The sequence below is a fragment of the Rhodospirillales bacterium genome, from assembly GCA_028824295.1.
Classification (GTDB): Bacteria; Pseudomonadota; Alphaproteobacteria; order TMED109; family TMED109; genus VXPW01.
In genome coordinates this window covers 230,686-346,028 of the sequence record JAPPED010000003.1, presented here as the reverse complement: position 1 = coordinate 346,028, position 115,343 = coordinate 230,686, and the positions used below count along the sequence as shown (strand labels likewise).

The 115,343-nt window shown below is 64.8% G+C and carries 104 protein-coding genes and 5 tRNA genes (2 of these 109 only partly in view); 64 read left to right on the top strand and 45 right to left on the bottom strand.

Annotation, left to right across the window (positions count from 1 at the left end):
* The 3 genes from OXH60_02930 to OXH60_02920 form a co-directional block, all read left to right on the top strand.
* Positions 1–521, top strand: the 3' portion of a protein-coding gene (locus tag OXH60_02930; GenBank protein MDE0711068.1) for a type IV toxin-antitoxin system AbiEi family antitoxin domain-containing protein. Its footprint begins 103 nt before the window's first position; only the last 521 of its 624 coding nucleotides appear in the window; its start codon lies off the left edge, out of view; the stop codon is at positions 519–521.
* Positions 511–1,419 carry a nucleotidyl transferase AbiEii/AbiGii toxin family protein gene (locus tag OXH60_02925; protein ID MDE0711067.1) on the top strand — a complete coding sequence of 303 codons (909 nt, stop codon included), beginning with the start codon at positions 511–513 and terminating at the stop codon, positions 1,417–1,419. Before OXH60_02930 ends, OXH60_02925 begins: the two co-directional genes overlap by 11 nt.
* A 186-nt stretch (positions 1,420–1,605) precedes the next feature.
* On the top strand, positions 1,606–4,470 hold the full coding sequence (locus OXH60_02920) for an AMP-binding protein (GenBank protein MDE0711066.1): 2,865 nt from the start codon (positions 1,606–1,608) through the stop codon (positions 4,468–4,470).
* A 362-nt stretch (positions 4,471–4,832) separates the two neighbouring features.
* On the opposite strand, the gene OXH60_02915 is transcribed toward OXH60_02920, so the two are convergent.
* Positions 4,833–5,234 (bottom strand): type II toxin-antitoxin system VapC family toxin, encoded by a 402-nt coding sequence (locus OXH60_02915; GenBank protein ID MDE0711065.1) that lies wholly within the window; start codon positions 5,232–5,234, stop codon positions 4,833–4,835.
* A complete protein-coding gene (locus tag OXH60_02910; GenBank protein ID MDE0711064.1) occupies positions 5,231–5,473 on the bottom strand; it encodes a type II toxin-antitoxin system prevent-host-death family antitoxin in 243 nt (80 codons plus the stop codon). Before OXH60_02910 ends, OXH60_02915 begins: the two co-directional genes overlap by 4 nt.
* A 487-nt stretch (positions 5,474–5,960) precedes the next feature.
* On the opposite strand from OXH60_02910, the gene OXH60_02905 reads away from it, so the two are divergent.
* A complete protein-coding gene (locus tag OXH60_02905) occupies positions 5,961–6,887 on the top strand; it encodes an alpha/beta hydrolase (protein ID MDE0711063.1) in 927 nt (308 codons plus the stop codon).
* A gap of 599 nt (positions 6,888–7,486) precedes the next feature.
* Here OXH60_02905 and istB read toward each other — a convergent pair.
* Together istB and istA are read right to left on the bottom strand one after the other, a co-directional pair.
* Positions 7,487–8,287, bottom strand: a complete 801-nt coding sequence (gene istB, locus OXH60_02900; GenBank protein ID MDE0711062.1) for an IS21-like element helper ATPase IstB — start codon at positions 8,285–8,287, stop codon at positions 7,487–7,489.
* Positions 8,284–9,282: an IS21 family transposase gene (gene istA, locus OXH60_02895; GenBank protein ID MDE0711061.1), complete on the bottom strand. Its 999-nt coding sequence runs from the start codon at positions 9,280–9,282 to the stop codon at positions 8,284–8,286. Before istA ends, istB begins: the two co-directional genes overlap by 4 nt.
* 199 nt (positions 9,283–9,481) lie before the next feature.
* Here istA and OXH60_02890 point away from each other — a divergent pair, with 199 nt between their 5' ends.
* Together OXH60_02890 and OXH60_02885 are read left to right on the top strand one after the other, a co-directional pair.
* The gene (locus OXH60_02890) at positions 9,482–9,739 is read left to right on the top strand and encodes a hypothetical protein (protein MDE0711060.1); all 258 of its coding nucleotides are present in this window, start codon (positions 9,482–9,484) and stop codon (positions 9,737–9,739) included.
* Between the two features lie 222 nt (positions 9,740–9,961).
* A tRNA-Leu gene (locus OXH60_02885) sits at positions 9,962–10,057 on the top strand.
* 15 nt (positions 10,058–10,072) lie between these two features.
* On the opposite strand, the gene OXH60_02880 is transcribed toward OXH60_02885, so the two are convergent.
* The 4 genes from OXH60_02880 to OXH60_02865 all read right to left on the bottom strand — a co-directional run bounded on the left by OXH60_02880 (position 10,073) and on the right by OXH60_02865 (position 11,761).
* Positions 10,073–10,279, bottom strand: a complete 207-nt coding sequence (locus OXH60_02880; protein ID MDE0711059.1) for a hypothetical protein — start codon at positions 10,277–10,279, stop codon at positions 10,073–10,075.
* An 18-nt stretch (positions 10,280–10,297) separates the two neighbouring features.
* Complete coding sequence (locus OXH60_02875; GenBank protein ID MDE0711058.1) at positions 10,298–10,585, bottom strand: hypothetical protein; 288 nt, start codon at positions 10,583–10,585, stop codon at positions 10,298–10,300.
* 66 nt (positions 10,586–10,651) lie between these two features.
* Positions 10,652–10,855 (bottom strand): hypothetical protein, encoded by a 204-nt coding sequence (locus OXH60_02870; protein ID MDE0711057.1) that lies wholly within the window; start codon positions 10,853–10,855, stop codon positions 10,652–10,654.
* 186 nt (positions 10,856–11,041) lie between these two features.
* The gene (locus tag OXH60_02865; GenBank protein ID MDE0711056.1) at positions 11,042–11,761 is read right to left on the bottom strand and encodes a hypothetical protein; all 720 of its coding nucleotides are present in this window, start codon (positions 11,759–11,761) and stop codon (positions 11,042–11,044) included.
* 588 nt (positions 11,762–12,349) lie between these two features.
* On the opposite strand from OXH60_02865, the gene OXH60_02860 reads away from it, so the two are divergent.
* The 4 genes from OXH60_02860 to OXH60_02845 are packed head-to-tail and all read left to right on the top strand — an operon-like array spanning position 12,350 to position 19,564.
* Complete coding sequence (locus OXH60_02860; protein ID MDE0711055.1) at positions 12,350–14,017, top strand: class I SAM-dependent DNA methyltransferase; 1,668 nt, start codon at positions 12,350–12,352, stop codon at positions 14,015–14,017.
* A complete protein-coding gene (locus OXH60_02855) occupies positions 14,014–15,174 on the top strand; it encodes a restriction endonuclease subunit S (protein ID MDE0711054.1) in 1,161 nt (386 codons plus the stop codon). The genes OXH60_02860 and OXH60_02855 overlap by 4 nt, the downstream gene beginning before the upstream one ends.
* 2 nt (positions 15,175–15,176) lie before the next feature.
* The gene (locus OXH60_02850) at positions 15,177–16,154 is read left to right on the top strand and encodes a hypothetical protein (protein MDE0711053.1); all 978 of its coding nucleotides are present in this window, start codon (positions 15,177–15,179) and stop codon (positions 16,152–16,154) included.
* A complete protein-coding gene (locus OXH60_02845) occupies positions 16,151–19,564 on the top strand; it encodes a DEAD/DEAH box helicase family protein (protein ID MDE0711052.1) in 3,414 nt (1,137 codons plus the stop codon). The genes OXH60_02850 and OXH60_02845 overlap by 4 nt, the downstream gene beginning before the upstream one ends.
* A gap of 1,204 nt (positions 19,565–20,768) precedes the next feature.
* Here the strand turns inward: OXH60_02845 and OXH60_02840 are convergent.
* The 5 genes from OXH60_02840 to OXH60_02820 all read right to left on the bottom strand — a co-directional run bounded on the left by OXH60_02840 (position 20,769) and on the right by OXH60_02820 (position 27,751).
* Entirely contained in the window at positions 20,769–22,982 is a 2,214-nt protein-coding gene (locus tag OXH60_02840; protein MDE0711051.1) for a hypothetical protein, read from the bottom strand.
* Positions 22,982–23,809, bottom strand: a complete 828-nt coding sequence (locus OXH60_02835; GenBank protein ID MDE0711050.1) for a hypothetical protein — start codon at positions 23,807–23,809, stop codon at positions 22,982–22,984. The genes OXH60_02840 and OXH60_02835 overlap by 1 nt, the downstream gene beginning before the upstream one ends.
* A 548-nt stretch (positions 23,810–24,357) precedes the next feature.
* Positions 24,358–25,242, bottom strand: a complete 885-nt coding sequence (locus OXH60_02830; protein ID MDE0711049.1) for an SDR family NAD(P)-dependent oxidoreductase — start codon at positions 25,240–25,242, stop codon at positions 24,358–24,360.
* 315 nt (positions 25,243–25,557) lie between these two features.
* On the bottom strand, positions 25,558–26,502 hold the full coding sequence (locus OXH60_02825; protein MDE0711048.1) for a nucleoside hydrolase: 945 nt from the start codon (positions 26,500–26,502) through the stop codon (positions 25,558–25,560).
* A 322-nt stretch (positions 26,503–26,824) separates the two neighbouring features.
* Positions 26,825–27,751, bottom strand: a complete 927-nt coding sequence (locus OXH60_02820; protein ID MDE0711047.1) for a histone deacetylase family protein — start codon at positions 27,749–27,751, stop codon at positions 26,825–26,827.
* A gap of 363 nt (positions 27,752–28,114) precedes the next feature.
* On the opposite strand from OXH60_02820, the gene OXH60_02815 reads away from it, so the two are divergent.
* On the top strand, positions 28,115–29,098 hold the full coding sequence (locus OXH60_02815; protein ID MDE0711046.1) for a glutathione S-transferase family protein: 984 nt from the start codon (positions 28,115–28,117) through the stop codon (positions 29,096–29,098).
* 162 nt (positions 29,099–29,260) lie between these two features.
* Here OXH60_02815 and OXH60_02810 read toward each other — a convergent pair whose 3' ends face one another.
* On the bottom strand, positions 29,261–29,752 hold the full coding sequence (locus tag OXH60_02810) for a MarR family transcriptional regulator (protein ID MDE0711045.1): 492 nt from the start codon (positions 29,750–29,752) through the stop codon (positions 29,261–29,263).
* Between the two features lie 37 nt (positions 29,753–29,789).
* Between OXH60_02810 and OXH60_02805 the strand changes: the two genes are divergently transcribed.
* From OXH60_02805 to OXH60_02770, 8 genes are all read left to right on the top strand, one after another.
* Positions 29,790–30,986 carry a substrate-binding domain-containing protein gene (locus tag OXH60_02805; GenBank protein ID MDE0711044.1) on the top strand — a complete coding sequence of 399 codons (1,197 nt, stop codon included), beginning with the start codon at positions 29,790–29,792 and terminating at the stop codon, positions 30,984–30,986.
* 138 nt (positions 30,987–31,124) lie between these two features.
* A complete protein-coding gene (locus tag OXH60_02800) occupies positions 31,125–32,693 on the top strand; it encodes an SPFH domain-containing protein (protein MDE0711043.1) in 1,569 nt (522 codons plus the stop codon).
* Positions 32,694–32,754: 61 nt separating this feature from the next.
* Positions 32,755–33,978 (top strand): transporter substrate-binding protein, encoded by a 1,224-nt coding sequence (locus OXH60_02795; GenBank protein ID MDE0711042.1) that lies wholly within the window; start codon positions 32,755–32,757, stop codon positions 33,976–33,978.
* A gap of 79 nt (positions 33,979–34,057) precedes the next feature.
* On the top strand, positions 34,058–34,924 hold the full coding sequence (locus OXH60_02790; protein ID MDE0711041.1) for a branched-chain amino acid ABC transporter permease: 867 nt from the start codon (positions 34,058–34,060) through the stop codon (positions 34,922–34,924).
* A complete protein-coding gene (locus OXH60_02785; GenBank protein MDE0711040.1) occupies positions 34,921–35,964 on the top strand; it encodes a branched-chain amino acid ABC transporter permease in 1,044 nt (347 codons plus the stop codon). The genes OXH60_02790 and OXH60_02785 overlap by 4 nt, the downstream gene beginning before the upstream one ends.
* Positions 35,957–36,673 (top strand): ATP-binding cassette domain-containing protein, encoded by a 717-nt coding sequence (locus tag OXH60_02780; GenBank protein MDE0711039.1) that lies wholly within the window; start codon positions 35,957–35,959, stop codon positions 36,671–36,673. Before OXH60_02785 ends, OXH60_02780 begins: the two co-directional genes overlap by 8 nt.
* Positions 36,670–39,078: an amidase gene (locus tag OXH60_02775; protein MDE0711038.1), complete on the top strand. Its 2,409-nt coding sequence runs from the start codon at positions 36,670–36,672 to the stop codon at positions 39,076–39,078. The genes OXH60_02780 and OXH60_02775 overlap by 4 nt, the downstream gene beginning before the upstream one ends.
* Before the next feature lie 10 nt (positions 39,079–39,088).
* Positions 39,089–40,876, top strand: coding sequence for an AMP-binding protein (locus tag OXH60_02770; protein MDE0711037.1), 1,788 nt, complete (start codon positions 39,089–39,091; stop codon positions 40,874–40,876).
* An 82-nt stretch (positions 40,877–40,958) separates the two neighbouring features.
* Here OXH60_02770 and OXH60_02765 read toward each other — a convergent pair whose 3' ends face one another.
* The 3 genes from OXH60_02765 to OXH60_02755 form a co-directional block, all read right to left on the bottom strand.
* Positions 40,959–41,186: a hypothetical protein gene (locus OXH60_02765; GenBank protein MDE0711036.1), complete on the bottom strand. Its 228-nt coding sequence runs from the start codon at positions 41,184–41,186 to the stop codon at positions 40,959–40,961.
* Between the two features lie 221 nt (positions 41,187–41,407).
* On the bottom strand, positions 41,408–42,406 hold the full coding sequence (locus OXH60_02760; protein ID MDE0711035.1) for a CmcJ/NvfI family oxidoreductase: 999 nt from the start codon (positions 42,404–42,406) through the stop codon (positions 41,408–41,410).
* 293 nt (positions 42,407–42,699) lie between these two features.
* The gene (locus OXH60_02755; GenBank protein ID MDE0711034.1) at positions 42,700–43,005 is read right to left on the bottom strand and encodes a hypothetical protein; all 306 of its coding nucleotides are present in this window, start codon (positions 43,003–43,005) and stop codon (positions 42,700–42,702) included.
* Positions 43,006–43,409: 404 nt separating this feature from the next.
* On the opposite strand from OXH60_02755, the gene OXH60_02750 reads away from it, so the two are divergent.
* On the top strand, positions 43,410–43,646 hold the full coding sequence (locus tag OXH60_02750) for a type II toxin-antitoxin system prevent-host-death family antitoxin (GenBank protein ID MDE0711033.1): 237 nt from the start codon (positions 43,410–43,412) through the stop codon (positions 43,644–43,646).
* 168 nt (positions 43,647–43,814) lie between these two features.
* Positions 43,815–44,015, top strand: a complete 201-nt coding sequence (locus OXH60_02745) for a hypothetical protein (protein ID MDE0711032.1) — start codon at positions 43,815–43,817, stop codon at positions 44,013–44,015.
* Between the two features lie 85 nt (positions 44,016–44,100).
* On the opposite strand, the gene OXH60_02740 is transcribed toward OXH60_02745, so the two are convergent.
* The gene (locus OXH60_02740) at positions 44,101–44,415 is read right to left on the bottom strand and encodes a helix-turn-helix domain-containing protein (protein MDE0711031.1); all 315 of its coding nucleotides are present in this window, start codon (positions 44,413–44,415) and stop codon (positions 44,101–44,103) included.
* A 231-nt stretch (positions 44,416–44,646) separates the two neighbouring features.
* Here OXH60_02740 and OXH60_02735 point away from each other — a divergent pair, with 231 nt between their 5' ends.
* From OXH60_02735 to OXH60_02725, 3 genes are all read left to right on the top strand, one after another.
* Positions 44,647–44,898: a hypothetical protein gene (locus OXH60_02735; protein ID MDE0711030.1), complete on the top strand. Its 252-nt coding sequence runs from the start codon at positions 44,647–44,649 to the stop codon at positions 44,896–44,898.
* A 137-nt stretch (positions 44,899–45,035) separates the two neighbouring features.
* Positions 45,036–45,332 carry a type II toxin-antitoxin system RelE/ParE family toxin gene (locus tag OXH60_02730; GenBank protein ID MDE0711029.1) on the top strand — a complete coding sequence of 99 codons (297 nt, stop codon included), beginning with the start codon at positions 45,036–45,038 and terminating at the stop codon, positions 45,330–45,332.
* The gene (locus tag OXH60_02725; protein ID MDE0711028.1) at positions 45,329–45,616 is read left to right on the top strand and encodes a putative addiction module antidote protein; all 288 of its coding nucleotides are present in this window, start codon (positions 45,329–45,331) and stop codon (positions 45,614–45,616) included. The genes OXH60_02730 and OXH60_02725 overlap by 4 nt, the downstream gene beginning before the upstream one ends.
* Before the next feature lie 496 nt (positions 45,617–46,112).
* On the opposite strand, the gene OXH60_02720 is transcribed toward OXH60_02725, so the two are convergent.
* The 3 genes from OXH60_02720 to OXH60_02710 form a co-directional block, all read right to left on the bottom strand.
* Entirely contained in the window at positions 46,113–46,247 is a 135-nt protein-coding gene (locus tag OXH60_02720; GenBank protein ID MDE0711027.1) for a hypothetical protein, read from the bottom strand.
* Between the two features lie 341 nt (positions 46,248–46,588).
* The gene (locus OXH60_02715) at positions 46,589–46,798 is read right to left on the bottom strand and encodes a hypothetical protein (protein ID MDE0711026.1); all 210 of its coding nucleotides are present in this window, start codon (positions 46,796–46,798) and stop codon (positions 46,589–46,591) included.
* 187 nt (positions 46,799–46,985) lie between these two features.
* On the bottom strand, positions 46,986–47,909 hold the full coding sequence (locus OXH60_02710; protein MDE0711025.1) for a ribokinase: 924 nt from the start codon (positions 47,907–47,909) through the stop codon (positions 46,986–46,988).
* A 387-nt stretch (positions 47,910–48,296) separates the two neighbouring features.
* On the opposite strand from OXH60_02710, the gene OXH60_02705 reads away from it, so the two are divergent.
* Both OXH60_02705 and OXH60_02700 read left to right on the top strand, forming a co-directional pair.
* A complete protein-coding gene (locus tag OXH60_02705; protein MDE0711024.1) occupies positions 48,297–48,752 on the top strand; it encodes a DUF3237 domain-containing protein in 456 nt (151 codons plus the stop codon).
* 364 nt (positions 48,753–49,116) lie between these two features.
* Positions 49,117–50,280, top strand: coding sequence for an ATP-binding protein (locus tag OXH60_02700; protein MDE0711023.1), 1,164 nt, complete (start codon positions 49,117–49,119; stop codon positions 50,278–50,280).
* An 89-nt stretch (positions 50,281–50,369) separates the two neighbouring features.
* Here the strand turns inward: OXH60_02700 and OXH60_02695 are convergent, their stop codons facing one another.
* Entirely contained in the window at positions 50,370–50,702 is a 333-nt protein-coding gene (locus OXH60_02695; protein ID MDE0711022.1) for a hypothetical protein, read from the bottom strand.
* A gap of 138 nt (positions 50,703–50,840) precedes the next feature.
* On the opposite strand from OXH60_02695, the gene OXH60_02690 reads away from it, so the two are divergent.
* Positions 50,841–51,128: a hypothetical protein gene (locus OXH60_02690; protein ID MDE0711021.1), complete on the top strand. Its 288-nt coding sequence runs from the start codon at positions 50,841–50,843 to the stop codon at positions 51,126–51,128.
* A gap of 100 nt (positions 51,129–51,228) precedes the next feature.
* On the opposite strand, the gene OXH60_02685 is transcribed toward OXH60_02690, so the two are convergent.
* Entirely contained in the window at positions 51,229–52,779 is a 1,551-nt protein-coding gene (locus OXH60_02685; GenBank protein ID MDE0711020.1) for a Fic family protein, read from the bottom strand.
* 355 nt (positions 52,780–53,134) lie between these two features.
* Here OXH60_02685 and OXH60_02680 point away from each other — a divergent pair, with 355 nt between their 5' ends.
* A complete protein-coding gene (locus OXH60_02680; protein ID MDE0711019.1) occupies positions 53,135–53,707 on the top strand; it encodes a histidine phosphatase family protein in 573 nt (190 codons plus the stop codon).
* A gap of 205 nt (positions 53,708–53,912) precedes the next feature.
* On the opposite strand, the gene OXH60_02675 is transcribed toward OXH60_02680, so the two are convergent.
* Together OXH60_02675 and OXH60_02670 are read right to left on the bottom strand one after the other, a co-directional pair.
* The gene (locus OXH60_02675) at positions 53,913–54,137 is read right to left on the bottom strand and encodes a DUF6290 family protein (protein MDE0711018.1); all 225 of its coding nucleotides are present in this window, start codon (positions 54,135–54,137) and stop codon (positions 53,913–53,915) included.
* 29 nt (positions 54,138–54,166) lie between these two features.
* Entirely contained in the window at positions 54,167–54,373 is a 207-nt protein-coding gene (locus tag OXH60_02670) for a hypothetical protein (protein ID MDE0711017.1), read from the bottom strand.
* A gap of 190 nt (positions 54,374–54,563) precedes the next feature.
* Between OXH60_02670 and OXH60_02665 the strand changes: the two genes are divergently transcribed.
* Positions 54,564–55,436: a phytanoyl-CoA dioxygenase family protein gene (locus tag OXH60_02665; GenBank protein MDE0711016.1), complete on the top strand. Its 873-nt coding sequence runs from the start codon at positions 54,564–54,566 to the stop codon at positions 55,434–55,436.
* Positions 55,437–55,526: 90 nt separating this feature from the next.
* On the opposite strand, the gene ilvD is transcribed toward OXH60_02665, so the two are convergent.
* The 7 genes from ilvD to OXH60_02630 all read right to left on the bottom strand — a co-directional run bounded on the left by ilvD (position 55,527) and on the right by OXH60_02630 (position 64,338).
* Entirely contained in the window at positions 55,527–57,242 is a 1,716-nt protein-coding gene (gene ilvD / locus OXH60_02660; protein ID MDE0711015.1) for a dihydroxy-acid dehydratase, read from the bottom strand.
* A 53-nt stretch (positions 57,243–57,295) separates the two neighbouring features.
* Positions 57,296–59,962 carry a valine--tRNA ligase gene (locus OXH60_02655; protein MDE0711014.1) on the bottom strand — a complete coding sequence of 889 codons (2,667 nt, stop codon included), beginning with the start codon at positions 59,960–59,962 and terminating at the stop codon, positions 57,296–57,298.
* A gap of 2 nt (positions 59,963–59,964) precedes the next feature.
* Positions 59,965–60,231 (bottom strand): hypothetical protein, encoded by a 267-nt coding sequence (locus OXH60_02650; protein MDE0711013.1) that lies wholly within the window; start codon positions 60,229–60,231, stop codon positions 59,965–59,967.
* 7 nt (positions 60,232–60,238) lie between these two features.
* Positions 60,239–61,525: a TolC family outer membrane protein gene (locus tag OXH60_02645; GenBank protein MDE0711012.1), complete on the bottom strand. Its 1,287-nt coding sequence runs from the start codon at positions 61,523–61,525 to the stop codon at positions 60,239–60,241.
* A 41-nt stretch (positions 61,526–61,566) separates the two neighbouring features.
* Positions 61,567–62,880, bottom strand: a complete 1,314-nt coding sequence (locus OXH60_02640; protein MDE0711011.1) for an ABC transporter substrate-binding protein — start codon at positions 62,878–62,880, stop codon at positions 61,567–61,569.
* A gap of 263 nt (positions 62,881–63,143) precedes the next feature.
* A complete protein-coding gene (locus tag OXH60_02635) occupies positions 63,144–63,674 on the bottom strand; it encodes a DUF721 domain-containing protein (GenBank protein MDE0711010.1) in 531 nt (176 codons plus the stop codon).
* Entirely contained in the window at positions 63,664–64,338 is a 675-nt protein-coding gene (locus OXH60_02630; GenBank protein MDE0711009.1) for a hypothetical protein, read from the bottom strand. The genes OXH60_02635 and OXH60_02630 overlap by 11 nt, the downstream gene beginning before the upstream one ends.
* Positions 64,339–64,451: 113 nt before the next feature.
* Here OXH60_02630 and mutY point away from each other — a divergent pair, with 113 nt between their 5' ends.
* From mutY to OXH60_02560, 14 genes are all read left to right on the top strand, one after another.
* Complete coding sequence (gene mutY, locus OXH60_02625) at positions 64,452–65,522, top strand: A/G-specific adenine glycosylase (GenBank protein MDE0711008.1); 1,071 nt, start codon at positions 64,452–64,454, stop codon at positions 65,520–65,522.
* Between the two features lie 222 nt (positions 65,523–65,744).
* On the top strand, positions 65,745–66,728 hold the full coding sequence (locus OXH60_02620; protein MDE0711007.1) for a TAXI family TRAP transporter solute-binding subunit: 984 nt from the start codon (positions 65,745–65,747) through the stop codon (positions 66,726–66,728).
* A 321-nt stretch (positions 66,729–67,049) separates the two neighbouring features.
* Positions 67,050–67,175, top strand: coding sequence for a hypothetical protein (locus OXH60_02615; protein MDE0711006.1), 126 nt, complete (start codon positions 67,050–67,052; stop codon positions 67,173–67,175).
* 97 nt (positions 67,176–67,272) lie between these two features.
* Entirely contained in the window at positions 67,273–67,449 is a 177-nt protein-coding gene (locus tag OXH60_02610) for a hypothetical protein (protein ID MDE0711005.1), read from the top strand.
* Between the two features lie 15 nt (positions 67,450–67,464).
* Positions 67,465–68,010 carry a cytochrome C oxidase subunit II gene (locus OXH60_02605; protein MDE0711004.1) on the top strand — a complete coding sequence of 182 codons (546 nt, stop codon included), beginning with the start codon at positions 67,465–67,467 and terminating at the stop codon, positions 68,008–68,010.
* 9 nt (positions 68,011–68,019) lie between these two features.
* Positions 68,020–69,744 carry a cbb3-type cytochrome c oxidase subunit I gene (locus OXH60_02600; protein MDE0711003.1) on the top strand — a complete coding sequence of 575 codons (1,725 nt, stop codon included), beginning with the start codon at positions 68,020–68,022 and terminating at the stop codon, positions 69,742–69,744.
* A 15-nt stretch (positions 69,745–69,759) separates the two neighbouring features.
* Positions 69,760–70,626, top strand: a complete 867-nt coding sequence (gene cyoE / locus OXH60_02595) for a heme o synthase (GenBank protein ID MDE0711002.1) — start codon at positions 69,760–69,762, stop codon at positions 70,624–70,626.
* Positions 70,611–71,438 carry an SCO family protein gene (locus tag OXH60_02590; protein ID MDE0711001.1) on the top strand — a complete coding sequence of 276 codons (828 nt, stop codon included), beginning with the start codon at positions 70,611–70,613 and terminating at the stop codon, positions 71,436–71,438. The genes cyoE and OXH60_02590 overlap by 16 nt, the downstream gene beginning before the upstream one ends.
* A gap of 17 nt (positions 71,439–71,455) precedes the next feature.
* On the top strand, positions 71,456–73,045 hold the full coding sequence (locus OXH60_02585; protein MDE0711000.1) for a cytochrome b N-terminal domain-containing protein: 1,590 nt from the start codon (positions 71,456–71,458) through the stop codon (positions 73,043–73,045).
* Positions 73,042–73,542 (top strand): hypothetical protein, encoded by a 501-nt coding sequence (locus tag OXH60_02580; GenBank protein ID MDE0710999.1) that lies wholly within the window; start codon positions 73,042–73,044, stop codon positions 73,540–73,542. The genes OXH60_02585 and OXH60_02580 overlap by 4 nt, the downstream gene beginning before the upstream one ends.
* 37 nt (positions 73,543–73,579) lie before the next feature.
* On the top strand, positions 73,580–73,987 hold the full coding sequence (locus OXH60_02575; GenBank protein MDE0710998.1) for a bacteriohemerythrin: 408 nt from the start codon (positions 73,580–73,582) through the stop codon (positions 73,985–73,987).
* Between the two features lie 638 nt (positions 73,988–74,625).
* Entirely contained in the window at positions 74,626–75,795 is a 1,170-nt protein-coding gene (locus OXH60_02570) for a hypothetical protein (protein ID MDE0710997.1), read from the top strand.
* The gene (locus tag OXH60_02565) at positions 75,792–78,713 is read left to right on the top strand and encodes a tetratricopeptide repeat protein (protein ID MDE0710996.1); all 2,922 of its coding nucleotides are present in this window, start codon (positions 75,792–75,794) and stop codon (positions 78,711–78,713) included. The genes OXH60_02570 and OXH60_02565 overlap by 4 nt, the downstream gene beginning before the upstream one ends.
* 252 nt (positions 78,714–78,965) lie before the next feature.
* Entirely contained in the window at positions 78,966–80,690 is a 1,725-nt protein-coding gene (locus OXH60_02560) for a TRAP transporter fused permease subunit (GenBank protein MDE0710995.1), read from the top strand.
* 107 nt (positions 80,691–80,797) lie between these two features.
* Here OXH60_02560 and OXH60_02555 read toward each other — a convergent pair whose 3' ends face one another.
* Positions 80,798–81,211 (bottom strand): rhodanese-like domain-containing protein, encoded by a 414-nt coding sequence (locus OXH60_02555; protein ID MDE0710994.1) that lies wholly within the window; start codon positions 81,209–81,211, stop codon positions 80,798–80,800.
* Positions 81,212–81,911: 700 nt separating this feature from the next.
* Here OXH60_02555 and OXH60_02550 point away from each other — a divergent pair.
* From OXH60_02550 to OXH60_02530, 5 genes are all read left to right on the top strand, one after another.
* Positions 81,912–83,342 carry an aminotransferase class V-fold PLP-dependent enzyme gene (locus OXH60_02550; GenBank protein MDE0710993.1) on the top strand — a complete coding sequence of 477 codons (1,431 nt, stop codon included), beginning with the start codon at positions 81,912–81,914 and terminating at the stop codon, positions 83,340–83,342.
* Between the two features lie 557 nt (positions 83,343–83,899).
* Positions 83,900–85,234 (top strand): DUF1446 domain-containing protein, encoded by a 1,335-nt coding sequence (locus OXH60_02545; GenBank protein MDE0710992.1) that lies wholly within the window; start codon positions 83,900–83,902, stop codon positions 85,232–85,234.
* Complete coding sequence (locus tag OXH60_02540; GenBank protein MDE0710991.1) at positions 85,231–85,551, top strand: hypothetical protein; 321 nt, start codon at positions 85,231–85,233, stop codon at positions 85,549–85,551. The genes OXH60_02545 and OXH60_02540 overlap by 4 nt, the downstream gene beginning before the upstream one ends.
* Positions 85,548–86,492, top strand: a complete 945-nt coding sequence (locus OXH60_02535) for an SMP-30/gluconolactonase/LRE family protein (GenBank protein MDE0710990.1) — start codon at positions 85,548–85,550, stop codon at positions 86,490–86,492. Before OXH60_02540 ends, OXH60_02535 begins: the two co-directional genes overlap by 4 nt.
* A 93-nt stretch (positions 86,493–86,585) precedes the next feature.
* On the top strand, positions 86,586–87,374 hold the full coding sequence (locus tag OXH60_02530; protein MDE0710989.1) for a TlyA family RNA methyltransferase: 789 nt from the start codon (positions 86,586–86,588) through the stop codon (positions 87,372–87,374).
* 60 nt (positions 87,375–87,434) lie between these two features.
* Here OXH60_02530 and OXH60_02525 read toward each other — a convergent pair whose 3' ends face one another.
* Genes OXH60_02525 through OXH60_02515 form a run of 3 tightly spaced genes read right to left on the bottom strand, consistent with a single transcriptional unit; the run spans position 87,435 to position 90,017 of the window.
* Entirely contained in the window at positions 87,435–88,073 is a 639-nt protein-coding gene (locus OXH60_02525) for a peroxidase-related enzyme (protein ID MDE0710988.1), read from the bottom strand.
* Between the two features lie 43 nt (positions 88,074–88,116).
* Positions 88,117–89,205 (bottom strand): chorismate synthase, encoded by a 1,089-nt coding sequence (gene aroC / locus OXH60_02520; protein ID MDE0710987.1) that lies wholly within the window; start codon positions 89,203–89,205, stop codon positions 88,117–88,119.
* A 20-nt stretch (positions 89,206–89,225) separates the two neighbouring features.
* Positions 89,226–90,017, bottom strand: a complete 792-nt coding sequence (locus OXH60_02515; GenBank protein MDE0710986.1) for an SDR family oxidoreductase — start codon at positions 90,015–90,017, stop codon at positions 89,226–89,228.
* 123 nt (positions 90,018–90,140) lie between these two features.
* On the opposite strand from OXH60_02515, the gene mtnA reads away from it, so the two are divergent.
* The 3 genes from mtnA to OXH60_02500 are packed head-to-tail and all read left to right on the top strand — an operon-like array spanning position 90,141 to position 94,308.
* A complete protein-coding gene (gene mtnA / locus OXH60_02510) occupies positions 90,141–91,247 on the top strand; it encodes an S-methyl-5-thioribose-1-phosphate isomerase (protein MDE0710985.1) in 1,107 nt (368 codons plus the stop codon).
* Entirely contained in the window at positions 91,244–93,295 is a 2,052-nt protein-coding gene (locus tag OXH60_02505) for a bifunctional aldolase/short-chain dehydrogenase (protein ID MDE0710984.1), read from the top strand. The genes mtnA and OXH60_02505 overlap by 4 nt, the downstream gene beginning before the upstream one ends.
* Positions 93,296–93,297: 2 nt before the next feature.
* On the top strand, positions 93,298–94,308 hold the full coding sequence (locus OXH60_02500) for an NAD(P)-dependent alcohol dehydrogenase (protein ID MDE0710983.1): 1,011 nt from the start codon (positions 93,298–93,300) through the stop codon (positions 94,306–94,308).
* 262 nt (positions 94,309–94,570) lie between these two features.
* On the opposite strand, the gene OXH60_02495 is transcribed toward OXH60_02500, so the two are convergent.
* Both OXH60_02495 and OXH60_02490 read right to left on the bottom strand, forming a co-directional pair.
* Positions 94,571–95,437: a CmcJ/NvfI family oxidoreductase gene (locus OXH60_02495; GenBank protein MDE0710982.1), complete on the bottom strand. Its 867-nt coding sequence runs from the start codon at positions 95,435–95,437 to the stop codon at positions 94,571–94,573.
* Between the two features lie 184 nt (positions 95,438–95,621).
* Positions 95,622–96,173, bottom strand: coding sequence for a MucR family transcriptional regulator (locus OXH60_02490; protein ID MDE0710981.1), 552 nt, complete (start codon positions 96,171–96,173; stop codon positions 95,622–95,624).
* 479 nt (positions 96,174–96,652) lie between these two features.
* Between OXH60_02490 and OXH60_02485 the strand changes: the two genes are divergently transcribed.
* The 3 genes from OXH60_02485 (at position 96,653) to OXH60_02475 (ending at position 99,765) form a co-directional block, all read left to right on the top strand.
* Positions 96,653–97,945, top strand: a complete 1,293-nt coding sequence (locus tag OXH60_02485; GenBank protein ID MDE0710980.1) for a Zn-dependent hydrolase — start codon at positions 96,653–96,655, stop codon at positions 97,943–97,945.
* Positions 97,946–98,085: 140 nt separating this feature from the next.
* Positions 98,086–98,748, top strand: a complete 663-nt coding sequence (locus OXH60_02480; protein ID MDE0710979.1) for a hypothetical protein — start codon at positions 98,086–98,088, stop codon at positions 98,746–98,748.
* Positions 98,749–98,760: 12 nt separating this feature from the next.
* Entirely contained in the window at positions 98,761–99,765 is a 1,005-nt protein-coding gene (locus tag OXH60_02475) for an NAD(P)-dependent alcohol dehydrogenase (GenBank protein ID MDE0710978.1), read from the top strand.
* 42 nt (positions 99,766–99,807) lie between these two features.
* On the opposite strand, the gene OXH60_02470 is transcribed toward OXH60_02475, so the two are convergent.
* The gene (locus tag OXH60_02470) at positions 99,808–100,464 is read right to left on the bottom strand and encodes a protein-L-isoaspartate O-methyltransferase (protein MDE0710977.1); all 657 of its coding nucleotides are present in this window, start codon (positions 100,462–100,464) and stop codon (positions 99,808–99,810) included.
* Positions 100,465–100,586: 122 nt separating this feature from the next.
* Between OXH60_02470 and OXH60_02465 the strand changes: the two genes are divergently transcribed.
* Positions 100,587–100,660, top strand: a tRNA-Cys gene (locus OXH60_02465).
* 54 nt (positions 100,661–100,714) lie between these two features.
* On the opposite strand, the gene OXH60_02460 is transcribed toward OXH60_02465, so the two are convergent.
* The 4 genes from OXH60_02460 to gph form a co-directional block, all read right to left on the bottom strand.
* Positions 100,715–101,458: a hypothetical protein gene (locus tag OXH60_02460; protein MDE0710976.1), complete on the bottom strand. Its 744-nt coding sequence runs from the start codon at positions 101,456–101,458 to the stop codon at positions 100,715–100,717.
* Positions 101,459–101,678: 220 nt separating this feature from the next.
* Positions 101,679–101,753, bottom strand: a tRNA-Val gene (locus tag OXH60_02455).
* A 45-nt stretch (positions 101,754–101,798) separates the two neighbouring features.
* Positions 101,799–101,873 (bottom strand) — tRNA-Val (locus OXH60_02450).
* Positions 101,874–101,915: 42 nt separating this feature from the next.
* Positions 101,916–102,599 (bottom strand): phosphoglycolate phosphatase, encoded by a 684-nt coding sequence (gph, locus tag OXH60_02445; GenBank protein ID MDE0710975.1) that lies wholly within the window; start codon positions 102,597–102,599, stop codon positions 101,916–101,918.
* A gap of 103 nt (positions 102,600–102,702) precedes the next feature.
* On the opposite strand from gph, the gene glmU reads away from it, so the two are divergent.
* The 6 genes from glmU (at position 102,703) to OXH60_02415 (ending at position 110,452) form a co-directional block, all read left to right on the top strand.
* Positions 102,703–104,049, top strand: coding sequence for a bifunctional UDP-N-acetylglucosamine diphosphorylase/glucosamine-1-phosphate N-acetyltransferase GlmU (gene glmU / locus OXH60_02440; protein ID MDE0710974.1), 1,347 nt, complete (start codon positions 102,703–102,705; stop codon positions 104,047–104,049).
* A 9-nt stretch (positions 104,050–104,058) separates the two neighbouring features.
* Entirely contained in the window at positions 104,059–105,894 is a 1,836-nt protein-coding gene (glmS, locus tag OXH60_02435; protein MDE0710973.1) for a glutamine--fructose-6-phosphate transaminase (isomerizing), read from the top strand.
* Between the two features lie 73 nt (positions 105,895–105,967).
* Complete coding sequence (locus tag OXH60_02430; protein MDE0710972.1) at positions 105,968–107,446, top strand: NAD-dependent succinate-semialdehyde dehydrogenase; 1,479 nt, start codon at positions 105,968–105,970, stop codon at positions 107,444–107,446.
* A 30-nt stretch (positions 107,447–107,476) separates the two neighbouring features.
* On the top strand, positions 107,477–108,856 hold the full coding sequence (gene gorA / locus OXH60_02425) for a glutathione-disulfide reductase (GenBank protein MDE0710971.1): 1,380 nt from the start codon (positions 107,477–107,479) through the stop codon (positions 108,854–108,856).
* Positions 108,857–108,907: 51 nt separating this feature from the next.
* A complete protein-coding gene (locus OXH60_02420) occupies positions 108,908–110,284 on the top strand; it encodes a 3-deoxy-7-phosphoheptulonate synthase class II (protein MDE0710970.1) in 1,377 nt (458 codons plus the stop codon).
* 92 nt (positions 110,285–110,376) lie between these two features.
* Positions 110,377–110,452, top strand: a tRNA-Asn gene (locus OXH60_02415).
* Between the two features lie 134 nt (positions 110,453–110,586).
* On the opposite strand, the gene OXH60_02410 is transcribed toward OXH60_02415, so the two are convergent.
* On the bottom strand, positions 110,587–111,807 hold the full coding sequence (locus OXH60_02410; GenBank protein ID MDE0710969.1) for an ATP-binding protein: 1,221 nt from the start codon (positions 111,805–111,807) through the stop codon (positions 110,587–110,589).
* Between the two features lie 621 nt (positions 111,808–112,428).
* Here OXH60_02410 and OXH60_02405 point away from each other — a divergent pair.
* From OXH60_02405 to OXH60_02395, 3 genes are all read left to right on the top strand, one after another.
* Positions 112,429–113,685 (top strand): HlyD family secretion protein, encoded by a 1,257-nt coding sequence (locus OXH60_02405; protein ID MDE0710968.1) that lies wholly within the window; start codon positions 112,429–112,431, stop codon positions 113,683–113,685.
* A complete protein-coding gene (locus OXH60_02400) occupies positions 113,673–113,876 on the top strand; it encodes a hypothetical protein (GenBank protein ID MDE0710967.1) in 204 nt (67 codons plus the stop codon). Before OXH60_02405 ends, OXH60_02400 begins: the two co-directional genes overlap by 13 nt.
* A 158-nt stretch (positions 113,877–114,034) precedes the next feature.
* Positions 114,035–114,481, top strand: a complete 447-nt coding sequence (locus OXH60_02395) for a pyridoxamine 5'-phosphate oxidase family protein (protein ID MDE0710966.1) — start codon at positions 114,035–114,037, stop codon at positions 114,479–114,481.
* A gap of 418 nt (positions 114,482–114,899) precedes the next feature.
* Here OXH60_02395 and OXH60_02390 read toward each other — a convergent pair whose 3' ends face one another.
* Positions 114,900–115,343, bottom strand: the 3' portion of a protein-coding gene (locus OXH60_02390; GenBank protein MDE0710965.1) for a 2-dehydro-3-deoxy-6-phosphogalactonate aldolase. The gene runs 177 nt beyond the window's last position; 444 of the gene's 621 nt are visible here — the last part of the coding sequence; the start codon falls outside the window, past its right edge — the gene reads right to left on this strand; it ends in the stop codon at positions 114,900–114,902.

The following is a 115,343-nucleotide window of genomic DNA, read 5'->3' as shown; positions in this document are numbered from 1 at the left end:
AAACGGTAGCCCGCCTAGTTCGGGACGGGACTGTCGTGCGTGTGGCCCGAGGCCTATACCAACTGGCCAACGCGAATCCGGATCCCCGGCGCAGCCTTGCGGAAGCCTCCGCTCTCGTGCCAAAGGGCGTGATCTGCCTCACATCCGCGCTGCAGTTTCATGAACTGACTCTACAAATGCCTTCGGCCGTGTGGATGGCGATCGACCGCACCGGATGGAAACCCAACCTCGAATACCCCCCGGTCCGCTTCGTGCGGTTCAGCGGTCACGCCCTAGACGGAGGCGTGAAACGACATCTAATCGAGGGTATCGATGTCCCTATATTTGAGCCCGCCAAGTCGATCGTCGACTGCTTCCGGTATCGCAACAAGATCGGACTCGACATCGCGCTGGAAGGGCTCCGCGAGGGTCTCCGCAGCGGCCGCGTCACATCCGACCAGCTCTGGGAATTCGCTCGCACGACGCGTGTCTGGTCCGTGATGCGGCCCTATGTCGAAGCGATGGTCGTCGATGGCACGTGAGCTTCGCAATGTTGGCGCATCCGTGCGCGCCCGACTGCTCGCGCGCGCCCGCGTCGAACAGACCGATTTTCAGATTCTCCTCACCCGCTACGCGCTCGAGCGATTGCTCTACCGACTCAGCGTCTCGGACCAGCGCGAACGGTTTGTCCTGAAGGGCGCGATGCTCTTCGCAATCTGGCAGGACGATCCCTTCCGACCGACCCGTGACCTCGACTTGCTGGGTCATGGCGATCCCGATCCCTCAACGGTTGCGGCAACCATCCGCTCCATCTGCTCTGTGGAGGTACCTGACGATGGGGTCGTCTTCGACGTTGCCGGCGTCGAAGCCGCTCCAATCCGCAGCGAAGGCGAATATCCCGGTGTGCGCGTCAGAACCGACGCAACCATCGCCGGGGCGCAACTGCCCATCCAGATCGATGTCGGTTTTGGCGACGTGATCACGCCTGCGGCAATCGAGATTGAATACCCGGCCCTTCTCGACGCGCCTGCGCCAATCCTGCACACCTATCCGCCTGAAACCGTCGTCGCCGAGAAGACTCAAGCGATCGTCTGGCTCGGTATCGGGAACAGCCGCATGAAGGATTTCTACGACCTCTGGACGATCGCGCAGAAATTTGCGTTCGAAGGCGACGGCCTGTCGGAGGCCATCCGTCGGACCTTCGAGCGACGCCAAACCCCCTTGCCGGGTCAAGTCCCTGTCGGCCTCAGCGATGGTTTTGCCCTTGAGAGAGAACCCCAGTGGCGGGCTTTCCTCGCGCGCGACCGCTTTGAAGTAGCACCCGCTCCATTCGCCGAGGTCATCAATGATCTGCGCGCCTTCCTGCAGCCCGTGCTGGCCCGCACAGCGGTTGCCTCTTGGCCTCCTGGAGGCCCTTGGACGGACGTGAAATACCGATGATCGGCAAGCTCCTCTGTCCCCCGCCGCCGTTAACGACGCGCGACGGGCCGCGCCCGCCCGCAGGCCGCAATCAAGCGCTTTGACGGCGTACCGGACGGGCCCGTCCACACGGAGGACTTCGGGCAGGTCTTCGGCGTCTCCAACGGTTGTTGACAGGCAGGCCGGGCATGCGAGATTGGCTTAGCCATGGAGAACGGCGGCACAGAATCACGTAGCGGCAGGGCCGGCCCCGACGATGCCGCGCAGTTGCTGCAGCTGATCGCGGCGCTGTCGCGCGAGCTTCGTTCCGCGAGCGACACCCCGCGCGTTACCTTCGAGAGCAGGCTAAGCGAGGATCTAGGTTTCGACAGCCTGGGGCGCACCGAGCTGCTGGCGCGCATCGAGCAGACATTCTCGATCCGCCTTCCCGGATCAACGCTGGCGGAAGCCGAAACCCTGGCCGATCTCTGGCGCGCGATGGAAGCGGCCGGCGGGCGACACGGACGCGCAACCCCGCCTCCCCTGGCGGACACGGCCCAAGGTCCCGTTGAAGCGATACCAAGCGCCGCGGCGACCCTCACTGAGGTGCTCGACTGGCACGCCGACGCGCATCCCGACCGCGTCCACGCCTGGCTCAGGGAACGGGAAGACCATCTCGAGACCATCACCTACGCAAGGCTCCGCGAGACGGCCCTCGCCGTCTCCGGCGGCATCCTCGATGCGGGAGCGACGCCGGGCACCCGCGTCGCGCTGATGCTGCCCACCTGCGCCGGGTTTCTGCACGCCTTCTTCGGGATCCTCTACGCCGGCTGCGTGCCGGTTCCGATCTATCCTCCGGCGCGGCCTTCGCAGCTCGCGGATCACCTGCGCCGGCAGGCCGTGATCCTCGCCAACGCGGGAGCCGAGATACTGGTCACCGTGCCGGAGGCGCACGTGCTCGCGGCCTTCCTGCGCTCGAAGGTCGCGAGCCTTCGGTCCGTCGAGACCGTCGAGGGCCTCCTTGGGCGCGGCGGAGCGGCAGCCGCCCCGGCACGCGACGCGGCCGACGTCGCCTTTCTTCAGTACACCTCGGGCAGCACCGGCGATCCGAAGGGCGTGGTGCTTAGCCACGCCAATCTGCTGACCAACATTCGTGCCATGGGCCGGGCCATGGAAGTCGAGCCCGACCGCGACGTGTTCGTGAGCTGGCTTCCGCTCTACCACGACATGGGCCTGATCGGCGCGTGGCTCGGCAGCCTCCATTTTGCAGTGCCCGTTTCGATCATGTCGCCGCTCATCTTCCTGGCGCGCCCGGAGAGCTGGCTGTGGGAGATCCACGCCCGGCGGGGGACGCTTTCCGGCGCGCCCAACTTCGCCTTCGACCTGTGCGTCGGGCGGATCGACGACAGCGCGATTGAGGGCCTCGACCTCAGCTCGGCCCGTATGGTCGTCAACGGGGCAGAGCCGGTGCGGGCGGCGTCCGTCCGGGCGTTCTGCGAGCGCTTCGCGCCCCACGGCTTCGATCCCGGGGCGCTCGCCCCTGTCTACGGCCTTGCAGAAAGCAGCGTGGGACTGGCCTTTCCCAGGCCCGGCCGGGGGCTGCTCGCCGATCGGATCGACCGGACCGAGCTGATCGAGGGGTCGCGTGCGGTGCCGGTGACGACTGAACACAAGGACGCGATTGAGGTCGTAGCGTGCGGTTCGCCGCTCGGCGGACATCAGTTCCGGGTGGTCGACGATTCCGGCCGCGAAGTGCCCGAGCGCCGCCAAGGGCGGCTGCAGTTCAACGGTCCCTCGTCGACCGTCGGCTATCACGAGAACGCGGAGGCGACACGCGACCTGTTCGACGGGGACTGGCTCGAGACCGGGGACCTGGCCTACGTCGCCGGCGGCGAGGTCTATCTGACGGGCCGGATCAAGGACATCATCATCCGCGGCGGCCGCAACATCCATCCGCACGAGCTGGAAGCCGCCATCGGCGACCTTCCCGGCATCCGGCGCGGCTGCGTCGCGGTCTTTGCGGCCGCCGGGCCCGACCGGGCGGAGCGGCTGGTGGTGGTCGCCGAAACCCGCGCGGAGGACGGGCCGGCCCGTGACCGGCTGCGGCAGAGCATCGAGGCCGCGGCGGTGGATGTTGCGGGCATCGCGCCGGACGACGTCGTGCTGGCGCCGCCCCGCGCCGTGCTCAAGACCTCGAGCGGCAAGCTCCGGCGCGCCGCCACCCGCTCGCGCTACCTGGAGGGCCGTCTCCACGAAGCCGCCCCCGCATTGTGGCGGCAACTGCTCGGCCTGTGGCTCTCGGGCACGGCGGGCAGGCTGCGCGCCGCAGGCCGCCTGGCGCTCGGCCGCGCATTCGCCAGCTACTGGTGGGCGGTGCTGGTAGCGATAGCGCTGGCCGTCTGGCCGCTAGTGATCGTGCTGCCCCGGCGTACCTGGCGCTGGAAGGTGATCCACGCGGCCGCGCGGGCCATGCTGAAGCTCACCGGCACGCGGTTGACGGTGAGCGGCGAGGCCGTCCCGGACCGCGGCGCCATCCTGGTGGCCAATCACTGCAGCTATCTCGACAGTCTGGTGCTCGTCGCGGCCCTGCCCGGCGAGACCGCCTTTGCCGCCAAGGCGGAGCTGGCATCGCAGCTGATCGCCGGGCCGTTCCTGCGCCGGGTCGGCGCGCTGTTCGTGGAGCGGTTCGACGACGCCCGCGGCAAGGGCGACATGGACGACGTCATCGCGGCCGCGCGGGCGGGCCGCCGGCTAGCGGTCTATCCGGAAGGGACCCTCACCCGCCGCCCCGGCCTGCTCGCCTTCAAGCTCGGCGCGTTCGCCGCTGCCGCCGTCGCCGGGGTGCCCGTGGTGCCGGTGACGCTCCACGGGACGCGAACGGTCCTGCGCGGCGGCCAGTGGTTTCCCCGCCCCGGCGACGTGCAGGTCACGGTGGGCCCCCCGCAGTTCGCGGAGCAGGATGGCTTCGACGCCGCGATCGCGCTCCGCGACGCCGCGCGGGCGGCGATCCTGGCCGGTTGCGGGGAGCCGGATCTCGCCGGCGAGGAGACCCTGCTGAAGGACCCTCGATCGACGCCCTCACCCCCCACCTGAACCGGCCGGCGTGAACGGACGAACGAACGATGCTCCGCGCGGTCGGCGTTGACGGCGACGATGAGCCGGCGAACGGCCGTGCTCCGCGGGGCCGCTCGCATTCCTGCTCGGGCTGGCCGATAGCCCTGCCCCTTGAACCGGTCGCTCCCGGCTCACGCGTCCGCGGGCGTCCGACGTCCCCAGGTGCCTGACGATGACGCCACCCTGACCTTCCCTATATCTGTATTCGTCGATTCGTGACGGGCAATCCGCATGAAGTTCGGGGGCGGCTGTTCTGCCCGGTCGTGAACGAACGCTGGTTGTTGCAGGACGGCCAGGGATCCAATGGAAGAATGCGCCAATCGACCCGACTCTGATGACGACTACCAGGTTCGGGTGAGGCCGTGCGGCTCGTAGCCAGCCAAACGGGTATCGCAAGTGACCAGGCACGCTCGCCTGCGGATGCACTGATGCACCAGCATTCGATCGAAGGGATCGCGGTGTCCTACCAGCCTGGGCAACGTGTGATACGTAGACGCGTCTCCCGGGTCGAGTTGGATGATCCGGAACCCCAAGATCTCGCAGTGGGCGGGAATGTCGTCGGGCGCTATGGATCCGAGTAACAGCTTCCCGATTCCATACTTCAGGGATATCTCCCACAGAGATACCGAACTGACCTGAACTTCGTTGGACGGGTCACGAATGAGACTCTGGGCGACGCGTGACAGGCGGTGCGACTGTCCGATCGACCAAAGCAACGCATGGGTGTCAAGCAGGTAGTTCACTTCCCGAGGTCGAGCAGTTCCTCTTCGGTCATGTCGAAGTCGTCCATGAACTCAATCCTGACCTTGCCGTCGAGGAACCCGACTGCTCGCTCCGGAAGGTCCGGAGGCTCATACGGCACGATCATCGCCACGGGTTCCCTCGACTTTCCGTACAGGATGCCAATCCGCTCGCCGGCGCGGACCGCCGCCAGCACCTTGGAGAACTGTGCCTTCAGTTCGGCAACAGGAAATGTGATCATGGGCCAACCTTGCCGTAAACGTGTCATCATGTCAAGAACACGTTGACATATAACATGGCCGCCACAACTGGAGATCCGTCCCGCATGACACTGCGTTGACTCGCGGTCGGACCGCTCGTAGGAAAGCCGTGCGACCTGTGCCGTTAGATGTTCGTTCGGGGGGCACGCCTTGGCGAAGCGGGTGAACCCGGCGTCGAACGATGCGGCCGCTTCGAGAGCCGCTGACAGAGGAACAATCCCGCTCAGGCCACCAAGCGCCCTGAACGGTTAAAACTTCGTGGTCTGCCATGGATACAAGTCCTCTTCAGCCGCTTATTCCGTGCCTCGGTAGCTCCTGCCCCGGGGAGACCGACGTCGTCGTTCAGGCTTTCCGAAACCTCGGGCGCGCTGCTGTTGGCAGTCTCTGCAGTCGTCCCATGCTGGTGATGGGTTGGTACGACCTTCGCGTCGCCCGCGCGGCAGCATCGGACCACGCAAGGTGCACCGCGTGACCGCGCCATCTGGCTTCGAGTTGCCGGCGCCCGAGGCGACGCTCGACCTCGCCATGGACGATGGCGCGCCTATCCGCGTCGTCCGGCACGGCAACCCGTCCGGGCCACGCGTCGTACTGAGTCATGGGAACGGCTTCGCCAGCGATTCCTACTTCCCGTTCTGGCGGCACATGCTGGAGCGTTTCGACCTCGCCCTGTTCGACTTCCGAAACTGCGGGCGCAATTCGTTCCACGCGGCCGAGCCCCACAACTATCCCCGCTTCGCACGCGACAACGTGACGGTGCATCACGCCATCGCCGAAGCGTGGGGCGGGAAGACCACCGTCGGCGTCTTCCATTCGATGTCGGCGATTGCGGCGTTGCTTGCGGTCATCGAAGGCATCTGGCACTGGGATGCGCTGGTGCTGTTTGACCCGCCGGTGATGCCGCCTGCGGGCCACCCGTTGCGCGCGCCATTGCTGGCCGACGGCGAGATCCTTCGCGAAGCCGCCCGAATTCGCCAGTTCCGGTTTTCCGACCCTGCCGAGCTGGCTGAAGTGTTTCGTACGCTGCACCGGTTCCGGCGCATGCGGAGCGGGGTGGCGGAACTCAACGCGCGATCGACGTTGCGCTTCGTTCCCGCTGACGGCGCCTGGGAGCTCTGCTGTCCGGGGCCGGTCGAGGCCGATCTGTATACCGAGGTCGCAACGCTGCCCATCTGGCAGGAAACTGGTTCGCCCGCGCGACCGATGCTGGTCGTGGGTTCAGACCCGGAGCCGCCCGGGGCGCCGACAACCGCGCGGTGTTGCGCGGAATTCTGCGAACTTCACGGCATCGAATACGCCACCGTGCCCGACACCACCCACCTCCTGCAGGTCGAAGAACCGGAGCAATGCTTCGCCCTGTTCCATGGCTTCCTCCAAGAGCACGGAGTGATCGAATGAATGCGCTGTTGCTCACGTTCCGCATCCCCGAACCGGACCCGGCCCTCGACCAGGACATCGCCTCCGCCGGGTCCCACTGAACCGCCCGATCGTGGGACGCCTGTTCTACCGGCATCAGCTGGCTCGAGCGTGTCTGAAGCGAACCGGCTTTATCGGTCGAATTGGCCTATCCAGTTGACAAGCCCCCCATCATGAGCGCGAACTGAGGAACTACGATCGAGGCTCTTTCATGACACGAAGGGCAAAACGCGCGCAATCCCCATGCGTCGACGTCTGCCGTCTCGACCCGAGGACGGGGTGGTGCCTGGGCTGCGGCAGGACCTCTACCGAGATCGGCGCATGGGTCAAGCTCTCGCCGTTCCGCCGAAAACGGCTTGAACGGGAACTCGCGCGCCGCCTTGTGAGGCTCGAACAGCGCACGCCGTTGGAAGAGGAATGAATCGGGCGAGATCGACCATGTCAATGGCAACTGAAAACTGCCCATTCCTGACAACTGAAAACTGCACACTTTCGGGTGGCCGGGGGTGTGGTCACGGGGGTATCGGCGTGCCGGTCGGCGGGGCGCCCGCGCGCGGCACGGAGTAGAGCGCGCGGGCTGCTCATCCCGGGATCTCCTCGCGGTGGCTGTCGGTCCGGCTCCGCAGCAGGTCCTGGTGTTCGCGCATCCGGTAGCTGTTGCCGCGGATGTTGACGATGTGGCAGTGGTGCAGGAGGCGGTCGATGAGCGCGGCCGCCATGACCTCGTCGCCGAGGGTGGCGCCCCACTCCTCGAAGCCCTTGTTCGACGTCAGCACGGTCGAGGCCCGCTCGTGGCGTGCGTTGATGAGCTGGAAGAACAGCGTCGCGCCGTCCTGGCTGACGGGGAGGTAGCCGATCTCGTCGATGACGAGCAGGGCGGGATGGGTCAGCACCTTCAGCCGGCGGGCGAGGTGGCCGGCGGTCTTGGCCTCGGTGAGCGACTCGACCGCCAGGCTGGCGAGGGTGCCGTAGTAGACGCGCCGTCCGGACTCGGCGGCGGCGATGGCGAGGCTGATCGCGAGGTGGGTCTTGCCGACGCCGGGCGGGCCGAGCAGGATCACGTTCTCGGCGCGTGTGACGAAGCCGAGCTCGTGCAGGCTCTCGATCTGCTCGCGCTTGACGCTGGGCTGGAAGGCAAAATCGAACTCGGCCAGGGTCTTCACGGCGGGCAGGCGCGAGGCGCGCATGGCGGTCTGCAGGCGGCGGTTGTTGCGCAGCACGATCTGCGCCTGCAGCAGCTGCTCGATGGCCTCGCTGGCGGTGGCGCCGCCGTTGTCGGCCTGGGCGAGGATGCCGTCGACGGCCTCGAGGGCGCCGGGCATCTTGAGGTCGGCGAGCATCGCCCGCACACGGTCGCGCCGGCTCATCGCGGCCGCGGTCACTGGACGGCCGCCGCGTACTCGTGCAGCGCACGCCGTTGCACCGGCACGGCGGGGCGCGGTCGCAGCGCCGGGGCCGAGGCCTGCGTGGCGCCGAGGCGCCGGTAGGGCCGGCCCGCCAGCGGGCCGAGCGCGCGGCGCTCGTCGCGCTCGAAGCGGTCGACGGGACGTTCGCCGGTGGTGCCGTGCCGGCGGACGTTGGCGGTGCCGTCCACCCAGCGCGCCGCCTGCGCGTTGAGATCGGCGTCGTTGGCGAAGGCACGGCCGTAGAAGAAGCTCTCCCTGAGGTAGCGGATCGGCCGTTCCACCTTGCCCTTGGTGCGGGCCCGGTACGGCCGGCACGAGCGCGGCATGAACCCCCAGTGCGCGGCGAAGCGCAGGAACTCGGCGTTCAGCATCAGCCCGCCGCTGCCCGCGCGGTCGTCCGCGAGCACGACCGCGCGCATCTGGTCGAACAGCAGCTCCTGCGGCACGCCGCCGAAGCGGGCGAACGCACTCTCGAGCCCGTCGATCAGCACCGCCATCGTCGGCCGGGGATAGAACCGCAGCCACAGGATCCGGGAATGGCCGAGCACCACCAGCAGCGCGTGGCGCCGCCCCCACGGCAGCGTGAAACTGCCGAAATCCACCTGGCCCTGCCGGCCCGGCGGCGTCTCGAAGCGGTTGGCGGGCTCGACCGGATCGCGCGGCCGGACCGTGCGGACGTAGTCCCGGACCCGGCCGTAGCTCCCCGCATAGCCGGCCGCGCGCACCTCGTCGAACAGCCGCTGCACCGACAACCGGGGAAACTCCGTCAGCCGGGCGTCGATGATCCCCTTGTACGGGTCCAGCTTGTGCACCCGCCGCGGCCGCGGCGAGTACCGCGTCCCGCCAGCCGCCAGATCGCGGTCCAGGTCGCCGGACGCTATCCAGCTGTAGATCGTCCGGCGACTCACCCCGAAGCGCCGCGACAGCTCCGCCTTCGACATGCCCCGTTCCAGATAATGCCGCAGCAGCATCCTCGTCTCCCATCCGTGCATCGGCCTCCCGCTCCATCCCGTTGGCTCCGCCAACAGCGTGGAACGTGGCGACGCGACCGCCCATCCGTCAGGTGTGCAGTTTTAAGTTGTCAGGAATGGGAAAATTACGGTTGCCGGCTACAGACCAGCGAGTTCGATCAGCTGCAAGCAGAATGTCGACCGGATTGGAGCCGCTAGCATGAGTAGTAGCATGACCGTCTTCGACATCGGTCCCGGCGACAAGTTCTGGCTCCGACGCGAAGCACGCCGGATCGGCATGTCGATGGAAGAGAGGGTCCGCCGCCTGATCCACGAGAAGCGTGCCAAGACCGCGCGTGGTCTGAAGTCCTCCGAAGCCTTCGCTCGGCATTTTGGGGAGGAGCATGGCGTCGAACTGCCGTTTCCGGTCCGCCGTGGCCACGAACCGCTGTCATTCTCCCCAGAGGAGGAGGAGTGAGCGCCCCGGTCCGTATGGCTGTTTGAGACGAACTTGGGCGCAGTAGAGGAATGCCGTGCCGATGCGCACGGCCAGGGCCGGAATGGGTAGCCATCGTAAACTCGTCGCTTGTTTAGCGACGGGTTCGATTGGCGATGCGTGGAGTTTAGTAGGGCCGGATGCTCCAGACAGAATGTGGACAAAGTGAAAGTGTTTGGAACGATGTTGCCACCCCTCCGCTGAGGAGGGTTGGCTGAGTCAAGTCGAAGGCAACGGTTTCAAAAACCGCAGGGCGTTCTACCCCACGTCCCGAGGGTTCGAATCCCTTCCCCTCCGCCAAAATTCAGCTAGATATCAGGGGTCAGATTTGCCTTGACGCACTGCCGGCATCGCCTTGACTTCTGTCATCTGATCCTGCAACGCTTTGATCCGTTCATCATGACGCACCTGTGACATTTTCAGACGATGCACCCAAATGCCAAGGGCTATAATCCCAAAAGCGAAAATGCCGTCAATCAACCCAAATTGCTCAACCATCGCCAGAACAGGAAACGGATTCATGTTCAACGCTAACCGAAATCAACCAACGGGCAAATCCTTGTAAAACGCCTCCATTTCCCGACGAAGATCGTCTTTAGAAGTCTTATCTAGAGACTCTACGATCAGATATGCCGCCATGCCCACAGTTGCTTCAAGCGATCTTGAAGAAAATCCATCTCTACCATCGAAATTAGGAGTGTATACAACTTTTCCGCTCTTATCTTCGATACGAATTTCCGCAGACTTGCCGTAACCCGCAACCGTAATGCGGCAATCTTTTGGTTCGGAAACCTCAAAAATATGATCTCGATACTTGAACTTCTTCATGAAAAGCCTTCTGATACCGATTCAGCCGGTGACCCTCAATATAGCCGTACGTCCTTGCGCAGTCAGCTACATAACTCCCAATTCAATCCTGACCTTGCCGTCGAGGAACCCGACCTCACGCTCCGGCAGGTCCGGGGGCTCATACGGCACGATCATCGCGACAGATTCCCTGGATTTTCCGTACAGGATGCCAATCCGCTCACCAGCGCGGACTGCCGCAAGCACCTCGGAGAGCTGCGCCTTCAATTCGGAAACATGCAATATGGTCATGCGCCAGTCCTGTCACGAGGATGTCATCATGCCAAGAACATCTTGACACATGGCGCGGACACCGGGGGCGAGATCGTCGATCCCTGGGCTGCAGGGAGCCGCGGTAAGCATCGTTCCCGATACAGGACGTCCTCGCACGGTCGACATCGTCCGACCCAATAGATTGATCGCGGTCGCGGCGACCGATCAGGGTCTGCCATCGACCGGCGCGCCGCCCGGGAACCCGGAACGGCTCCCGGACCCGGCGGATGCGCCGCCGTTGCACCGGTTCCCGTTCAGCCCCGGAGTTGCAGGTAGCCCTGTTCCGCGTACGGGTTGCGGGTACACGTAGGCCCGGAAACGCTGCCAACTCTCGAAGTTGCGGCGCGCCGGGTCGTCTTCCTGCGCCGTGGCTCGCACGACATCATCGCTGTGGCGCAGCATCTCCCTGAAGACCTCCGCCGGAAACGGGCGTATCTGGACGCCATACTCCTCGACCAGCACACGCTGGGATTCGACGTTGGCGGCAGGAATTCCGCAAGCATGCGGACGTTGGTGGCCGCGGCGGCATTCTCCACGGCCGTCTGCAGGTCGGTCTCGAGCCCGTCCCAGGCCTCCCTTGTTCACCGAGAGCTCGAGGGTGGCGCTGGGCTCATGGAAGACCGGGCCGTAGTAGTTCTTCGTGATCCTGTAGAAGCTGAACGCCAAGTCGTTCCAGGGGCCGACCCATTCCGTGGCATCGATCACCGGGGACTGGAGGGCGGGCATGATCTCGCCGCCGGGCAGGTTGGCCGCCGTGCCGCCAAGCCGGTTGATAACTTCCGTCCCGAGGCCGGGGATCCGCATCTTGAGGTCCTGGAAGTCCGAGAGGGAGTTGATCTCCTTCTGGAACCAGCCTCCCATCTGGGTCCCGGTGTTCCCGGCCACGAATGCCTTGAGATCGAATTAGCCGTAGAGCTCATCCCGGAGCTTCTGGCCACCACCGTAGTACGGCCAAACGTTGTGCTCCTGCAGGACCAGGCCACCCTGCGCGGCACCGAAGAACTGGATGGATGGGTGCTTGTTGGTTCAGTAGCTCGGCACCGCGTGGAACATGTGCGCCTTCCCCTCCGGGACCGCATCGAAAGTCTCGAACGTGGGCACAAACTCGCCAGCGGCGTACAGCTTGACAGCCAACCGCCCTTCGTACGCCACCGTGGTCTGTCGGCGAGGCGCTGGGCGCCGATTCCTAGAGTGGGGCAGCTTTGGTAGCGGCAAATACCCATTGTGGCCAGGCACGGTAGACTCACTGCGTGCTTTTGTCCGCGTTATGCATACCCTCCTGAACGGGCGCGGGACCTCTCCGCAACGAATCACCGGTACTCGGCATGTCGGTCTGATTCTCTGGCGGCCGCAAGAATAGGCATGTGCGCTGCAATGGACCTCGACTCTAGTTCAGGGCAGATCGAGTAGAGCAATGGCACCGGAGCATTGGGATGATGACAAGAAGCCGAGAAATGCCTGTTGGGCGGCCATATGGAAGCTTTTCTCCACGTGGTGGCTCACCGTCAGCGAAGCACCATCGACCTGAATACTGCCGCAGAGTATTCGGCAGTCGCGCCACGAACCCAAACCCGCAAAGTCCTCGAAATGATCACAGGCAACATCAAGAACCAAATTGACCGCATCTGGGACTCGTTCTGGTCGGGCGGCATCTCGAACCCGTTAGAGGTGATGGAACAGATCACGTACCTGCTGTTCCTTCGCCGGCTCGACGACCTGCACACTCTGGAAGAAAACAGGGCCAATCGGCTCAAACAACCGATGGAGCGGCGGGTCTTTCCGAAAGGCAAGGACGCGAATGGTCGATCCTACGAGGACTTCCGCTGGTCGCGCTTCAAGCACCTCGCCCCTGCCGAGATGTTTATGGTTGTTGGAGAACACGTCTTCCCGTTTCTTCGCGACGACCTGACTCGCCAGCTCGGCGGCGCCGACTCGACATACGCGCACCACATGAAGGACGCGCGGTTCACCATTCCGGCCCCAGCACTGCTGGCCAAGGTTGTAGACCTGCTCGACAAGGTGCCGATGGAGGAGCGCGATACCAAGGGCGACGTCTACGAGTACATGCTCGGCACGATTGCCACCGCCGGACAGAATGGGCAGTTCCGCACACCGCGTCACATCATCCGGATGATGGTGGAACTTGCCGCACCCCTGCCCGCTGATGTCGTTTGCGACCCGGCCTGCGGCACGGCGGGCTTCCTGGTCGCGACCGGCGAGTACCTGCGCGACCGCTATCCGAATCTGCTGCACGACGCGAAGCTACGTGAGCACTTCCACCACGACCTATTCCACGGTTTTGACTTCGACAATACCATGCTGCGTATCGGCAGCATGAACATGCTGCTGCACGGCGTAGAGAGCCCCGACATCCGCTACCGGGACTCGCTGGCGGAGGACCACGCCGGCGAGGAAGAAAGGTTCACGCTAGTGCTGGCCAATCCGCCCTTCGCCGGCAGCCTCGACTATGAGAACACCGCCAAGGACCTCCTGCAAATCGTTAAGACCAAGAAGACCGAGCTGCTCTTCCTCGCGCTCTTTCTTCGGCTGTTGAAGCACGGTGGCCGGGCCGCAGTGATCGTGCCTGATGGTGTCCTTTTCGGCTCAAGTAAGGCACACAAGCAGTTGCGGAGTATCTTGATCGAAGACCAGAAACTTGACGCCATAGTGTCGCTACCGGGCGGCGCGTTCAAACCCTACGCAGGGGTCTCCACCTCAATCCTATTTTTCACCAAAACGAACTCTGGCGGCACCGACTACGTCTGGTTCTATGATGTTACAGCGGACGGCTGGAGTCTCGATGACAAGCGTACGCCGCTCTTGCCTGAGGACAAGCTCGGGGCTGTGCCGCACACAGCGCTCTGCGCGGCCGATCATGCGAAGAACAACCTGCCTGACGTGATTGCACGCTGGGCAGACCGCGCGGGAGGTGAGCGTAAGCGCCCGCGGACCGCGCAGAGCTTTTGCGTGCCTAAAGCCGAAATTGCTTCGCAAGGCTACGACCTCTCGCTCAACCGGTACAAAGAAGTGGAACACAAGGAGGTTGAGCACCGCCCACCGCAAGAAATCCTCGCGGAGCTGGCCAAACTCGAGGAGGACATTCAATTGGGGATGAAGGAGTTGAAGGCGATGCTGAGATGAAATGGAACATGATTTCAATGGGAGACATTGCACTTCGCAAAGGCGTTACTGTAGATCCCAAGAAGCACCAGGACGAAGTGTTCGAGCTTTATAGCATCCCCGCTTTCGATGCCGGCGCTCCTGAAGTAGTTGCTGGCTCCAAAATTGGTTCTTCAAAGAAAGCAGTCCAGCCAGACGACGTGATGATCTCGCGCATTGTTCCGCACATCCGTCGAGCATGCGTTGTTGGGCCAGTTAGCAGGCATCGTCAGATCGCATCGGGCGAATGGATCATTTTCAGAGACAAGCGCATTTGGCCAAGTTTTTTGCGCTGGGTGTTGGTCGGAGATGCTTTTCACTCCGCTTTTATGCGAACAGTTTCGGGCGTTGGGGGGTCGCTACTCAGAGCCAGACCTGCCGAGGTGTTCAAGATCCAGATCCCCCTCCCTCCCCTCCCTGAGCAGCGGCGGATTGCGGAGATCCTGGACAAAGCGAACGCGATGCGGGCCAACCGCAGAGCTGCCCTTAACCGACTCGATACCCTTACCAAATCATTCTTTCTCAACATGTTCGGTGACCCCGCCACGAATCCGAAGCGATGGCCGACAAGCGCACTTGAGGACTTGTTTGAAATCTCCCGCGGTGGATCGCCCCGCCCGATCGACGATTACATTACTGAGAGTCGAGACGGGGTGAACTGGATCATGATCGGCGATGCCCCAGAGAACGCAAAGTACATCACAGCGACCAAGAGAAAGATCAAACCGGAGGGGGCAAAGCGGTCGCGCAGAGTCAATCCCGGCGACTTCCTTCTCACCAACTCGATGAGCTTTGGCAGGCCGTACATCATGCGGACTTCGGGCTGTATTCATGATGGATGGCTAGTGCTTTCTCCTCGCAAGTCGAATGTAATTCCCGACTACTACTACAGTCTTCTTGGCTCACGGGCGCTCTACACGGAATTTTCGCGGCGGGCACCCGGAGCTACAGTTAAGAACCTAAATATCGGGCTGGTGCGCAGTGTTGTCGTACCCGTCCCTCCTGAAGCAAAGCAGCGAGAGTACGCAGATCGCGTTTCGGAGATTGAGAGGTTGACCGTCCCATTTCGGAGAGCGCTTGATGGTCTCGAAGATCTTCTTGCCTCTCTTCAGCAGCATGCTTTCAGAGGAAATCTTTAGCGGTGCGGGGCGATCTCATTGGCGTATGGGCGGAGACGTGGCGCGAAATCTGGCTGCCGCTCATCGATCAGCCCCTGGACGAGGATAACGAAGGTCTTCCAGAAGACATCTTCTGCGAGCTGTACCGCGCCCTTGTGCCCGCTTTGTCTCCGCGTCCCTCGGTCGAGGATCTCGCCGACATAATCGACAGTCCTATACAAAGCCGCGAAGCATTCGAGGCGATCACGGCGAACGATCTTGGCGATGAGCCCGCGCTCGCCGAATTCTTCGAGGCGGCGCACGACGCGCTCGAAGAGTTGGGTGGCGACCAGTTGACCAATCGCTATTTCAACCTGCTCGCCGATTTCATCGGCAAGTTTAATCTCCGCTACGACCTACGCCGACCCTGCGTACTTTGTCCGACCCTGCCCGGCCTATTCGCGAGCTTGGTTAGTGATCTCCGCGCGCTCGCCGGTCAAGACCTACACCTCGACCAGTTGATGAGGGAATATGAGGACGCGTTAAGAGACCTTCGCTTCGGGTGCACGGACGGTCGGATCAAGACGTGCATCGGCAAGCAGTTCATGTTGTTGGAAGCGATTGGTGCACTCGATCCGGGTGTAACAAAGAACACGCTGGGCGACATGTGTGAACAACTCAACTCGTGGCCGCACGCGACAATTAAAGAGGCCCTCAAGAAGCTCTACGGCTTCGCCTCTGACTATCCTGGTATCCGACACGGCAGCCGCGCGAAGGGAGCACTACGTGCGATCGAGATGCGTGACATGGTGGCTATGTCGATTCTGCTCACGGGCTTCACGCCCTATCTCGAACGCCGGTTGAGTGCGGACGCGATCTACGCCGGTAGTACGATGAACAGAACAGGCGCTCCTGCGGTTCCGGCCTTGCCGATATACGATGGCGGAATCTCCGGGGGAAACCGGCAGGAGCGCGGGTTCGTCGGGAAATTGATGGATCGCGTCTTAGGAGGGAGGATGTGAGCCAGTTCACCTTCCTCCAGCGCGAATGGCCAGCAGTGTTCGACTCCGCTGCGAGATCTGAGGCGTCAGTGCATGGGGATACCCGCACGGCCTGCTTCTACGCCCGGCGCACGCTGGAACTGGCGGTGAACTGGGCATACAAGCACGACGCGACCCTCCGATTGCCCTATCAGGACAAACTCTCGGCGCTGATTCACGAGCCGAGCTTCAAGAAGGCCGCAGGCGAGGCGGTATTCAGCAAGGCCCGGGTTCTCAACACGCTCGGCAACCGCGCGGTGCACGGCCACCGCGCTATTCCGGAAGCGGATGCGCTGACGGCGCTGCGCGAACTCTTCCACGTAACCTATTGGTTTGCACGAACGTACGCCCGCGCCGGGCGCCCAGAGCCTGGACTTGCCTTCGATCCTGCGGCACTGCCCCGGCCCGCGACCACCAAACAGCAGACGGCAGGGCAACTACGCACGCTTGCGGAAGGCCTCCGGGAGCACGACGAGAAACTCACAACTCTGCTTGCGGACAAGGGCGTGCTCGATGAAGAACTCCAGCGCTTGAGAGAGGAGGTAGCCAAGGCTAAGAAAGAGGCTGCAACGCAACCGGACACGCACGACTACTCCGAGGCCGAAACCCGCGACTATTTCATAGACCTGCTGCTGAAGGAAGCCGGCTGGCCATTGGATCAAGACCACGACCGGGAGTTCGGGGTCAGCGGGATGCCCAATGCCGAGGGCAAGGGCTACGTGGACTATGTGCTCTGGGGCGACGATGGCAAGCCGCTCGGTCTAGTTGAGGCCAAGCGAACGCGGCGCGACGCCCGCGTCGGGCAGCAACAGGCCAAACTCTACGCCGATTGCCTGGAGCACGAGTTTGGGCAACGGCCGGTTATCTTTTACTCGAACGGTTACGACCACTGGATGTGGGACGACACCCGCTACCCGCCGCGCCGAGTTCAGGGTTTCTACAAGAAGGCAGAGTTGGAGTTGCTTACCCAGCGCCGGAAGACACGCCGCACGCTGGCGGTGGCTCCAATCAGTTCGGAGATCGTCGAGCGCCACTACCAGACCCGCGCCATTCGGCGTATCGCTGAGGCGTTCGAGCGCGACTACGACCGCAAGGCACTGCTCGTGATGGCGACGGGCTCTGGCAAGACGCGTACGGTGATCGCACTTTCCGACCTGCTGATGCGAAGCAACTGGGCCAAGCGGGTGCTCTTTCTCGCCGACCGGGTGGCGCTGGTGAATCAGGCGGTCAATGCCTTCAAACGTCACTTGCCCGACGCCTCGCCCGTCAACCTGGTCACCGAGAGGAACGCCGAGGGACGCGTCTACATTTCGACCTATCCGACCATGATGGGGCTGATAGATGAGGCTCGCGACGGCCAGCGTCGCTTCGGGGTGGGCCACTTCGACTTGGTGGTCATCGACGAGGCGCATCGCTCCGTGTTCCAGAAGTATCGCGCCATCTTCGACCATTTTGACTCCCTACTGGTCGGGCTTACGGCGACGCCCAAGGACGAGGTGGACCGAAACACCTACAGCCTGTTCGACCTAGAGAACGGAGTGCCGACCGACGCCTACTCCCTAGAGGAGGCGGTGCGCGACGGCTTCCTCGTGCCGCCCAAGGCCGTCTCGGTACCGCTCAGGTTTCAGCGCGAGGGCATCACCTACCACGAGCTATCGGAAGAGGAAAAGGACCAGTGGGACGCGCTGGAATGGGACGACGACGGCGCGGTGCCTGACCGAGTCGAAGCCGAGGCGGTCAACAAGTGGCTGTTTAACAAGAACACCGTGGACAAGGTGCTGGCGCACCTCATGACCCGTGGGCTCGCCGTCGCCGGCGGCGATCGTCTTGGCAAGACAATCCTCTTCGCCAAAAACCAAGCCCATGCGGAGTTCATCGCCGAGCGTTTCAACGCCAACTATCCAACCTACAAGGGCGAGTTCGCCCGCGTCATCACCTTCAAGACGGAATACACGCAGAGCCTGATCGACAGCTTCTCGAACAAGGAGCAGAACCCACACCTCGCGATCTCAGTGGACATGCTCGACACCGGCATCGACATCCCCGAGGTTGTGAACTTGGTTTTCTTCAAGCTGGTGCGCTCGAAGACCAAGTTCTGGCAGATGGTGGGGCGTGGTACGCGGCTTTGTCCCGGTTTGTTCGGCCCCGGCAAAGACAAGGACATGTTCTATATCTTCGACTACTGCCAGAACCTCGAATATTTCAGCCAGAATATTCCGGCCACGGAGGGATCCGGCAACGAATCGCTTGGTAAGCGCCTGTTCAACGCCCGGCTCGAGTTGATTGCCACGCTGGACCATCAGGGCGGGGAAACCAAACCGGGTAGGCTCGACGAGTCTGAGCCCACCCACTCCGATCCAGAAACGAACGACGCGGTTCGGTGGTCTCTCGCCGATCTCTTGCAGCGCGAAGTCGCTGCGATGAATGTAGACAACTTCGTGGTACGCCCACGGCGCCGGTTCATCGAGAAATACGCCAAACCTGAATCATGGATGTCATTGCCGAGAGAGGCCCTGACAGAACTCTCACACAAAGTGGCCGGCCTGCCTTCAGAGTTGGACCCAGAGAAAGAAGAAGCCAAGCGGTTCGACCTGCTCGTCCTAAGCCTGCAGCTCAGCCTGCTACGGCACGAGCCCAGCTTTGCTCGGCTCAGTGATCGGATGAAGCAGATTGCCGGACTACTCGAGGAAAAATCCGCCGTCCCGGTGGTGCAAGAGCAAATCTCACTCATCCTGGACGTTCAGACGGACGAGTGGTGGCAGAACGTTAGTGTCCCAATCCTGGAAGTCATGCGTCGTCGAATTCGGAACCTTGTTCAGTTCATCGACAAACATCAACGCAAACCGATCTACACGGATTTTGAGGACCTCATGGGAGACGAAATCCACGTTGACCTGCCTAGCTTCGCCTCAGGAACGGATCAAGCGAAGTTCGCGGCTAAGGCTCGTGCATTTCTGCGCGAACATGTCGACCACGTCGCCATCGCAAAACTGAGGAAGAACAGACCGCTCACTACGACTGACATCGGCGAGTTGGAGCGGATGTTCATTGCGAGCGGCCTCGGCACGGCTGACACGATTCAGCGCGCAGCCAATAGATCCCAGGGACTTGGACTGCTCGTGCGGTCCCTAGTGGGAATGGATCGCCACGCCGCCAAAGAAGCCATGCAGACTTTCCTTGCAGGAAAGTCACCTTCAGCCAATCAAATCGAGTTCGTGAACCTCGTGGTTGACCACCTGACAGAACATGGTGCGGTTGCCCCTGACCGACTTTATGAATCTCCATTCACTGATATTGCACCTCATGGGCCGGACGGTTTGTTCAACTCCGCAGAACTAGACGAGTTAATGGAGGCGTTAGAGGCTGTGCGGATAACGGCTGTTGCAGTGTAAGCTGGACACACTTGTTGGCACCACGAATACGGTTCAGCTGACTTACGGCGATACTTGGACTTTTGTCCGGTCTATCAGGCCTGTTCACCGAGTTCGAGTTCACCCCAAACTGCTCACTGACTGAACGGTTGGTGCCCTCTCGTACTTCCAAGGCCTCAACCAATTGCACCATTGCGGCGGTAAAGAATTGGGACTCTCTTAAGTAACGCATTCGCTAACCGGCTGTTATCAAAGTGTATACGGATTCCGATTTCGGCGATGCAAAATCGCCGGCACGACGGAGGCAAATCTGTGGCTAATGTCGCGACGAAGCCCATGCGGCCGCGGGGGCGGAGGCTTATATGCGATAATGACCACGCCACCGGCAGCGAATTCACGAAATTGTTACTTGCTTACGCCGCTGGGTTCACTTGACAGGGGCCGATGTCAACTTGAAATAATAGGGACTATGGTGAACATCCAGAAATTGAGTATATTCGATGACACGGACAATCTAGCCAATGCCGCCAAGCATTTCGCTGACTCCGTCAATAACCATCTTCCTGAAGGCAGGAAAGCGACCGAAACATGTCCCACATGTCTTGCACGTGACAGTGGAAGCGTCTCCGACCGGCTCTGACACGTCGATGACGGTCACACGATTGCATTTCAGGCATGTGATTGAGAGATCGATGTGGAATTGACTCACGTCATTCTCCATGGTTGTCATATCACCGGGCCTTCATCCCTACCGTTCAATATACGCTGAATGTGCCGCAACACCTCTTCTGTCAATGCGTCTCGTTCTTGTTCAACCCGTTCCCGAATGAACTTGGTCCGCAATTCCCCGATTATTTCCGCTTCGTCTAAATAGGGAAGCGGCCCGACCTTTTTCTTACCGTGACAAGACTGTATTGGTAGTCGATGAGTAGTTGGGTCGTTTTTCAACCTTGGCTTTGGCATTGACATGGCAAGTCTCCAGTTCCCTGCTGTGCTTGTTCACTTGGGCACGTACAGCGTCTGAATTACCCACGGCTGCACGCGCTCGCTCATCCGCCCAGCGGAAAATGTCCCGAATGGCTGGCTTGCGCTCAAATACCCCACTGGCAATAGCGACATCCGCCTCCAGCGTGTCCGGCTGGTCGGCGTGTACCTTTCCAGCCATCAGTGCAAAGATGACAGCAACCGTGGCAATGACAGTAGCAGTCGAATAGTAGTTCTGCCGCTAAAGAATACGCTTTTCCGGATCTTGAACTATGCTATACAATGCATCAAGTACTTCGACAGAAGCGATTTTCTCGCATAGGATTAGGTGGTCTGCTCTACGAAGCAATACCTTGTTGGTAGCAAGTGCATAGACAAATTCGAGTGCAGCATCGCCAGCGGGGTTTTCATGATTGTCCAAGACCGATTCGCAGATAGTCATGAACTGGCGGCTGAGACTATCGCTGGCGGAGTAATCTAGTTCGGACTGCCGTGCCGCTCGGAGCAGCGATGATCGGAGTATGCCGTCGCTAAAGCGAGCAAACATGCTTGGATCAAGAATTGAACGGACGAAAGGGTTGTCGTCGAATCTTAGTTCGGACGGCAGAGAAGTTTGCCTAGGAGAAAGTGCAGGCTCCCTGGCTTTCTGTAGCGCGGCTGACACCATGGCATAAACGGTGATCTGCGTGAGGCAAGAAGGGTTTAGTCCGTCGAAAAAGACAGAGCCATGGCGGAGCTTCAGGGGATCACCATTAACACGCGGTAGAAAGAGTTCATCGCAGCCTATCCTACGCGCCGCTCGGAGCGTTGTCAGTGCTTCAGTGAGATTGTCGCCGAGCGCAGCTCGATGCGGCTCAACTGCCTCGTCAGTGTAGAGATTGCGATGGGCAGCGAGCGCTTCGTGCAGATTCGGAGAGCCGACAGGAAGCACCAAGAATTCCGACCAGCCGTATTGGCCCCCTCGGGTCTGCAGGCGTAAATCAGCTTTGAGACGATCGTAGTTCGCTCTTGAAGATGGGAACGCGTAGCAAAGGACGTAATGACGGTGTGCCTGTCCCGCCTGCCTGAGCGCGATTGCTGCTTCGCCCAGAGCATCGAACCTGGGGTCTTGATGGGCTATGACGACAAATGAACCGTCATGACCACCGGGATCTAAACCATCTGCCCGGAGTTCATTCAAGCTTATGACCTTGCGACGTCCGCCGATGGCCTTGTTGATCCACTTTGCGACCAATTGAGAACTATTGTCATTCATGTGCAAAATGGTACGGGCCGAGGCCGGAAGTTGATGGACTAGCTGGCGACGCACCCACTCCCCGATTGGTGACGAAGGGCTCTTGGCATTTTCCCCAGAAATAGTAAATGGTGCATAGCTCAAGTGGGGGCCGGGTTCGTGGAACAGCAATGCTTTTTTGTAATAATGCTGTTGAAATTCATCTGCAACTTTCCGATTAACATGTCTGTGACTAATTCGGACCGGACGTGGCGGACCTTGCGCGATGAGGAACTCCTCCGTGTCGATCTCAATGATGCCACTCTGGCGGTTCCCAGTTCCGGTTGTATATCGTGGTCTCTCCCGCTCCCTAAAATAGATGCATGACTTCCGGAAATCGCTATTAGCGGATCCCACCCCAACTAGATGGATGATCCGGTCTAGCTCCGCCTGGTTCTCTTCCACGAGCTTTCGGGCATATTTCCCTGATGTGGATGCAGAAATAAGGACAAGGTAGTTCGCTTGATTAGGAATCCTAAATTCAGAACTGATTTCATACGAGTGGGTATTATGGATAGCAAGAGCTGGAAGGCACGGGTGTATGTGACGGAAGTAACTAACTATCGATTGTAGGCCGATGGCAAAAGACAATATCGTGAAGCTGTCGATGAACAACTGACTGCAGCCGCGTGGCAATCTGCGGAGCAACAAATGGTTGAATACTGCTAGGCAGTCGGGCGTTCGCAGCATGTTGCCAGCACGAACGAAAATGTCTTCCTCGCGACCCGACGGCTTACGGAAGACGTAGCCGTGTGGCGCATGAAGAATGGTCTTGTTATTGTCAAAGATTTGTTCGATACCGCTATTGGCCAATCGCACAAGGAAATTGTCGTCAATGTGCCAATGAGTGTCCGTCGCCTTCAAATGGACGAGGCCATCCGAAATGAACTGGCCACACTGGTCAAATGGGGCCACAGTAACATGGGAGGTGGATATCAAGCGAGGATTGAACACCTGCGCGTTGGCCACATAAATATCCCGTATCCGCTGCTCAATACCGGACGGACATATGACAATTAGACGGCTGGGCGGGCTCCTGCGGTTGTAGCTTTCAGCTAGCTGCTTTAGCCCGTGCTCCAGATGCTCGTTGCTTGCTTCATGACTCGGATAAACGACCTCGAGGGTCGTCGTGACCTCATCGATTGGCATGACCAGGAGGAAGGAGTACATTTTCGGCAGCACTACAGTTCGAGCGGAATGCCAATGGTGATTGCTGTTCCAACCACCTTGGGTAGTCCGCCGACAACGCTCGGCACGGGTCCTGTATCTGACGGCATTGGAGTGGCCGCGGAGAAGAACACTTCAGCGGTAGAAGTTCGCACGCGCAAATAACCATCGAGCGAATGAACAGATTTAAGTACTCGTCCTAGTCCCAAGCCAGAATTGGGGCCAGGCTTCTTGGAAACGTAATCTCGGAAACAATGCGCTACGCGATCTATATCGCTGGCATCCGACTGCAACTCCATGGTGCCGGCGAAACCCGGCCCTGTATCGAAAACCGAGAGTTCGAACAAGCAAACCAAACTTCGACGAGCGACGGACGCGCGTCTGCTGAGGCGCCTCACGTAGCGACTGAGGTGCTGATGTTCGGCGGAAACAATGGCGTTGGCTTGTATTTGCCCTGGCTGCATATTGCGAATCGCGATGAGAATGCAACGAAGACCCTCCTTCGGAATTCGGTCGTCAAGGTCCAAGTACGCGTGTTCGGCTGTATTCCGAAATGTTTCGTGAAGTAAATCCCCTAGCGAAACCGTTTCACGCCCTAGCAACGGCGACAGCCGATCAAGATCTAACGATGGTACCTTCAGTTTGACCAGAATATTGCTAATCAGGGCGTTCATTTCGTTTGCAGAAACAATTAAGTTACCATGTTGTTCGGAGTCCATCAGTTGTGCCAGTGTTGGCTTTTCCCGATATGCTGCAGAGTGAAATTCATTGCGGGCACCAATGACAAATACAAGTTCGGCCGTCGGGCCCTTGGCCGTCTGTGCAAATTGGCGCTTATTCATAGCGTGAATTCGCGGAATAGCCGCTTGAAGCAGTGTTCGCCTAAGGATCGTCGCTCCGTCAGCTGCAAGAAGACGATTTGCGTAGTATGCGGCCGCCAATCCATGCAAACGCGAAACAAATCGTTCATGACTGTCATGATCGTCAGGCAAGAGGGTTGTACGCGCATATCTTTCCGACGAATGAGCAGCCCATGTAGCAATTAGTTGGGCAAAGGATACCGACCGACCAAGGGCACCTCCGTGAGTAATTTCCCTAGGAAGTCTCAGTGCTACCTCTCCCCGGCGAAAGTCGCACATATGTTGCTCGTATTCGCGCATACCATCGCCTCGAAAGATGTTGATGGTACGTGCTCCGCTCAAGTTATCTCTCCAAGTGGCTGCATATTGGCCTAAAGCATAGCCAGTGGCGACATGCTGTCTGGATACACCTCAATAGTATTCTGACATTTCGCCGATACAATCAAGTTTGCGTTCAATCGTTCAAGGGCAGGCAGAATTGTGGTGATCCCATCTGCGTAAAGGGCCCGGAAAGCGTTTGCCGCCAACTACTACTGGTGATAGCCGCTCACCTGAGCCGCCTCGGTGCCGCTATAACGCGGCGGCCCGCCGAGCGTGCCGCCCCCGTCAACCACGAGCGTCTGGCCGGTGATGTAGCGCGCCCATCCCGACGCGAGAAAGACAACTGCGCGGCCAATATCCCAGCCGGTACCCTCGATGCCGAGGAGCGAATACTTCCGACGCTGCTCGCGCGCCTCCTCCGACATGCCATCCGCGTAAACCATCGGCGTGTAGACCACTCCTGGAGCGATGCAGTTGACGCGAATCCCGTCACCGGCGTGGTCGATCGCCATCGCGCGGGTCAAGCCAATGACCGCAGCCTTTGACGTGGAGTAGGCGGACATGCCACGCGGTCGCAACGCAGCGATCGAGGAGATGTTCACGATCGCGCCGCCGTCGCCGCTCTCGATCATCGCCGGGATAGCATGCTTGGCGTTGAGGAACATCGCCTCGACATTGACCCGCATCACCCGTTCCCACTGGCTCTGCGTCTCCTCGGTCACTGCGCTCAGGCTCGCGATACCGATGTTGTTGTCGAGAACGTCAAGCCGTCCGAATTGAGCGACAGCGGCTTCCACCATCGCCGCACACTGGTCCTCGTCGGTAAGGTCGGCCTCGTAGGCAACCGCGACGCCGCCCTCCGACTCGATCATCCGAACCGTGCCCTCGGCGAGTTCGAGCGACCGGTCGACAACGAACACCTTGGCGCCCGCACGCGCAAGGAGAATGGCTGCCGCGCGACCATTGCCGATGCCGTCGCCCGCCGCGCCGCCACCCGCGACGATGGCGACCTTTCCTTCCAATCCGAGATCTGCCTGAAGATTGTCGTTCACCGTGAAGCCCCCTGCCGCAAAGAAGCTGGATGTTAGTTCCACGTCCTCTGCATTGGACTCGTTGCGGATACTGATTTCCGCCGAAACCTTTCAGCCCAGCGGAGTTCCGAACCACCCTAATGCGATCAGCGTGAATGGCGATCGCTTGACATAGTTCGGCGACCCCTGCTCCCTGTCGGCGACAGGCCCAAGTGCGGGTTGACCGGAGTAACGCCAGCCGAAGGGTGCACCCAGCCGAACGACTCGACTGAGAGCGGTAGGCGCAATCTACCCAATGCTGGCGACAACCCGCGGCGTCGCGCACCCAATTCCATGCGACTCCATTCCGCTCGGTTGACCGTCCGGGGGCCTGCAGGGTTAGGACGTCGACACCGGAAGTCGCGCCAGGCGTTTGGTCAGTAGGCCGAAGAAACCGTCGGCATCCACGTGCTCGATGACCCGAGCGTTGGGAGCACCGCTCCGCCCGTGCACGTCGCACACCGTCCGCCCCTGGGCGTGCTCGCCAATAAGCTCGATCGCAACGTGCATGTCCCGCCCTTCGAACAGCTTAGGCTTCAGGAGATACGCGATCACGCACGGATCATGGAGCGGCGGGCCGTGGCGGTAGGCAGCCGTGGTTCGCGCACCGTAGTACTCGAGCATGCCGCACACAGCGGCAGCGGGCGCGGTCCCTAGTGAGCGGATCGCCTCGATGCGCGCCGGTGTCGCTATCGCCTGACGGGTGACATCCAGCCCCACCATCGTGAGCGGCACGCCAGCCTCGAAGACGACATGGGCCGCGTGCGGATCTGCATAGATATTGAACTCGGCCGCCGCAGTGACATTGCCCAGCCCAATCGAGCCGCCCATGGCCACGATCTCGGCCACGTTGTCGAGGATCGACGGGTTCTTGATGATCGCGAGCGCGACATTGGTGAGCGGCCCGAGCGTGGCCAAGGTCACAGGACGGGGCGCCTCGGCAAGAGTCTGCACCAGGAAGTCCACGGCGTGCGTCTCTTCCGCCGGGCGGCTCGGTTCGGGCAGATCGGCACCATCGATCCCGCTCGGGCCGTGCACGGCTTCGGCGGTCACGGGCATGCGCACCATGGGCCGCGGGCAGCCGGCATACACCGGCAGCTCGGGCCGTCCGGCCAGATCCCTTATCTGCCGCGCGTTGACCTCGGTCTTCACCAGGGGCACGTTGCCGGCAACCGCCGTAATGCCCTGCAGGTCGAATTCCTCGGCCGACGCGATCGCCATCAACAGGGCGATGGCATCGTCCTGGCCGGGATCACAGTCGATGATCAGTGGCCGCGCACCCATATCTCGCCCTGCCCTGCCCGCTGTGCCAGTCAATCATAGGTCTCGCCATGGCCGCGGCGTGGCCCAGCTCAAACGACCGCGCCCACCTTGCAAGACCGCCAGCCGTAGGTGGTCACGTAAATCCGGGCGGCAGTCCGGCCGGTCCGTCGACCGCGACCAGGAGATCACTCACGACCGCGTGGAGCGCGAACCGTACGGCGAGCGGGGCGACGGGCCGCCATACCGGCCCGCGTTGACCTACCTAGCAGCGCGTCCGCCAACTTCGCCCATCCCCCACCCGACGTCGATCGCACCACAAGGTCAGGCCCGCACCACCTCGGTATCAGGCCGACATCAACACGCGAACGTGCTCCGCGACGCTCGACGCGAGCGCCCCGAGGTCATAGCCGCCTTCAAGCGTTGCGGCCAGACGGCCGCCGCACACCTCGTCGGCAACCTCGCAGAGCCGCTCCGTCACCCACGCGAAGTCGTCATCCTCCAGCCGGAGCGTTGCGAGTGGGTCGCGCACATGGGCATCGAAGCCCGCAGACACCAGGATGATGTCGGGCTCATACGCCCGCAGCTGCGGCAGCACTGCCCCTTCCATTCCCGCACGGAACTCCGTCGAACCCGACCCCGGCTCCAGCGGGACATTGACGATGTTGCCGACGCCCCGCTCGTCCGCGCGTCCCGTCCCGGGATACAGGGGAAACTCATGGGTCGAGGCGAAGAACAGCGACGGGTCGGACTCGAATCTCGCCTGGGTCCCGTTGCCGTGGTGGACGTCAAAGTCGACCACGGCCACCCGCTCCGCCCCGAGCACCTCGCGCGCGTGCAGCGCGCCCACCGCGACATTGTTGAACAGGCAGAACCCCATGCTGCGCTCGGGTTCGGCGTGGTGCCCAGGCGGCCGGACTGCGCAAAAGGCGTTGGTTGCCTCGCTCCCCATCACCGCCGTCACTGCAGCCACCATCGCACCTGCCGCGCGGAGCGCCGCCTCGCCCGAATCGGGGGACATCACGGTATCGGCATCCACCCGGACGAGGCCCGTCTCGGGCACCGCGTCCAGCAATGCCTCGACGTAGCGTGCGCTATGGGCACGCGCGACCTGCTCACGTTCGGCCTCAGGGGCCTCACGCCGAACGAGGTCTGCAAACGCGTCGACGGACAATGCCTCCATCACCGCGCGATACCGTGCCGGGCGCTCGGGATGGCCGGGACCGGTGTCATGCCTGGCCGAGCTCTCATGGTGAAAAAGCAAGGTCGTCATCGCGGTCTCCTTCTCGCCATCCTCCGTCTTCCCGCCGGGCGCATCGCCGGCAGGTCGACACAGTCTCCCACAACACCCCTTGGAGCGCTTTCTCGCAAAAAGGTGCTGCGATTCTTCGAGACGCACGGGACACCCGGCAGCTGAAGGCAGCCAGCGGACTCCATGCTCGGCATGCCCGCATCAGGGATCGAAACCGGGCAGTTTCTCCTGCGCCACCACTTAGCACCCCATGGATCAATCGGAGTACCCGTCGTCCGTGACGACGTTCCTTCGTGACGTGGCATCCGCCCAGCGTGCCCACGCGCCTTGCCATCGACCGACGGTCGCTGGCAAGGTCGGCACTTCGCAGTTTGGAGACCGCTCGTGGCAACCTATCGCATCTTCGGTTCGGAACTCTCGCCGTACTCCGTGAAGGTCCGGGCCTATTTTCGTTACAAGGGGATCGCCCACGAGTGGCTGACGCGAACGCCCGACACCCAAGCTGAATTCGACGCCCATGCCCGGCTGCCGCTCGTGCCGCTGGTCATCACCCCCGAGGGCGACGCCCTCCAGGATTCGACCCCTATCATCGAGCGGCTCGAGGCGGCGTTCGCCGAGCCCGCCATCCAGCCCAATGACCCCGTGCTTGCCTTCCTCTCCGCGCTCCTCGAGGAATACGGGGACGAATGGGGCAACAAGCCCATGTTCCACTATCGCTGGCGCGACGAGGCGGACCAGCTGTCGGCGGCCGATCGGATCGCCCGGTCCATGCTTCCCGGCGCCGGCGACGATGCCGTGGCCGAGCGGGCCCGGGCCGTGCGCGAACGCATGGTCCCCCGCGTCTGGTTCGTGGGTTCGTCACCGCAGACGGCACCGATCATCGAGAAATCGCTGGCCCGGATGCTTGAGCTGCTGGAGGCCCACCTGGACGGCCGGAAATACCTGTTCGGCGCACGGCCCGCCTTCGCCGATTTCGGCATCGCCGCCCAGGTCTGGCAGATGTCGACCGATCCCGCCGGCAGCGGATTGATCCCGCCGCGGACGCTCGCGTGGTGCCGGGAGATGCAGGATCCGAATGCGCATGGACCGTTCGAGACATGGTCCGCGCTGGCGCCGACCCTGATGCCGCTGCTCGCGGAAGAGGTCGGAGGCCGCTTTCTCCCCTGGTCCGACGCCAATGCCCGGGCCATTGCTGAGGAAGCCGAGGAATTCGAGGTTGACCTCGCCGGCGACCGCTGGGCCCAGAAGCCGCAGCGCTACCACGCCCGCTCGCTCCGCGTACTTCGCGAACGGTACGCCCGCCTCGACGACAACGCCGATCTCAATCAGGTGCTGGAGACCGCCGGTTGTCTCACCTGGCTGCGTTGAAGCGCCAACACGGCACAAGGAACACCGTTCGTGCGGATCAGGTCCCGGTATGGTAGGCGCCAAGACGGAACACAATGCTCAGCGCGTCTTCCCGACCGACACGCTTGTGGCCCATCACCGGAACTGCATGCAACTCTTCGAACAGGCACCACAAGAGCTCAACTAGAGATCCGTACGGTCAACCTTGTGCAGTTGCCGAGGCAGTGGCCTCTGCGAAAGCCGAGCTGAGCGCGGAGAAATCCTCTGGAGCATGTCCACAAACAATTCGACGTTCTCTGATCCAATCGCCGCAAGTATCTCGTCGTCCTCGGACTGCACTTCCGCCCGAATCTGGGACATCCGCTTTTTTCCGAGATCCGTCAGAATCAGGTTGACCTGACGCTGGTCTTGCCTTGAGATCTGGCGATGTACCAGACCGCTTGAGACCATGCGATCGACAAGCTTGGTCAGGGCCGGGGGGTTCATCAATACCAGGTCGGCAAGCTCACTCATGGTTGCCGCTGGATGTGACGCCAGCGTCGCCATAATCCGCCACGCCTCGATCTGGATCCCGTAAGCCTTCAGCCGGTGCGATAGCGAAATACGCACCTCACGATGAGCCGCGGCCAGTACGTACGAAAGGTAGCCAGTCAGCGGCCTCGGTGTGTCGCTCATGGAGATACCCACAGTTATCGCGCAAGAAATAGTTGACTTGGAAATCACTTTCAACTGTACTTGCCGCATGCAGCAACGCTGTTCCAGCGGTCAGGATTTTGCCGCTGGCCGGTGTGATCCGGCCAGTCTGCCACTGGAGTATGGACGCGAATTCGATTCGCTGTCACCGTTGCCCGGCTCCTACTACCGCATAGCGCTGCTCGTGCCGCTCTGCGGCGCCGCCGGGATCTGGTCACCGTCCTGCATCGCCAGTGCACAGGTAGCGGTCAAGGAACTGAACCGTCGTGACGGGATCGACGGCCGTCAGGTCCAGTTGCTGCTGGTGGATGCGGCCGAGGAAGCCGCGGTCCCGGTCGATTCGCTCGTATGCGATCTGCTTGCGGCACAGGCGATCGATGCGATCGTGGGCATGCACATCAGTGCTGTCAGGCAACGCCTGAGCAAAGTCGTCAGGCAGAGGGTTCCGTTCATCTATACCCCCCTCTACGAGGGTGGCGAAAGGACGCCCGGGGTGGTCGCCATCGGCGAAACCCCGGCGCTGCAGCTGGGCCCCGCGATCGGCCACCTTCACTCGACGTACAGGTTCCGCCGCTGGGCCATGATCGGTAACGACTACGTGTGGCCACGTGCTTCGCATACCTTTGCCAAGCAGATTCTGCGTGACTGCTCCACCCCCCTCGTCTACGAGCGCTACTTGCCGTTCGGCGTCTCGGACATGGGACCGTTCGTGGATGAAATCCGTCGCTGCCGCGCGGATGCGGTCCTGGTCTCTCTGATCGGCCAGGACGCGGTGATGTTCAATCGGGCCTTCGGGGAAGCGGACCTGCATCGGAGCACCGTCCGCTTCTCCTGCGCGGTGGAGGAAAACGTGCTGCTCGCCAGCGGGCCGAAGTCTCTCAACCGTTTCTATGCTTCGGCCGCCTATTTCGGATCGCTGCGGACAGAGGCCAATGCGTCGTTCCGGGAGAAGTACCACTCGATCCACGGCGATCATGCACCGGTCCTGAACACGCTGGGCCAGTCCACGTACGAGGGTATCCACTGCCTGGCCGCCCTTGTCGATACACATGGCGACGACTGGAGATCCCGCGCTGCCGACTTTGCTGCCCGCGGCCACTATCGCAGCGCGCGCCGGATGGCCCGGGGCACCACCGATCCACGCCCGCTCCCGGCCTATCTGGCACGCGTAACAGGAATGGAGTTCGAGATCGTAAAGAATCTTACCAGGCAATAAGATAGCATAAATTACTTGAATTGGAAATTGATTCGGCTACCCTGTCGCTCGGGCTAGCCGGCCGCATCGGCCGGCCCTCGGCCGCTAGACGGGAGACGACAGGAAACACCCGTGGTTTGGCTTTACACCGTTGCCGGCATGCTGCTGGCCCTGGCCGGCGGAATCTGGTTCCTCCAGCGTTACTACGCGAAGGCCACGCTGGAGACCGCGTTGGTGCGAACCGGCCTCGGCGGACGCAAAGTCGTCCTCGACGGCGGCTGCCTGGCCCTGCCGATCGTGCATCGCCTGCAGCGCGTCTCCATGGCGGCGATCTCGATTTCCGCCACGCAATCGGGCAGCGAAGCGGTCCTGTGCCGCGACCAGCTGCGGGCAGATGTCGGAATGGAATTCGAGTTGCGGGTCGAACCGTCTCGCGACGGGGTGTCGACCGCCGCCCAGGCGCTCGGCAACCGCATCTCGCGCAACGGCGGCGCGGTCCACGAGCTGCTCAAAGGGGCTTTGGTCAACGCCATCCAGAACGCCGCTGCCCAGCGGACGATGGAGGACATCCACCTGAACCGGGGCGCGTTCACGCAGGACGTCGCGACCGAAGCCGGAGAGCAGGCAGCAAAGCTCGGGCTAAGCCTTATTGCCGCGGCCCTAGTGTCGGTCGACCAGACCAATCTGGCCCAGCTCGATGAATCGAACGCCTTCAACGCGCAGGGCCGCCGGCGCCTTGCCGAGCTCGTCGCTGCACAGCGCAAGGCGCGGGTCGAGATCGAGACCGCCACGGAGATCGCGGTCCGGGAGAGCCGGCTGGCCCAGCATCAGCGCGAAATCGAGCTCAAGCGCGCCGAGCGCGAGGCTGAGATCTCCCAGCAAGAGCACCTGGACAAACTCGAAGCCGATGCCCGCTCGCGCTCCGAGCAGGCGCGGGCTGCTGCCGCGCTGGCCTCGGAGACCGTGCGCATCGATGGGGAGCAGAAGGCGAAGGCCGCCCAGGTCACGAGCGACGAAGAACTCCGGAAGGCCGAGATGCGCGCGCTCCTCGCGCTCGAGGAGGCGAAGCTCACGAACGAGATCGAACTTTCCCGGAAGCGGGCCGAAGAGTCGGTCGCCAAGGCCGCCGAGGAAGAAGCGCGGGCCCAACTGGTCCTGGCGTCCGAGAACGTCCAAGCGCAAAAGGAGCGGGCCGCCGCCGAGCGCGAGGGAGAAATCGCGTGGATGCGCCAGGAACAGGATCTCGCCCGTGAAAACGCGCGGGTACAGACCGACGTCGACACGGTGCTCGCCAAGGCCAAGGCCGAGGCCTCCGCGACCGCAAGCGCCGCATCGGCCGAAAAGGCCCGCATGGAGGCGGAGGCCGAGGGACGCACGGCGCTGAACCAGGCGGAGAACCTGTTGAGTGACTCCGTGATCCGCATGCGCCTCGAGGAACGCAAGCTCGATCGCCTCCCCGAAATCATGGCGCAGATGATGAAGCCGGTCGAGAAGATCGAATCCATCCGGATCAATCAGATCGGCGGGCCCGGCCCGGCGACGGGAAGTTCAGGCGCGGCCGAAGACGCCTTCGGAGCCGCGATGGAACAGATCCTCGGCATGGCCGTCCGGCTGCCGGCGATGAAGCAGATGGGGGCGGAAATCGGCCTCGACTTCGATCCCAACCTGGCCGGCCGCACCGCCGACTACGCCAATCGAATCAAGACCAAGGACAAGGGCAAGGCATGACAACCGTGCCTGCCAGCAACCCATGACGGGCCCGAGCGGGCTCCGACAGGAGGATTTCCGTATGTCCATCAACCGTCGCCATTTTCTCGGTGGCAGCGCCGCACTGACCGGTGTCGCCCTTCTGGGGTACCCGGCGGCCGCAGCCGAATCCATCAAGCTCGGATCCATCCTCGACACCTCCGGCATCTTCGACGCCTACGGCAAGCCGATGGACATGGCGATGCGACTCGCCGTGGACGACATCAACAACGCCGGCGGACTGCTGGGGCGGCCCATCGAAGTGGTCGCCTACGACACCCAGTCCGACATGGCGCTGTATTCCCAATATGCGCAGCAGCTCACCCGCGAGGACCGGGTCGACGTCGTCCATGGCGGCATCCTGTCGGCCTCACGCGAAGCGATTCGCCAAATCCTGCGCAGGAGCGGGACGCTGTACTTCTACAACGTGCTGTACGAGGGCGGGGTCTGCGATCGCAACATCTTCATCAACGGCGTCACTCCGGCCCAGCAGGTCGAGGCGCTCGTGCCCTACGCCATGAACAAGGTGGGAGCCCGTACGATCTACATCCTCGCGGCCGACTACAACTACGGCCAGATCACGGCGAAGTGGATCCAGAAGTACGTGGGCGACAACGGCGGTGAAACCGTCTCGGTCGATTTCTTTCCGCTCGACGTCTCGGACTTCGGATCGACGATCGCGAAGATCCAGTCGACAGCCCCGGACCTGGTCATCGCGCCCCTGGTCGGCGGCGCCCACCTGTCGTTCTTCCGGCAATGGGCCGCGGCCGGCATGAAGGCCCGGATCCCCCTAGCGTCCACGACCCTGGGCGTGGGCAACGAACACAAGGTACTGACCGCGGAAGAGGGCAACGGGATCATGGTTGCATACAACTACAGCCAGGAGCTTGACACACCCGAGAACGCGGAATTCAAGCGCAAATGGGCGGCGGCCTACGGCGACGACACAGCCATTCACGAAATCGCGGTATCGAACTACCAGGGCGTGCTGACGTGGGCAGCGGCCGTGCGGGAAGCCGGCTCACTCGATCGTGATGCGGTCGTCACGGCGCTTGAGACCGGGATTTCCATCCAGGGTCCGGGCGGCATGGTGACGGTCGACGCGAAGACCCACCACGCCGTCCTCGATGTCCATCTGATGGAGATTGAGAACCAGGGCATGACGGTGATCGACACCTTGCCGCAACGCCAGCCCATCGACACCCAGGCGGTGTGCGACCTGGAGGTCAATCCGGACGACAACCAGCAGTACGAAATCGAGATCTGAGCCCGGCGACGCGGGGGCGTCAACGTGGCCGACCACGCCGCCCCCGCAGCTCTGACCCCGACGACCCCGCGCCACTGACATGGATCTCGTTCTGGTCATCGTTGTCGAAGTGCTGTACGCGATCGGCGCGCTGGTCCTGATCAGCGCCGGCCTGGCCGTGATCTTCGGCATGATGCGGGTCATCAACCTCGCGCACGGCGAGTTCATGATGCTCGGGGGATATGCCACGATTACCGCCGTCGATCTCGGCGTGAACGTCTTTCTTGCCATGCTCGTCCTGGCGCCGGCGGTCGTCGGCGTGCTGGGCCTCGCCGTCGAGCGCCTGGTGATCCGGCACCTCTACGGACGCCTCATCGACACGATGCTCGCCACCTGGGGGCTGAGCCTGCTGTTCATCGGTATCGTGACGATGCTGTTCGGCAACACGACGACCGGCATATCGACCCCCATTCCCGGCTTCGCGCTCGGGGACTATCAAGTCAACGGGTACAACTTCTTCATCGTCCTGGTGGCCGCGGTCCTCCTTCTCCTCATGCTGGCCGTGCTCAGATCGACCCGGTCGGGTCTCATCGCCCGCGGGACGATGCAGCATTCGGACATGGCTGCGTCACTCGGCTATAACCCCGACCGCATCTACATGCTGACGTTCGCCTGCGGGTCCGCGCTGTCAGGGCTGGCCGGTGCCGTCCTCGCCCCGCTCGTCGGGCTGGTCCCCACGTCCGGCGGCGCCTACATCGCGAAGGCGTTCATTACGGTCATCGCTGGCGGGCCCGCGCTGATCGCGGGTCTGGCCAGCAGCGCCGGCGTCTTCGGGCTGATCAACCAGATCTTCAGCTTCGCGGTTTCGCCGGTCGTCGGCGAAGTGGCGCTCCTGGTGGCGGCCGTCATCCTCCTCCGGCTCCTGCCCCGGGGCATCACCGACCGGCTGTTCAGGGAATCGCTGTGAGGGACGCCGGGTGGGGCCGCGAACTCACCGGCACGCTGGTGGTGGCCGCCTGCGCCGTCGGTGTCCTGCCCATGTTGGTCAGCACCTACACGCTGACCGTTCTCATCATCTACGGGATGCTCGGTCTCAGCCTGGGACTGGTCTGGGGGTTCGGGGGCATCCTCTGTTTCGGCCAGGCCGCCTTCTTCGGTCTTGGCGCCTACACCTACGCCATTGCCGCGATCAACTTCGGCGAGAGCACGGTGCCGATGCTCCTCGCGGTGGCGGTTCCGGCGGGCTTCGCCGCGGTGCTCGGGGCCATGCTGTTCTACGGCCGGCTGACCGACGTCTACCTCGGCGTCATCACCCTCGTCGTCACGCTGATCCTCCACCGGTTCATGAACGCCACCGCCGGTTCGGAGTACGTCATCGGGAATGCGCGGCTCGGCGGGTTCAACGGTATTCCGGGGTTCCAGACCCTGAACGTCCCCGGAGACCCGAGTGCCTACGTCTGGGGCGAGTCCTTCTACTACTTCAGCGCGGTCTGCCTGCTGCTGGCGTACCTGCTCGTGAGCGCGGTGCTCCGGTCGTCGTTCGGGCGCATTGCCGTCGGCATTCGCGAAAACGAGACGCGGGCTGCCCTGATGGGCTACGACGTGCCGGCCCGCAAGACTGTCATGTTCGCCGCAGGCGCCGCCATCGCCGGCCTGGCCGGCGCACTGTTTGCGAACTGGGCGGAAATCGTCACCCCGCGCCTGTTTTCCCTCAGCCAGTCGGCGGACATCATCATCTGGTGCATCGTCGGCGGCCTGGGCACCCGCATCGGGCCGGTGCTGGGCGCGGCCGGTCTCTCCTATCTAAAGTTCCTCCTGGGACAGCAGGACCTCTTACACAATTCCGTCGTGTCCGGCGCCATCCTGGTCCTCTTCGTGCTCTTTCTTCCGGGAGGGATCGCTCCCGTTTTGGCGAACGCTTGGCGCCTAGTCACGCGCAGGCGTCCCCGGAGCCGGTACCGGCGACGGCGCGGGCCGCGGTCCTCCCTGGCGTCAGGCGATGCCTGAAACGGTCCTGGAGACCCAGGGCCTCATCATGCAATTTGGTGGGGTGCAGGCAGTCGCCCACGTCGACTTCAGGCTGGATGCCCGCGAGCTCCGCTGCCTCATCGGCCCGAACGGCGCCGGAAAGTCGACGTTCTTCAAATGCGTCACGGGGCTGCTGCAGCCGACGGAGGGGCAAATCTTCATGCGCGGCCAGGAAACCACGCGCTGGCCGTCCCATCACGTGGCAAGTCTCGGCGTCGGCACCAAGACCCAGGTGCCGAGCGTCATGGACGGGCTGAGCGTCTTCGAGAACATCTGGCTCGCCGCCCGCCGGTTCCTGCCGCCGCAAGCCGCCACCCGGAAAGCCGACGAAACCATCGCCCGGCTGGCGCTGGAGCCCGTTGCGCGGAGCTCGCCCGGCAGGCTCGCCCACGGCGAGCGCCAGCATGTCGAGCTCGGCATGGTCATGGCAGGGGATCCCTGGCTTGTGTTGCTCGACGAGCCGGCGGCCGGGATGACCGGCGGTGACGTCGAACGCCTGACCGAAATCGTGGAAGAATTCTCGCGGACAGCGGCCGTGGTTGTGGTCGAACACGACATGCAGTTCATCCGCTCGATTGCCAGAACCGTCACGGTCTTTCACCGGGGCGCGGTGCTGCTCGAGGGTCACGTGGACGCCGTGTTGGCGGACCCGGCCGTGCGCAGCGTCTATCTGGGACAAGCCGCGTGACCGAGGTGCCAGAGGCGGCGCCGGCCCTGGAAGTCGAGGGACTCACGGGCGGCTATGGGAAGGTGCCCATCCTGCACGGGGTTGACCTCCAGGTGCGCGATGACGAGGTGGTGGGAATCCTCGGCCACAACGGCATGGGGAAGTCCACCCTGCTGCGGCTGCTCATGGGCTTGCTGCCCGCCACGTCCGGTGTCATCCGGTACCGCGGCAACGCGATCACCGCGCTGCCGCCGTTTGAGCGCGCCCGCCTGGGCATAGGCTTCGTTCCCCAGGAGCGGGGAATCTTTCCGCAACTCACAGTCCGGGACAATTTGCGCTTCGGTTGGCAGGGCCTCACCGGCGAGCACGAAGACGACGTGCTGGACACGGTGCTCGCCGCCTTCCCCCGCCTTGCCGGCCTGCTCGACCGCAAGGGCGGCGCGCTGTCCGGCGGGGAGCAGCAGCTCCTGACGCTTGCGCGGTGCCTGATGGGCGAGCCTGATTTCCTGATGCTCGACGAACCCACCGAAGGCATCCAGCCCTCGATCATCGACGAGATCGCCGAAACCCTGCGCGGCCTGCAGGAGCGTTCAGCGCTTTCTGTCCTGCTTGTGGAACAGAATTTCGATTTCGTCGCGGCCCTGTCCGATCGCGTCCTCATCCTGGAACGGGGCCGGGTCACGGGCGAGCTTGGGCGCACCGACCTCGCGAACCCCGCCGAAATCGAGACGCTTCTCGGTCTTGGCCCAGCGCGATCCGCCGCCTCTTCCTCCCCGTCACCTCGCCCCGGCCCGCCGGGAAACGGGTCTTCCGCCGAGCGGGCCGCTCCGCCGATCCACGAACGTATCCCGGAGGAACGGGGGGCGCCCCTGCCAGCCGGTGATGCCGCCGGATTCCCCGGAACAGCGAACACCATGACCGTCAATCGACCTTCGCTCTCCCAGATGCGCACCATGGCCGGCCAGTTCGGCATGGGGCTCACCGACCACGAACTCGAACAGTACCGGGAGGTCATGGAGCCCTATGTCCAGGCGTACGACCGGCTGGACGCGGCGCCCGACTACCTGCCGCCAGTGCGCTATCCGAGGGCGCCCGGGCACTTCCCGGAACCGTCTGACAATCAATTAAACGCGTGGTACGTCAAAACGGACGTGCGCGGCGCCCCGGATGGTCCGCTCCGCGGCAAGCGGATCGTCCTGAAGGACACCGTGTGCCTCGCCGGCGTGCCGATGATGAACGGCTCGGCGATCATGGAAGGCTATACGCCGGAAGTAGACGCAACCATCGTCACCCGCATGCTGGACGCTGGCGCCACGATCGTGGGGAAGGCCCACTGCGAGAATTTCTGCCTCTCGGCGGGCTCGCACACCGGCGCCAAGGGGCCGGTCCAGAACCCGTGGAAACGCGGCTACATGGCGGGCGGTTCGTCAAGCGGCTCGGCAGCGCTCGTCGCCGCCGGGGAAGTCGACATGGCAATTGCCGGCGACCAGGGCGGCTCCATCCGGATCCCTTCGGCAAACTGCGGTGTGTACGGCATGAAGGCGACGCATGGCCTAGTACCGTACAGCGGGATCATGCCGATCGAGCGCACGATCGACCACGTGGGGCCGGTGACCGGTACGGTGGCCGACAATGCACTCCTGCTGGAGGTGCTGGCCGGCGACGACGGGCTCGATTCCCGGCAGCGCGACCCGAAGACCGCCCGCTACACCGAAGCGCTCGGCCAGGGTGCCCGAAGCCTTCGGGTCGGCGTACTCAAGGAGGGTTTTGGCCGGCCGGAGAGCGAGCCGGACGTGGACCGCAAAGTCCGCGAAGCGGCCGACCGCTTCCGCGAACTGGGCGCGAGCGTCGAGGACATCTCGGTCCCGGAGCATTTCTTGGCTCTCGACTGCTGGACGGCGATCGCCGTCGAAGGCCTTCAGGACCAGATGATGCACGGCAACGCGGCCGGGACGAACTGCCGCGGTCTGTTCCTGCCGTCGATGATCGATCACATGGCCCAGTGGCGGACGCGAGCGGACGAACTCAGCCACTCCCTGAAGGTCTGCATGTTTCTCGGCGAGCACTTCCGCCAGCAATACCGCGGCCGCTTCTACGGCAAGGCGCAGAACCTGATGCGCAAGGCCAACGCGGCCTACGCGCGCGCACTCGAGGTGCACGACCTTCTCCTGCTGCCGACGCTGCCGATGAAGGCGCAGGAAATCCCGCCTCCGGATTGCTCGATTGCGGTGTACATCCAGCGGGCGTTCGAGAACATCGGCAACACGGCGCCGTTCAACGGCGGCCTGCCGGCGATGAACGTCCCCTGCGGGATGAGCGAGGGACTGCCGATCGGAATGATGCTGGTCGGGGGCCCCCACCAGGAAACCACGATCTACCGTGCCGCGCACGCCTTCGAACAGTCCGGCGACTGGCGGACGATGTAGCGACGCGCCCGTGAACATTCTGACCCAGAGCCTGGCAGGCCAAGTCGCCAACTTCGGTACCGCACCATCCGCTGCACCCGACGCCGTACCCGTCCACGGCGAGTCGTACGTGCGCGGAGCCACCGCGCCGCCACTCGAGGACATCACGGTTCCGCACCTGCTCGGGCGCGCAGCCTCGCGATTCGGGCCGCGGGAGGCCGTGATCTGTCCCCACCAGTCGATCCGGCGGAGCTACCACGACCTCTGCCGTGAAACCGATGCCCTCGCGGCAGGGCTCCTCGCCATCGGGCTAGCAAAAGGCGATCGGGTCGGAATCTGGTCGCCCAACCGGTACGAATGGGTGCTGACGCAACTCGCCTCCGCCCGCATTGGCGCGATTCTGGTCACGATCAACCCGGCGTATCGGTCGGCGGAACTCCAGTTCGCGCTCAACCGTGCCGGGTGTCGCGCCCTGGTGCTGGCCGAGAGCTTCAATTCGTCGGAATACCTGCGCATGCTGCGGCAGCTGGCACCAGAACTCGACCGGTGCCGGCCCGGCAGCCTGCGCTCGGAGCAGCTGCCGCATCTCCGGAGCGTCATCGCTTTGAGCGACGATCCGGGGCCCGGGATCTACGCGTTTGCGAGCCTGGCCGGTCTTGCCGGACCCGCGCAAGTCCTGCGGCTCGCTGCTGTCGACTCGACCCTGGCCCCCGATGATGCGATCAACATCCAGTTCACGTCCGGCACGACCGGAGCGCCGAAGGGCGCCACGCTGACCCACCGGAACATCGTCAACAACGCGCGCTTCGTCACCGACCGGATCCATCTCACCGAGGACGACCGTCTCTGCGTCCCCGTCCCCCTCTACCACTGTTTCGGCATGGTGATGGGGGTCCTCGGCGCAATCAGCAAGGGCGCCGCGATGGTGTTCCCCGGTGAAGGCTTTGATGCCGAGACGACCCTTTCCACGGTTTCCGATGAGCGTTGCAGCGCGCTGTACGGCGTGCCGACGATGTTCGTCGCCATGCTGGATCGGCTCCCCGCACTCGACCTTCAGCTCGCGCGGATGCGGACCGGAATCATGGCCGGCGCCCCCTGTCCGAAGGTGGTCATGGATCGGGTCCTGCACGAGATGCACATGCCGGAACTCACCATCTGCTACGGCATGACCGAGACCTCGCCGGTGTCGTTTCAGAGCATGGTGGACGACCCGGTCGAGCAACGCTGCAACACGGTCGGACGGATCCATCCGCACCTGGAGGCCCGGATCGTTGATGCGGGCGGAAAGGTGCTCCCGGTCGGCGAGGAGGGTGAATTGTGTACCCGCGGCTACTCCACCATGAAGGGGTACTGGGATGACGAGACGGCAACGCGGGCGAGCGTTCGTGACGGCTGGATGCACACCGGCGATCTGGCCCGCCTCGACGCCGAGGGGTTCTGCACCGTCACCGGCCGGGCCAAGGACATGATCATCCGGGGGGGCGAGAACATCTACCCGCGCGAAGTCGAGGAGTACCTGTTCCGCCACCCGCATGTTCGCGAAGCGCACGTGTTCGGAATCCCGGATGCCGGCTACGGTGAAGAGGTCTGTGCCTGGGTCATCCCGACCACGGGTTCCGAACTGTCAGCAGAAGACATCCGCAGTTTCTGTCAGGGAAACATCGCGCACTACAAGATTCCCCGTTTCGTCCGCGTGGTAGCGGAAGTGCCGACGACCGTCACGGGCAAACCGCAGAAATTCCGCATGCGGCAAATGATGATCGATGAACTCGGTCACGGCAACGACGAGACCCGGCAATCAGCCCTCCCTCGACCCTGACGGTAACGTCGGCTGCCGCCCGGTTCCGGGAGGGACCGCCCGACCAGCGGTGGTCGCCTCCCTGCGAGAGGCGCGGAACCCACTAGGCGCTTGGCGCGTTCACGTGTAATTCGGCACGTCCCGGCCAGCGGCGGCCCGCCGGGTCGGGAGGTGATCGAGCCCCGATGCCAGCCGTCTGCAGGGTCGACACGACGATGATCCCCGCGAGCACATGGACCATTCCGCCGGCTTCCTCGATCGCGTCCGTCCCGGTGAACGGCGTTGTCATGGGCGGCGTGATGCCGCGAAGCGCCGCCGCGTCAAAGTCCACAATTGTCCGACCACCTTGCCAAATCGCCCGTGGTTCGGCCAGCGTGCTACAGAAGGCGGACGGCGGGGAGCCTGCCGACGAAACGGTCCAAGCAGCCTTTGGCCGTCATCGAAGCCGGAACCGGAACTATCGGGCCGGGGACCCGAATACGCCCCCACGCATACGCGCCGGGAGATTACCGCCGAACGCTACGTGTCAGCGCGTAGAAGCGTCTCCGCTGGCTACGCGTAGAGCACCGCGCAGCGAACCTCGATGCTCCAGCGGTCGGGCGCATCCGGCGGGGTCGCAGGATCCTCGAACGCACTATGGAAGCTGAAGGTGCAAGGTCGGTCGACGCCGTCAGGGTCGGCCCTCGTGCCTTCGGACCGGGCCAGTTCACCGGCTGAATCCCACTGCTTGATGAGCAGCGCCTCGTCACGGGTCATGGCGGACCAGTAGACCCAGCGGTGGCGGTCGTCGTGCTTGGCGAAGTAGTTCTCGCCGATCCGGTCGCTGTAGTGGATCTCGAAGACGACGAGTTCTTCCGGGTGCACGCTCATCCCGTCGCAGAGCGCAAGCGGCCGCGTCGCCACCGGCTCGCGGGCGATGTTGCGCCAGAGGTTGATGAGCGCGAACCGTCCGTCCGCGATCGCCTGCTCGACCGCCGCGGCGTCGAGCAGCGTCTCGTCCTCGGCCAGCACCGTGCGATAGGTGTCGTTCAGGGTCGGCGGCCGGGCGAGGTCACGCATTCGCTGGGGCGCGCTGGTCAGGGTGTAGTCACCGTGCACCAGATGCGCCGGTCCCTGGACCTGCTGGCCGCCCGCGATACGCCGCTTGCCCGACTTGCCGGTCGCGGAGCGGACGTTGTGGTCGAAGGCGGCGACGGTCTCCGCCCCGGTCGCAGCGCGCACGATCTCGGCGCATTCGGGATAGTACGCCCGGGCCACCGCGTCGTGATCGAGAAAGTCCAGGTCCGGGTCCGCCGACGGTCGCTCAAGCAGCTCAAAGCCGTTGGCCGACAAAGTCGGTTGTTCAGCTTGCGTCACCGAGCGGGCGTCGAGGATCGCCATCTCGCGATCTTCCAGATGGACACCCAGGAGGCCGCTGTCGCTGCCGTCCCGGTCGCGGCGGCTGAGCACCTTGCCGTTCCGGTAGAGCGAGGATTCCGCCGACGTCTGCATGTAGCGGAAGGTACCGAGGCGAACCCCTTCGCGGGTTCCCTCCGTGGCCAGTCTGGTCATGCCGGTCGCCTGTTCCCGTGCGGGGGCGTTCCCGGTCCGGTGGCCATTCGACAGGACTGCCCGCCACGAACCGACGCTCCCCGTTCGCATACATAGTCCGCTTGCGGCCAAATCGCCAACTCTCCCGGCCGCGCACCGGCAATCGTGATCGACACCGGGATTGCCTCAGCGGATGAACCAGGAAGCATGTCTTTGCGTGTCACGGCTGATTGGACGGTCTGCGACGCGGTTCCTCGGGAAACCCCTGCCGCATCCAATCCGTTTCTGCCCGTGACCGGGCCCGGCGCCAGCGCTCAGATCGCCTGGACGAGATCCACCACCTCGCGCGTGCGCGTCACGCTGCCACTCCACAGCCGGTCGAACTCCCCGATCATTCGCTTGAGCGCGTCCGAGCCCATCACCCGGCTCACGTCCGGCATGTCCCGGAACTCGTAGAAGGCGATATGCACGTTCTCCTCCAGTTCGCTCCAGCCGCGACTCGCGCCAACGGCATCGAAGGCGTCGACTGCCTCCGGCAGGTGCTCGTTCTGATACCAGGTGTCGAATGAGTCCTTCACGGCCGGATCCACCTGGGCGCGAACGATCAGGAATGCAGCCATGGTCCGGCCTCCATTGAACGGTGCGACCGGCCGCCACCGGCCCGTCCGGACCGGATGCTAGTGGAAGGGCAAGTTCACCGCCAAGCGGAATGTCGACGCGGCACGACTGCGTGTATCTCCGTGGACGGCGATGCGGCTGGCCGAAGCAATCCGGGCGTAAGCGCGCTGCACTGCTGTCGAATGGCAGAACCCGCCTGGCAAGGCGGACCGTTCCTTCACCGAGCCGGCCAATCATGTCAGCGGGGCTGCGTCAGCACCGCATCTTGCGCGTCGCTTGCCCTGTCGCTCTGCCATCCTCTCGGTCCATCCGATCATCGCGTGGTCCCTAAGTATTGCCAAACCGGATCTGAATTGGTCCCATTGGCCATCTATGGTCTGACAGACCTGGTACGGGAGGCCGATGGATGATCGTCAACATTTCGGAGGCGAAGGCGCAACTCTCGAACCTGATCGATCGCGTCTACCACGGCGAGAAGGTGGTCATCGCCAAGAACAATCTTCCGGTCGCCGACCTGGTGCCGCATACCCCGGAAGGAAAGCGGAAATTGGGCATCCTGAAGGGGCAGGTCGACGTGCCCGACGATGCACTGTTCGAAGAGGACGCGGACATCGAACGCATGTTCTACGGGCCCGGCGATTGAGAATCCTGGTCGACACGCACGTGTTCATCTGGGCGGTCGCCGCGCCCGAACGCCTGTCGCCACGGCAGAGAAGCGAGCTCGAGAGCCGCGCCAACATCGTCTATCTGAGTTCGGTCTCAGTCGCCGAGAGCATGATCAAGGCGTCGCTCGGCAAGCTCCGCTTCGATCATGACGCCATCGCCTGCGCCGGGCGGCTGGGTTTCGAGCTGCTCGATTTTTTCCGCGGCAGATGCCGTTCTCCTGAAGGACCTTCCCTTTCGCCATCGCGATCCGTTCGACCGGATGCTCGTCGTGCAGAGCATGGCGCGGAATGTCAGGCTGATGAGCGCCGACAGCCGCTTCACCGACTACGGCTGCCGCCTGCTCTAGACGCCGCCGCCTTCGCGTGAGCAGTGGCTCCGTTTGCCATTGGACCGCGCCCAGTCGGTTGATCGGACCGGGCCGCCCGGGCGGGTTACAGGGAGGCGAGCCGATCAAACGTGTCCGGGTACTTCTGCGCCATGAGGATGAGGGCCGCAGCCGATTCGGGAGGGCTTGACCGACCCTGCTCCCAGCGCTCGATCGTGCGCACGGGGACGCGGATCATGTGTGCAAAGACCGCCCTGGAGACGTCCAGGCGCTCGCGAGTGGCGCGGATGACCTCTGGGGTCAGCTTCAGGAGGGGCCGCGGCTCGACCCGCACGGTCTTCAAGGTGCGCTTGCCAGCGCGGTGCTCGCGTACTTCGCACAGTGCGTCGAGGACCTTGGCAGCGATGTTGCGTTCAGTCATTGTCGATTGCCTCCACGGCCCTGCGCCACGCATCGCGCTCGGCGGCGGTAAGGTCGTCCCTGGCGCCCTTGCCCGAGATCGTCCGGCTGCCCCATCGCACGCCGTTGTCGTCGTTCGCCGGCGTGTCGTCGTGGATCGCGCAGTGCCATGTGCACTGTGAACGTCAGGTCGCCACGGGAGATTGGGATGTCGTGATCTTTCGACATGACCGGAAAATATTGAAAAAACATTATGGCAACAAGTTGGCATGACGCCGGCGGCAAAGCTAGTGTCTCATTCGAGTCCCGGAACCGAGAGAACCGCCGGCTGAGCTACCGGCTCGAGCCTGACGCCCACGTGCTGGACGACGGTGCCACCAACCAACTCCGCACCCAGGTAATGGCACAGGTCCGCCTGTCCCTCCCGCGGCGGCCGGCCCGCGATAGCCAGCGCGGCACCCTGCGTCGGGATCTCGCAGCCGATAAGTTCGAGAGCCGCTACTAACGACGTGTCTCGGCGTCCCCGTGTGCTCCATCAAACAGTTCACGGAATCCTGGGGCGTCTCACGAAGGGGCCTTCCCGTGATCACCCGGACCGTGATTGCGCTTGACGTTATGTGAACTGTAGTATACGCATTTCAAGTGTTCGATGTCGTCGAGAGTGCCACGTTCCAGCGTTGGATCCGCGGATTGCGCGATCGGCGCGCGGTCGCTCGGATCAATGCCCGGTTGCGACACCTGTCGCTGGGCAACCTGGGAGACGTCAAGCCGATACGTGGTGGACTGCATGAATTGCGCGTCCACCATGGGCCGGGCTACCGCGTGTACGTCCTGCGCGAGGGACAGACGGTGATCGTACTCTGCGCCGGCAACAAGGCCAGCCAAGAACGCGACATCGAGCGTGCCGGGAAACTGGCGGACGACTGGAGGCAACAATGAGCGAGGCGTTCACCAAGTGGGATGCGGCCGATCACCTGCGCACGCCGGAAGACATCCGTCTCTACCTGGAAGCCTGTGCGGAGGAGGATCCGGGCGACGGCAGCCTGCTGCGCGCCGCCCTCCACGACATCGCCCGGGCAGGGAACATGAGCCAGCTGGCGCGCGAAACAGGGATGAGCCGCAAGGGGCTCTACAAGGCGTTGTCGGAAGGCGGCAATCCCACCCTCGCAACGGTCATGCGGATCACGCGGGCACTGGGAATGAAGGTCCGGATCACGGCCTGAAGACGCCATGACGGACACTGCAGTGGAAATGCGCAATCGCGATCCGTAGCAGAAGCCAGAGCTTCCATGAAGACCCCGCCCCCTCAGGGCAGGCGGCTGTCCAGTATCAGGTGTCGCTGGTCATTTCAGCGTCGGCGACGGCGAGGCGGAGACGATCGGGAAACCCGTCTGGGTGACGCAGACGCTGACCTGGCCGCAGCGGGGAAAGCGGTGGGAGCAGAGATCCGATCGTCACGCTCAAACACCGCGCGGGCTGCAAGCCTTCGTCATCTCGGGGCTTTCGGTGCCTCGCGGATGCATGACCGGACGGCGAATTGCCAAGCCCTGCGGCGCGGTCTCATCACACCCCTTCCAGCAGTGCCTCCACCTCGGCACGATGCGGCATGGAGAGCGCCGTTCCCGGTCGCGTGACCGAGAGGCCGGCGACAGCACATCCAAAACGCACCGTCCATTCCGGCGCCCGGCCTTACCACCATCCTCCGGCATCGTGGGCCGTTTACGCTCCGCGTTCCTCCAGCAGTGCTTCCAGTTCGGCGAGCGCGTCCAGATCCTTCGGCCGGCCGGTGGCGCGCTTGGCGCCGATGAGCTGCGGCAGGTCCAGGCAGCGGCATTGGAACCCGAAAATATCCACTTCCACAGTGTCGGGAACGAGGGCATCGTAGTCGCCGGCACCAGTGATCTCCCCGAGCAGATCAATATCTCCAACCGCCGTCGTGAGCGTAAAGTTGAGCCCACGCTCGACGGTCGCAGCACTCCACTCGAACGGCAGGCCGGGTGGCGCCCCCCTCAGGTACGGCGCATGGGGACCAAGTGCCGCGACGAGGCGTACGATATTGGCGCTGGACCTCGAATAGACGACGTCGATGTCCTGGGTGAGTCGTGCCGACCCGTGAATGACGGCGGCAAGCCCGCCAACGACGACGAATTCGACTCCCGCTTCGCAGAGGGACCGAAGGGCTGCCTCGAAGTCGGTCAGGTGTCACCTCGCAGAGACTGTCCAGCCCGGCGTGCTTCCGCCGCCAAGCGCTGCAGGGCCATCAGGTTCTCTACCCGCTCCGTCACGGTTCGCAGCAGGTTCTGTCGAAGAAGCGTGCGGTCTATGTCGCACTTGTACGCATCAATCACCGGATCGGGTTCCGGCGCGTGCCCGACTGCGGTGAATTCAGAGTTGCGATCCTGCATCGGACACGTCCTCGCTAGCCGAATCGAACGATCTGGCCAGTCTACCCCGATTGTCGTCAAGCACGGTGCTGGTTTAGGCGCTTCGCTCAAGCGCCACGAGGACTCCAAGCCCGTCGTACCGAACTCGCAAACAGGCAACAGTGTGCGACGGTCAAGGTCATTCCCACTTCCTACGGTAGAGGATTGGTCACACCCCATCCAACAACGTCTCCACCTCGGCACGATGCGGCATGGAGAGCGCCGTTCCTGGTCGCGTAACCGAGAGGCCGGCGGCCGCACATCCAAAGCGCACTGCCTGAACTGGCTCTCGGCCTTCGGCAAGCGCCACCGCGAATGCCCCGTTGAAGGCATCCCCGGCCCCCGTGGTTTCCACAACCGGGCCCGCCTGAAACGCCGGCACGAGGTACCCGCCCCCGGGACCGTCGAAGAGCGCCCCCTCGGCGCCCAGCGTGATCACGGCCGCCCCGGCCCCGCGCTCCCTGAGCGCGCGCGCAGCGGCGCGGGCCTCGTCTTCGCTCCCCACCGCAAGACCGGTCATGGCCGAAGCCTCTGTCTCGTTCGGCGTCACGTAGTCACAAAGCCCGAGCATGCGCTCCGGAACCGTCGCGGCGGGAGCCGGGTTGAGGACGGTCGTCACCCCCGCCTCCCTCGCGATCGCAAGTCCCCGCATCGCGGCCGGGACCGGCTGCTCGAGCTGGGTGACGAAGACGGCGGCCGTGCGGATGGCGTCCGCCACCGCATCGACATCCGCATCCGAGAGCTCGAAGGCCGCGCCCGGACACACGACGATCGCGTTCTCGCCCGTCGCCGCGTTCACCACCACCGAGGCGGCCCCCGTCGCCAGGCGCTCCGACCGGGCCACCAGGGGCTCCACGCCCGCGTCGGCCCAGGCTGCATACGCCATGTCCGCAAAGGCGTCACGGCCAACCATGGAGATGAACCGGACTTCGGCGCCAAGCCTGGCCGCGGCGACCGACTGGTTCGATCCCTTGCCCCCCGGGCTCAGCGCCACGCTCTCGCCGATGACGGTCTCGCCCATCTGCGGCAGGCGGTCGGTCCGGAACGTGACATCGGCAACGAAGATGCCGAGGATCGCGATGTGTCCTGCCATGGCGTGGCCTCAGCCCAGGTGATCGCGCGCCTGCCAACCGGGGTAGACGCAGGGTGCAATACGGTTTTGCAGCTGCCGGATCGGCGGGGACTCCATTCCCGGCCAGGCCGGCTGCCAAACCAGGTGCAGAAGATACCTTCGCGGCGCCGTGCCCTGTGCGCCGGCCCGCGATCTGCGAGCAATCCGTGGCCCCCCGACCAGCCAGTACCTGACATCGACGCGGCAGCCGGCTGGCAGGACGGCCAGCGGGTAACCAAATCATCCGCTGTTGTGCCCGTGCGGTCAGACCCCGCCGGCCGGCGGACGTCCGGCACACCGGGACCACCGCGGACGTGTATAACGACCGGCGCACGCGAAGCGTCACGCCCGCCCCTCCAGGAGCAATCCATGCCTCTCGAATCCGAACTGCTCGCTGTTTTCGACCTGACCGTCGACAAGCCCATCGTGCTCGACAACACGCCGTCCGGGCGACGTCTCAACGTCAATGTCACCGGCGGAACGTTCGAGGGCCCCAACTTCCGGGGCGAGGTTCTCCAGGGCGGCGGCGACTGGCTGGTGCTCCGTGCTGACGGATCGCTTCGGCTGGATGTCCGGGCGACCCTCCGCACCCACGACGGGGCCCTCGTCTACATGACCTACTTCGGCGTCCGGCACGGACCCGAGGACGTGATGCGCCGGCTCAACGCGGGAGAAACCGTCGACCCTTCGGAGTACTACTTCCGGATCGCCCCGTTCTTCGAGACCGGCGCACCGGAATACGCCTGGCTCAACGGCCTCGTGTGCGTGGGCAAGGGTGACCGGAAACCGACCGGCCCGACGTACGAGGTGTACCGGATCCTGTAACGATTCAGAGCCGGTCCGCTCTGGCTGGCGCCATCGTGGCGTAACGCTGCCTGTCGCGGATTTTCGACGCGCCGACTTTTCTTCTCGCTGCCTTCTTCACGGTCCTCAGCCTCCCGCCTGCGTGGACCGCCGCCCACCGGCGTTTCGCTTGCCGCCGTGCCGCCTGGGGCCCATGCTTCCGCGTCCTCACAAAGGGGGCGGTGCGCGCTCGCCCGCCGGAACACGGTCGGAGAGCACCATCTCGGAAAAAGCCTGTGATTCCGCGCTCAAATTGTTGTGTTCCCGAGTTCCGCAGCCCGCTTCTCAAATTCCTTGTGTCCAATTTATCATTGCATTTCTGGAATACTATGCCATATATGCTAGGATGATATCGCGTCAGAAATCGCAACTTGTCTGCGCTCGACTGGACCAGTTCCCAGCCGCGGCCCTCCTAGGCCCGCGCCAAACAGGCAAGACCACGCTGGCTGGGCTTATCGCTGAAGAACGAGCGAGCACCTATCTCGACCTTGAGAACACAGCGGACCGCGAGAAGCTAAGCGATGCCGCACTTTACCTGTCCGGGCACGAAAAAGAGCTGGTGATCCTCGACGAGGTCCAGCGAGTGCCGGAGCTGTTCCAGACACTTCGGGGCCTCATCGACAGGGAGCGCCGCCGAAACATCCGCGCGGGCCGGTTTCTGCTTCTGGGTTCGGCGTCGATCGACCTCCTCAAGCAGTCGGGAGAATCCCTTGCCGGCCGCATCGCCTATATCGAGCTCGGGCCTTTCAATGTTCTCGAAGTCGACGCCGTTACGCACGAGAAGCTCTGGATCCGGGGCGGCTTCCCGGACAGTTTTCTGGCCGATAGCGATGAAGCCAGCCTGGTCTGGCGGGACAACTTTGTCCGCACGTACCTGGAGCGTGACGTTCCGCAGCTAGGCCCGCGCGTGCCGGCGGAAACGCTGCGACGCTTCTGGACCATGCTGGCCCATATGCAGGGCGGCTTGCTCAACGCGGCCCAGTTCGCTCGTGCCCTTGCCGTCGATGGCAAGACAATCGCCCGCTATCTCGACCTGCTTGTCGACCTCCTGCTGGTCCGACGCCTGCCCCCCTTTCACGCCAACGTCGGCAAGCGCCTGGTGAAATCCCCGAAGGTCTACGTACGCGACAGCGGTATCGTCCACGCGCTGCTCGGCCTCGACGACCGGGATGCCGTACTGGGTCATCCGGTCGCCGGTGGGAGCTGGGAAGGGTTCGTGCTGGAAAACCTCCTCAGCGCCGCCCCGGAGCGTGTGAGGCCATGGTTTTACCGGACAGCTGCTGGCGCCGAAATCGACCTGGTGCTCCAGATGCCAGGTGGAGACTTGTGGGCGGTGGAAATCAAGCGCGGCCTCGCCCCGCGGCTCGACAAGGGATTTCACCACGCGCGTCAGGACCTCAATCCCACGCGCTCATTCGTCGTGTATTCGGGCATCGAACGATACCCTAGGAGCGAGGCCGTCGAAGTGATCGGTCTGGGCGAACTGGCGTCGCTCCTTGCAACGGTATGAGTGGTGCTCAAACTGCGCGCGCCTGCGTCTGCAGATTCACACTTCCTTCCCGGTACAGCATCATTGGCGCGAGCGGTAATCTCGCCGCCTCACTCTTCCAACCGCTCTATTGAAACCGAAACCGGACAGATGGCCGCGCGCTCGATCCGCGGTCGTTCGACGAGAACGTCGTGCGGCACTCCGGCGCAGCCATCGGGTTCAACGCGCGCGTGGGTGATCTCTGCGTGCATTCGCGCTACGCCACCGCGACGATCACCGCCCTCCAGCACAACGCCAACATCAACCGTGTCCAGAAGTGGCCCGGGCACGCCCGCATCGCCACCACCCACCTTTACGATCGGCGTGGCGCCCGACCCGAGGAAGGCCCGACGTTCCGGGGCAAGTACTTGTCGGCACGTCCGGTCACGCGGGAATGCCCGCATGCCCCAGCGCGTGGGAAAGTCCACCACCGAGCAGCGGGAATGGAACTGCGAACTTGTTGCCAGTCCGCCGAGCAGGACATGGGAGAGCCGAGGTTCCGGCGGTAGACTGGCTCCAGACGAACTCCAGAATGATCATGCATGACCATGCAGAGTGAGCAGCGCAACCGGACCGGCGCCCACCAGCGCAAGGAACGCGAGGCCAAAGCGACAGCCGGAACACCGACACCATCCCGCTCTAGCATGACGGACGCCAACCTTGAACGCATTGACGAGATGGGACGCACACCAAAGAGCGGCGTCGCGATGTGCCACAAGCAGGGAAAAACGGCCATCTACGTTTCGAAGGACCGGAAGTACCTCATCGAGCATCCGCCGCACGGCCCCGTCAAACGCACGCATCGCGCTCCCGTATCACAAGGCCGGTGACCACAGCAGCTACGGCGCCCGGACTCGTCATCGTGATTGGAGCCAACGTGCGGTCACCGACAGTGGCCGCGGCCTTTCGCCAGCCGACTTCTGCTCGTGTTCAGCGACGGTCGTCGGCGAACTCTTCCCGGTAGATGGCCTCGACACGTTGAACCTCGTCATCGGTCAGGGCAGCGAATTCCCTTTCCCGCCTGCGGCGAGCAAGCGTGCCGCCGTTCTGGTGAAGGAACCGGAACAGGAGATCCGACAGCCGATTCGGCATGTCGACGATCAGGTTCAGACGCCTCCGAAACGCGTCGTACCGTCCCAGGAATGCCGCTTCCCGCGGCAAGTCCAGTTCGATCGTCCGCTGCACGCTGCCGTACAGGAACTCGGCCTGCCGTGTGGCATCGAAATACCGGTAGAAGTCTCCGGTATCGTTCAGCACCCGGACGTTGCCGTATTCCGTTGGTTCCCACTGCACTACCGGCAGCAGGCGTTCCGAGTAATCCTCGAGCGCTGCGCGGTAGTCGTCCACTTGATCCAGAATTGCCGCTGATACCGGAAATGCGACCCCCGGCGGGTTGAAACCGCGCCGGGCCAGGACGTGGTGAATTAGGTAGCGGTGCATTCGGCCGTTTCCGTCGTCGAACGGATGGATGTAGACAAAGCCGAAGGCCAGAACTGATGCGGCCACGATGGGATCGAGCTGCTGGGCAACTCCCCGGTCAAAAGCGATGATGCCGTCGATCAGCTGTCCCAGATCATCCGGCCGTGCGCTGATGTGGTCGGGGATCGGCGAACGCGACTCGCGGTCATGCTGACCGACGAAGCCGCCCTCGGTTCGGAGGCCCAGACGGACGAATCGGGAATCTCCGATCACGATGCGCTGCAGACGTATCAGTTCGTCATGATCGATCGGTAGCTGGCCAGCCTGTCCGATCGCGCGTGCCCATCGCTGGATGCGATCCTGCGGGGGATGTTCGCCCTCAATGGCGAAGCTCGACCTCGAGTCGTTAAGAAGCAGGAATGCAGCGGTGCGCGCCAGCAGATCATGCCGCACGGCGGCCACCGCTTGCTGCGCCCGGGTCTGAAGGTCCATGGCGATGAAACGCTCTAGCGTATTGGTGCGGAACACCAGCGGACAGAAGGCCGGCGTGCCTGGCAGATTGTTCTTGACACGGTGCCGTGAAGACGTTGCGGCGGAGATGGCATATTGCCGGTCCGCATCCACGATCGGCGCATAGGCCCCGCGCTCAGCATTCGGGAGATCGAGCCGCCTTCCGGTCAGCCATTCGTAGAGGAACCAGACACGCCGGGCATAGGCGCCCGTGGGCCTGGCCCTGACCAGATCGGCAACGGCGTCGGGGCCTGTCGCCGCAAACAGGCGCTTGAAGACGGCCAAGTCCAACCCTTCGTGCTTCAGGGCGAAGGTGAGATGACCTTGCAGGCTTGCGTCCGGCGTGTAGCGCGGTGAGTAAATCCGCCAGCCGTCTTGCTCCACGAGCCTGTGCCGTGATCCGATGGCGCTGAGGTTCCGCGGAAGCGGCACCGCCAGATCGTACGCCCCAATCAGTGCGGCGTAACCCGCCGGCATCGCCGTTACAGGAAGGCGCCGATCCCGAAAAACGGCAACCGGTTCTGAAAAACGATTCTGTATGGCGGTGTCCATGATGTGACCGGTTCCTTTGCGGAGACCGGGAAAATTCTCCACTCATTCATTGAACAACGGTAACTGATTGTGAAAAGCAATAACGTATACTGGTATAGATCACAAAACAAACATTGTGGGCATTCAAGCGTGAGGAATAAAACTAGCGCAGCAGCTCTCGGTGAGGCCATCTTTGCGCGGCGTTCCCTCCGGCAGGTTCTCGATAGGCCGCGACCCAAACCGACGTGTCGCGACTGACCAACTCTTCTGCCTACGCATTCCGGAAACGCCCGCCAAGCACAAAGGGAAACTTCTAGACCGGAGTGTCAGCTTCGTGCACCCAATCCGTTCCCGACTTCGCATTTTCCGTCTGCCGATGACGCGCCTACTTCTCTTGCTCACGTTTTTCGCAGTCTTCTGCCTCCTACCTACGCCGGCCGACGCCGACGCTCGTTTCGCCCGCCTGTCCGAACCCGGCATCGTCGCCATCGTGCGCCACGCCCTTGCGCCCGGGAGCGGAGATCCCGCATCGTTCACGCTCGACGACTGTGCCACCCAACGCAATCTCGACGCACGGGGCCGGGAACAGGCGCGAGCGATTGGCGCGGCGATCAGGGCTGCGGATGCGATCGTCGACCGGGTTCTCACAAGCCAATGGTGCCGTTGCCGCGACACGGCCCAGCTTCTCGGTCTCGGGCCGGTCGAAGAGCTGCCCGCGCTCAACTCGTTCTTCCGGAACCCAGCCCGCGCCAATGCGCAGACCGCCGAATTGCGGGACTTCCTAGCGAGCCTCCCGCCAGGAGAGATTGTCATCCTGGTCACCCACTACGTGAACATCAGGGCGCTGCTCGGCCGGGGTGTCGCCTCCGGCGAGGTCGTCCTGCTCGAGATCGGGCGTGACCGCACGATCTCTGTGGTCGATGAGATCCTCATTGAACCGCCGCGCTGACATCCTCCGCACCGCGTCGAAGAGTTGCCCTTCACCGAAATGGTCGTCCCCGGACAGGCTGGAGGGGGCGAGCCATGCTGCAGCGCGATGTCCCCTGGCGTGGGCGTAGTCCGTTCCCGCAAGACGGCTGACCGGGAGATCGGCAATGCAGCGGGCGACAACGTAATCGAACTCGCTTAGCTGTTCGCGGGCTCGCCCGGTGAGCTCAATCCTCCAAGCCGAGGTCGCGCACCACTTCCTCGAGCGTGTAGGTGCGCGACCGGCCTTCCCGCAGTTCAGCCAGGCTCTGCTCGGCCAGGTACAGATCCTCAAGGTCCTCCAGATGACGGAGGATGGCCTCGCGCGCGTAGAACGTCTTGGTGCGACCGGTCGCCTTCGCGAGTTGCTCCAGGCGCTCCTCAATGTCTGCCGGCAGGCGGATCGTCAACACAGATCGATGCTCCAGGCGTGCTGTACTCGTCAATCCGACGAGATGTCGGCAGCCGGCCGCTTTTCGTGCAGCCCCTGTCCGCTCACCCGTAGAGGCTTCGTGCGTGCCCAACGGAGTTCGTGAAGCGGCATGGCTGCGCGAAGGCCGGCTTTTCTTGCCTCCACGCGTTGGCGGCGTTCTGGCGTGAAATCCCCGGTCAGGTCGCGAAAGCTATTCCGTCCGGTCAACGCGCTCATGCATGCCTCCTTGGAAGGCGCAATCCCTCAGGGGTAGGCACTTGAATGACCTACATGAAGCAATCGAAGCAAAAGTCAATTGTGCGATGCATTGAAGTGTGCGGGCCCGAGAATTGGTTAGGCTCACTCGGAAGGAACAGCCGATTCCCGGTGTTCGAGACGAACGGTGCACCGAGAGGCGGGAGGCGCCATGTTTCTGATCGAAGAGCCGAACGCTTCGGATATCCGACGCTTTCACCGGGATGGCTTCCTCGTTGTCGAACGGCTCATCGAACCCGACGCCGCAGCCCGCCTGGCCGCGCGATTTGAACCGCTCTTCCGCGGCGAATTCGAGACCGGCCTCCATCCCGACGAGTGGAACTGGCGCGACGGAAGGGACGCGGGGGACCTGACCCGCCAGATCTGCAACGCCTGGAAGTCGGACCGTGAGGTGGCGCACGCGGTCCTCCACCCCCGGGTCGGCCTGTGGTGCGCGCGGCTCAGCGGCTGGCCGGGCGCGCGCATCAACCAGGACAACGTGTTGTGGAAGCCGCCGGGGGCCCGCCCGCTCGCCTTTCACCAGGACGACAGCTATCAGCAGTGGGTGGTGCCGCCCGAACTGTGCACCTGCTGGATGGCACTCGACCCGACCACCGGGGCTGGCGGCACCATCGAATACGTCGCGGGTTCGCACCGCTGGGACCTCGGTCAGCCGGCCTCCCGGTTCCACGCTCCTGACGACTACGAACGCGAGATGCGCGAGGCCGCCGCACGGGCGGGTGCCGTCCCCAACGTGGTGCGGGTCGAGGTTCCGGCGGGAGGGGGAGTCTTTCACCACGGACGGATATTCCACGGCTCGGGCACCAACCGCACCGAAGCGCCTCGACGGGCGCTCGTGTCCCACTGCATGTCTTCCGAAGCCCGGTACCACCCGACCCGCGTCGGAAGCATCTACGGCCGCTACAAGCGCGCCGGCAGCACGGAGATGGACGAGTCCTTCTTCCCCGTGCTGTGGACCGAGGACGGTTACCGAAGCGCCTGTCTCAACAGTTACCTCGGCGCAGTTCCTGACGCTGCAGGCTGATCTGCGCGGGCGGCCGGTGCCTGACTGCCCGCGGCCTTGATAGTCGGAACCGCGCCGCTGACCGTAGAGCGGTACCAGATCGCCTGAGAACTACGTGTCCGCGTAGCAGTGGGTTTCGGCCTGCCCGCCCGGGTGCGTCACCGCGCCTCCGACGGCCGGGCCCACGAGCTGCGAGTACTTCCAGAGTTCTCCGGACGTGTACTCGTGCGTGCGTGGCGTCCAGCGCTCGCGGCGCGAGGCGAGTTCCTCGTCGCTGAGCGCAACGGACAGCTCGCCGGTCTCCGCATCGATGGTGATCTGGTCGCCTTCCTCGACGAGGCCGATCGGTCCCCCGACCGCGGCCTCCGGCCCGACGTGTCCGATGCAGAAGCCGCGCGTCGCACCCGAGAACCGTCCGTCGGTGATCAGTGCGACCTTTTCGCCGAGGCCCTGGCCGTAGATCGCGGACGTCGTGGCGAGCATCTCCCGCATGCCGGGCCCGCCCTTCGGCCCCTCGTAGCGGATGACGAGCACGTCGCCGTCGCGGATCTGCTGCTCCTTCACCGCCTTGAACGCCTCCTCCTCTGTGTCGAATACGCGGGCCTGCCCCACGTGGCGCAGCCGCTGCATGCCCGCGACCTTCACGATGGCGCCCTCCGGCGCGAGGTTCCCCCGAAGCCCCACCACGCCGCCTGTCGGCGTGATCGCGTTCGACACCGGGCGAATGACGTCCTGGTCCTCGGGAAACGCGACGTCCGCGAGGTTCTCGGCCACCGTGCGTCCGGTCACCGTCACGCAGTCGCCGTGGATGTAGCCGCCATCGTAGAGCGCCTTCATCAGCACCGGCAGTCCGCCCGCCTCGTACAGGTCCTTCGCCACGTACTTGCCGCCTGGCTTGAGGTCGCCGATGTACGGCGTCGAGCGGAACAGCTCGGCGACGTCGTTCAGGTCGAACTTGATGCCGCACTCGTGCGCAATCGCCGGCAGGTGCAGCCCGGCATTGGTCGAGCCGCCGCTCGCGGCCACGACGCGCGCCGCGTTCTCGAGCGCCTCGCGCGTGATGATGTCGCGCGGCCGGAGATTTTGCTCGATCAGCTTCATGACCGCCTGGCCGGACGCGAAGGCGTATTCGTCCCGCGACTGGTACGGCGCCGGCGCCATGGCGGAATGCGGCAGCGCGATGCCCAGCGCCTCGGACACGCAGGCCATCGTGTTCGCCGTGAACTGCCCGCCGCATGAGCCCGCCGACGGGCAGGCAACCCGCTCGATCTCGTCGAGGTCGTCCGCGTTCATGTTGCCGCCCTGGTACTGCCCCACCGCCTCGAAGACGTCCTGCACGGTCACGTCGCGGCCGCGGAACCGCCCCGGCATGATCGAGCCGCCGTAGAGGAACACGCTCGGCACGTTGAGGCGCGCCATCGCCATCATTACGCCCGGCAGCGACTTGTCGCAGCCGGCGAGGCCCACGAGGCCGTCATACGCGTGCCCCCGCACGGTGAGCTCGATCGTGTCGGCGATCGCCTCCCGGCTCGCGAGCGACGCCTTCATGCCCTGGTGCCCCATGGCGATCCCGTCGGTCACGGTGATCGTCGTGAACTCCCGCGGGGTCCCGTCGGCCTGATCGACTCCCGCCTTGGCCGCCTGAGCCTGGCGGCGCAACGTGATGTTGCATGGCGCCGCCTCGTTCCAAGTCGTGGCCACCCCGATCAACGGCTGGTGAATCTGCTTCTCGGTGAGCCCCATCGCGTAGTAGAAGGATCGGTGCGGGGCGCGCTCGGGGCCCTCAGTCGTGTGTCGGCTGGGAAGTCTGCTCTTGTCGATCGTCATGACGTGAAGTCCGTGGATGTGGGGGGCTGGCCGGGGGCAGGATACGACTGGCGCTACGCGGCTTCCATCCCGGTTCCGAGCCGGGCCAGTGCCCGTTCGATTCGTTCGGAACGGACCTCCGCATCAGTCTTCCGGTCGCGCTGCTCCTGCACGACGGCCGGCGGAGCCCGGTCCACGAACGACGGGTTGGCGAGCTTCGCCTCGAACCGCGCGATCTCCTTGCGCAGCGTCTCCATCTCCTTCGCGAGCCGGGTCCGTTCCGCTGCGACATCAATGGTGCCGGCGAGCGGCATGAGCGCGACCGTCCCGGCTGCCTCGAGCTCGGCGGCCTGGCTGTCCTGACCGTCGTCAGCTGCAAACGATTCGATCCGGGCGAGCCGCCGCATGGCCTCGCCATGCACGGCGAGCGCGCGATCCGCCGACGGCGTCGTGATCCGGAACCGGATTCCGACCATCGCCGCCTGCGGCACCCGGAGTTCCGAGCGCACGGAGCGGACCTCGTTCACGAACGCCATCAGCCACTCGATCTCGCCCTTCGCTTCCAGATCGGTTGAGCGGGGCGCATCCGGCCATGGCGTGAGGGCCAGCAGGCGCTCCGATTCCCGGCGGAGCGACCAGAGCTCCTCCGTCACGAAGGGCATCAGCGGATGCAGCATCCGCAGGGTCACGGCGAACGCGGCGGCGGCGCTTCCCTGCGTTTCCGCCCGGGTGGCTGCGTCATCGCCGCCCAGCAGCGGCTTGGCGAGCTCCAGGTACCAGTCGCAGTAGGTGTGCCACAGGAACTGGTAGGCCACTGCGGCGGCCTCGTCGAAGCGGTAGGCGGTAATCGCCGCGGCGACCGACTGTGCCGCCTCGGCAGCCGCCGCCTCGATCCACCGGTTGAGGCTCAGGACCGGGGCCGGTCTTGCGGCCGGGGCGGCCTGGCCGGCGCCCTGCAGTTCCAGGAACCTGGCGGCGTTCCAGAGCTTGGTGACGAAGTTCCGGTAGCCCTTGACGCGGTCCTCGGCCAGCCGGATGTCCCGGCCCTGCGCGGCCATGGCGACCAGCGTGAACCGGACGGCGTCCGTTCCGTACCGGTCCATCAGCTCGAGCGGATCGATCACGTTCCCCTCGGACTTGGACATCTTCCGGCCCTTCGCGTCGCGCACGAGGGCGTGGATGTAGACGTCCCGGAACGGCACCTGCTTCTGCAAGTGCAGCCCCATCATCATCATCCTGGCCACCCAGAAGAAGATGATGTCGAACCCGGTCACTAGGACGGTCCCGGGGTAGTAGCGCTCGACCAGGTCCGTCCGGGCGGGCCAGTCCAGCGTGGAGAACGGCCAGAGCCCCGACGAGAACCAGGTGTCCAGGACATCCTCGTCCTGCACCAGCTCCACCGGCTTGCCGAACGCCTCCTCGGCCGCCGCCCGGGCTTCCGCCTCCGACTCGGCGACAAACACCTTGCCGTCGGGGCCGTACCACGCCGGGATCCGGTGTCCCCACCAGAGCTGCCGCGAGACGCACCATGGCTGGATGTTGCGCATCCATTCGAAGTACGTATTGGCCCAGTTCGCCGGCACGAACCGGGTCGCACCCTCCTCAACGGCGCGGATCGCCGGCCCGGCCAGCGTCTTCGCGTCGACGAACCACTGGTCGGTGAGCCAGGGCTCGATCACCGTCTGCGAGCGGTCGCCAAACGGGACCGTGTGCACGATCTCCTCCTCGCGCTCGAGCAGACCCTGTGCCTCGAGGTCGGCGATCACGCGCTGTCGGGCCTCGAAGCGGTCGAGGCCGCGATAGGCCGCGGGCACATTGCCGTTGAGCGAGCCATCGGCGTTCAGGATGTTGATCGGCGTCTGACCGTGCCGGCGCCCCACCTCGAAATCGTTGAAGTCGTGGGCCGGCGTGATCTTGACTGCTCCCGTCCCCTTCTCCGGATCCACGTACTCGTCGGCGACCACCGGGATCACCCGGTCAGTGAGCGGCAGCCGGGCCTCGCGTCCTACGAAGCCTGCGGTGCGCGGGTCCTCCGGGTGCACGGCGACGCTGGTGTCCCCCAGCATGGTCTCCGGGCGAGTCGTCGCCACGGTGACGTGGCCATCACCGTCGGCGAACGGGTAGCGGATGTACCAGAAGCCTCCCTTGACCTCGCGCGTGTCGACCTCGAGGTCCGAAATGGCGGTCCGGAGCTGGGTGTCCCAGTTGACCAGCCGCTTGTCGCGGTAGACCAGCCCCTCCCGGTGCAATTGCACGAACACCTTCCGGACCGCCGCCGACAGGCCCTCGTCCAGCGTGAAGCGTTCGCGGGACCAGTCGGCGGACGCGCCCAGCCGGCGCAACTGCCGGTTGATCGTGCCGCCGGAATCCCGCTTCCACGCCCAGACCCGCTCGACGAACGCCTCGCGGCCCAGTGCCTTCCGGTCTGGCCCGCCCTCCTCTGCCAGCTGCCGCTCCACCACCATCTGGGTCGCGATCCCGGCGTGGTCCGAACCCGGCTGCCACAGCGTGTCCCGGCCGCACATCCGCCAGTAACGGCTGAGGACGTCCTGCAGCGTCATGTTCAGCGCATGCCCGATGTGCAGGCTCCCCGTGACGTTGGGAGGCGGCATCATCACGACGAACGGCGCTTCGGCCGATCCTGGATCGCAGGTGAAGGCGCCGGCGTCCTCCCAGGCCTGATAGATGCGTGATTCCACGCTGGCCGCCTCGTACGTGCGGCCGATCTGCTGCTCGGACATAGCTATGCCGGTTCGTCGGAACGGGGACCCGCGGGCCGGGATGCCAGCTCCGCCCGGAGCATCTCGCGGACCGTCGCGTGGAGATTCTCGCGGAGCCACGCCCGAATCAACTCGTCGACGCGGCGCCGCACGTACTCGTCGAGCGGATCATCCGCCCGCGCCTCGAGGCCGGCGGACACCGGGCCTTCGGGACGCGGGCCGACCCTCTCTAGGTCGGCCCGGATCGCCGCCAGTGTGGCCTCGATCCTGTCCTGCGACGGCGCGGTCACGAACCGCTCAGAGACCCCATTGCTCGGCCGTCATCCGGCCAGTGGCATGGAGCAGCCCGTAGGCCGCTACCTGCAGGACGTGGCGCGCCTCGTCGAGGCGGTCCTCGGCCACCAGCAGTTCCTGGTTGGCGTTCAGCACATCGAGGGTCGTGCGGTTTCCGACCTCGGCCTCCCGGCGGACCCCATCGGAGGCGATGCGGTTCGCACGGGCCGAGGATTCGAGGGCCGTGATCGTCTCCGACGCGCTGCGGTATCGGTGCCAAGCGCTCAGCGCCTGCAGCCGAACGCCCCGCATCTCGGCGTCGAGCTCGCGCCGCGTCTGGCCCAGCAGCTCCTCGCTGCTGCGCACCGCGGCATCGACGCGCCCGCCCGACCACAGCGGGACCGTCGCACCGATCCCGATCGACAGGTCCGTCGACGACTCGAAGAACGTGTTCGGGTTGCGCGCGTAGGTGGCGGTCCCGGTCACGTCGAACGTCGGCAGGATCTCGAGCACCATCGTGTCCTTGCCCCGAGTCGCCGCGTCCACCCGGGCCCGGCGCATCAGCACCGAGGGGTGCATGTTGACGGCACTGTCCTCGACCTCGATCTCGCTGGCCGGTACCGCCGGCAGCTCGGTCGGATAGGCCGCGTTCTCGGAGAAGTCGGAGCCGGTCGCCAGTCGGTACTCCCGGAGCGCCTGGTCCAAGTCCTGCTCGCGGTTGAGCCGGTCGGCCCGCCGGTCGGCCAGGCGCGCTTCGGCCTGGGCAACGTCGGTCGGGGTCACGTCGCCGACCTCGAAGCGTTCCTGCGTCGCCTTGAGATCGCTCTGCACCAGCTCCTCACCCTTGATGGCCAACTCCAGCCGGGCCCGGGCCCGGAACACGTTCAGGTAGGCGATCACCGCGTCGTGCAGGACCTGCTGCTCGACCACCTGCAGCTGGTAGCGGGCGGCATCGAGCAGCGACTCCTCCACCCCCACGCGGCCGCGGACCCGGCCAAAGTCAAAAACCCGCTTGGAGAGCGACAACCGCGCAGACGTGAACACTGGCTTGGCCTCGCTCTGGCTGGACCCGTCACTGAGCTCCGCGGTCCGTTCGGTCATGGAGGCGCCGAAGTCCCCGGTCGCGGTCAGGCTGTTCCCCAGCCCGACCTCGTTCACGCTGGCCGCCGCGATGCGGACCTGCGCGCGTGCGGTCTGGATGGCAGGATGCCAGGCGTGTGCGTCGGCAATCGCCGTCTGGAGGGTGTCCGCGGCCGCGACGGGCGCGGCCAGCAGGCCCCAGACACACGCGAACGGAAGCAGTCGGCGCACAGTGGCGGACCCCGACAGGCCCGGTTCAGAACTCGAGTAGGTCAGTCGCATTGGGCACCCGGCATGCCGTCCCTGATCCATTCGACGGACAGCACTCCTTCTGGTGGGTTCACACATCGGGCAGCGTACCGCTTGATGTCCACCAATTCGACACGTTGCTCGTCATCATTCCAGCGGGTGACGCCGATCGCCGAGGCCTGGATGGCCTGATGCCCCTTGCCGAGCGCCAGTTCGACCGGACCCGACGGCGTGTCCCATTGCAGATATTGGAACGCGTCGATCACTTCTTCGTTGGTCGGGAACCGTCCGACTGCCGCGGCGGCCTTCTCGAACGCGGTCTTCACGCCGAGGATCGCCATGGCCGACTTGTGCGGCGGCTGCGTGGTCAGCTTGCCGTAACGCTCCTTGAAGCCCTCACGGAACCAGTTCGCAAGTTCGGTGTCCGGCGCGAAATCGCCGTGCGGGCCGCGGGCGCCGACGATCACGCCGTCCGGGACGTTGCGCCCCAGGACCGGGAGCACGTGGTCCGCCGCGACCATCACGATGTGGCGGTTCATGAACAGGCCGCGCTGGGCGCCCTGCAGCACGAAGGCTTCAAGGTCGGAGCCCCAGAGCGACGTGTGAATGGCCTCCGGCGCCCGGACCGTCAGCGCCGAGATTTCTGTGCTGTATTGGCCTGCGAATAGCTTGGGAAACTGCTCGGTGACGGTTTCCACGCCCGGGTACAGGACGGCCATCGCACTGGTGAAGTCGGCCCAGGCGTCAAGGCCCCATGCGTAGTTCTGGTTGATTCCGGCGATCGTGGCGACTTCCGAATCGATGTCGTGCAGGTAGCGGACCGCCGCGATGTTGTCCATCGCCGCGTGCGGGCCGGTCCGGAACACGTAGCGGTAGTCGGCTTCCTCGAAGACGCGCGGCGTGCCGCAGTCCACCAGGACCGTGAGCTGCCGGAGTTCCTCGGCCACCGGCGGAATCGCGAGGCAGTCACCGGAGGAGATGTATCCCATGACCAGGTCGACGTTCCGGCGCTCGACCATGTTCCGGAATTCGGTCACCTGCTTGGTTGGCCCCCCGGATTCGTCGACCACGAAATACTCGATCTGCGCACCTGCGATGCCCGGCGTGTCATACGGGGGCGGCACCGCGCCCGCGTTGATGGCATCCACCATGAACTCGAAGCCCTCGAAGTTCGGAATGCCGAAGCTTCCCGCCGCCGGTCCCGACAGGAACGCCACAAACCCGATGCGGAGCGTGCGGCCCTCGTCGGAGTCCTGCGCCTGCGCGGCCGCCGGCGCCAGACCCAACGCGGCCAGTGCAGCCAGGGCGCTCAGGAATCGCCAAAGAGATGATCTCATGGGGTACGGTCTCCCGGAGCTCGCGCGAGTTCGCTTCTCGCGCACGGACAGGGTACCCGATGTTGGGGGCAACTTCCTGCGCCGGTGAATTCCCGCGGGCGGCCCGCGCCCATGCCCGGGCTACCGATTTGCGCATCCGTTCGACGGGCCTGGGCTGGTGTCCTCGGCGCCCGCCGGCGCCGCAAGCACGACCGGTTCCAGCTCCATGGCGCCGTTGATCCCGGCGCGGAGCAGAGTCACCAGCGTTCGCACTGGCCGGGTCGCTAGCCCTTCCCGGAATCCCGGACCCGACCAGCCACGGCTCCACCGAGCCGCGTCAGCGCGTCCCGGAGCGGAGCGTGGCGAACGGTCGCGGTTCGGGCCGCAACCTGCCGCTGTGCGCTGTCCGTGGGCGCCGCCGCGGACGGCGCTTGCGGCGCATGTCGAGACCGACCGTGCACGGGCCCTTGCTTGACGACGATCCGCTTCACGACGGGGGAGCCGTACGTCATGGCAATCCGCTCCATCACCATGGCACTCCGGTGCTGGAACTCGGTCGCGAAGGCGGGTTCGACCCGAACGGTCAGCACCCCTCTCGACAGGCTCACGGGAGCCGTCCGGCGCGCCAGCTGCGGCCCGATGATCTCGCGCCACTCGCGGATCAGCGCCGATTCGCGAAAGCCGCGCTTCCGCAGCAACGGTCGCACGGCCTCCTCGGCGGCGCTCGCCAGCGACCGGCCGCCCCGGCGCGGCGGTTCCTGGCGCCTGTCCCGCTGCCGCCCCGCTGCCCCCGCCGTCGGATGTTCAGGCGGCATCGCGCCGCGAGATCGCGGACAGGCGGGACTGGTACTCGGCCTCAGGCACGAACCGGCCCTCCGGCCAGAACCCCCAATCCCGGATTCGCCGACCGGTCGCAAACAGGGTCGTGGCGGGAACCCACGCGCCGTTTTGGTCCCGGGGGAGGCCCAGGCAGTGGGCGTGCGTCGCCGGGCGGCACACCAGGTTCCCCGGTACCAGCCGATTGCGCGACGGCGGCCCGGCGGTCCCGCCGGCCGTCTTCCACACCTCGCTCTGCTCGCCGAAAAGCAGCCAGGACGCACTCGGCCAGGGGTGGTCGTGCAGCACCGTCTCGTCGGGCTGCAGGAAGCGGTGCAGGTAGAGCGCGAACTGGCTCCGGCCGGTCTGCTTGGGCCGCAGGTGCCAGCGCAGCAGGTACGGCTGGACCCGGCCGTTGACGTCCCGGAGACACGTATCCGGCCGATAGATGGTCTCGTGGGGCGGAATTTCCGTGATGATCTCTTCGCAGAGGTCGAAGAGGCCGGGGATCGGCTCGGTCTCGGCCACCGCGTAGGTCATGGCCGCCTGATCTGACCGGGCGAGGAGATCGAGCGGTTGGGCCGCGCGGCCGACTTCAGCCGCCAGCCGGTCCCAGTTAGCTCCCTGTTGTGCAAGGGATCGTCGTACTGCAGACTGATTCATGGGACTAGATGTATGGCCGGAACCCGCAATCGTCACGCGTCTCTTTACGCATCCTGCCCCCGCCGCGCAAGCAGCGACGACCCGGCCTTCAGCCGTCCCGATCTCCGCCTGTAATGTCAGCGCCGTCAACGCCCTGCGCGGACCAACTGCTCGCGTGGTTCAAGCGGCACAGGCGCGCCCTTCCGTGGCGGGGGCCATGGGGCAGCAAGCGTGACCCCTACCGGGTCTGGCTCAGCGAGATCATGCTGCAGCAGACCCAGGCGGCAACGGTCGTTCCCCGCTACGAAGCCTTCCTGGACCGATGGCCGACCGTGGATGCGTTGGCCCGGGCGCAGGAGCGGGAAGTTCTGGATGCCTGGGCCGGCCTCGGCTACTACCGCCGGGCGCGGAACCTCCACCGTGCCGCGCAGGTCATCGTCACCGTCTGGGGCGGTCGCTTCCCGGGTTCCGTCAACGATCTCGAATCACTCCCCGGGGTCGGGGCGTATACCGCCGCGGCCATCGCCGCCCTGGCGTTCGGCGTGCGAACCGTGGCCGTGGACGGCAACGTCGCCCGGGTCCTCGCGCGGGTGTTCGCCATCCCCACGCCGGCCGGCCGGTCGTCGCGGCGGCTGCAGGCAATCGGGGCCACCCTGGCGCCCGAGGCCCTGCCCGGAGAGTTCGCCGAGGCGCTGATCGAACTGGGGGCGCTGGTCTGCCGGCCGCGCGAGCCCCGGTGCGACATCTGTCCGTGGCAGAGCACCTGCGAGGCCTTCCGGACAGACCGAACGGCGGACTTCCCGGTGTCCGCGCCGAGGAAGCGCCCGGCCGTCCGGTACAGCGTCGCCTTTCGGTTGACCAACCGCCGCGGTGAGGTGCTGCTCCGGCGACAGTCGGATCCGGGCCCGTTCCAGGGGATGCTCGTGCTCCCCGCGACACCCTGGGCCGCCACCCGCCCCTCGACGGCCGCCGTGCAGGCGGCCCAGCCACCGGCCCCCGCCTGGCACCGCGTGGCGGGGCTGGTCGAGCACGGCCTCACGCACCTGACGCTCCGGACCGAGATCCGCGCCGGCGCAACGACGCGCGACCCCGCCCCGGACGAAATCTGGCACCCCGGCCGAAACGACGATCAGCGCCTCCCCGCCTACACGCGCAAGCTGCTCGCGCACGGAGCGGCCCCGGAACCCGCCGCGTCCGCACGCTGAAGGACTGGCCGCGTCACATCGGCCGGCGCGGGATCCACGCCAGTCCCGCGCTGCGACCAGTCGGCTGCCGCGAAATTGACCCGCCTGCGGGCACGGCTACAGTCCGCGTTGTCGCCGGCTCGCCGGGCGGAGTCCGGAATCTGCCCCCAAGCTCCTGCCGCCGCCGGGGCCCGTGGGCGTCCAGATGGCCCGGTGCCGGGCGGGCCTGCCGAAACCGCAACCGTGAGCTCTGTCATGCAGGTGAATCGCACGATCGTCGGGACCGCCGGGGCCACGTTGCTGGCCCTCGCGGTGGCGCTTCCGACTGCCGACGCGGCCGCCCAGCGCATGGTGTTCGGCGGCGGACCGGCCGGTGGCACGTTCCAGATCGTCGCCAACGCCATCCAGACCTACGGGCCGGTCAAGGAGTCCGAGGACTACACGGTCAAGGCACAGTCGTCGGCGGGCTCGCTCGAGAACCTCCGCCGGATCAACCGCGGCAAGATGCAATTCGGGGTGGTCTATTCAGGCCACGTGTACCTGGGCCGGGAAGGCCAGCTGAAGAACGACGACCGCACGTACGAGAACGTGCTTGCGGTTGCCTACCTGTACGGCGCGCCAGCCCAGCTGATCGTCCGCCAGGGGTCGGGAATCAAGAGCGTGAAGGACCTCGTCGGCAAGAAGGTCGGGGTCGGAAATGCCGGCTCCGGCGCCTTCGCGAACTGTGAATTGTTCTTCACGCACATGGGTATCTGGGACGCCGTCGAACGGAACGCGATGGGCTACAACGACGCGGCCGCCGCGTTCGGCAACCGCCAGCTCGATGCCTTCTGGCTGTTCACGGCCTTCCCGAGCGGGGCCGTGATCATGGCCGCCCAGACCAACGACATCGATCTCGTCGACCTGGCGGCGGACGCGGAGGCGACCGGCTTCTTCGAGCGGTACCCCTACTTTTCCGGTCTTGCGGTCCCCGCCGGTACCTACCGGGGCGTCGATCATGCGACTCCCTCGTTCCAGGACTCGGCGCTGTGGGTCGCCAACGCGGACGTCGCTGACGACGTGGTCTACGACCTGCTCGCCAAGATCTACACCGACGCCGGGCTCGCGTACATGCGGAAGCAGAAGGAGACGTTCAAGGAAATGGGTGTCGAGAACGCGCTCAAGGGAATCGTCACGCCGTTGCATCCGGGCGCCAGGCGGTTCTGGGCCGAGCAGGGCCTGCTCTAGTCCGCCGAGGCACGGCCGGAACCGCTTGCAGGGAGGCGCTTGTGGGCAGGATCGAGAGCCCGACCCGCGACCTGCGGGGCACCCGCATCTCCACGACATGCCGGCGCGGCCGAGCGAACTGGAGGCTTCGCTCTGACGGCTTCCGGCGGCCCGACCTTCGCGCGGAGTCCGCGTGTTCCGAGCCACCAAGGGCTTCACACGGACGACGCCACCTCGACCAGCGCCAGCAACGCGAGGCCAGGGAATAACCGGGAGGGAGGGAGGGAGCTTCTCTATTTCACCGTCGCGGCCATTGCGCTCTACTTCGTCGCCGACTGGATCGTGGATCGAATCGAGCATGCGGCGGGACGCCGCTTCGAACACCGCACGCTGCTCTTTTTTGCCGTCATCCTCGCTCTCGGGATGGTCTTCTTCTGGCTGATTCGAACGCTTACGGATGGATCGTAGTGAATTGAATGAAGGTGGGTTTTCGGGTATCCTTCCGTGACTACTGCCTCACCCTGACTCGAGCGCACCGCGGCGAGGCAGTGAGAAGGGGCACATCATGACAGATACAGGTCACGACGCTGGGGCACCGGAGCAGCCGGTCGAGCGCGTACCCTTCATGCAGCGCTTGCTGGACAATCCATTCCTGCTGCTCTTCCTAGGTGTCGCCGTGCCGGCGGTTCTCTATCTCATGTGGGGCATCATGGAGGTCGCCCAAATTCCCATCGCGCAATAGTCCGGAGGTCCCGACATGGCTATTCACCCGCCTGAAAAACGGATTTGGTGGAACGAGCCGCTCGAAAAATCGGAAATCACCTGGATCACGATCGCGTTTGTCTGGGGCCTGGTGATGTTCTTCACCATGGTCTTCTGGCATTTCACTGGCGAGCAGAACCTCTCCAACGAGGCCTACCGAATTCATCCAGAAACGTTCGCCGAGCGCACCGAGGCGATGGTGGACCAGTACACGGTGCGCGAGGAGGGGGAGTCGGGTCTACCGGTCGTGCGGCCGCCCCCGGGAAGCGACGTGTACATGCTGGCGCGCCTCTGGGAATGGTGGCCGATCCTCGAGTTGGAGGAAGGCAAGGACTATCGCCTGCACCTCTCCTCGATGGATTGGCAGCACGGTTTCTCGCTGCAGCCCGAGAACATCAACATCCAGGTCCATCCGGGCTATGAGCTGGTGCTGACGCTCACGCCCGAGGGCGTCGGCGAGTACGGGGTCGTTTGCAACGAGTACTGCGGGATCGGTCACCACCAGATGGTGGGCAAGATCCACGTGGTCGCAGCAGAATAGGAGCTAGCCATGGCGAGCATCGCTCATGCCGGTACGCTGCCGAGAGCTGCCGAATTCCGGACCTGTCCCGACACCGGCCTCAGGGTCGATCTTGCGGCCGAAAAGCTGATCCGGTGGAACGCGGTCGTGGCTGTCGTGTTTCTTGCCATCGGGGGCCTGTTCGGCCTGCTGGTGGCGCTGACCCGCTGGCCGGCGGTCCACCTGCTGCCCGCGGAGTGGTTCTACCTGGCCCTGACGGCGCACGGCGCCGACGTGCTGCTGTTCTGGGTCATCTTCTTCGAAATTGCCATCCTCTACTTCGCCTCGGCGATCCTGCTCAACTGCCGCCTCGCGACCCCGCGGCTGGCGTGGCTCGGGTTCTGGCTGATGCTGGCCGGCGCCCTGCTCGCCAACGTGGCAGTGCTGCAGGGCGAATCGAGCGTCATGTTCACGTCCTACGTGCCCATGCAGGCGGCGCCCCACTTCTATCTCGGCCTGATCCTCTTCGCGGTTGGCGCCCTGGTTGCCGTCGCCGTGTTCTTCGGCACGTTGGTGATCGCGAAGGACGAAGGCACCTACGAGGGCTCGGTACCGCTGGTCACGTTCGGCGCCATCGCCGCGGCGATTATCGCGGTGTTCACCATTACGTCGGGCGCCATCATTCTCATTCCCACCTTCCTCTGGTCGATCGGCCTGATCAGCCACATCGACCCCGTGATATACAAGGTCGTGTGGTGGGGCATGGGCCACTCATCGCAGCAGATCAACGTCTCGGCCCATGTCGCCGTGTGGTATGCGATCGCTGCCATGGTGCTGGGCGCCAAGCCCTTGTCAGAGAAGGTGAGTCGCTTCGCCTTTCTCATGTACATCCTGTTCCTGCAGATCGCCGCGGCGCACCACCTGCTGGTGGAGCCGGGCATCAGCTCGGAATGGAAGATCTTCAATACGAGCTACGCGCTCTACCTCGCGGTGCTTGGCAGCCTCATCCACGGCCTCAGCGTCCCGGGCGCCATCGAGGCGGCCCAGCGCCGACGGGGCTATACCAAGGGCGTGTTCGAATGGTTGCGGAAGGCTCCGTGGGGCAATCCGGCCTTCGCGGGGATGTTCCTGTCGCTCGTCATGTTCGGCTTCATCGGCGGCATCTCCGGCGTGGTACTGGGTTCGGAGCAGATCAACCTGATCATGCACAACACCATGTACGTGCCCGGCCATTTCCACGGCACCGTGGTGGCCGGCACAACGCTCGCCTTCATGGCGATCACCTACCTCGTGGTGCCGTTGATTTTCCGCCGCGAGATCATGTTCAAGAAGCTGGCGCAATGGCAGCCGTACGTCTTTGGTGTGGGCGTCGCGGGGATCTCCCTGTTCATGATGGGGGCAGGGACGCTCGGCGTCAGTCGACGCCACTGGGACATCACCTTCTCCGATGCGCCCGTGGCTTTCGACTACCCGGGCACGGCTTTCCTGATGATGGGGCTGAACGGCGTGTTCGGCGTCCTCTCGGCCCTCGGCGGCCTGATGTACATCGTGGTCGTGGTCAGCTCGGTCTTCTTCGGGGAACGACGGACCGAGGAGAAGGCAAAGGCCGAGCCGCTGCTGCCCCAGGGCGGCGCCGCGGCGGTGGCGAGCTATGGCAGCGAAGGCACGCTCAAGCTGCCGGGTACGATCACGCTCGTGGCGATCTTCTTCGTGGCGTTCGTGCTGTACTACTTCGTCAACTGGAAGTTCCTCTCGGAGGTCTGGCCTTTGAGTTGAGCGGAGGCGTCCGGCATGGCCGCAGACATCCGGCAGCTGTGCGGTGTCTTCAAGCTGCGGATCGGCGTCGCAATCGCCCTGAGCGCATTGGCGGGCCTCGCGGTGACGCCCGGTCCGCCCGTCCCGTTCTGGAACGCGGCGGCCCTCGCCCTGGCCGTGCTCCTCGGCGCGGCGAGCGCCGGCGCCTTCAACCAGTTCGCTGAGCGCGATCTCGATGCGCGCATGATCCGCACCCGCGACCGGCCCTTCGTCTCAGGCCGCTATACCGCCGGTCCCGCCTGGCTCGCGGTCATGGGCGCGCTGCTGGTCGTGTCCGTGACGCTGGCCGCCTGGGCCGCCAACCCGATGGCCGCCACACACGTGTTCCTTGGCGCCTTCGTCTACGGGATCGTCTACACCGTGTGGCTCAAGCGCCGCACCTGGCTCAACATCGTCATCGGCGGCCTGTCCGGCAGTTTCGCCGTGCTGGCGGGCGCGGCCGCCGTCGACCCGGCGCCTACCGCCCTGCCGATCTGCCTCGCCGTCGTGCTGTTTCTCTGGACGCCGCCGCATTTCTGGAGCCTGGCGATGGCGACGCGCGATGACTATGTCCGGGCCGGGGTCCCGATGCTGCCTGTCGTTATTGGCGACGGAAGGGCGGCCAGGGTCATTCTGGCCCATACCGTGGCGCTCGTCGCCGCATCCCTGCTGCCTGTCTTCTTCGGGCTCGGCCTTGTCTATCTCGCGTTGGCGGCGATCGGCGGCTGGGTATTCGTCGGGAAGAGCATCGCACTCGTACGTGCACCCGGGCCGGCAGCGGCGCGAGCGAACTTCAACGCCTCCCTGCTGCAGCTCTCGTTGGTTTTGATCGGGGCCATGGCGGACGCATGGGTGCCCTTGTAGGGCAGGTTGGAGCGTGGGCCCTGACGGCATGTTGCCTGCTCCTGGCCGTTCCGGGACTGGCGGCGCCGGCGGCCACCACTGCCTTCGATCCTGAACAAGCACTCGCGGACAGCCAGGCGGCTCTGGGACGGACGCTCTCCGGCTACGAGTTTCGCGATGCGTCGTTGCGACGGCTCACGCTCTCGGAGTTTCGCGGCCGTCCGTTGCTGATCAATCTGGTCTATACCAGTTGCGCCTTCGGCTGCCCGCTCGTTATCGAAACGCTGGCGGACGCCATCGACGTCGCGCGCGAAGCGGTCGGCCGGGAAAGTTTCCAGGTGTTGACCGTCGGATTCGACACGCGGATGGACACGCCGGAGCGGATGCGGGAGTTTGCCGCAAACCATGGTATCCGCGACGACGGCTGGCGGTTCGCCAGCGCCGATTCCGAAACCATCGCCCGGCTGTCGAAGGATCTCGGCTTCCTGTTCTTCCCGTCGGCAAAGGGCTTTGACCATCTCACCCAAACGACGGTCGTCGACGCAGACGGCGTCATCTACCGGCAGGTGTACGGGGCGATGTTCGATGCGCCGTTCCTGGTGGAGCCGCTGAAGGATCTGGTCTTCGGGCGTCAGAGCGTGCCCACATCGTATGAGGGTCTCCTCAATCGTATCCGCCTGTTCTGCACGATCTACGACCCGTGGAGCGGCCGCTACCGGTTCGACTACTCCCCCTTCATCGGCATCGCCGTCGGCGTCGCCTTGCTCGGCACCCTGGGCTTCTTCGTCGCCCGCGGCTGGCTCCGGCATCGTCGCCCCCGCACGCGGACCTGACCGGGACAGATCGGCGCGTGACGGCGCTCCAACGCATCCTGCGACCGGCGTTCTGGCGCCTCGACGACTGGACGTCGCGAGTGTTCGGGTCCGCCTGGAACCCCCTCTATAACCTCGGCGCGCTGGGGTTCTTCTTCTACTGGATCGTCGCCGTCAGCGGCATCTACGTCTACGTCTTCTTTGATACCGGTGTCACCGAAGCCTACGACTCCGTTGCCTACATGACGGAAGACCAATGGTACCTCGCCGGCGTGATGCGGAGCCTGCACCGGTACGCCGGGGACGCCATGGTGGTCGTCATGGTACTGCACCTGATCCGCGAGTTCGCCTACGACCGTCTTCGCGGCGCACGCTGGTTCAGCTGGCTCACCGGCATCCCGATCGTCTTGCTGGTCCTCGCGTCCGGCATCACCGGCTACTGGCTGGTGTGGGACCAGCTGGCGCAGTACATCGCCATCGCCACCACGGAGTGGCTCGACTGGTTGCCGATCTTCGGCGAACCCATCGCCCGCAACTTCTTGGCGCCCAACGCGCTCGACGACCGGTTCTTCACCTGGCTCGTATTCCTGCACATCGCCGTGCCGCTGCTGCTGCTGCTGGCCCTGTGGTTGCACCTGCAACGTGTGAGTCGACCGCGCATCAACCCGCCACGCGGCCTGGCTGCCGCCAGCTTCTTGGCGCTGCTCGCCCTGTCGTTGGTCGTGCCGGCGACGAGCCACGCGCCGGCTGATCTCGCGAAGGTGCCGACGGTCCTCAACCTCGACTGGTTCTACCTCGGGTTCTACCCCTTGCTGGATCTCTGGTCCCACGGCACGGTGTGGGTCACGGCGGCGATACTGACGCTCACGCTTGCCGCCATGCCATGGCTGCCGCCGTTTCGCCGTCCCGCCGTCGCGCAGGTCAATCTCGACAACTGCAATGGATGCGCCCGCTGCGCCGAGGACTGTCCCTTCAACGCGATCTCGATGGAGCGCCGCACCGACGGCAAGCCGTTCGACCGGGAGGCAGTCGTGAAAGGCTCCCTATGCGTGAGCTGCGGCATTTGCGCAGGGTCCTGCCCGACAGCGACTCCCTTCCGCCGCGCCGGCGCTCTGGTCCCGGGGATCGAGCTGCCCGACGCCACGCTGGCGGCGTTGCGGGATCGCCTCGACCGAACGGCGGATCCGGCCGACCAGCAGGTCTACCTCATAGCCTGTGAGCACGGGGTCAGGCCGGAGACGCTCAGGCGCCCTGGCCTTGCTGTGGCCGCGCTGCCCTGCGTCGGTGCCCTGCCCCCCTCGTTCATCGACTACCTCCTGAGCCGTTGCGGCGCCGCAGGGGTCTACCTGGCCGGCTGTGCGGAGGGAAATTGTCACTTCCGTCTCGGTGACACGTGGACCGAGGCCCGCCTGGACCGCCGGCGGGATCCGGGTCTGCGCAAACGGGTGCCACGTGAACGCGTGCGCTGCGACGGGTTCGCGCCGCACCAGTCGGTGCCGCTGCGGCGGTCCGTCGAGACATTCCTCCACGACGTCCGCGAACTGCCGCCGCAGGAGATCCCGTCCGCCCGGCAACTCGGCGCGCGCTTCGGTCGCGCACACGGGGATGGAGGCGTCGGCAGCTCATGATCAGGGTGCTCCGGTATGTGGGCCAAGCCGCCGTGCTCGCCGCCTTCGTCGCGGCGGTCGGGTTCTTTTCGGGCAATCCGTCCTTCCGCCATTTCCCCGAGGGGGAGGCATTGCTCAAGGTGAGCTTTTCGCACGGCGGGGCCCGGAAGGTCGAATGCCGGAAACGGACGCGGGAGGAGCTTGCGGAATTGGCGGCCAACATGCGGAGTCCGCTGGACTGCCCGCGTGAGCGAGTGGAGCTGCGCTTCGAGATCGACCTCGACGGGGAGCCGCTGTACCAGGCGCTGCTGCCGCCGACGGGGCTTGCCGGGGACGGCCCTTCGCGCGTCTACGAACGATTTGCCCTCCCCGCCGGCCGTCACGTCCTCGATCTGCGCCTGCGCGATTCCCGGCGTAGCGAAGGGTTCGATCATGTTGCCCGGAAGGCCGTCGAGTTTGCCGCCGGGCAGAGCGTTGCCGTGGATTTCCGCGGCGGCGAGGGATTCATCATCCGATGACAGGCGACGTGCACGGGACAGTCTCCGGGAGGACGCCATGGCGCTGATCGCCTGGCGCAAGGCCTTCGAAATCGGGATCGAGGCGGTCGATCACGAGCACCGCGAGCTGATCGAACTCATCAACCAGCTCCATGAGCGGCTCGGCGAAGGTGCCACGCGCGAGACGGTGGCCGAATTTCTCGGTGAGATCCACGCGCGCATTTCCGCGCATTTCGCCCTCGAGGAGCGGGTGATGCGCGAACTGGAATATGACGAGTACGCGGACCACAAGGATGACCACGAAACGCTGCTGGACGACATCAGGGACATCATGGACGCCTTCGAGGAAGGCAGCTATGCCGATTTCGAGGCGGATCTGGGCGCGCAGCTGGAAACATGGTTCGGCGGGCACTTCCGCACGAAGGATGCCCGCCTGCACACCTTCCTCCATGACCGAGGCATGTGATCGGGATCACGAGCGGCCGTGAGCGCCGGAGGCGGGAACAACGCGTCCAGCAGCACGGCAGTGCTGAAACACCGCCCGTCGAGGATGCTCGAGCACCAAGGGGAACATGCTGTTGGCCGCAGCCCCCACACGTCGCTCTTGACCGTCAGGTCCTCCATCAATTGGCCCCATATGTCCCGCAATGTCCTCGTCGGAGGAATTCCGGGCGGCAATCTGGTGGAGTTTCGATCGGCCATCAGCAAGCTGTCACACCGTCAGATCAAGATACCCACCCGCTGAGGCCAGCATCCGAAGATAGAGGCGACACGACCGCACGCCGATAAGGGCGCTGCTGGCTGGCGGTGCGGTGGGAGGGTCATGTATGTGGCACGGAGGTCTATAGCTCACGTCCATAGCGAGCGGGAATATCCCGTGCGTTACTTGGTGCCGCCCGCAACTTTCTGAGCGGCGGTTCGATCCGCGCGCGCTTTGGTGCTTAGCTTCAGTCGAACAAACTCCCCGGACAGGTTCAATGTGCTTCCGGCGCTCCGCTCGGGCTTGAACGCATTCGACTACGTTCGCACGCGCTGCTGATGACATACGTCGTATTTGACTTACGTCTAAACTGACGTATGATTCTGGTCGCGGAGAAAAGCAGCGTGCAGATCAATCCCGGCGGACGCCTCCAAACCGACGACGTAGTCGGTAGAGACAAGGAGATTGCCAGGTACTGGAGCGTTCTTGATCGCCAGGGACTAGTGATCTCGGCCGAACGGCGAATCGGCAAAACGCACATCGTCCTGAAAATGCGGGACGAATGCCGCGACGGCTACCTCGCCCTCTATCAGGACCTCGAGGCCGTCCACTCGATCGCCGACCTGATCCGTTCGATCTACAGCACCGTCGAGCAGTCAGCCGGCACGACACCCCATCTCAAGGCGCTCGTCGCCAAGTGGTCAGGCCTCCTGCCGAAGAAGATTGCCGGCGTCGAAATGCCGTCCGGCGACGACGCATGGCAGGCGCTTCTTCCCGATGCCTTCGACGACCTCATTCGAGCCGCCGAAGGCAAGCGCGTCCTGATGCTGTGGGACGAACTCCCGCTCATGCTGCACAACCTCCAACGTCGGAAGGGGCACGACTCGGCCATCCATCTCCTGGACCACCTCCGCGCCCTGCGCCTCGCCCGCGCCGACCGCCTGCGATTCCTGTTCACCGGCTCAATCGGACTCCACCTGGTACTTCGATCACTGCGCCAGGTAGGAAACGCCAACGAGCCCGTCAACGACATGCTGTCGCTCACGGTGCCACCGATGGCATGGTCCGACACTTGCGACCTCGCCGCGGCACTGCTCGCGGAAACTCCTGCCGCCCCGGCCCAGATTCCCGTCCTAGCTGGGCGCATCGCCGAGCAGGTTGGTGGCTTTCCCTACTACATCCACCATGTGGCGGACCAGCTCGACCAGCTGCGCCGCCCACCGGAACTCGACGACGTCGCGTCCGCCGTGGACCGTCTCGTCTACGACGCGCACGACCCGGCCAACTTCAACTACTACGTGGACCGCCTGTCCTCGTACTATGCCGACGCCGACCGATCGCTCGCCCTGACGGTGCTGGACGTGATTGCGGGCCAGCCGTCGCCGGTCCCTCCGCCGACCATCCTCAACCTGTGCCGGCACAAGGACCCGTCGCTGTCCGATGAGCGGCTTCGCCAGATCCTGACGGTCCTGGCCGAGGACCACTACATCGAACCGAAGAAGGGAACTCAGGGAATCGCATTCGACTTCCGCTGGCAACTCGTCAAGAAGTGGTGGCAGGAGACCCGGTCATGAGAGAGGGATTCCTGCGCGGCTCGCGCTACAGCCCGGGGAACATGGACCGTGAATCGCTCGAAGCCCTGTTTGTCGGGCGTCAGGATGTCATGGAGGACGTCCTGTCCCGCATTACCCGGTCAGTTCAGTCCCCGGAGAAGCACTACATCCTCCTGGTCGGCCCGAGAGGGGCGGGGAAAACCCACCTGCTTGCCCTTGCTTACCATCGCTTGCTGGAGCGACTCCGAGCAGACGACGCCGGTGACCACGTCGTCATCGCCGTCCTCAATGAGGAGGAGTGGGGCGTCGCCTCGTACCTCGACCTCGTCGTCCGCATCCTCCGGGCCATGGCGGACCAGGCTCCCGACCTCGAAGCCGACATCGCGAAGATCTACGACCGGTTCTCGAAGGACCCGGCCGAGGCGGAAGCGCTGGCGCTCGGTCTGCTCCGGCAGTGCACCCGAGGCAAGACGCTCCTGCTTCTCTGCGAGAACCTCGTGGACCTGTTCGACGGTCTGGACGACGAGGGACAGAAACGGTGGCGCGCCACCATCCAGGAGGATGGCAACTGGGCCATCGTGGCCTCCACCCCGTCACTGTTCGCCACCCTCTCGCTGCAGGACCATCCGTTCTACGGGTTCTTCACCGTCCGCGCCCTGGAAAAGATCGATTTTGAGACCGGCCTTGAGGTGCTCGCCAGGAAGGCCCTGCACGACGGCAAGGCGGAGCTTGCCGCCTTTCTCCGCACACCTGTCGGCCGGGCCCGGGCGCGTGCCGTCCACCACCTAGCCGCCGGAAACTACCGGGCTTACGTCGTCCTGTCCGACTTCCTCGACCAGGAGTCGCTCGAGGACCTCGTCGGGCCGTTCATGCAGATGGTCGACGACCTGACGCCCTACTACCAGGACAGGATGCGCCAGCTCCCCCCGGCGCAACGCAAGATCGTCGAGTACCTGTGCCTCGAGGGCGTGCCGACGGCCATCAAGGACATCGCGACGCCCTGCCTGATGTCGCACCAGACCGCCGCCAAGCAGATTGGCGGACTCGAGGCTGCCGGCTTCGTCAGCCGCATGCGTTCGGGACGCAACACGTTCTGTGAACTCTCCGAGCCATTGATGCGCATTTGCATCGAGGTCAAGGACAACAAGACCCAGCACTTTCGTCTGTTCGTCGAGTTCCTTCGCCATTGGTTCTCCACCCGGGAACTGGTACGGCGCCAGGACGCGTTCCGACGCCACGGACCCGGCATTGATCTGGATCGCCTGCATGTAGAGGAGGCCGTCCGATGCTCCCTTGCGGATTGCTACGACCCCTTCGTGAACGCACTGGACGATGAAGCGCGCCGATGTCTGGAGGCCGGCGACTCCCAGGGCCTGGCGGCGATCCAGGAATCCCTGGTGAGGGATCGCGGGGCCGCCACGGACTATGTCTTGTGGGTGAGCGCCCTCCTGGAGCAGCAAGGGACCCAGTCCGCGATCGCCGCCGGCCGGCAAGCAATCGCTGCCCATCCGGACGACGCTCTCGTCCATTTCGCACTGGCTTGCACGTATCGGCTGGAGGAGCAGTTCGCCGAGGCGCTCCTCGCCGTCGATCAGGCCCTCACGCTCAAGGATGACCCCGCCTTTACCTGTCTTCGCGCCGATGTCCTGCGGGGGCTCGACCGATTCGAGGAATCGATCGAGGAGGCTCAAGCCGTGCTCGACCGGGACCCCGACCATTGGCGCGGCCTCGACCAAATGATCCAAACCCTGGCCAGGCTCGGCCGGCTTGAGGAAGCGGAAACCCACGCAAACGAACTGGTGCAACTCGCGCCCGGCGAACCGATCGCGCTTCTTAAGGCATCAAATTTCTTCCGCGCCCGCAACCGTCTGGACCAAGCCCTCGAGCTCGTCAACAAGGCTTTGGATATCGACGACGGCATTCTCGAGGCGCGCCATCTGCGAGGTTTGATTCTCTTCGACATGGAGGATTACGACCGGGCGGTTGCAGACCTTCGTCAGGCTGTATCCCAGGTGCCGAACGCCGTGTTCGCCCATCGCCGACTGGCCGATTCCCTGCTCCTTTCGGGCCGGTGGGAAGAAGCCATCGAAGTGGCGGATCGCCTCATCGAGATCGACCCGGATCATCGCCATCCCTACGTCGTCCGCGGCGAAGCCTTGCTCAGGCTCGGCCGTCCTGCCGCCGAAGCATTTGACCAGCTCCTGCGCTTCGACGACCACAAGGTGCTCCTCGCCGCCGCTTCGCAAGTGCGCGCTACCGGAGATCTCACTTCGGCGAAGCGGTACCTCGCGCGGGTCGCGGAACTGGTACCCGACGACCTGGACCTTTGGGTCGAACGTACCCGACTCCAGATCGACGAGGGCAACCTGGAAGCGGCTGCAGAAAGTGCTTCCGGGATCGAAGCCCTGCCGGGAAGGGCGCTCCTGGGCCGCCTGCTGCGTGCCCAGGCGGTTGCCGCCAGAGAGCCGCTGGACGTGGCGCTGGGCGAGCTCGGAACGACATTAGTTCCTGAAGAATTCGAAACCGACGAAAGGCTGCATCTTGATGCCACCGTGGCGATCCTGTCGGAGTCGGTACGCAATTTCGGTCCACAGCATCTCCCTCAAGGCTTGGCGAAACTTCAGTACCTGTCGCCGCGCTGGACGGACCGCAGCCTAGTCGGCCCCGTCCTGACCGGCTTCCTCAAGGAGTACGTTGCGCACGGCTTTGGCGGATCGCTCGACGACTGGGAGAGCGCCTTGCAGGAAGCCGCCGATGTACTCGTCGACGTCCCCGACTGCCGCATCCCCGTCGCAATGCTCCAGGCGGCGACGCGGTACACCAAGACGGGAGACGAGAAACACTTGCTGAGCGTGCCGCTTGAACAACGGCAACTGCTGGAAGAGCGGCTGCAGCCACGTTCGGAGAACCCACCGCGGGAGCCTGGCAACCTAGCGTAACCCTCAAGAGGGACTTTTCTCATGGTGCCATTCACGGAAGCGTGGACAACGGCCGATCCGCGGACCCGTCAACAGGTATCCGAAGCAGCCTGACTTTCGGGCACTTTCGGATATGAGTCCGAAAGCAAACTATTGCACCTGGTACATGTGCCTCCGAATCCCATGCCATACGTTGATCCGCCAAAGCCCTCCAAAACATGTGATTAAAGTCCTTTCATGTTGTGAGGACTGGTCGGCCATAATGCCCGGAAGATGTTCGATGACCTGAATCGCGGCGAGCGATGGATCTTCGACGGCCTGTCGCTTGGCCTCGTCGGATTCTACTCGTACGCGGCCGTACTCGACCCGGCCGCGACGCAGTTTCACCGCGGCATCTACGTCCTCATCACCTACGTTCTCGTGTTCCTCCTGTACCGGTCCCGGAGCCGGCTCGGCAGGGTCTGCGACTACCTGCTGATCGCCGCGTCCATCATCTGCATCGGGTACTGGATGTGGAACTTCGAAGCCATCAACTACCGGGTCGGCGCCGAGACAGAACTCGATCAGTGGATCGCCATGGCGGGTGTCCTGCTGGGGATCGAGCTGGCGCGCCGGGTCGTCGGCAACGTCTTCGTCGTGCTCAGCGTCATCATGCTGATCTACGGCGTCTACGGGGAGTACGCGCCCGAGCTCATCTCGCACGCGGGAGACACCTTTCCCGAGCTCTGCACTAGCATCTTTTACAAGAGCGACGGTGTGTTCGGGATCATGGCCAACGTGCTGGCGACCTACGTGATCCTGTTCGTCATCTTCGGGGCCTACCTCGAAGCGAGTGGGGCCCAGCGCTTCTTCGTGGACTTCCCGCTGGCGGCCGTCGGACACAGGATCGGCGGACCCGCCAAGGTTTCCGTGATCGCCAGCGGCCTCTTCGGATCCATTTCCGGCAGCGCCATCGCCAACACGGTGTCGACCGGGAACTTCACGATCCCGATGATGAAGAAAGCCGGGTTCAAGCCCCATGTTGCCGGCGGCATCGAGCCCGCGGCATCCATCGGCGGCATGTTCCTGCCGCCCATCATGGGCGCCGGCGGGTTCATCATGGCCGAACTCACCGGCGAGCCCTACTCGACCATCATGCTTATCGCCGTGGGCCCGGCCCTCCTGTACTTCTTCAGTGTTTTCGTGATGGTGCATTACGAGGCCAAGCGCCACGGAATCAGGGGGGAGAAGTCGGAGACGTCGGCCGGACTGATTTTCCGTCGGGGCTGGTACTACTGTCTGCCGCTCGTCGTCATCACCGTCCTGATGTTGATGGGCTTCTCGCCGGGCTATTCCGCCATCCTCGGCCTCTTCACCTGCGTCGCCGTGAGCTGGGTTCGGAGGGACACGCGGATCGGCCCCAGACGCTTCCTTGAGGCCGCCCGAACCGGCGCGCAGAACAGCCTCAAGATCGGCGCCACGGTCGGTGTGATCGGCATCATCATCGGCGTGCTCACGTACAGCGGGCTGGTGCTCACCTTCGCGGATATCGTGATCGCCTTGGCGGACGGCCGGCTCTGGCTGACCATCCTGCTCATTGCCCTCGCGTCACTGATCCTCGGTATGGGCGTGCCCGTGACCGCCGCCTATCTCATCACCGCGGTGGTGGCCGTGCCCCCGCTCACCGAGCTCGGCGTGAACCCCATCGCCGCGCACATGATCGTCTACTGGCTGTCACAGGATTCGAACGTCACGCCCCCGGTCTGCATCGCGGCCTTCACCGGTGCCGCGATCGCCAAGGCGAACATGTGGAAGACGGCCTTCTCCGCCTTCAGGTTTGCCAAGTTCCTCTATCTGGCCCCCTTCGTCTTCGGCTACGTACCCGCCTTTTCGCTCGACGGAAGCACAAGCGACATCGTCGTGGCCTTTGCCCTGATTCTCGTGGGCACCTGGGCATACTCCTGGTTCCTGAGCGGAATTTGGCTCGACGGGCTCAGGGGCAGCCGTTCGAAGGTCTGATGCCCGAATTGGCGGCTAGCGCGATCACGGCTCCCCGGTCCGGGAGCGGCACGCGCTGTCCTGGGATGCGTGGCCCGGGCGCCTCTTCTCCTCGGACCCGCTCCGCGTCAGCGGCCCTTGCGCTCCCTCGGCGGATCGACCGGTGCTTCTGCCTCGATCCACGCCTCCATCCCGCCCTGCATGTGCGCCACCGGCCGGAGGCCCATATCCTGGGCCGTCTTCGCCGCCAGCGCCGAGCGCCATCCACCCGCGCAGTAGAACACGAACGTCTTGTCCTCGGCGAAGACCGGTTTGTGGTACGGGCTCTCGGGATCGATCCAGAATTCCAGCATCCCGCGCGGCACGTGTTGGGCGCCGGCGATGGTCCCCGTCCTCGCCACTTCGCGGATATCCCGCAGGTCGACGAACACGACATCTTCGTTCCCGTGCAGCGCGATGGCCTCGCCGACATCGAGCGTGCGAACCGCCGCATCGGCCTCCGCGACCAGCTCCCGGAATGAACGTGTGATTTTCTGCGGCACGTCGCTGTCTCCCCGGCGTTCGTGGATTCAGCGGAGCAGCCTACCGCATTTGCCGGTTGCTGGATTTGCCGGAGATGGCCAACAGCAGGCCGTGACCGCCACCGCACGAGACAGGACGAAGTTCCAAGTACCTGCCGTTGCGCGAGCATCTCCCATGGGGTTCACGGTGGCAGCGAGATTGATGTGCGAAAGTGCCATAGCTTCGATTGATCCCGGATGCACGCGTTTGGGTCCTCGACGACACGCATCGGCCGGAATGCGGTGGCCATGAAATCATCGACGGCCGGCATCATGTAACCGAGATATTGTACAATGTTTTCCATACGTTGTACGATAGCGATGTGTGGTCATCGTAGCGTATCAATCGAAGCGGACGACCGGATTCGAACCGAGCTCTTCCGATTGATCACCTTGGCGTGCTGCCATTGACACCATGTCTGCTTCTGCGCTCCGTCGCGCGGCAGCGCGCAGGACTATCATCCGATGACAGGATCCCGGGTTCGCAAGTCGTGGGGATAAATAATCGGTTCAATGGGTTATCGGGAATTTGGCACTATCGTAAATAATTCCCGTGGCAATGTGGCATGCTGCATGGCCGCGGTGAGGCCGGGTTGCAGATGCGGCGGGCCCACGTTACAGGGACGTTGCGACGCGTGATAGAGGATTGACGATGGACGGGACAGGGCCTGGCGATTTGACGATGACACCGCAGGAAATGCGGCAACTGGCAGCCAAGGCGACGGAGGCCCTCGTCGAACGCATCTCAGGCCTTGCGAACGAGAAGGCCTGGGACGGGGAATTTCGCAATGTCCTGGAGGAGCAGCTCGGCGGCCTGCCGCCGGAGACCGGCCTGCCCGCCGAGGATGTTCTTGCACTGGCGGTGCAGCAGGTGCTCCCGTATGCGGCACGTCTCGACCATCCGCGCTTCTTCGGTTTCGTCCCATCGTCACCAACCTGGCCAGGTGTGGTTGCAGACTTTCTGGCCGCCGGGTTCAACATCAACTCATGCACCTGGCTGGTATCGAGCGGGACCGGCCAGCTCGAGCTGGTGGTCACGGATTGGATGCGCCGCTGGATCGGCTATCCGGAGTCCGCCGGGGGATTGCTGACGAGCGGCAGCTCGGCTGCGAGCGTCGAGGCCATGGTTGCGGCGCGTGAAGCGGCAGGGCATCCGGACAGGCCCGCCGTGTACATGAGTGATCAGAGCCACGGCGCCTTGAAGCGGGCCACGTTGATTGCCGGTGCGCGGCGGGACCACATACGTGTGGTGCCTTCCGATGAGAACTACCGAATGGACCTGAAGGAGTTAGTACGTCGGGTGGCTCGGGATCGCGACGACGGGCTGCAGCCGCTTGCCGTATGCGCGAATGCGGGAACTTCCGGCACGGGCTCCATCGATCCCTTGCCGGCCATTGCGGATTTCTGCGAACGGGAAGGGATCTGGCTTCACGTCGATGCCGCGTACGGCGGCTTTGCCCTGGTCACCGAGCAGGGCCGGGAACTACTCGACGGCATCGACCGGGCGGATTCCGTGAGCCTGGACGCGCACAAGTGGTTCTTTCAACCGTACGAGGCGGGTGCGCTCATGCTGAAGGACAAGCAGCACCTCGAGGACGCATTCGCCATCGGCAACGATGTCCTGCAGGACACGATCTGGGGCAAGAACCACCCCAATTTCGCCGATCGAGGTCAGCAGTTGAGCCGACAGGCACGTGCACTGAAGATCTGGATGTCCGTCCGGACGTTTGGCATGGCGAGGTTTCGGGCCGCGATCCAGAACGGGCTGGACCTGGCGCGCCGCGCCGCAGACTACGTCGAAGACAGCCCGATACTGGAATTGATGGCTCCGGTATCGCTCGGCATCGTGTGCTTCCGGGTGAATCCCGCCGGCCAGGGCTGCGACGAGGAAACGCTGGAGAAGATCAATCGAACCGTGCTCGCGCGTGTGTTCTGGGACGACCTGGCATTCTTCTCATCCACGTCCCTCAAGGGCGTATTTTCCCTGCGGATTTGCATTTTGAACCACACGACGACCTGGGATGACGTGTGGAGGACGCTGGAGGCCGTCTCGCAGCTTGGAGAGGAGGCGTCGGCGGACCAGCGAAGGGACAACGCGGCTCAGTCGTCATGATCGTTGCCCGGCAACCGGCTTCTGCAGACCGGAATGGCCGACGGAGATGGGTGCGCGCGGGAGAGATGCCGGACAGTCAGTACCGCGAAAACCACGTGAGAACCGGGTCTTGAGACCGAATTCACGCTCCGTCTCGACAAGACGTGCTGCGGAACGCCCGTACGGCTGGATGCGAGTACTGCGCCGCTGATTTCGTCCGCACCTGTCCCACGATCGACGGATGCGAACGACGCGAACCATTCGCTGCTCCAAGCAGTGCGGCACGACCGCACCGTGGCCAGTGCCGTCGACCACCGCAGCGGCGCCCGTACTAGAAGTTCCGGAGACAGGGCCTTCGACGCGGCTACCGACCGCCACCGACCGGCAAGCCATTTGCATCGCTTAATCCGAAGCCCGGGAAGCCACCCGGCAATTCGTTCAGATCGAACTACGCTCTAGAATGCGGGGACCGCGCCGATCTCTCGGCGTTGGGGCACGGGATGCTTGATCCGACGGTTTCCGGACGACGCCTGTAGCAGAGGGATCTCATCCATATCTCAGGACCGGCAGCCGACCCCGTGACACGTGACTTCCGAATCGGCTGCGGCGCCGGCTTCTCTGCCGACCGGCTGGATCCGGCCGTTGAACTCGCGCTGCACGGTGCCCTCGACGTCCTAGTGTTCGAATGCGTCGGCGAGCGCACACTGGCCTTCGGACACCGCGACCGGCAGGCCAACCCGTCCGGTGGCTACAACCCCCTGCTACCCCGCCGGATGCGGGCCATGCTGCCGCTGGTCTTTCCGGGCGGTCCGCGCATCGTCACCAATATGGGCGTGGCGAATCCGCTGGCCGCCGCCGAGCACACCGTCGCTGTCGCCCGAGAGCTCGGCCTGACCGGGCTGAGGGTCGCGGCGCTGATCGGTGACGACATCGGGACGCTGCTCCCGGCCGACACGCCGCTCTGGGAAGGCATGACTCTCGCTGAGGTCGGCCGGCCCTACATCGGGGCCAACGCCTACCTCGGCGCCGAGGAAATCCTCGCCGCGCTGGACACGGACGCGCATGTCGTGATCACTGGCCGGGTCGCGGACCCCTCGCTGTTCGTCGCCCCGCTGCGCCGGCATTTCGGCTGGCAGGCCGACGCCTGGGCGTCGCTCGGCCGGGCGACCGCCGTTGGACATCTGCTCGAGTGCGGCGCACAGGTCTCCGGCGGCTACTTCGCGGATCCCGGGTACAAGGACGTGGGATGCCAGGCGAACATCGGTTTCCCGTACGCCGAGGTCGGCGCCGATGGCAGTATCTGCGTGACCAAGCTTCCCCGTACCGGCGGCCTGGTCGACGAACGCACTGTCAAGGAGCAGCTGCTCTACGAGGTCCACGATCCTGCACGCTATCTCACGCCAGACGTCACCGCCGATTTCTCCAACGCTTGCGTGACCGCGACTGGCACCGACCGGGTCACGGTGGGCGACATTTCGGGAAGCGCCCGGCCGAAACAACTCAAGGCGACTGTGGCATTTGACGGCGGCTGGCTGGCGGAGGCAGAGGTGTCCTACGCCGGCGACGGGGCGCAGGCCCGCGCCGCGTTGGCCGGAGAGATCGTCAGCGAACGCATGCGCACGGTGCATGACAGCCGATCGGACCTCCGCACGGACCTGATCGGGGCCGGGTCGCTGCACGCGACCGCCCGCCGGTACGCGGATGCCGCCCGCGACGTGCGCCTGCGCTGCGCCCTGCGTACCGAATCGCGCGACGAGGCCGACCTGCTGCTGTGGGAAGTGGAATCGCTCCTCTGCTGCGGCCCGAGCGGCGGCGGCGGCTATCGGGGCTCGGTCACCCCGTCAGTCGTTACGTACTCCGCATCCGTAGACCGGGACCTGATCACCCCCCGCGTGGAGGTCCTGAGCACGTGACCGGAACGACCCGGCTGCGGGCGGTCGCCCACGCCCGGGCGGGCGACAAGGGCAACCGGTCAAACGTGTCGATCTTCGTCTTCGACCGGCAGCACTATCCGGCCCTGCGCGAGCAGGTGACCGCCGAACGGGTGAAACGCGAATTCGGCGCCTTGGTGCAGGGCCCGGTGACGCGCTACGAGCTCCCGACCCTCGGCGGCCTGAATTTCGTCCTCGACGACGCCCTCGAAGGCGGGGTCAACGGGTCCCTGAACCTCGACGGCCACGGCAAGTCCTGGAGCAGCCTGCTCCTCGGGCTGGAAATCGAGCTGCCATGACCACAGAAGCCCTCAACCTTCGTGAAGTCACCACCGACCTGGCGTTTCCGGAAGGGCCGGTGGCGATGCCGGACGGGAGCGTGATCGTGGTCGAGATCCGCAGGGGATGCCTCACGCGCGTGTGGCCGGACGGCGGCAAGGAAGTCGTCGCAACCCCCGGGGGCGGGCCCAACGGCGCCGCTATCGGGCCCGACGGTCGCTGCTACGTGTGCAACAACGGCGGGTTCGAGTGGGCCGACACGCCGTTGGGAGCCCGACCAGTCATGCAGGCGCGCGACTACAGCGGCGGGCGGATTGAGGCCATCGACCTCGACTCCGGAGAGATCGAGGTCCTCTACACCGAATCGGACGACCATCCCCTGAAGGGGCCGAACGACATCGTGTTCGATGCCCACGGCGGCTTCTGGTTCACGGACCTCGGGAAGCTCCGTGAACGCGACATGGACCGCGGCCGCGTGCTCTACGCCCAGGCCGACGGCACCGCGATCCACGAGGTCTGCCATCCGATGGTGACCCCCAACGGCGTCGGGCTCTCGCCGGACGGGTCGAGGCTGTACGTCGCTGAGACTGAGCCCGGCCGGCTGTGGGAGTTCGACATCATCGCTCCCGGCCGGATCCAACCCGAGCCCTGGCCATCGCCGCACGGCGGTCGCTTCCTGACCGGGGTCTCCCGGTACCGCCGGTTTGACAGTCTCGCGGTGGAGCACGGCGGCAACATCTGCGTCGCGACGCTGATAGAGGGAGGGATCACGGTTGTCGCGCCCGACGGTTCGCGGGCGGACCACGTACCGATGCCCGACATGTATGCGACCAACATCTGCTTCGGCGGCCCCGATCTCCGGACGGCATTCATCACGCTGTCGGCGGGCGGACGCCTCGCCGCCTGTGACTGGCCGCGCCCCGGGCTAGCCCTCAACTTCCCGCCGCCGTCCAGCAGCTGAGGCCGGCCGGATTCCGCAGGCGGGACGACCGTTTCCAACCGTGGCGACGAGCGCCACCACACGCCGCGTCACGCCGTTCCCGCCGGCGCCAGGATGACCCGCCGGCGGATCCGCGCCGACCGGTTGCTGGTGGCGCGCGGGCAGTGCGAGAGCGGCGCAGCCGCCAGGGCGCTCATCCTCGCGGGTTGCGTCTATCAAGGCGAAACCCGCATCACGAAGGCCGGTACCCTCCTGCCGGACGACACCGAACTCCACGTGCGCCGCCCGCCGCATCCCTGGGTCTCACGCGGCGGGATCAAGCTCGCCCACGCGCTCGATCATTTTCAGCTGGATCCCACCGGGGCGGTCGCCATCGACGTGGGTGCATCGACGGGCGGGTTCACCGACGTGCTGCTCCAACGGGGAGCCCGCCGGGTCTACGCGGTGGACGTCGGCTACGGACAGCTCGCCTGGAAACTCCGCACGGACCCGCGGGTGACGGTGTTGGATCGGACCAACGCGCGTTATCTCCAGTCCCGGCACGTGCCGGAAACCGTCGACCTGGTAGTCTGCGACGCGAGTTTCATCAGCCTCGCCAAGGTGCTGCCAGCGCCACTCGCCCTGACGCATACCGGCGCCCTCCTCGTGGCGCTGATCAAGCCGCAGTTCGAAGTCGGGCGGGCGGACGTCGGCAAGGGCGGCATCGTGCGCGACGCGGCCGCGCGCGCGCGCGCGGTCGACGGCGTCGTCCAGTTCCTGGCCGACCAACCCGATTGGCGCGTGCTCGGGCAAACCGAAAGCCCAATTTACGGCGCCGACGGGAACCGCGAAAGCCTGGTCGCAGCAATCCGCTCCGCGTCGAGGCCGGCCGCGGCACGCGCGCCACGGGACCCGACCGGCTGACACCGGCGGGAGGCCGGCCCGGCCGCGGTTGCCGACCGCAACCCTTCCGGCAGTGGCGCCCTAGCGGGCCAGCGCGTGGTATTCCGGGTTCGGCAGCATGCCGGTCGCGGCGGCGATCCGATTGGACATATTGAAGAAGGCCGCGACCTCCGCCACCTCCAGGATCGTGCGATCGTCGCATCCGGCCGCGCGCAGGGCCGCCCGGTCGGCCTCGTCCATGCCCGCGGGATCGGCCGTTAACTTCGCCGCAAAATCGAGCAGTGCCCGATGCCGGGACGACAGATCGGCCGCCCGGTAGTTGAAGGCGATGGCCTCGGCCAGGATGGGGTCGCCGGTGATCTCCCGAAGCGCGGCTCCGTGCGCGACCAGGCAGTAGAAGCATCGGTTGATGCTCGAAACCGCGACCGCAATCATTTCGCGCTCCGCTTTCGACAAGCTGCCTTCACCGAGCATCAGCCGGTTGTAACTGTCGGCGAAGGTACGAAGCCGTTCCGAATCCAGTGCGTTCGCGCTGATCACGTTGGGGATCAGGCCGAGCCGCTCCCGGCAGACCTCGATGTACCGCTTCAGGTCATCGTCGAGTGAGTCGAAGTCCGGCGCGAGCACCAGCTCCCAGACCTTGCCCGGTTCGCGCATCCCCTGGCTGTCAAGGGTTTCCGGCGGCGCGGTCGTGGCGTGCACGTCTCGACCATCACTCATGGCGATTCCTCTCTGTCCGGCTGTCGATCAAGGCTGACCCGCGTCAGTCGGTTGGCATGCCGGCAACCATCCCCCGATGACGAATCAGGTGGTCGGCAAGTACCAGCGCCAGCATGGCTTCGCCGATCGGCACCGCGCGGATCCCCACGCAAGGGTCGTGCCGCCCCGTCGTCACGATCTCCGTGTCGTTCCCGTCCCGGTCCACCGTGCGGCGCGGTTGCGGGATGGAGCTCGTCGGTTTCACCGCGAATCGGACGACGATCGGCTGACCGGATGAAATTCCGCCGAGAATCCCTCCGGCATTGTTCGAAAGAAAGGTGACGTCGCCGGGTTCAGGGCCAGCGCGCATCTCATCGGCGTGCTCGACGCCCGTCTGGGCCGCCGCCGCAAACCCAGCTCCGATCTCCACACCCTTGACCGCATTGATGCCCATCATGGCACGTGCAAGGTCGGCGTCGAGCCGGTCGTACACCGGTTCCCCGAGGCCCACCGGAACGTTCTCGGCCTGCACCTCGACCACGGCCCCGCAGGACGATCGCTCGCCCCGGATCTGGTCAAGGTAGGTCTCCCAGGCGGCCACGGTCTCCGGATCGGGACAGAAGAACGGGTTCCGATCCACCGCTTCCCAGTCCCAGCGGTCACGATCGATCGCGAGGGGTCCAAGCTGGACCAGCGCTCCCCGAACCCGGACCGGCGCAATGACCTTCCTCGCGACCGCGCCGGCTGCCACGCGCATCGCCGTTTCCCGGGCGGACGACCGACCGCCGCCCCGGTGATCGCGAACGCCGTACTTCTTCCAGTAGGTGTAGTCGGCATGCGCGGGCCGGAACACCGTCCGGTGCCGCTCGTAGTCGCTTGACCGCGCGTCCTGATTCTGGATCACCATGGCGAGCGGGGTGCCCGTGGTACAGCCCTCGAACACTCCCGATTCGATGCGGACAGTGTCGGGTTCGCGGCGCTGGCTCGTGTGGCGCGATGTGCCTGGACGCCGACGATCAAGGTCGCGTTGAACGTCGGATTCAGCCAGCGGGATGCCCGGTGGCACGCCGTCCAGCACGCAGCCGATGGCCGGACCGTGGCTTTCGCCCCAAGTCGACAGGCGAAACGCCGTTCCGAAAGAGTTGCCCGCCATGTGAGCCCCGCTTCCCGCGGCTAGACGGTAGCGATATCAGGGGCGTCGACCGCCTTCATGCCGACCACATGGTAACCGCTGTCAACGTGCATGACCTCGCCAGTCGTCCCCCGGCCTAGGTCAGACAGGAGAAACAGGGCCGCGCCGCCGATGTCGTCCAGATCCGTATTCCGTTTCAGCGGTGAGTTGTACTCATTCCATTTCAGAATGTAGCGGAAGTCACCGATCCCGGATGCGGCAAGCGTTTTCATCGGGCCCGCCGATATTGCATTCACGCGAACCTGCGCGCCACCGAGGTCAGCCGCCAGGTAGCGGACGCTCGCTTCCAGAGCGGCCTTGGCGACGCCCATGACGTTGTAGTGCGGCACAACCCGCTCGGCTCCGATATAGGTCAGCGTGAGAATGCTGCCCCCGGGCCCGATGTGCCGCATGGCTGCACGAGTGGCTTCCGTCAGCGAATAGCACGAGATGTCCAGCGTACGGAGAAAGTTGGCGCGGGTGGTCTCGACATACTTGCCCGTCAATTCGGACTTATCTGAAAATGCGACCGCATGCACCAGAAAATCCAGGCCTCCCAAGAGGTCTGCTGCCTGGTCCACGGTGGCATCGAGGGCACCTTCTTCGGCGACGTCGCAGGGCAGGACGATGTTCGACCCGGTGCGCTCCGCCAGCGGCCCGACCCGCTTGCGTAGAGCGTCGCCCTGGTAGGTGAATGCGAGTTGCGCCCCGTGTGCGGCCACCGCGCGGGCCACACCCCAGGCCAACGACCGTTCGTTGGCGACCCCGAGGACCAGCCCCTTGCGCCCGGCCATTAATGGCCCTACAGCCGTGGTCACAAGCCCAGTCTCAGGCATCGAAAAACCCTCGGTGGGCAAAATTTGCTCCTCCATCCTAATCTGGCACCCCCTTGCGTCAACGATCAGGACACAGCCGCAATGCCGGTAGAACCCCCTCGCCCGCGCACGATTTGGCGGTCCCTGGATTCGGAAACGGTTGAGATTATTGACCAGACCCGCCTTCCGGCCGCGCTCGAGACCCGATGTCTCGAATCGCTTGAGGATGCGGCCACTGCCATTCGCACCATGCAGGTTCGTGGCGCCCCCTTGATCGGCGTCACGGCCGCGTACGGCGTTGCGCTGGGGCTGGCTGAAGGTAATGACGACGCGACGCTGCGGGACATCATCACGATCTTGGCCGGGACCCGGCCGACCGGGCGGGATCTGTTCACGGTTCTCGACAAGATGCGCCTGAGCCTCGCCGACCTCCCCGCGGCTGACCGGAAGGCGGCAGCCTGGCGCATGGCGGATGAGCTGGCCGAGGAATGCGTGAACAAGTGCCGTGCGATCGGCCAGAACGGCGCCGAACTGATCGAACGAATCGCTGACACCAAGAAGGAGGGCCCGGTCAACGTGCTCACCCACTGCAATGCCGGCTGGCTCGCCTGCGTGGAGTGGGGTACCGCGCTTGCTCCCGTCTATGTCGCCGCCGAACGCGGCTGCAACGTCCATGTCTGGGTCGGAGAGACCCGGCCTCGAAATCAGGGCGCCGCGCTCACTTGCTGGGAGCTCAAGGGAGGAGGTGTCCCCCACACGCTGACCGTCGACAGCGCGACCGGTCACCTGATGTCCGAAGGCAGGGTGGACATTGCCATCACGGGCGCCGATCGGGTGCTGCGCGACGGCACCGTGTGCAACAAGATCGGCACATACATGAAGGCGCTGGCCGCACACGACAACGACGTGCCGTTCTATGTCGCAATCCCGGAATCAACGGTCGACCGCATCACACAGCCGGGCAGCGGTGCCATCCCGATTGAAGAACGGGACGCAGAAGAAGTGCTGCGCGCAAACGGCCGGGCCGCCGGCGGCAGCCACGCCTCGGTCGCCGTCGCCCCGCCCGCCACATCCGCGTTCAACCCGGCGTTCGACGTGACGCCGCCGAACCTCGTGCAAGGCCTGGTGACCGAGGCCGGCGTCGGTCCGGCGACGGAAGAAGGCATCGAGGCCCTGTTCGGTCCCGCTTCCGACGAACAGCCAGCATGAAGAATCGCTGGCGGTCGACCGACGCCGCGGCCCTGGTTCGCAAGCTCCGGCGGCGCGGCATTGGGGAGGCACTCGCGCTCCGCGTGTATTCAACCCGCCTGCTGGGCAGCGATCCCCAGTTGGTGCTGCACGGTGGCGGCAACACGTCCGTGAAGGTACGCCGGCCTGGCCGGCGCCACGGTGCTGCCGACGTACTGCACGTCAAGGGCAGCGGCTGGGACATGGCCGCAATCGAACCCGAAGGCCTGCCCGGAGTCGAGCTCGCGCCGCTCCAGGCCCTCCGGGCGCGCGCCGCACTGTCCGACGCGGCGATGGTTCAGAGCCACCGAGCCTGCTTGCTGGACCCCTCCTCGCCCTCCCCGTCGGTCGAGACCCTGCTCCACGCCTTCCTTCCGCACACGTACATCGACCACACCCATGCCAATGCCGTGCTGGCGGCCACGAACCAGCCCGACGGAGCCGCGCGGGCAAGGGTCATCTGGGGGGACCGCGTCGGGATCGTGCCCTACGTGATGCCGGGCTTCCAGCTCGCCAAGGCCTGCGCTGCCATCTACGAGGAGGCCCCGGAAGTCGAGGGGCTCATCCTGCTCGGGCACGGGATCTTCACGTTTGGTCCCACGGCGCGAATCGCCTACGACCGGATGATCGACCTGGTACGTGCCGCCGAGCGCGCGATCGCGCAGGCGCGACGCTCGACAAAGCCTGGCCGCTCCCGAAACCCGTCCACCCGCGCTGTGGTCGCTGCCGCACCGGTACTGCGGGGCCTGCTATGCAAAGCACTTGACCCGGACCGCGGTGACCGACCTGATCGCCGGCTGGTGCTCGTGCACCGGTCGAGCCGACGTGCCCTCTGGTATGCCGACCATCCGGGTCTCGCCACCGGGCCAGCCACGCCCGACCACGTCCTGCGGACAAAGCCGTGGCCCCTGGCCGTGCCCCCCTACAGGCCGAACGCCGGAGAGGCTGCGTTCCGATCTCTCGCATCGGAAGCCTTCCAAGAATATACAGAACGTTATCAATCGTATCTAAATTCCAACTTACGGCGATCCGACGGATCGATCAGGCCGCTGGACCCGGCTCCGCGGGTGCTGCTGGTGCCGGGTCTCGGCGTCTTTGCCGCCGCCGCCAGCCGCCGCGCCGCAGACATCACGGCGGATCTGACCGAGGCCACGGGAGAAGTGGTTCGTGACGCTGACGTGCTCGGATCCTTTCAGGAGTTGCCGGACGCCGATCTGTTTGATGTCGAGTACTGGTCGCTCGAGCAGGCGAAGCTCGGTAACCGCCGACCGCTCGCGTTCGAGGGCCACGTCGTCGTGATCACCGGCGGGGGCGGCGCCATCGGTCGGGCCACGGCCAGGGCCTTCCAAGCCGAAGGCGCTGAGGTCGTGCTCCTCGACCGGGACCGACGCGCGCTCGATGAGGCCGCGGGCGATGTTCAGGGACTGGCCATTGAAACCGATCTCACCCGCGAAGACAGCGTGGCGCACGCCTTCGACGAGGTCGTTCGGACATTCGGCGGCCTCGACATCCTGGTCTCCAACGCTGGTGTGGCCTATTCAGGAGCGATCGCCGAGGTCGACGAAGCCACCCTGCGCGAGAGCTTCGAGGTGAATTTCTTTGCCCACCAGCGCGTGGCTCAGGCCGCGGTCGCAGTGTTTCGGGCACAGGGGCTCGGCGGCTGCCTGCTCTTCAATGTGTCCAAGCAGTCCGTGTCTCCGGGACCCAAGCTTGGCGCCTACGGTGCGGCCAAGGCGGCGACCCTCGCCCTGATGCGCCAGTATGCAATTGAGTGCGGCGGCGACGGTATTCGGGCGAACGCGGTAAACCCGGATCGCGTCCGGAGCGGCATTCTCGACGATGGGATGATCGAGGCGCGGGCCGCGGAACGGCGATTGAGCGTGGAGGACTACATGGCCGGCAATCTCTTGGGCGAGGAAGTCCAGGCAACGGACGTTGCGCAGGCCTTCGTCCACCTGGCTCGGCAGAAGCGGACCACTGCCGGCGTGCTCACGGTAGATGGTGGCAATCTCGCGGCAGCGATGCGCTGACCATGCAGGTCTGGGAGCTCACATCATGGTCCCGCGACGGACTGCGGCTGGCAGACCGGCCGTCGCCTGTCCCCGGTCCGGGCGAGATCGTCGTGGGAATCGAGGCGGCGTCGCTCAACTACCGGGACCTGGTAATGGTCGCCGGCGGGTATGGGCGCGCCGGTGGCGGGCTGCCCGTCGTACCGCTGTCGGATGGAGCAGGTCGCGTGCTCGAAGTCGGTGCTGGCGTCGACCGCTCGCTGACGGGTCAGCTGGTGGTCCCGTCCTTCTTCCAGCACTGGCGCAGCGGTCGCTTTCCTCCTGACGCCCTGACAGGCGCGCTGGGTGGCCCGTTGGACGGGGTGCTGCAGGAGCGCATGCTCCTGGATGCGGCGGGCGTCGTCGGCGCTCCCGAGGGGTGGACTGCCCTGGAGGCCAGCACATTGCCGTGTGCCGCGATCACCGCATGGAGCGCCGTCTCCGTGCTTTCCCAAACCCGACCCGGAGACGTCGTTGTGGTGGAGGGAACAGGTGGCGTTGCCTGCTTTGCCGTGCAGTTTGCACATCTGTGTGGCGCTCACGTGGTAGTGGTGTCGTCGAGCGACGCCAAGCTCTCGGTTGTCCAGGGCTTGGGGGCCGACACCCTGATCAACTACCGCCGCACTCCGCAATGGGGCAAGGCGGTCCGCGACGAGGTGCGGGAGGCCGATCTGGTCGTCGATCTCGGCGGCGCGGAAACGCTCGCACAGGCGCTTCGGGCCGTACGGCCGGGGGGAACCATCGCCCTGATCGGCGTGCTCTCCGGCGGCAAGGCGGAGCTGCCGCTCGGACCAGCGATCACCCGCGAGGTCCGTCTCCAATCGGTGACCTGCGGATCACGTGACGATCTCCGCGACATGGTGCGAGCAATCGACGGGAGTACCATCCGACCTGTAATCGACCGAACCTATTCGTTCCCGGAATTCCCTGACGCGCTCGACCGACTGGAAGCGGCCCAGCACATCGGCAAGATCTGCGTGAACGGAGCGGCCTAGGAACAAGCCCCGCCCGGTTCCCGGAAATCTCCGGTCACGACCGGAGCCCGGCACCCATGGAGTACGCGCGGCGCATCCCGGCGGATCCAGGACGGATTCGGGGCTGCGCGTCGTCTCCAGATCACTTCGCAGGGCGGCCGGGCGACGACCGCCTTAGCGCCACCTTGTCAGGATGCGCCACTCCGTGGCGCCGGGGCCGGCAGCGACCGCGCCGCGTCGCCGGCGTGATCCCCGCGACGGTGGTGGCCCGCGATGCGCAGCATCAACCTTCGAACACGACGTAGGTGCGCACTTCCATGCTCTCACGTGGAGGCGCGGCGGGATCCTGACGTTCCAACTGGAAGGCACCGTGAGGGGTAAACCTGGCACAGCCGTCGTCGATGCTGTCCCACCCCTTGATGAGAAGGACCTCGTCGCGTCGCATCTTTGGAACCCAGTACCAACGTTGTCCGGTCCCGTGCGCCAGCTGATAGATCTCCCCGACCCGGTCCGGAAACCTTTGGTCTGTCGCGATCAGCTCGGACGCCTGCACGCTGCCAGCATCCGCAACAGCCAGCGGACTCCGAAGTACCGGCCCTTGGATCGGTCGCCAGACGTTGATCTGCATGATGCGCCCGCCGCCGGCAAGGATCCGCTGCACCTCGTCCTTGCCGAGGACATCGGCCGCTCGCTTCGGCCCGGACGTCACGGTGTAATCGACGTGAACGCGATCAGCCGGTGCGCGCGGGCCATCCCGATTGACAGCTCCAGCAGGCCTGTCGGACCGGCGCGTGTGGTCGAACACGGAAACCCGGTCCGCGCCTGTCACGCGTTTGAGCAGCTCCACGAGCTCGGGGTCGTACACCCCCGCGATCGCCGCGTCGTCATAGAGATCGACGACGGCGGTCGTGTGGGGAAGCAGAACGAACCCTTGCCGATCCAGGGAAAGTCGATCAGCGATACGCCGCATGTCGTGCACGTCGACATAGTGATCTTCCGTATCGAAGTAGACCTTGGGAAGACCTCCCGTCAGCGCTGAACTCTCGAAATACGGCTTGGTCTCCTGCGGCACGATGAAGGTCAGCGAACCGCGCACATCGTTTGGTGCCGGGACCTCGGAAGCGGTGGCGGGTATGTCGTGTGGTTTCATCGGGTATGGCCCTTGGGTTCCGGGGACCGCCGCTCCGGCGCGAGATCGAAGCGCGACATACCACGCTCAAACGGGCGGCGGCCTCGCCAAGCAGGGCACCTTACTACGCGAGCCCGACTACGCGAGCCCGCGCTTTCGAGGGGTTGGCGGACAGGCCCCAAGCCGGGGCCGGAACTTCAGTGCATCAACCGGATGCGCTGGACCGACGACGAAAACCTTTCCGGCCCAGGCCGAATCGCTTGGCCGCTTCGGAGCGCCGCTTCGAATAGTTCTCCGCCACCATCGGGTAGTCGGGAGGCAGTCCCCATTTCTGCCGGTAATCCGCGGGCGTCATGCCGTAGTTGGTATTCAGATAGCGCTTCAGCATCTTGAGTTGCTTCCCGTCCTCGAGGCAGACGATGTAGTCCGCCGTGACCGACTCCGCGATTGGGACCGCCGGGTCGCCTGCCGGACGTCCGGCCCGCCTCGCCGTCTTGGCAGGCCCGGGGTCCTGAGCCTCCCTGCCCTCCGTCTCAACCTTGCGCGGCCGGCCGGGCCGGCGTTTCACATCCGTGGTCGTGTCCGTGCTTGGCGCGACCTGAGTGGCCGCCGGGGCCCCGGCAATCACGGACAGCGACTTGTGTACGGCCTCAATCAATTCTGGAAGTTGGGCAGCCCCAATCGTGTTGTTACCCAAGTAGGCAGCAACAATGTCGCCAGTTATTTCTACGGTCGACTTGGATGCATTATCCGCCATGGAAAATGGTTCCTTCATTGAATACGAGCTGAATTTAGGGCGCCCAATACGTGAGCATCGGAAAGCAATATACAAGTTACTACGCCTAATTCCAAAGAATTTCTACGAAAGGAACGGTTATTCTGATCAGCCGGACAGGTTAAGCCGAAGGAATGCTACGCCCGCGCAATGGCGTTCACCACAACCAAACTACAATCCTGAAATTGCAAGTGGTCCCAACTCTAAATCCTTAACTTGGACGGCAATAGGCTGAGCTTGTCGTCTTGGCCTTCCGACTGGTCGGCTCGGGCAATCGTTTGCCAGGACGCGATCGGCCAAAGCAAAACCGAAGAAAAGCTCCCGGCTGAGACGGCCGTCTGCCGGGACGCACCCTTGCCGGAGCGCCGCCGAAATTCCAAATGCCGCAAGCCGACCACGCAATGCTGTCTTGGCCGCAACCTATACTGAAGTTCCTCCCATTGTCAGTGTGCGACCCTGTCATGAGATCCTCGCCGAACGAATCGCCGCAATCAAACGCAAGGCTGTCGGTCAACGCCGAGCGCCTCCTGTCCAGTCTCGCTGCGATGGCCGAACTCGGCGCCACGCCCAAGGGAGGTGTGAACCGCCAGACCCTGACTGACCTCGACCGGGAGGCACGCGATCTGTTCTGCACCTGGTGCGACGAAGCCGGCCTGACCGTCCGCGTGGACGAAATGGGCAATCTCTTCGCTCGCCGTGCCGGCCGCGACGATGACCGTGATCCCGTCCAGACCGGGAGTCACCTCGACACGCAACCGACCGGGGGGCGGTACGACGGGGCGCTGGGAGTGCTGGCCGGCCTGGAGGTCATGCGCGCCTTGAATGACGCGGATTACGTGACCGAAGCTCCTCTTGAACTGGTGATGTGGACCAACGAAGAAGGCTGTCGGTTCGCGCCGGCGATGATGGGATCCGGAGTCCACGCTGGTCTACACGATCGCGACTTCATGATGCAGGTCGAGGATCCTGACGGTCGCAGCTTTGGAGAAGAGCTCCGGCGAATCGGATACCACGGGCCAGTCCCATGCACGCATCGGCAGAATCCGACTGGGGCGCTGATCGAACTTCACATCGAGCAGGGCCCACTGCTCGAAGACGATGGAATCGCCATCGGGGTCGTTACCGGCGGCCAGGCTCAACGGTGGTACGAGATCGATCTCACCGGCATGGAATCGCATGCGGGCACCACGCCCATGCCAGTACGCCGCGATGCGCTCGTCGCCGCTGCGGGCATCGTGACGGCGGTCCGCGCCCTGGGAGAGAAGTTCGCGCCGCATGCACGGACGACATGTGGCGTGCTTGAGGCCCGGCCGAACTCCAGAAACGTGATTCCCGGTTCGGTGTTCCTCACCGTCGATATGCGCCATCCGGACGCGCAGGTGCTGGCGACGATGGACGACCGATTGCGCGCCGCCGCGAAAGAGGCCGCCGACCAGGAGCGGGCGGCGTGTACCATTCGACAGATACTTGACGTGCCGGCCGTCGAATTCCACACCGAGGTGGTCCAGGCGGTACGATCGGCGTCCGCAGACCTCTCCTACTCGCACCGCGACATCATCAGTGGGGCCGGGCACGACGCCATGAACGTGGCGCGGGTCGCGCCGGCGGGGATGGTCTTTATCCCCTGTGTCGACGGGATCAGTCACAACGAGATCGAGAATGCACTTCCGGATGACATCATTCGGGGGGCGAACGTCCTGCTCAGAGCCTTGGTCAGCCTCGCGGATCAGCCCGGTCTGGACGCCGCGGCATAAGGCACCCTGCCTGGAAGCGGCGCCGGATACGCCCGCGGATGCCCGGGCATCCGGGTAGTCAATGCGGAACCCCTTGCTTTCTGGAGAATCCGCACCACATTGGGCGAGGCGTGCCGCATGTCGAACCGAAGTCTTGTCGCATGAACAATCCGTGGACCCCTGAACGGGTCAAGAAGCTGACCGAGCTGTGGCTGGCGGGGTGGACCCGTGCCCAAGTTGCCGAAGCCCTTGGACCACCAGTCACGGAATCGGCGGTCAAAGGGAAAGTCCGACGCCTGGGCCTTAAACGCGATGGCGGGACGGCCGGTAAACGGCATACCGGCGCACAGACCCCGCGGCGAGCCTCCCCGGCACGGTCGGCGCAATCGGCGGCGGGTTTAGATTCTGTAGCGCACGGAAGTGCCGTGCCGGCGGCAGGAGCCGGGTCGTCCGAGTTGTCGCGGCATTCGTTCCCAGATACCGCTGACGAACTGGCATGGTCGCCAGAGGATGCGCCCGGAGAGGGTTCCACGGGCGATGCATTGGAAACGGGCGAACCTCTCTCCGAAGATCAGCCGACATTCGTCAGTGACCGTCGCCCTGACCCGGCCAGCGACGCCATGGCCCCAGGTGCGGGCGCCGCGGACAGCGCCTCCGAACGGACCGGAGAACGGGAATTTCGGTTTCCTGGCTACAACGAATGCCATTGGCCGCACGGCGAACCGGACAACCCCGATTTCGATTTCTGCCTTGCCCCTGCTGCACCTGGAAAATCCTACTGCGAGGAGCACGCCGAACAGGCATACCGCAAGAAGGGCAGCTGATTGGTGAGCCCGATGCGTGCATGGCAGATCGAGGGCGAAGGTGGAATCGACGCTCTCGCACTCGTGGAGCGGCCACGGCCCGAGCCGGGTCCGGGAGAGATTCTGGTTCGCGTGACGGCGAACGCCATCAACTACCGTGATCTTTCCACGATCCTGGATCCACTGTCTCGCGGATTCCCGCTTCCAAGAATCCCGAACTCCGACGGGGCCGGCGTTATCGAAGCGGTCGGTCCCGGGGTAACCGGCGTCCAGCCTGGCATGGCCGTGACCACCACGTTCTTCCAGGACTGGGAAGACGGCGGGTGTACCCCGGCGGCAATGGCGAGTGCCCTGGGCGGTGCCCGGGAGGGCGTACTGGCCGAGTATGTCGTGCTGAACTCCCAAGGTGTCCTGCCAAAGGTACCCGACCTTTCGGACGAGGAAGCTGCCTGCTTGCCCTGCGCTGCTTTGACGGCCTGGAACGCGATCTTCGAAACTGCGGCTTTGCGGCCCGGAGACACGGTTCTCCTGTTGGGCACGGGCGGGGTTTCCATGTTTGCTCTGCAGTTTGCTGCCACTGCCGGAATCCGGGCCATCATGACCTCCTCCTCCGACCGCAAGTTGCAGGAGGCGGCCGCGCTTGGTGCAGCCCACGGGATCAACTATCGGGAAGTTGACGACTGGCCGGCGGCCGTCCGCGACCTCACTGGGGGCCGTGGGGTGGACGCAGTGGTCGAGGTGGGAGGTCCCGGCACGCTCCAGAAGTCGCTCGATGCGGTTCGGGTCGGCGGCACCGTTGCCTTGATCGGAATCCTTACCGGAGGGACCATCGATCCGCTTCCAGTCATGCGGAAGTCCGTTCGCCTGAACGGCGTATACGTTGGCAGCCGACGGATGTTCCGTGACATGAACCGGGCCATCGAAAAACACGCGATCCGGCCTCGCATCTCGGAGGTCGTTCCGTTCAACGAAGCTACGGAGGCCTATCGGCTCATGGCATCCCAGCAGCACATGGGAAAGATCGTCATCAGGTTCTGACCGGCAAACTGCACTGTCAGGCCGGATCCGGGCCGTTCCGTGTCAGAATCTGAACGTGGCTGGCCGTGCAAACGCCGCGAGTGGAGGAACCGAGGCGTCGAAGAGGTCCCGCTTCACCGGATTCCCATTCGTGGCTTCCACCAGTACCACCCGACCAGGCGCGCCGGGCTGGCACTCCACGGCCAGCAGCCGCCCTTGCGGTCCCAACTGCGCGATCAGCGCCTTCGGAGGTTCCGGCACGGCCCCTTGAATCAGGACGATGTCGTAGGGCCCGCCGGGAGGCCATCCACCTGACAGGGGGCCCTGCACCACGGCTGCATTGTCCGCGCCAAGCTCGGTAAGCGCCTCCTCCGCCTGCACGGCCAAGTTCTCGTCACTTTCCAGTGCGATCACGGCAGAGGCCAAGTGTCCCAGCACGGCGGCCGAATATCCGGTTGCGGTACCGACGTCCAGCACCACATCGTCAAACCGGATACGCGCCTCCTGAACCATTCGCGCAAATACGAGCGGGGCCAGCAGGTAGCGATCCCCGCCGAGGTGGAGATGCTCATCCAGATATGTGCGGGCGCGGGCTTGATCAGGAACGAAGCGCTCGCGCGGCACCTTCTCGAATGCCGCAAGTACCGGCCGGTCGGTAACGCGGTTCGGAAACAGCTGCCCGTCGATCATGTTCCTGCGCATCGCTGCAAAATCGGACATGGCTTCAGCCCTCCCCTGCCACAGCTCATCCGCAACCATTGACTGTCGGCGTTTCCGCGACCCGATTGTAGGCGTTGCGGATGCGGAGGAGCGTCTATGCCGATAGAGTGTGGCGCGCCCGAGGCCGGGTGGCAGAGTGGTTATGCAGAGGACTGCAAATCCTTGTAGGTCGGTTCAATTCCGACCCCGGCCTCCACATTCCTCCACGTCTGCCACCGGCCTGACTACCGGGACTCCACCTACGCACCAGCTATTCCAGAACGGCGGTGATGCGGTCCAGCCCGTTCATTGCGTCGGCCCGCACTGCCGGGTCGAATGCGTCGGCGTGGCGCCCCAGCAGGCGGAGCATAATCGCCTGTCGTTTCGCGACTGCGGACCGAATCTCGGCAGAATTGCCGCCCTGGTCTTCCACTTGCGACGCCAGCACTTCCAACGCCGCTTCAGCCTCCTGGAGCTCCGCATCACTGACGTAGGGTTCGTCCGGGCTGCGCCGCAGGTCGTGGAGTGCCCGTAACTTGAGCAATTCGGCGTAGGCGCCACGGTAGCGCGCCGCCGCCAACCGTTCGGTCGAGACCTCGCGCGCCGGTTCACTTTGCACCGGACTGTCGGCGGGCACTTGAACCGGGGTTGCTGCCTGCGCAGCGCGATACAGTGAAGCTGCCCGCTCGACGTCGACCGGCCCACCAAGTCCGCGTCCCCAAAGAAAGGCGAGATTCTCGGTCGCGCGTCGGTGGCCGCGCTTGGCTGCCCTGGCAAACCACTGTCGGGCTTCCTCCGGACCACCAAATTCATCGTCCTGGAGCGCAAGCCATCCGACGAGGTTCTCACAGTCCGAATCGCCTGCCTCGGCAGCCTGAATGCAAGCATCGTGGGCTGCCGCCAGATCGCCTTGCACGATTGCGGCTCGCGCGTCCAAATAGTCCCCGGCGGCCGCCTGTGACCACGCGACCACGAACCCGACCATCATCGTGGTACGCATGTCGATTCGGGTCACAGCAAGCGTCCCCTTCCCGCGCCGTCTTCGCTCTGCCGGCCGCAACGACCAGCGGTTCGCGCGGATGGCCACCGCACGCAGCCTGTCAGGACAGCATCGCGGCTCGGCTTGCTCGTGCAGCCTCGGGGCCAACGGCAGGCTGAAGCAGGCCACATGGCGCAGAATTCGCCGGGCCCGCCTGCTCGTCTTCCTTCATCGGTCACCATGCGGTGTGAGCTGGTGGTGGGCGGTACTGGGATCGAACCAGTGACCCCTCGCGTGTAAGACGAGCGCTCTTCCGCTGAGCTAACCGCCCAAGATCCCGCTGCAGATTGCTGGCCACCCCGGTTCCCCGTGCAGATGGTGGGCGGTACTGGATTTGAACCAGTGACCCCTCGCGTGTGAAGCGAGTGCTCTCCCGCTGAGCTAACCGCCCCGGGGCGCCAGTCGAGCCCGTTTCGGACAATGGAAGTCGGTTTTACCCGAGGAGTTCCAATCGAACAAGAAAATCGGGAATCTGGTCGAGCCGTTCAGCCACCAGGTCGGCTCCAAGGCTGTCGACAGGTTCGGAAGAATATCCGTAACTTACCGCGATCGATGGCACACCTGCGTGTCGAGCCGCCGTCACGTCGGCATTGCTGTCCCCCACCATGACTGCCCGTTCCACCTGTCCGCCGGCATGCTCGATAGCCACCGACAGGTGCAGCGGATCGGGCTTGCGGACCGCCAGGGAATCTCCACCCAAGACCGCGTGAAACCGGTCGCGCAAGCCAAAGTACCGAAGGATGTCCTCGGCCATCCCGACCGGCTTGTTGGTGCACAGCGCGATACGGCACCCCCGTTCGTGCAGCAAATACAGCGTTGCTTCTGCCCCGGGAAACAAACTGGTCTCAAGCGTCATCCGATCCACGTAGAGCGCGAGAAACCGGTTTCGCAGCTGCTCGATCGGGATGCCGTCGAGCCCGCCCGATCGGCCGAACCCACGCCGGATGAGCGACACCGCCCCGTCACCGACCATCGTACGGACGTCCGGGAGCCTGACCTGCGGGCGCTCGTACTGGACCAGCAGATCGTTGAGCGCGCCGGCCAGATCCGGAGCGCTGTCGATCAGGGTGCCATCGAGATCGAACACCACCGTGCACGGCGCATGCTGTGGTTTCATGGACAGAATCGCTCCAGCGCAGGTACACTGAGTGCGTTGTACACACTTTGCGCGTTCCCCATCGCCTGCGCGGCTGACTAGGGCCGCTCCAAAGGTTCCCGCAATGGTCGCTCGCCCACTCGCAGCTGCGATACTCGCTGGCGGCGCTGGCCGCCGCATGCGCTCGCGTGTGCTCAAGCCACTGCAACCCGTCGCTTCACGGCCGGCCATTCTCCACGTCCTGGCCACCACTGCCGAACTGACGCCGACCGCCACTGTGGTCGTGCACGGGCCCGGTGCCGACGCACTGCTCGCAACGGTTCGCACCGACTGTGCGGATGCGCAGTTTGCCTTGCAGCCGGAACCGCTCGGCACGGGTGACGCTGCGAGAATCGCCTTGCGGACCCTTGGCGACTTCCAGGGCGACGTCATTATCCTGTGCGCCGACGTGCCGCTCCTCGCACCGGACACGCTGGCCGCGCTTCGCGACCGCCTGAGCGAGTCCGATCGGCCGGCCCTGGCAGTACTCGGATTTCGGCCCGATGACCCTTCGGGCTACGGCCGCCTCCAGGTCCACGAGGACGGGTACCTGAGGTCGATTGTCGAGGAGCGAGACACGACCAGCGACGTGCGTGCATCGAACCTTTGCAACGCGGGTGTCCTCGCGGCCGATGCCGCGGTCCTGGGACCGTGGCTCGCACAGCTCGACACTGCCAATGCAGCTGGCGAACACCAGCTGACCGACGTGGTCGCCGGCGCCAACGCCGCTGGTCGGCGCGTCGCCTGGATCGAAGGGCCGGCCGACGACCTGGTGGGCATCAACACCCGCGCCGACCTCGCCGCCTGCGAGGCAGCCCTCCAGGCGCGCCTCCGACGCCGGGCGCTGGAGGCGGGAGCCAGCCTGATCGACCCCGCCACGACATGGTTCGCGTGGGATACGGTGCTCGCCGCGGACGTCCGGGTGGAGCCCCAGGTGTTCTTTGGCCCGGGCGTCACAGTCGACACCGACACCGAGATTCTGGCCTTCTCCCATCTTGAAGGCGCGATCATCGGCAAGGGGTGCCGCGTCGGGCCCTTTGCCCGCTTGCGTCCCGGCACGCGACTGGAAGACGGCGCGCGGGTCGGGAATTTTGTCGAGGTGAAGAACACGGTCATCGGCCCCGGCGCCAAGGCCAATCACCTCGCCTACATCGGCGATGGAACCGTGGGCGCCGAAGCGAACATCGGCGCTGGCACAATCTTCTGCAATTTCGACGGCACCCGGAAGCACCACACCGTCGTAGACGCGGGCGCGTTCATCGGATCAAATTCGGCCCTGGTGGCCCCGGTCCGCGTCGGCCGCCACGCCATCGTCGGCGCCGGCAGCACGATTACCCGCGATGTGCCGGACTCCACGCTCGCCGTCGAACGCGCCGCCACACGCGTCAGGCCGTCCAGGGGACGACAGCGCCCCCCGCACCGCACCGGCTAGCTCCGGCCGATGTGCGGAATCATCGGCGTGGTGGGCGCATCGGAGCATGGTGCCGCGCCGCCCCTCCTCGACGGTCTCGAGTACCTCACCTACCGAGGGTACGACTCCTGCGGGATCGCCACCCTCGCCAACGGACGGGTGGAACGCCGCCGGGCCGCGGGACGGGTCGCGAATCTCCGGTCGGTACTCAAGGACGCGCCGATGGCGGGAGACACCGGGATCGCCCACACCCGTTGGGCCACGCACGGCGTCCCAAACGAGACAAACGCGCATCCGCACGGCAATGCCGAGGTCGCCATCGTCCATAACGGGATCGTCGAGAACTTCTCGTTGCTCCGTGCGGAACTCACCGACGCGGGACACGAGTTCGAGACCGATACCGATTCCGAAGCGATTGCCCATCTCATCGTCTTTCATCTCCGTCGCGGGCTTACTCCGGAAGCCGCGGCCGACGCGGCCTTTGCCCGCCTGAAGGGCGCATTTGCGGTAGCCGCGATCGTAGCGCGGGCACCCGGACGCATTTTCGTGGTGCGACACGGCTGCCCGCTGACCATCGGGATCAGTGAGCACCGAACCTGGATCGGGTCGGATGCCCTCGCGCTCGCGCCGTTCACCGATCGCATCATCCATCTCGACGAAGGTGACCGGGCCACGGTCGCCGCAACCGGAGCCTCCGTACGCGCCGTTGACGGCCAGCCGGTCGAACGACCGACGGTGACGTCAAGCATCGTCCCGACCGCCTTCGGGAAAGGCGGCTACCGGCACTACATGCAGAAGGAGATCCACGAGCAGCCGATTGTGATTGGCGACGCCCTGCGTGCCCTGCTCGACACGCGCGCCATGCGGGCGGAGGCGCCGGAACTGCCGTTTCGGTTCGCCGAGCTGGATCGCTTGATCCTGGTGGGCTGCGGCACCTCGCATTACGCCGCGGGAGTCGCGCGCCACTGGTTTGAGGAGCTGGCGCAACTACCCGTCGACGTGGATATCTCGTCCGAGTTCCAGGACCGGGCCCCGCTGTTCGGTTCTGCGGGGCGGAGCGCCGCCATCCTCATTTCCCAGTCCGGCGAAACCGCCGACACCCTGGCCGTGTTGCGTCAGCTTCGGGCGCAACGGGTACCCACCGTCGCGCTCGTGAACATGACCTCGAGCACCATGGCCAACGAGGCGGACGCGATCGTCGCCATTCATGCCGGCAGTGAAATCAGCGTGGCGTCCACCAAGGCATTTACCGCCCAACTCGCCACCCTGGCCTGCCTGGCGTTGGCCGCCGGTCGGGCCAGGGGCAGGCTGGACTCCGAACACGAGGCCCTGCTGGCTGCGGAGCTGACCGCCGTTCCAGCCAAGATGGCGGACATCCTCGCCGTCCAGAACCGACTTCAGGACGTCGCTTCCGACCTCATCCGCGCCCCCAGCGTCCTGTACCTCGGGAGGGGGCCAGCCGCGTCAGTGGCACGTGAAGGCGCACTGAAGATGAAGGAAATTTCGTACATCCACGCGGAAGCGTACCCAATGGGTGAACTCAAGCACGGTCCTTTGGCCTTGATCGATGAACATGTGCCAACGGTCGGAATCGTCCCGTCGGACCCTCTCTTCGCCAAGAACGCATCCAACCTTGCAGAAGTGAACGCTCGGAACGGACCCATCATCCTGGTGAGCGACGACAACGGCATCAGCGAGCTCGGCGAGACCGCCCGGCACACGATCAAGGTGCCCCACTCCGATCCATTTGTGGCCCCGCTGCTGTACGCGGTCCCCCTTCAGCTTCTGGCCTACCACGCAGCCGTGCTGAAGGGCACGGATGTCGACAACCCGCGCAACTTGGCGAAAACGGTGACCGTGTCCTGAATCAACCCCTGGAAGCCACCTATACTCACGCCTGCCGGATGGCCGCCGGCACCGTTCGCGGGAGCACGCCAGCATGGATATCGATCTCAGCCAGCCGCTCATGGCGCTTCGCGATCCCGCGCTTTTCCGTCAGCAGGGCTGCATCGGCGGCAAGTGGCAGGACGCCGACTCGGGTGAAACGATCGCTGTCCACAATCCGGCAGACGGTCGTCCGGTCGGAACGATGCCGAAGATGGGCGCGGCGGAGACCACCCGCGCCATCGAGGCAGCTGACGCGGCGTGGCCTGACTGGCGGGCCCGCACCGCCAAGGAGCGCAGCCAGATCATCCGGCGCTGGCACGACCTGATCCTGGAAAATGGCGACGACCTGGCCCTGATCATGACCCTCGAAAACGGGAAGCCGCTGGCCGAATCCAAGGGGGAAATCGCCTATTCGTCCTGGTTCGTCGACTGGTTCGCCGAGGAAGGCAAGCGCGCGTACGGCCACACCATCCCGAGCACCATGGGTGATCGACGCATTCTCACGATCAAGCAGCCGGTCGGCGTCTGCGGCCTCATTACCCCGTGGAACTTCCCGGCGGCGATGATCACTCGCAAGGGCGCTCCGGCACTCGCCGCCGGGTGCACGATGGTCATCAAGCCAGCCTCAGCCACGCCGTTCACGGCGACGGCGCTCGTCGAGCTGGCCCTTCGCGCCGGCGTGCCGCCCGGGGTCATGAACATCGTTTCCGGCCCGTCCGGCCAGATCGGCGACACGCTGTGCACGAGCGAGAAGGTCCGGAAGATCTCATTCACCGGCTCGACGGAAGTCGGGCGGATCCTGATCCAGAAGGCCGCCAGCACGATCAAGAACGTTTCGATGGAGCTGGGTGGAAACGCGCCGCTCATCATCTTCGATGACGCCGATCTCGACGCTGCGGTCGAAGGAGCCATGGCCTGCAAGTACCGAAACGGTGGCCAGACGTGCGTTTGCGCCAACCGCATCTTCGTGCAGGACGGCATCTACGAAGCGTTTGCCGAGAAGTTCGCCGCACAGGTCCGTGGCCTCGCCGTGGGCAACGGCCTCGCGGAGGGGACCGAGATCGGTCCGCTGATCGACCGGAATGCGGTTGAGAAGGTCGAGAGCCATGTCAGCGATGCCGTGACCGGGGGCGCGGAGGTCGCAGCTGGCGGTCAACGCCACGATCTCGGCGGCAACTTCTACCAGCCGACGGTCCTGACCGGCGTCAGCCGGACGATGCGCATCTTCCACGAAGAGACGTTCGGGCCAGTGGCGCCGCTCATCCGGTTCTCGTCGGAGGCGGAAGTGATTGAGATGGCCAACGACACCTGCTTCGGCCTGGCCGGCTACTTCTACAGCAGGGACATCGGCCGGATCTGGAGGGTGGCGGAAGCGCTCGAGTACGGGATGGTCGCCGTCAACGCCGGCATCCTGTCCACCGAAGTCGCCCCGTTCGGCGGCGTGAAGGAGTCCGGACTGGGCCGCGAAGGCGCCCAGGAAGGTCTGGAGGAATACCTGGAGACCAAGTACCTGTGTCTGGCCGGCATGTGACGGTCGCAGGCGATCCTCCTAGCTGACCGCATGCGAACACCGGAATCCTACGACCTGGTCGTCCTTGGGGCCGGATCCGGCGGCGTGCGCGCGGCGCGCATCGCCGCCGGGCACGGCGCGAAGGTCGCGATCTGCGAGAGCGACCGGGTCGGCGGGACCTGCGTGCTGCGCGGATGCATCCCGAAGAAGTTCCTGGTCTACGCGGCGCACTACCGGGACAGCTTCGCCGACGCCGCCGCGTACGGCTGGACGGTAGACGCCGCCCGACACGACTGGGGCGCACTGATCCGCGCCAAGGACGCGGAACTTGACCGACTGAACGGCATCTATTGCCGGTTGCTGGACGACGCCGGTGTCGTCACGGTCATGGGGCACGCCGTTCTTCTGGACCCCCATACGGTCCAAGTCGGCGGGCGCCTGCTCCGCGCGGACCGGATCATCGTCGCGGTCGGCGGATGGCCGAGCGTCCCGCCGTTCTCCGGCAACGACCTTGCCATCACCTCCAACGAAGCGCTGTCGCTTGCCGAGCGACCGGACCGCGTCCTGATCATCGGCGGCGGCTACATCGCCGTCGAGTTTGCGGGCATTTTCAACGGGGTCGGCGCGGAGGTCGTTCTCGCCTACCGGCGCGAGCAGATCCTCCGCGGCTTCGATGGCGACGTCCGTGCCGCCATCACCGAGGAGCTGCGAGCCCACGGTGTCGACGTGCAGGTGAGCCTTGCGCCCGAGCGCATCCGACGCACCGGCGACGGCCTGCAAACCACCATGGGTGACGGTTCTACCTTCCTCAGCGACCAGGTCCTGGTCGCGACCGGCCGCGCCCCCAATACGGCCGACCTTGGCCTCGAGGAGGCGGGTGTCGAACTCGCGCAGGACGGCTCTGCCATCGTCAACGACCAGTTGGCCACGTCGGTACCCCACATCTATGCGATCGGTGACGTGACCAACCTCCTCAACCTCACGCCGGTCGCCACGGCACAGGGACACGCGCTCGCGGATACGCTCTTCGGCGGCTCGGCACGATCCGTGGACCTGAGCGCAGTACCTTCCGCTGTCTTCTCGCAACCACCGATCGCCACGGTCGGATGGACCGAGGAGAAGGCCAGGGCTTCAGGTCGGCCCATCGACGTGTACCGCACCTCATTTCGATCGCTGCTTCACACGCTTACGGGGCGCGACAGCAAGGTCATGATGAAGCTGGTCGTCGACCGTGAAGGCGGCCGCATCCTCGGCGCCCACATGGTGGGCGACGACGCGCCGGAGATCATGCAAATGGTGGGTGTCGCCATCCGCGCCGGGGCCACCAAGGCCGACTTCGACGCCACGATCGGGATTCACCCGACGACGGCCGAGGAATTCGTGACGCTGCGGACACCGGTGGCGGAGAAAGAAGGTGCATTTGCCGGGTAAATTGGCAATACTTGGGCAATACCTCAGATTTCTGTTTCAGGAATGCAACCGATGACCTCTCAATGGTCGCCGGACAGTTGGCGCGCCCTCCCGGCCCGCCAGATGCCGGACTACAGCGATGGCGACGCGCTGTCGCAGGTCGAACGCGAACTCGCGGCGCATCCCCCGCTCGTGTTCGGCGGCGAGATCCGCAGTTTGAAATCGCAGCTAGCGAACGCGGCGGAAGGCCGCGCGTTCGTGCTCCAGGGCGGCGACTGCGCAGAAAGTTTCGCGGAGTTCAGCGCCGACAACCTGCGGGACACGTTTCGGGTCCTCCTCCAGATGGCCGTTGTGCTCACGTACAGCTCGCGTATGCCCGTGGTGAAGCTCGGCAGGATTGCCGGGCAGTTCGCGAAGCCGCGCTCGGAGCCCACAGAGACACAGAACGGAGTGACGCTCCCGATCTACCGGGGCGACATCATCAACGACATCGCGTTCTCGGAAGAGGGCCGCGCACCCGACCCGTCCCGCATGCTGAAGGCCTACTCGCAGGCAGCGGCGTCGCTGAACCTGCTGCGCGCCTTCGCGCAGGGCGGCTATGCGGATCTCCAGAAAGTTCACCAGTGGACCCTTGATTTCGTCCGCGGCAGCGAGCAGGCGGAGCTCTACCAGAACTACGCCGACAGGATCGCGGACGCGATGGCGTTCATGGCCGCCGTCGGCATCACTCCGGAGACCGCGCCGGTCACCCGGACCGTCGATTTCTTCACGAGCCACGAGGCCCTGCTGCTCCCCTACGAGCAGGCGCTGACGCGGGTCGACAGCCTCACGGGCCAGTGGTTCGGGTGCTCGGCACACCTCCTCTGGGTCGGCGAGCGCACGCGGAACCCGGGCGAGGCACACCTCGAGTTTGCCCGCGGGATCAACAATCCCCTGGCCGTCAAGATCGGGCCCCGGACCGAACCAGACGTCCTGATCGAACTGGCGGACATGCTGAACCCGGACAACGAACCCGGGCGGCTGACCTTCATTTCGCGCATGGGCGCGGACCAAGTCGGCGAACGCCTGCCGCCCTTGCTTCGCAAGACGCGCGAAGAAGGCCGAAGCGTGCTTTGGATCTGCGATCCCATGCACGGGAACACCTTCAAGTCCACGACGGGCTACAAGACCCGGCGGCTCGAGCGGGTCTGCGCAGAGATCCGCGGGTTCTTCGACGCGCACCGCGCCGAAGGCACCCACCCGGGCGGCATTCACCTGGAGATGACCGGGCGCGACGTGACCGAGTGCGTGGGCGGCGTCCAGCGAATCTCCGAGGAAAACCTCGGCCTCCGCTACCACACGCACTGCGACCCGCGCCTGAACGCTACGCAGGGACTGGAGGTGGCGTTCCAGGTCGCCGAGCTCCTCGGCAGGGACCACGCCGACTCGGGCCTGCGGCGGGTCGCCTGACCCACGGCGGCTGGCGGCGGCACACCGAGACACGCTCGCGCGTATCTAAGGGCTCGCGCCAAGCGGTGCGTCCCTTTATGTTGGGAGATTGTTCCGCGGTAGCTCAGTTGGTAGAGCAATCGGCTGTTAACCGATTGGTCGCAGGTTCGAGTCCTGCCCGCGGAGCCAACTCACCCTTCCGATCCTTCCCTGATATCCCCATAAAATCCTTGTGACAGGCCGATTTAGAGTCATTCTGCAGGGTTGCCTGTTTCTGCTCGATCCACGGTGAATTTGGGCCCACGCCGTCTTTCGCTGCCCCGTCACGCCCACATGCATGCAAGCGGTGCCGCCGCCAGCCTGTCCGCGAACGGCACGAACTCGGTGCCGTCATAGAGCACCACGCCATGGGCAAAACGTTCCTCGCACGCTGCGGCCAGGGTCCGCAGTCCCGAGAAATCGCCCGACCTCACGGTAGCGGACGCCTTGACCTCAATCCCCGCGATCATGCCGTCGTCGCGTTCCAGCACGATGTCCACCTCGCGCATCTGCTGGTCCCGGAAATAGTACGGCGTCAACTGCAGATCCGACGCCGCAACGAGTTTCAGGGTCTCCGAGAACGCGAAACTTTCGAGCAGCGCGCCGAACTCCCTGCGATTCGCCTTGATCCGGTTGAAGGTCAGTCCGCGCGCCGTGGCAAGCAGACCCGAATCGAGAAAATGCAGCTTTCGCGTCCTCGCGATCCGCTTCAGCGCATTCGTGTACCACGGCTGTAATGTCGCGACCAAGAAGACCTGCTCCAGCAACCCAACATAGCGCTGTCCGGTCTTGTAGCTGACACCGATGCTGGAGCCGAACTGCGAATAGTTGACCAGCTGCCCGGAATGCTCCGCCAGGAACCGGACGAACCTCGGCAGCTCGGTCAGCTTCTCGATCTCTGCGATGTTTTGCAGATCGCGGGTGAGGACCGACGTCAGCCATGAACGCGCCCAGGCTTGCCGTCGGCGCTCGCTCTCGCGGGTGATCGCCTCGGGGAAGCCACCGACCAGAGCGATGCGGACGAGCTTGTCCCCCACGGCCGCCTCACGGCGTCCCTGCAGTTCCCCCGCGAACAGGCGCTCCAGAAAGGTCGGCGCCGTGCCCGCAATTTCTGCCCGCGCCAGCGGCAGCATCCGGAGGGTTTCGATCCGGCCGGCCAAGCTGTCGGCGACCCGCTGCAAGGTCATGACGTTGGCGGAGCCGGTCAGCAGGAATCGGCCTGGACGGTAGTCTTCGTCTACCGTCTTCTTGATCGCCAGCAGCAGGTCCGGCGCTCGCTGGATCTCGTCGATGATGGCACGGTCCAGTCCGCGAATGAAACCTGCTGGGTCCGATTGTGCGGCGTCGAGGGCCGTCTGGTCATCGAGCGTGAGGTAGACGCGGCCGCCTTCCTCCATCTTCCGGGCCAGCGTGGTCTTGCCCACCCGTCGCGGTCCGATGATCAGAACCACCGGGGTGTCGGAGAGTGCTTCTTTCGCCAGACGTTCCGCGAACCGCTTGTACAATGTCTACGCCCTTTCTCGATCTCCAACAATTAGAAGTGTATTGTATGACCATTAGAAGTAAATCAGGTGTACATTAGAAGTCATACGACCGACATTTCGAACTTCGCAGATCCGGATCGCATGTGTTCATAAACTCTTCGGTTCAACCGTCGGGCTTCAAAGCGGCTGACACCAAGCTCTGTTGGCCATCGATGGAGCCCGAAACTGTCCGGCTTCCGTCAGCGCTTCGGCGACCACGCGGATTGGTAACAGCGCTACCTCATGGGCTGCATCGGAGAAGCATGCGCGGCATCTGCGCGTGAGGCCGAGTCACCTGATGGCCGGCGTAATCCAAGCATCGCAAGCGCCACCTGCTAGCCGGCCGTTGGGGAAGCGCCGAGACAAGCCAGGCAGGAATGCCTGCCCTGCGAATTGGCGCCTCGGATGGAAGTCATTGAAGCCAGCGACACGCCGGCTGCGCGGGTGGGTGCAACGGTTTGGGAGCAGGCGCTGCCCTCGCGCACCGCGATGACTGCATGTGGCGAATCCGGGACTGTCTCGACCGGCTAAGGGAGGAAGTCGCGTCAAACAGTGTCATTAACGTATACTTACGTTCTCATGACAATCGGAAGAAGCCCTGCGTTGCCCGGGCAGCTTGAAACCGGACGCACTCTCGACCTCGGCGCCGAGCGCCGGTTCCGCCCGGCCGTCGCCTCCGACCAGACCGCCCCGCCGCCGGCACCCGAGCCCGCGCCCCCCGCCGATGCCCCCGCGCCGGCGCGCTGGCGCCGGCTGCTGTTCCTGGCCGGGCGGGTCCTGCTCCTGCTGGTCCTGCTGGCCACCATGGCCGCCTGGGCGGCGCAGTGGGTCCGCACCTCGGTCCTCTACGTGCACGAGGCCGACGCCCGCGTGAAGGCCGACATCCTCGCCGTCAGCAGCACTGCCGAGGGCGTCCTCCTCGAGCGCCTGGTCGGCGAGGGCGACCGCGTCGCCAGGGGCCAGGTCCTCGCCCGGCTCGACACCCGCGCGGCGGAGCTGGCCCTCGCCGAGACCGATTCCGAGCTCGCCGCCCTCGAGGCCGAGCTGCGCCGCGTCGATGCGCAGGCGGCGCTCACCGAGGGCCAGGTCGAGGCCCGCATCGCGACCGCCCGCTCGCAGGTCGGCGAGGCGGAGGCCAACCGGCGCGCCCACACTGACGAGCTGACGTACCTCGAGGCGGAGTTCCAGCGCATGGAGGCGCTGGCGGCGTCGGGCGCGGTCCCGGCGGCGCGCCTGGAGCGGGCGCGGGCGGACTTCCTGACGGCGCGCCAGGAGCTGGGGCGGGCGGCGGCCGGCGTCGCGAAGGCGGAGGCGCAGCTCGCGGAGGCGGCGGCCGACCGGGCGATGCTGGGGGTGAGCGCGGCCGAGCGGGTGGCGCTCGGGGCGCGGTCGGCGGAGATCGCGGCGCGCCGGCAGCGCCAGGAGATCGACCTTGCCGACCGGACGATCACGAGCCCGATCGACGGGGTGGTGGGCGGCACGTTCGCGATGGCCGGGGAGTACGTCTCGGCCGGCGAGCGGCTGCTGGTGCTGCACGATCCGGCCGGGATCTGGGTGGAGACCAACATCCGCGAGACCGAGGTCGCGCGGCTCGAAGTCGGGCAGCCGGTGCGGATCGAGGTCGACGCCTACCCCGACCTCGAGGTGGCGGGCCGGGTGGCGCGGATCGGCGATGCGGCGACCAGCCAGTTCTCGCTGCTGCCGCGGCTTAATGATTCGAGCACGTTCACGAAGGTGACGCAGCGGATCAAGGTGCGGGTCGACATCGAGCCGCCGGACGCACGGCTGAAGCCGGGGATGATGGTGGAGGTGTACGTCGACGACGGCTCGGCCGACGGGTTCTGGTCGTGGCTGCGGTAACCACCGCCGCGCCGGCGCCGGCCGGCTCCCTGCACAAGACCGGGACGTTGCTGGCGGTGCTGCTGGCGACGGTGTCGACGGTGATGTCGTCGACGATGGGGAACGTCGTGATCCCCGACGTCATGGGGACCTTCGGGATCGGCCAGGACCAGGCCCACTGGATCTACACCGGGTTCCTGTCGGCCAGTTGAGCTTGCACACCAGAAGTGCCGTGGTTGCGCCCCAAACCAGATCAGGATCACTTGAGCATCGGCTGCTTATCATCCTGCTGGCTTGAGCGCCTCTCACAGCACCAATCGTGTCGCATCCAAAACAGGGTGGACGCGACAAGCAGCAGTGAGAACTGAAAATGCTGACGCAAGAAATGGTAAGGCTGATCAGCAGCTTCTCTGCAGGTGCCGTCGCGACCGTGAACGCCGATGGCTCGCCATCGGTTTCTCCCAAGGCGACATTCGTGATTCTGGACGCTCAGACACTGGCTTTCGGCCATATCCGATCGCCAGGAACGGTCCGCAATCTGCACCGCAATCCCGCTATCGAAATCTGCTTCACCGATATCGTGACGCGCCGGGCCGTTCGCGTCACGGGTACAGCCGCGGTCATCCCACGTGCCGATGCCGCCCCTGAACTCGATGCCGCCTTCGATGCGGCTTGGAGCCTCTACCGCCCTCATATGAAGGCCTACGTGAAGGTTGCCATCACGGCGGCTGAAATGATCTGGTCGCCCGCCTACGACCTCGGTCTGACCGAGGACGAGCTACGGAAGGCCAACCTCGAAAAGCTGAACGCTCTCTGACCAGGCGTCAACAAGATCGACGCGCGCAGGACTGAAAACGGCTCGGTGCAGAGGAACGACAAGCTACGGACATCGGGCACGTAGCGCACCAAGCAGGAGCGGTTGCGTCAGGTCACGATCGGACGGTGATGCAGCTTCGGTGGGTCACGTCCCGGTGACGCCTAGCCGAACCACGGCGACGTTGCCGGATCCAGATCCTGCGGGATGTCGGTGACAGTGAGCATCGAGGGTTTGACGGTTCGAGGCGAATCTTCCGCGTCGAAGGATGCTGATCTCGCGGCCCACACATTGGTCGGCCCATCGTCATTCCACGACGATTGGAATTGACAGCCAGTCTTCTCGTGAGTTCCCGTCAATCTCAATCAGGATCCAACGCGTGACGCTGATCCGCCGGACACCCGGTTTGGCAGAGAATCGATCATGTCCGTCCGGGTTCCAAATCGCCCTGCCAGTCACGGCAAATCCTGACGAACTTCCCTGCATGTTGCCTCAGCTGCTCCACGGTACAGCCGGGTTGGTAAAGGCTGCTTCCGACCCCAAGGCCCCGGTAACCCGCGTCCAGGTAGGTCCGGCAATTCGTAAGATCGACTCCCCCGACTGCCAATACGGAAACTCCTGCAGGCAGCACGGCAGCCAATGCGCCCACAAAGCTTGGGGCAAAGGCGTTGACAGGAAACAGCTTGAGGAACGTCGCGCCGGCGCTGATCGCCCGAAACGCTTCTGACGCGGTTGCGAAGCCAGGCACGGGTACCAGATCGCGTTGCAAACACGCCTCGATAACGCGCTCGTCCGTGTTCGGAGCGACCACGATTTGGCCTCCCGCATCTAGTACTCGTTGCACGTCGCTGGAGGAGACAACCGT

Bases quoted from the DNA above. Each gene is read 5' to 3' on its own strand.
- OXH60_02395 (MDE0710966.1), top strand. From the start codon at position 114,035: ATGCTGACGCAAGAAATGGTAAGGCTGATCAGCAGCTTCTCTGCAGGT.
- OXH60_02480 (MDE0710979.1), top strand. From the start codon at position 98,086: ATGAACAATCCGTGGACCCCTGAACGGGTCAAGAAGCTGACCGAGCTG.
- OXH60_02705 (MDE0711024.1), top strand. From the start codon at position 48,297: ATGCCTCTCGAATCCGAACTGCTCGCTGTTTTCGACCTGACCGTCGAC.
- OXH60_02495 (MDE0710982.1), bottom strand. From the start codon at position 95,437: ATGAAACCACACGACATACCCGCCACCGCTTCCGAGGTCCCGGCACCA.
- OXH60_02875 (MDE0711058.1), bottom strand. From the start codon at position 10,585: ATGAAGAAGTTCAAGTATCGAGATCATATTTTTGAGGTTTCCGAACCA.
- OXH60_02700 (MDE0711023.1), top strand. From the start codon at position 49,117: ATGATATCGCGTCAGAAATCGCAACTTGTCTGCGCTCGACTGGACCAG.
- OXH60_02835 (MDE0711050.1), bottom strand. From the start codon at position 23,809: ATGAATAAGCGCCAATTTGCACAGACGGCCAAGGGCCCGACGGCCGAA.
- OXH60_02680 (MDE0711019.1), top strand. From the start codon at position 53,135: ATGACGCGCCTACTTCTCTTGCTCACGTTTTTCGCAGTCTTCTGCCTC.
- OXH60_02695 (MDE0711022.1), bottom strand. From the start codon at position 50,702: ATGCGGGCATTCCCGCGTGACCGGACGTGCCGACAAGTACTTGCCCCG.
- OXH60_02475 (MDE0710978.1), top strand. From the start codon at position 98,761: ATGCGTGCATGGCAGATCGAGGGCGAAGGTGGAATCGACGCTCTCGCA.
- OXH60_02630 (MDE0711009.1), bottom strand. From the start codon at position 64,338: ATGAATCAGTCTGCAGTACGACGATCCCTTGCACAACAGGGAGCTAAC.
- OXH60_02580 (MDE0710999.1), top strand. From the start codon at position 73,042: ATGATCAGGGTGCTCCGGTATGTGGGCCAAGCCGCCGTGCTCGCCGCC.
- aroC (MDE0710987.1), bottom strand. From the start codon at position 89,205: ATGGCGGGCAACTCTTTCGGAACGGCGTTTCGCCTGTCGACTTGGGGC.
- mutY (MDE0711008.1), top strand. From the start codon at position 64,452: ATGTCAGCGCCGTCAACGCCCTGCGCGGACCAACTGCTCGCGTGGTTC.
- OXH60_02825 (MDE0711048.1), bottom strand. From the start codon at position 26,502: ATGGGTGCGCGGCCACTGATCATCGACTGTGATCCCGGCCAGGACGAT.
- OXH60_02870 (MDE0711057.1), bottom strand. From the start codon at position 10,855: ATGACCATATTGCATGTTTCCGAATTGAAGGCGCAGCTCTCCGAGGTG.
- OXH60_02485 (MDE0710980.1), top strand. From the start codon at position 96,653: ATGAGATCCTCGCCGAACGAATCGCCGCAATCAAACGCAAGGCTGTCG.
- OXH60_02525 (MDE0710988.1), bottom strand. From the start codon at position 88,073: ATGAGTGATGGTCGAGACGTGCACGCCACGACCGCGCCGCCGGAAACC.
- OXH60_02505 (MDE0710984.1), top strand. From the start codon at position 91,244: ATGAAGAATCGCTGGCGGTCGACCGACGCCGCGGCCCTGGTTCGCAAG.
- glmS (MDE0710973.1), top strand. From the start codon at position 104,059: ATGTGCGGAATCATCGGCGTGGTGGGCGCATCGGAGCATGGTGCCGCG.
- OXH60_02910 (MDE0711064.1), bottom strand. From the start codon at position 5,473: ATGATCACATTTCCTGTTGCCGAACTGAAGGCACAGTTCTCCAAGGTG.
- OXH60_02590 (MDE0711001.1), top strand. From the start codon at position 70,611: ATGGGTGCCCTTGTAGGGCAGGTTGGAGCGTGGGCCCTGACGGCATGT.
- OXH60_02755 (MDE0711034.1), bottom strand. From the start codon at position 43,005: ATGGCTGCATTCCTGATCGTTCGCGCCCAGGTGGATCCGGCCGTGAAG.
- OXH60_02490 (MDE0710981.1), bottom strand. From the start codon at position 96,173: ATGGCGGATAATGCATCCAAGTCGACCGTAGAAATAACTGGCGACATT.
- OXH60_02925 (MDE0711067.1), top strand. From the start codon at position 511: ATGGCACGTGAGCTTCGCAATGTTGGCGCATCCGTGCGCGCCCGACTG.
- OXH60_02655 (MDE0711014.1), bottom strand. From the start codon at position 59,962: ATGTCCGAGCAGCAGATCGGCCGCACGTACGAGGCGGCCAGCGTGGAA.
- OXH60_02515 (MDE0710986.1), bottom strand. From the start codon at position 90,017: ATGGCCGGGCGCAAGGGGCTGGTCCTCGGGGTCGCCAACGAACGGTCG.
- OXH60_02725 (MDE0711028.1), top strand. From the start codon at position 45,329: ATGAGCGAGGCGTTCACCAAGTGGGATGCGGCCGATCACCTGCGCACG.
- OXH60_02420 (MDE0710970.1), top strand. From the start codon at position 108,908: ATGACCTCTCAATGGTCGCCGGACAGTTGGCGCGCCCTCCCGGCCCGC.
- OXH60_02710 (MDE0711025.1), bottom strand. From the start codon at position 47,909: ATGGCAGGACACATCGCGATCCTCGGCATCTTCGTTGCCGATGTCACG.
- gorA (MDE0710971.1), top strand. From the start codon at position 107,477: ATGCGAACACCGGAATCCTACGACCTGGTCGTCCTTGGGGCCGGATCC.
- OXH60_02470 (MDE0710977.1), bottom strand. From the start codon at position 100,464: ATGTCCGATTTTGCAGCGATGCGCAGGAACATGATCGACGGGCAGCTG.
- OXH60_02550 (MDE0710993.1), top strand. From the start codon at position 81,912: ATGACACCGCAGGAAATGCGGCAACTGGCAGCCAAGGCGACGGAGGCC.
- OXH60_02685 (MDE0711020.1), bottom strand. From the start codon at position 52,779: ATGGACACCGCCATACAGAATCGTTTTTCAGAACCGGTTGCCGTTTTT.
- istA (MDE0711061.1), bottom strand. From the start codon at position 9,282: ATGCTGCTGCGGCATTATCTGGAACGGGGCATGTCGAAGGCGGAGCTG.
- OXH60_02735 (MDE0711030.1), top strand. From the start codon at position 44,647: ATGGCAACAAGTTGGCATGACGCCGGCGGCAAAGCTAGTGTCTCATTC.
- OXH60_02820 (MDE0711047.1), bottom strand. From the start codon at position 27,751: ATGACGACCTTGCTTTTTCACCATGAGAGCTCGGCCAGGCATGACACC.
- OXH60_02605 (MDE0711004.1), top strand. From the start codon at position 67,465: ATGGCTATTCACCCGCCTGAAAAACGGATTTGGTGGAACGAGCCGCTC.
- OXH60_02855 (MDE0711054.1), top strand. From the start codon at position 14,014: ATGAAATGGAACATGATTTCAATGGGAGACATTGCACTTCGCAAAGGC.
- OXH60_02530 (MDE0710989.1), top strand. From the start codon at position 86,586: ATGACCCGCCGGCGGATCCGCGCCGACCGGTTGCTGGTGGCGCGCGGG.
- OXH60_02760 (MDE0711035.1), bottom strand. From the start codon at position 42,406: ATGACCAGACTGGCCACGGAGGGAACCCGCGAAGGGGTTCGCCTCGGT.
- OXH60_02500 (MDE0710983.1), top strand. From the start codon at position 93,298: ATGCAGGTCTGGGAGCTCACATCATGGTCCCGCGACGGACTGCGGCTG.
- cyoE (MDE0711002.1), top strand. From the start codon at position 69,760: ATGGCCGCAGACATCCGGCAGCTGTGCGGTGTCTTCAAGCTGCGGATC.
- mtnA (MDE0710985.1), top strand. From the start codon at position 90,141: ATGCCGGTAGAACCCCCTCGCCCGCGCACGATTTGGCGGTCCCTGGAT.
- OXH60_02780 (MDE0711039.1), top strand. From the start codon at position 35,957: ATGCCTGAAACGGTCCTGGAGACCCAGGGCCTCATCATGCAATTTGGT.
- OXH60_02880 (MDE0711059.1), bottom strand. From the start codon at position 10,279: ATGAATCCGTTTCCTGTTCTGGCGATGGTTGAGCAATTTGGGTTGATT.
- OXH60_02640 (MDE0711011.1), bottom strand. From the start codon at position 62,880: ATGAGATCATCTCTTTGGCGATTCCTGAGCGCCCTGGCTGCACTGGCC.
- OXH60_02795 (MDE0711042.1), top strand. From the start codon at position 32,755: ATGTCCATCAACCGTCGCCATTTTCTCGGTGGCAGCGCCGCACTGACC.
- OXH60_02715 (MDE0711026.1), bottom strand. From the start codon at position 46,798: ATGCAGGATCGCAACTCTGAATTCACCGCAGTCGGGCACGCGCCGGAA.
- OXH60_02790 (MDE0711041.1), top strand. From the start codon at position 34,058: ATGGATCTCGTTCTGGTCATCGTTGTCGAAGTGCTGTACGCGATCGGC.
- glmU (MDE0710974.1), top strand. From the start codon at position 102,703: ATGGTCGCTCGCCCACTCGCAGCTGCGATACTCGCTGGCGGCGCTGGC.
- ilvD (MDE0711015.1), bottom strand. From the start codon at position 57,242: ATGACGATCGACAAGAGCAGACTTCCCAGCCGACACACGACTGAGGGC.
- OXH60_02635 (MDE0711010.1), bottom strand. From the start codon at position 63,674: ATGCCGCCTGAACATCCGACGGCGGGGGCAGCGGGGCGGCAGCGGGAC.
- OXH60_02800 (MDE0711043.1), top strand. From the start codon at position 31,125: ATGCTGCTGGCCCTGGCCGGCGGAATCTGGTTCCTCCAGCGTTACTAC.
- OXH60_02860 (MDE0711055.1), top strand. From the start codon at position 12,350: ATGGAAGCTTTTCTCCACGTGGTGGCTCACCGTCAGCGAAGCACCATC.
- OXH60_02920 (MDE0711066.1), top strand. From the start codon at position 1,606: ATGGAGAACGGCGGCACAGAATCACGTAGCGGCAGGGCCGGCCCCGAC.
- OXH60_02890 (MDE0711060.1), top strand. From the start codon at position 9,482: ATGAGTAGTAGCATGACCGTCTTCGACATCGGTCCCGGCGACAAGTTC.
- gph (MDE0710975.1), bottom strand. From the start codon at position 102,599: ATGAAACCACAGCATGCGCCGTGCACGGTGGTGTTCGATCTCGATGGC.
- OXH60_02565 (MDE0710996.1), top strand. From the start codon at position 75,792: ATGAGAGAGGGATTCCTGCGCGGCTCGCGCTACAGCCCGGGGAACATG.
- OXH60_02810 (MDE0711045.1), bottom strand. From the start codon at position 29,752: ATGAGCGACACACCGAGGCCGCTGACTGGCTACCTTTCGTACGTACTG.
- OXH60_02575 (MDE0710998.1), top strand. From the start codon at position 73,580: ATGGCGCTGATCGCCTGGCGCAAGGCCTTCGAAATCGGGATCGAGGCG.
- OXH60_02670 (MDE0711017.1), bottom strand. From the start codon at position 54,373: ATGAGCGCGTTGACCGGACGGAATAGCTTTCGCGACCTGACCGGGGAT.
- OXH60_02535 (MDE0710990.1), top strand. From the start codon at position 85,548: ATGACCACAGAAGCCCTCAACCTTCGTGAAGTCACCACCGACCTGGCG.
- OXH60_02560 (MDE0710995.1), top strand. From the start codon at position 78,966: ATGTTCGATGACCTGAATCGCGGCGAGCGATGGATCTTCGACGGCCTG.
- OXH60_02740 (MDE0711031.1), bottom strand. From the start codon at position 44,415: ATGACTGAACGCAACATCGCTGCCAAGGTCCTCGACGCACTGTGCGAA.
- OXH60_02610 (MDE0711005.1), top strand. From the start codon at position 67,273: ATGACAGATACAGGTCACGACGCTGGGGCACCGGAGCAGCCGGTCGAG.
- OXH60_02430 (MDE0710972.1), top strand. From the start codon at position 105,968: ATGGATATCGATCTCAGCCAGCCGCTCATGGCGCTTCGCGATCCCGCG.
- OXH60_02665 (MDE0711016.1), top strand. From the start codon at position 54,564: ATGTTTCTGATCGAAGAGCCGAACGCTTCGGATATCCGACGCTTTCAC.
- OXH60_02600 (MDE0711003.1), top strand. From the start codon at position 68,020: ATGGCGAGCATCGCTCATGCCGGTACGCTGCCGAGAGCTGCCGAATTC.
- OXH60_02745 (MDE0711032.1), top strand. From the start codon at position 43,815: ATGACGCCATCGCCTGCGCCGGGCGGCTGGGTTTCGAGCTGCTCGATT.
- OXH60_02690 (MDE0711021.1), top strand. From the start codon at position 50,841: ATGACCATGCAGAGTGAGCAGCGCAACCGGACCGGCGCCCACCAGCGC.
- OXH60_02750 (MDE0711033.1), top strand. From the start codon at position 43,410: ATGATCGTCAACATTTCGGAGGCGAAGGCGCAACTCTCGAACCTGATC.